General features: G+C 55.1%; 90 protein-coding genes and 1 pseudogene (1 of these 91 running past the window's edge). 31 read left to right on the top strand and 60 right to left on the bottom strand.

The annotated features are described in order from the left end of the window. From GSF01_RS14465 to GSF01_RS14440, 6 genes are all read right to left on the bottom strand, one after another. On the bottom strand, positions 1 to 1,076 hold the 5' portion of the coding sequence (locus GSF01_RS14465; protein WP_159885170.1) for a glycoside hydrolase family 88/105 protein. It extends 22 nt beyond the left edge of the window; the window shows 1,076 of its 1,098 coding nt (coding positions 1–1,076); it begins with the start codon at positions 1,074 to 1,076; its stop codon lies beyond the left edge, outside the window. A gap of 49 nt (positions 1,077 to 1,125) precedes the next feature. Continuing rightward, the gene (locus GSF01_RS14460; RefSeq protein WP_159885168.1) at positions 1,126 to 3,402 is read right to left on the bottom strand and encodes a helix-turn-helix transcriptional regulator; all 2,277 of its coding nucleotides are present in this window, start codon (positions 3,400 to 3,402) and stop codon (positions 1,126 to 1,128) included. A 167-nt stretch (positions 3,403 to 3,569) separates the two neighbouring features. Further along, positions 3,570 to 5,090, bottom strand: coding sequence for an extracellular solute-binding protein (locus GSF01_RS14455; protein ID WP_159885166.1), 1,521 nt, complete (start codon positions 5,088 to 5,090; stop codon positions 3,570 to 3,572). Positions 5,091 to 5,197: 107 nt separating this feature from the next. After that, positions 5,198 to 6,079 (bottom strand): carbohydrate ABC transporter permease, encoded by an 882-nt coding sequence (locus GSF01_RS14450; protein WP_159885164.1) that lies wholly within the window; start codon positions 6,077 to 6,079, stop codon positions 5,198 to 5,200. A 25-nt stretch (positions 6,080 to 6,104) separates the two neighbouring features. Then, a complete protein-coding gene (locus tag GSF01_RS14445) occupies positions 6,105 to 7,022 on the bottom strand; it encodes an ABC transporter permease (protein ID WP_235941519.1) in 918 nt (305 codons plus the stop codon). A 353-nt stretch (positions 7,023 to 7,375) separates the two neighbouring features. Continuing rightward, positions 7,376 to 8,665 (bottom strand): Gfo/Idh/MocA family protein, encoded by a 1,290-nt coding sequence (locus tag GSF01_RS14440; protein ID WP_159885160.1) that lies wholly within the window; start codon positions 8,663 to 8,665, stop codon positions 7,376 to 7,378. A gap of 177 nt (positions 8,666 to 8,842) precedes the next feature. On the opposite strand from GSF01_RS14440, the gene GSF01_RS14435 reads away from it, so the two are divergent. Then, positions 8,843 to 9,685 (top strand): helix-turn-helix domain-containing protein, encoded by an 843-nt coding sequence (locus GSF01_RS14435; RefSeq protein WP_159885158.1) that lies wholly within the window; start codon positions 8,843 to 8,845, stop codon positions 9,683 to 9,685. A gap of 169 nt (positions 9,686 to 9,854) precedes the next feature. On the opposite strand, the gene GSF01_RS14430 is transcribed toward GSF01_RS14435, so the two are convergent. The 6 genes and pseudogenes from GSF01_RS14430 to GSF01_RS14410 form a co-directional block, all read right to left on the bottom strand. Further along, on the bottom strand, positions 9,855 to 10,151 hold the full coding sequence (locus tag GSF01_RS14430; protein WP_159885156.1) for a hypothetical protein: 297 nt from the start codon (positions 10,149 to 10,151) through the stop codon (positions 9,855 to 9,857). A 279-nt stretch (positions 10,152 to 10,430) separates the two neighbouring features. Continuing rightward, positions 10,431 to 11,072: an MBL fold metallo-hydrolase gene (locus tag GSF01_RS14425; RefSeq protein WP_159885154.1), complete on the bottom strand. Its 642-nt coding sequence runs from the start codon at positions 11,070 to 11,072 to the stop codon at positions 10,431 to 10,433. 4 nt (positions 11,073 to 11,076) lie between these two features. Further along, positions 11,077 to 11,643 carry a thioredoxin family protein gene (locus GSF01_RS14420; RefSeq protein ID WP_159885152.1) on the bottom strand — a complete coding sequence of 189 codons (567 nt, stop codon included), beginning with the start codon at positions 11,641 to 11,643 and terminating at the stop codon, positions 11,077 to 11,079. A gap of 112 nt (positions 11,644 to 11,755) precedes the next feature. Continuing rightward, complete coding sequence (locus GSF01_RS29670; RefSeq protein ID WP_268893712.1) at positions 11,756 to 12,334, bottom strand: nuclease-related domain-containing protein; 579 nt, start codon at positions 12,332 to 12,334, stop codon at positions 11,756 to 11,758. Continuing rightward, positions 12,314 to 12,919: pseudogene (locus tag GSF01_RS29665) on the bottom strand (DedA family protein); the annotation flags it as partial. The gene GSF01_RS29670 and the pseudogene GSF01_RS29665, both read right to left, overlap by 21 nt. Before the next feature lie 89 nt (positions 12,920 to 13,008). Further along, a complete protein-coding gene (locus GSF01_RS14410) occupies positions 13,009 to 13,914 on the bottom strand; it encodes a LysR family transcriptional regulator (protein WP_159885148.1) in 906 nt (301 codons plus the stop codon). A 133-nt stretch (positions 13,915 to 14,047) separates the two neighbouring features. Between GSF01_RS14410 and GSF01_RS14405 the strand changes: the two genes are divergently transcribed. The 5 genes from GSF01_RS14405 to GSF01_RS14385 all read left to right on the top strand — a co-directional run bounded on the left by GSF01_RS14405 (position 14,048) and on the right by GSF01_RS14385 (position 17,495). After that, entirely contained in the window at positions 14,048 to 14,542 is a 495-nt protein-coding gene (locus GSF01_RS14405; RefSeq protein ID WP_159885146.1) for an HPP family protein, read from the top strand. A 139-nt stretch (positions 14,543 to 14,681) separates the two neighbouring features. Then, complete coding sequence (locus GSF01_RS14400; protein ID WP_159885144.1) at positions 14,682 to 15,137, top strand: MarR family winged helix-turn-helix transcriptional regulator; 456 nt, start codon at positions 14,682 to 14,684, stop codon at positions 15,135 to 15,137. Then, complete coding sequence (locus tag GSF01_RS14395; RefSeq protein WP_159885142.1) at positions 15,134 to 16,429, top strand: MFS transporter; 1,296 nt, start codon at positions 15,134 to 15,136, stop codon at positions 16,427 to 16,429. The genes GSF01_RS14400 and GSF01_RS14395 overlap by 4 nt, the downstream gene beginning before the upstream one ends. 210 nt (positions 16,430 to 16,639) lie before the next feature. Further along, entirely contained in the window at positions 16,640 to 17,089 is a 450-nt protein-coding gene (locus tag GSF01_RS14390) for a cupredoxin domain-containing protein (RefSeq protein ID WP_235941516.1), read from the top strand. A 91-nt stretch (positions 17,090 to 17,180) separates the two neighbouring features. After that, positions 17,181 to 17,495 (top strand): dehydrogenase, encoded by a 315-nt coding sequence (locus GSF01_RS14385; protein WP_159885138.1) that lies wholly within the window; start codon positions 17,181 to 17,183, stop codon positions 17,493 to 17,495. Between the two features lie 57 nt (positions 17,496 to 17,552). Here GSF01_RS14385 and GSF01_RS14380 read toward each other — a convergent pair whose 3' ends face one another. Continuing rightward, on the bottom strand, positions 17,553 to 18,251 hold the full coding sequence (locus tag GSF01_RS14380) for an NAD(P)H-binding protein (RefSeq protein ID WP_159885136.1): 699 nt from the start codon (positions 18,249 to 18,251) through the stop codon (positions 17,553 to 17,555). Between the two features lie 172 nt (positions 18,252 to 18,423). Here GSF01_RS14380 and GSF01_RS14375 point away from each other — a divergent pair, with 172 nt between their 5' ends. Further along, positions 18,424 to 19,185, top strand: a complete 762-nt coding sequence (locus tag GSF01_RS14375) for a sulfite exporter TauE/SafE family protein (RefSeq protein WP_159885134.1) — start codon at positions 18,424 to 18,426, stop codon at positions 19,183 to 19,185. A gap of 95 nt (positions 19,186 to 19,280) precedes the next feature. Here the strand turns inward: GSF01_RS14375 and GSF01_RS14370 are convergent, their stop codons facing one another. After that, a complete protein-coding gene (locus GSF01_RS14370; protein ID WP_159885132.1) occupies positions 19,281 to 19,574 on the bottom strand; it encodes a hypothetical protein in 294 nt (97 codons plus the stop codon). Positions 19,575 to 19,839: 265 nt separating this feature from the next. Here GSF01_RS14370 and GSF01_RS14365 point away from each other — a divergent pair, with 265 nt between their 5' ends. The 3 genes from GSF01_RS14365 to GSF01_RS14355 are packed head-to-tail and all read left to right on the top strand — an operon-like array spanning position 19,840 to position 21,108. Beyond that, complete coding sequence (locus GSF01_RS14365) at positions 19,840 to 20,427, top strand: TetR/AcrR family transcriptional regulator (RefSeq protein WP_159885130.1); 588 nt, start codon at positions 19,840 to 19,842, stop codon at positions 20,425 to 20,427. Positions 20,428 to 20,449: 22 nt separating this feature from the next. Next, positions 20,450 to 20,797 (top strand): DMT family transporter, encoded by a 348-nt coding sequence (locus GSF01_RS14360; RefSeq protein WP_159885128.1) that lies wholly within the window; start codon positions 20,450 to 20,452, stop codon positions 20,795 to 20,797. After that, positions 20,794 to 21,108: a DMT family transporter gene (locus GSF01_RS14355; protein WP_159885126.1), complete on the top strand. Its 315-nt coding sequence runs from the start codon at positions 20,794 to 20,796 to the stop codon at positions 21,106 to 21,108. Before GSF01_RS14360 ends, GSF01_RS14355 begins: the two co-directional genes overlap by 4 nt. Positions 21,109 to 21,706: 598 nt before the next feature. Here GSF01_RS14355 and GSF01_RS14350 read toward each other — a convergent pair. Both GSF01_RS14350 and yyaC read right to left on the bottom strand, forming a co-directional pair. Then, positions 21,707 to 23,590, bottom strand: coding sequence for an ABC transporter ATP-binding protein (locus GSF01_RS14350; RefSeq protein WP_235941502.1), 1,884 nt, complete (start codon positions 23,588 to 23,590; stop codon positions 21,707 to 21,709). Continuing rightward, the gene (yyaC, locus tag GSF01_RS14345) at positions 23,587 to 24,153 is read right to left on the bottom strand and encodes a spore protease YyaC (RefSeq protein ID WP_159885124.1); all 567 of its coding nucleotides are present in this window, start codon (positions 24,151 to 24,153) and stop codon (positions 23,587 to 23,589) included. The genes GSF01_RS14350 and yyaC overlap by 4 nt, the downstream gene beginning before the upstream one ends. Before the next feature lie 177 nt (positions 24,154 to 24,330). On the opposite strand from yyaC, the gene GSF01_RS14340 reads away from it, so the two are divergent. After that, positions 24,331 to 25,593, top strand: a complete 1,263-nt coding sequence (locus GSF01_RS14340) for a glycosyltransferase family 2 protein (RefSeq protein WP_159885122.1) — start codon at positions 24,331 to 24,333, stop codon at positions 25,591 to 25,593. A 327-nt stretch (positions 25,594 to 25,920) separates the two neighbouring features. Here GSF01_RS14340 and GSF01_RS14335 read toward each other — a convergent pair whose 3' ends face one another. The 5 genes from GSF01_RS14335 to GSF01_RS14315 all read right to left on the bottom strand — a co-directional run bounded on the left by GSF01_RS14335 (position 25,921) and on the right by GSF01_RS14315 (position 38,507). Further along, positions 25,921 to 26,238 (bottom strand): hypothetical protein, encoded by a 318-nt coding sequence (locus GSF01_RS14335; RefSeq protein WP_159885120.1) that lies wholly within the window; start codon positions 26,236 to 26,238, stop codon positions 25,921 to 25,923. 125 nt (positions 26,239 to 26,363) lie between these two features. Continuing rightward, positions 26,364 to 28,667: a helix-turn-helix domain-containing protein gene (locus tag GSF01_RS14330; protein ID WP_159885118.1), complete on the bottom strand. Its 2,304-nt coding sequence runs from the start codon at positions 28,665 to 28,667 to the stop codon at positions 26,364 to 26,366. A gap of 82 nt (positions 28,668 to 28,749) precedes the next feature. Continuing rightward, positions 28,750 to 31,467 (bottom strand): hypothetical protein, encoded by a 2,718-nt coding sequence (locus tag GSF01_RS14325; protein WP_159885116.1) that lies wholly within the window; start codon positions 31,465 to 31,467, stop codon positions 28,750 to 28,752. Positions 31,468 to 31,545: 78 nt separating this feature from the next. Next, positions 31,546 to 37,278 (bottom strand): S-layer homology domain-containing protein, encoded by a 5,733-nt coding sequence (locus GSF01_RS14320; RefSeq protein ID WP_159885114.1) that lies wholly within the window; start codon positions 37,276 to 37,278, stop codon positions 31,546 to 31,548. A gap of 275 nt (positions 37,279 to 37,553) precedes the next feature. Then, positions 37,554 to 38,507, bottom strand: coding sequence for an AraC family transcriptional regulator (locus tag GSF01_RS14315; RefSeq protein WP_159885112.1), 954 nt, complete (start codon positions 38,505 to 38,507; stop codon positions 37,554 to 37,556). Positions 38,508 to 38,638: 131 nt separating this feature from the next. Here GSF01_RS14315 and GSF01_RS14310 point away from each other — a divergent pair, with 131 nt between their 5' ends. Further along, complete coding sequence (locus GSF01_RS14310) at positions 38,639 to 39,697, top strand: glycoside hydrolase family 88/105 protein (protein WP_159885110.1); 1,059 nt, start codon at positions 38,639 to 38,641, stop codon at positions 39,695 to 39,697. Between the two features lie 9 nt (positions 39,698 to 39,706). On the opposite strand, the gene GSF01_RS14305 is transcribed toward GSF01_RS14310, so the two are convergent. The 15 genes from GSF01_RS14305 to GSF01_RS14235 form a co-directional block, all read right to left on the bottom strand. Next, positions 39,707 to 41,473 (bottom strand): hypothetical protein, encoded by a 1,767-nt coding sequence (locus GSF01_RS14305; RefSeq protein ID WP_159885108.1) that lies wholly within the window; start codon positions 41,471 to 41,473, stop codon positions 39,707 to 39,709. A 111-nt stretch (positions 41,474 to 41,584) separates the two neighbouring features. Continuing rightward, the gene (locus GSF01_RS14300; RefSeq protein WP_235941501.1) at positions 41,585 to 43,195 is read right to left on the bottom strand and encodes an extracellular solute-binding protein; all 1,611 of its coding nucleotides are present in this window, start codon (positions 43,193 to 43,195) and stop codon (positions 41,585 to 41,587) included. 56 nt (positions 43,196 to 43,251) lie between these two features. Further along, a complete protein-coding gene (locus GSF01_RS14295) occupies positions 43,252 to 44,142 on the bottom strand; it encodes a carbohydrate ABC transporter permease (protein WP_159885104.1) in 891 nt (296 codons plus the stop codon). A 3-nt stretch (positions 44,143 to 44,145) separates the two neighbouring features. Continuing rightward, positions 44,146 to 45,123, bottom strand: coding sequence for an ABC transporter permease (locus GSF01_RS14290; protein ID WP_159885264.1), 978 nt, complete (start codon positions 45,121 to 45,123; stop codon positions 44,146 to 44,148). A 262-nt stretch (positions 45,124 to 45,385) separates the two neighbouring features. Further along, positions 45,386 to 48,100 (bottom strand): discoidin domain-containing protein, encoded by a 2,715-nt coding sequence (locus GSF01_RS14285; protein WP_159885102.1) that lies wholly within the window; start codon positions 48,098 to 48,100, stop codon positions 45,386 to 45,388. 418 nt (positions 48,101 to 48,518) lie between these two features. Continuing rightward, on the bottom strand, positions 48,519 to 49,031 hold the full coding sequence (locus GSF01_RS14280) for a dihydrofolate reductase (RefSeq protein ID WP_159885100.1): 513 nt from the start codon (positions 49,029 to 49,031) through the stop codon (positions 48,519 to 48,521). Positions 49,032 to 49,043: 12 nt separating this feature from the next. Beyond that, positions 49,044 to 49,838, bottom strand: coding sequence for a thymidylate synthase (gene thyA, locus GSF01_RS14275; RefSeq protein WP_159885098.1), 795 nt, complete (start codon positions 49,836 to 49,838; stop codon positions 49,044 to 49,046). A gap of 143 nt (positions 49,839 to 49,981) precedes the next feature. Beyond that, complete coding sequence (locus GSF01_RS14270) at positions 49,982 to 52,342, bottom strand: golvesin C-terminal-like domain-containing protein (protein ID WP_235941499.1); 2,361 nt, start codon at positions 52,340 to 52,342, stop codon at positions 49,982 to 49,984. Positions 52,343 to 52,416: 74 nt separating this feature from the next. Next, positions 52,417 to 55,281, bottom strand: a complete 2,865-nt coding sequence (locus tag GSF01_RS14265; RefSeq protein WP_159885096.1) for a cellulase N-terminal Ig-like domain-containing protein — start codon at positions 55,279 to 55,281, stop codon at positions 52,417 to 52,419. Between the two features lie 69 nt (positions 55,282 to 55,350). Then, complete coding sequence (locus GSF01_RS14260; RefSeq protein WP_159885094.1) at positions 55,351 to 56,238, bottom strand: carbohydrate ABC transporter permease; 888 nt, start codon at positions 56,236 to 56,238, stop codon at positions 55,351 to 55,353. Positions 56,239 to 56,256: 18 nt separating this feature from the next. Continuing rightward, positions 56,257 to 57,132 (bottom strand): carbohydrate ABC transporter permease, encoded by an 876-nt coding sequence (locus GSF01_RS14255; protein WP_159885092.1) that lies wholly within the window; start codon positions 57,130 to 57,132, stop codon positions 56,257 to 56,259. A 111-nt stretch (positions 57,133 to 57,243) separates the two neighbouring features. After that, positions 57,244 to 58,581 (bottom strand): ABC transporter substrate-binding protein, encoded by a 1,338-nt coding sequence (locus tag GSF01_RS14250; RefSeq protein WP_235941498.1) that lies wholly within the window; start codon positions 58,579 to 58,581, stop codon positions 57,244 to 57,246. Positions 58,582 to 58,695: 114 nt separating this feature from the next. Next, positions 58,696 to 60,171: a response regulator gene (locus GSF01_RS14245; protein ID WP_159885090.1), complete on the bottom strand. Its 1,476-nt coding sequence runs from the start codon at positions 60,169 to 60,171 to the stop codon at positions 58,696 to 58,698. After that, a complete protein-coding gene (locus GSF01_RS14240) occupies positions 60,149 to 61,954 on the bottom strand; it encodes a cache domain-containing sensor histidine kinase (protein ID WP_159885088.1) in 1,806 nt (601 codons plus the stop codon). Before GSF01_RS14240 ends, GSF01_RS14245 begins: the two co-directional genes overlap by 23 nt. Before the next feature lie 181 nt (positions 61,955 to 62,135). Continuing rightward, positions 62,136 to 67,046, bottom strand: coding sequence for a glycosyl hydrolase (locus tag GSF01_RS14235; protein WP_159885086.1), 4,911 nt, complete (start codon positions 67,044 to 67,046; stop codon positions 62,136 to 62,138). 359 nt (positions 67,047 to 67,405) lie between these two features. On the opposite strand from GSF01_RS14235, the gene GSF01_RS14230 reads away from it, so the two are divergent. Genes GSF01_RS14230 through GSF01_RS14220 form a run of 3 tightly spaced genes read left to right on the top strand, consistent with a single transcriptional unit; the run spans position 67,406 to position 70,770 of the window. Beyond that, complete coding sequence (locus tag GSF01_RS14230; protein WP_159885258.1) at positions 67,406 to 68,341, top strand: glycoside hydrolase family 113; 936 nt, start codon at positions 67,406 to 67,408, stop codon at positions 68,339 to 68,341. Between the two features lie 24 nt (positions 68,342 to 68,365). Next, positions 68,366 to 69,577 (top strand): AGE family epimerase/isomerase, encoded by a 1,212-nt coding sequence (locus GSF01_RS14225; protein ID WP_159885084.1) that lies wholly within the window; start codon positions 68,366 to 68,368, stop codon positions 69,575 to 69,577. 11 nt (positions 69,578 to 69,588) lie between these two features. Continuing rightward, complete coding sequence (locus tag GSF01_RS14220) at positions 69,589 to 70,770, top strand: glycoside hydrolase family 130 protein (RefSeq protein WP_159885082.1); 1,182 nt, start codon at positions 69,589 to 69,591, stop codon at positions 70,768 to 70,770. Between the two features lie 212 nt (positions 70,771 to 70,982). Here the strand turns inward: GSF01_RS14220 and GSF01_RS14215 are convergent, their stop codons facing one another. After that, positions 70,983 to 72,065, bottom strand: coding sequence for a LacI family DNA-binding transcriptional regulator (locus GSF01_RS14215; protein WP_159885080.1), 1,083 nt, complete (start codon positions 72,063 to 72,065; stop codon positions 70,983 to 70,985). Between the two features lie 148 nt (positions 72,066 to 72,213). On the opposite strand from GSF01_RS14215, the gene GSF01_RS14210 reads away from it, so the two are divergent. From GSF01_RS14210 to GSF01_RS14190, 5 genes are all read left to right on the top strand, one after another. Further along, positions 72,214 to 72,534, top strand: a complete 321-nt coding sequence (locus tag GSF01_RS14210; protein ID WP_159885079.1) for a hypothetical protein — start codon at positions 72,214 to 72,216, stop codon at positions 72,532 to 72,534. A gap of 439 nt (positions 72,535 to 72,973) precedes the next feature. Then, complete coding sequence (locus GSF01_RS14205; RefSeq protein WP_159885078.1) at positions 72,974 to 73,774, top strand: Cof-type HAD-IIB family hydrolase; 801 nt, start codon at positions 72,974 to 72,976, stop codon at positions 73,772 to 73,774. 700 nt (positions 73,775 to 74,474) lie between these two features. After that, positions 74,475 to 74,885 carry a hypothetical protein gene (locus GSF01_RS14200; protein WP_159885077.1) on the top strand — a complete coding sequence of 137 codons (411 nt, stop codon included), beginning with the start codon at positions 74,475 to 74,477 and terminating at the stop codon, positions 74,883 to 74,885. Positions 74,886 to 75,001: 116 nt separating this feature from the next. Then, positions 75,002 to 75,850 (top strand): hypothetical protein, encoded by an 849-nt coding sequence (locus GSF01_RS14195; RefSeq protein ID WP_201305393.1) that lies wholly within the window; start codon positions 75,002 to 75,004, stop codon positions 75,848 to 75,850. Positions 75,851 to 76,269: 419 nt separating this feature from the next. Further along, complete coding sequence (locus GSF01_RS14190) at positions 76,270 to 76,995, top strand: class I SAM-dependent methyltransferase (RefSeq protein WP_159885075.1); 726 nt, start codon at positions 76,270 to 76,272, stop codon at positions 76,993 to 76,995. Between the two features lie 372 nt (positions 76,996 to 77,367). On the opposite strand, the gene GSF01_RS14185 is transcribed toward GSF01_RS14190, so the two are convergent. The 6 genes from GSF01_RS14185 to GSF01_RS14160 all read right to left on the bottom strand — a co-directional run bounded on the left by GSF01_RS14185 (position 77,368) and on the right by GSF01_RS14160 (position 85,241). Next, the gene (locus GSF01_RS14185; protein WP_159885074.1) at positions 77,368 to 78,804 is read right to left on the bottom strand and encodes a DUF5060 domain-containing protein; all 1,437 of its coding nucleotides are present in this window, start codon (positions 78,802 to 78,804) and stop codon (positions 77,368 to 77,370) included. Positions 78,805 to 78,870: 66 nt separating this feature from the next. Then, positions 78,871 to 80,478 (bottom strand): DUF5605 domain-containing protein, encoded by a 1,608-nt coding sequence (locus GSF01_RS14180; RefSeq protein WP_159885073.1) that lies wholly within the window; start codon positions 80,476 to 80,478, stop codon positions 78,871 to 78,873. 16 nt (positions 80,479 to 80,494) lie between these two features. Further along, positions 80,495 to 81,967 carry a DUF5605 domain-containing protein gene (locus GSF01_RS14175; RefSeq protein ID WP_407945769.1) on the bottom strand — a complete coding sequence of 491 codons (1,473 nt, stop codon included), beginning with the start codon at positions 81,965 to 81,967 and terminating at the stop codon, positions 80,495 to 80,497. A 51-nt stretch (positions 81,968 to 82,018) separates the two neighbouring features. Next, positions 82,019 to 82,861, bottom strand: a complete 843-nt coding sequence (locus GSF01_RS14170) for a carbohydrate ABC transporter permease (RefSeq protein ID WP_159885071.1) — start codon at positions 82,859 to 82,861, stop codon at positions 82,019 to 82,021. Between the two features lies 1 nt (position 82,862). Then, complete coding sequence (locus GSF01_RS14165; RefSeq protein ID WP_159885069.1) at positions 82,863 to 83,813, bottom strand: carbohydrate ABC transporter permease; 951 nt, start codon at positions 83,811 to 83,813, stop codon at positions 82,863 to 82,865. Positions 83,814 to 83,909: 96 nt separating this feature from the next. Then, complete coding sequence (locus GSF01_RS14160) at positions 83,910 to 85,241, bottom strand: ABC transporter substrate-binding protein (RefSeq protein WP_159885067.1); 1,332 nt, start codon at positions 85,239 to 85,241, stop codon at positions 83,910 to 83,912. A 490-nt stretch (positions 85,242 to 85,731) separates the two neighbouring features. Between GSF01_RS14160 and GSF01_RS14155 the strand changes: the two genes are divergently transcribed. After that, complete coding sequence (locus tag GSF01_RS14155) at positions 85,732 to 85,953, top strand: hypothetical protein (protein ID WP_159885065.1); 222 nt, start codon at positions 85,732 to 85,734, stop codon at positions 85,951 to 85,953. A 15-nt stretch (positions 85,954 to 85,968) separates the two neighbouring features. After that, positions 85,969 to 86,298: a hypothetical protein gene (locus GSF01_RS14150; protein WP_159885063.1), complete on the top strand. Its 330-nt coding sequence runs from the start codon at positions 85,969 to 85,971 to the stop codon at positions 86,296 to 86,298. 62 nt (positions 86,299 to 86,360) lie between these two features. Here the strand turns inward: GSF01_RS14150 and GSF01_RS14145 are convergent, their stop codons facing one another. Both GSF01_RS14145 and GSF01_RS14140 read right to left on the bottom strand, forming a co-directional pair. Then, entirely contained in the window at positions 86,361 to 87,380 is a 1,020-nt protein-coding gene (locus GSF01_RS14145; protein WP_159885061.1) for a Gfo/Idh/MocA family protein, read from the bottom strand. Between the two features lie 42 nt (positions 87,381 to 87,422). Next, positions 87,423 to 88,178 carry a sugar phosphate isomerase/epimerase family protein gene (locus tag GSF01_RS14140; RefSeq protein WP_159885059.1) on the bottom strand — a complete coding sequence of 252 codons (756 nt, stop codon included), beginning with the start codon at positions 88,176 to 88,178 and terminating at the stop codon, positions 87,423 to 87,425. 137 nt (positions 88,179 to 88,315) lie between these two features. On the opposite strand from GSF01_RS14140, the gene GSF01_RS14135 reads away from it, so the two are divergent. Then, on the top strand, positions 88,316 to 89,128 hold the full coding sequence (locus tag GSF01_RS14135; protein WP_159885057.1) for a helix-turn-helix domain-containing protein: 813 nt from the start codon (positions 88,316 to 88,318) through the stop codon (positions 89,126 to 89,128). Here GSF01_RS14135 and GSF01_RS29660 read toward each other — a convergent pair. Beyond that, positions 89,125 to 89,352 (bottom strand): 3-dehydroquinate dehydratase, encoded by a 228-nt coding sequence (locus tag GSF01_RS29660; protein ID WP_159885055.1) that lies wholly within the window; start codon positions 89,350 to 89,352, stop codon positions 89,125 to 89,127. The genes GSF01_RS14135 and GSF01_RS29660 overlap by 4 nt on opposite strands. A 208-nt stretch (positions 89,353 to 89,560) precedes the next feature. Here GSF01_RS29660 and GSF01_RS14125 point away from each other — a divergent pair, with 208 nt between their 5' ends. Beyond that, positions 89,561 to 90,055: a MarR family winged helix-turn-helix transcriptional regulator gene (locus GSF01_RS14125; protein ID WP_159885053.1), complete on the top strand. Its 495-nt coding sequence runs from the start codon at positions 89,561 to 89,563 to the stop codon at positions 90,053 to 90,055. A gap of 50 nt (positions 90,056 to 90,105) precedes the next feature. On the opposite strand, the gene GSF01_RS14120 is transcribed toward GSF01_RS14125, so the two are convergent. After that, entirely contained in the window at positions 90,106 to 91,254 is a 1,149-nt protein-coding gene (locus GSF01_RS14120) for a metallophosphoesterase (RefSeq protein ID WP_159885051.1), read from the bottom strand. A 161-nt stretch (positions 91,255 to 91,415) separates the two neighbouring features. Between GSF01_RS14120 and GSF01_RS14115 the strand changes: the two genes are divergently transcribed. Next, positions 91,416 to 91,604 carry a hypothetical protein gene (locus GSF01_RS14115; RefSeq protein ID WP_159885049.1) on the top strand — a complete coding sequence of 63 codons (189 nt, stop codon included), beginning with the start codon at positions 91,416 to 91,418 and terminating at the stop codon, positions 91,602 to 91,604. Positions 91,605 to 91,714: 110 nt separating this feature from the next. Here GSF01_RS14115 and GSF01_RS14110 read toward each other — a convergent pair whose 3' ends face one another. The 6 genes from GSF01_RS14110 to GSF01_RS14085 form a co-directional block, all read right to left on the bottom strand. Continuing rightward, positions 91,715 to 92,269, bottom strand: a complete 555-nt coding sequence (locus GSF01_RS14110) for a hypothetical protein (RefSeq protein WP_235941497.1) — start codon at positions 92,267 to 92,269, stop codon at positions 91,715 to 91,717. A 237-nt stretch (positions 92,270 to 92,506) separates the two neighbouring features. Then, the gene (locus tag GSF01_RS14105) at positions 92,507 to 94,546 is read right to left on the bottom strand and encodes a molybdopterin-containing oxidoreductase family protein (protein ID WP_159885047.1); all 2,040 of its coding nucleotides are present in this window, start codon (positions 94,544 to 94,546) and stop codon (positions 92,507 to 92,509) included. 160 nt (positions 94,547 to 94,706) lie between these two features. After that, complete coding sequence (locus GSF01_RS14100; RefSeq protein WP_159885045.1) at positions 94,707 to 95,783, bottom strand: acyltransferase family protein; 1,077 nt, start codon at positions 95,781 to 95,783, stop codon at positions 94,707 to 94,709. A 164-nt stretch (positions 95,784 to 95,947) separates the two neighbouring features. Further along, positions 95,948 to 97,246, bottom strand: coding sequence for an ammonium transporter (locus tag GSF01_RS14095; RefSeq protein ID WP_159885044.1), 1,299 nt, complete (start codon positions 97,244 to 97,246; stop codon positions 95,948 to 95,950). Between the two features lie 469 nt (positions 97,247 to 97,715). Further along, on the bottom strand, positions 97,716 to 98,315 hold the full coding sequence (locus tag GSF01_RS14090) for a sulfite oxidase-like oxidoreductase (RefSeq protein ID WP_235941496.1): 600 nt from the start codon (positions 98,313 to 98,315) through the stop codon (positions 97,716 to 97,718). A 39-nt stretch (positions 98,316 to 98,354) separates the two neighbouring features. Then, a complete protein-coding gene (locus GSF01_RS14085) occupies positions 98,355 to 99,302 on the bottom strand; it encodes a Gfo/Idh/MocA family protein (RefSeq protein WP_159885043.1) in 948 nt (315 codons plus the stop codon). A 233-nt stretch (positions 99,303 to 99,535) separates the two neighbouring features. Here GSF01_RS14085 and GSF01_RS14080 point away from each other — a divergent pair, with 233 nt between their 5' ends. Beyond that, the gene (locus GSF01_RS14080; protein WP_159885042.1) at positions 99,536 to 100,105 is read left to right on the top strand and encodes a hypothetical protein; all 570 of its coding nucleotides are present in this window, start codon (positions 99,536 to 99,538) and stop codon (positions 100,103 to 100,105) included. Between the two features lie 109 nt (positions 100,106 to 100,214). Here the strand turns inward: GSF01_RS14080 and GSF01_RS14075 are convergent, their stop codons facing one another. The 3 genes from GSF01_RS14075 to GSF01_RS14065 form a co-directional block, all read right to left on the bottom strand. Beyond that, entirely contained in the window at positions 100,215 to 101,756 is a 1,542-nt protein-coding gene (locus tag GSF01_RS14075; RefSeq protein ID WP_159885250.1) for a leucyl aminopeptidase, read from the bottom strand. Between the two features lie 95 nt (positions 101,757 to 101,851). Then, a complete protein-coding gene (locus GSF01_RS14070; RefSeq protein ID WP_159885041.1) occupies positions 101,852 to 102,886 on the bottom strand; it encodes an aldo/keto reductase in 1,035 nt (344 codons plus the stop codon). 59 nt (positions 102,887 to 102,945) lie between these two features. Continuing rightward, the gene (locus GSF01_RS14065) at positions 102,946 to 103,890 is read right to left on the bottom strand and encodes an acetylxylan esterase (RefSeq protein WP_159885040.1); all 945 of its coding nucleotides are present in this window, start codon (positions 103,888 to 103,890) and stop codon (positions 102,946 to 102,948) included. Between the two features lie 260 nt (positions 103,891 to 104,150). Here GSF01_RS14065 and GSF01_RS14060 point away from each other — a divergent pair, with 260 nt between their 5' ends. The 5 genes from GSF01_RS14060 to GSF01_RS14040 all read left to right on the top strand — a co-directional run bounded on the left by GSF01_RS14060 (position 104,151) and on the right by GSF01_RS14040 (position 110,980). Further along, complete coding sequence (locus GSF01_RS14060) at positions 104,151 to 105,962, top strand: cache domain-containing sensor histidine kinase (protein ID WP_159885039.1); 1,812 nt, start codon at positions 104,151 to 104,153, stop codon at positions 105,960 to 105,962. Next, positions 105,955 to 107,592 (top strand): response regulator, encoded by a 1,638-nt coding sequence (locus GSF01_RS14055; protein ID WP_159885038.1) that lies wholly within the window; start codon positions 105,955 to 105,957, stop codon positions 107,590 to 107,592. Before GSF01_RS14060 ends, GSF01_RS14055 begins: the two co-directional genes overlap by 8 nt. Positions 107,593 to 107,719: 127 nt before the next feature. Further along, a complete protein-coding gene (locus tag GSF01_RS14050; RefSeq protein ID WP_407945768.1) occupies positions 107,720 to 109,120 on the top strand; it encodes an ABC transporter substrate-binding protein in 1,401 nt (466 codons plus the stop codon). A 60-nt stretch (positions 109,121 to 109,180) separates the two neighbouring features. Next, the gene (locus GSF01_RS14045; RefSeq protein ID WP_159885034.1) at positions 109,181 to 110,077 is read left to right on the top strand and encodes a carbohydrate ABC transporter permease; all 897 of its coding nucleotides are present in this window, start codon (positions 109,181 to 109,183) and stop codon (positions 110,075 to 110,077) included. A 15-nt stretch (positions 110,078 to 110,092) separates the two neighbouring features. Then, positions 110,093 to 110,980 (top strand): carbohydrate ABC transporter permease, encoded by an 888-nt coding sequence (locus GSF01_RS14040; protein ID WP_201305391.1) that lies wholly within the window; start codon positions 110,093 to 110,095, stop codon positions 110,978 to 110,980. A gap of 220 nt (positions 110,981 to 111,200) precedes the next feature. Here the strand turns inward: GSF01_RS14040 and GSF01_RS14035 are convergent, their stop codons facing one another. The 4 genes from GSF01_RS14035 to GSF01_RS14020 form a co-directional block, all read right to left on the bottom strand. Next, on the bottom strand, positions 111,201 to 112,421 hold the full coding sequence (locus GSF01_RS14035) for an IS256 family transposase (protein WP_159885030.1): 1,221 nt from the start codon (positions 112,419 to 112,421) through the stop codon (positions 111,201 to 111,203). 118 nt (positions 112,422 to 112,539) lie between these two features. After that, positions 112,540 to 113,025: a hypothetical protein gene (locus tag GSF01_RS14030; protein WP_159885028.1), complete on the bottom strand. Its 486-nt coding sequence runs from the start codon at positions 113,023 to 113,025 to the stop codon at positions 112,540 to 112,542. A gap of 15 nt (positions 113,026 to 113,040) precedes the next feature. Continuing rightward, positions 113,041 to 113,559 (bottom strand): MauE/DoxX family redox-associated membrane protein, encoded by a 519-nt coding sequence (locus GSF01_RS14025; RefSeq protein WP_159885026.1) that lies wholly within the window; start codon positions 113,557 to 113,559, stop codon positions 113,041 to 113,043. A gap of 44 nt (positions 113,560 to 113,603) precedes the next feature. After that, complete coding sequence (locus GSF01_RS14020) at positions 113,604 to 114,899, bottom strand: ABC transporter substrate-binding protein (protein ID WP_159885024.1); 1,296 nt, start codon at positions 114,897 to 114,899, stop codon at positions 113,604 to 113,606. Between the last annotated feature and the right edge of the window lie 444 nt (positions 114,900 to 115,343).

Genomic DNA, 115,343 nt, shown 5'->3' with positions numbered 1-115,343 from the left:
TAGCACATCAGCAGCGGCGCCACGCCATGTCCGTTATTCTCTACGACCTGCTCCTGCTGCAGATAGTATTCCACGCTTCCGTCCCTCATCTGGCCGTTCTCCGGCTTCGTCCCGAGGCCCGCGCTTCGGCAAATGCCTCCAAGCAGTACCTCGCCCGCCTCATCACGCACATACCTGCTGATCGTCCCATCGAGGGCCTGCTTCCCAAGGGCGCTGTATTCCTCGGGCAAATAACCTAATCGCGCCCCCTTCAACATCGCAAAGGCAAGCATCAGCGTACCGCTCGATTCCAGATAGTTGCTCGGATGCTCCGCCCGGTCGACGAGCTGATACCACATTCCGCCTGGATGACGATGCGGCAGCATCCCTTCGAGAAGCTCCTTCAAGACGATCTTCATCGGCTGCGTATCGGCAGGCTCGCCGTCCAGCAGCTCCAGCACATCGACGAGCGCCATAGCAAACCACCCTACCGCGCGCGACCATACATTCGGGGATTGACCCGTCGCTGGATCGCACCAGAACATCTCCCGGCTTTCATCGTAGGCATGACGGTACAATCGGGTCTTATCGTCAAAGATATGCCGGCGGACGTTCGCAAACTGACCCAGCGTATCAGAATAATCCGCCCGGCCAGAGAAGCTCTTGATATAGCGGACGTAGAAGGGCTGCCCCATGTACAGGCCGTCCAGCCACACCTGATTCGGGTAGTTTTGCTTATGCCAGAAGGAGCCTGACTTTGTTCGCGGATACCTGTCCAGCTGCTGGTACAGCAGGTCGAGCACCCGGCGATATTTGGGGTCCCTCTCCCGCTCATAAAGCGGAAACAGCAGCGAAGCCATTCGAATCTGATCGATATTGTAGTAACCAAGATTCAGCTGGGCGATCTCGCCCCTCTCGTCGTACAAACCATCGATAAAGTCCTTGACGAACCGGTAATCTTCCTCGTTTCCTGTAAGCTGATAGCTGTCCATATAGGACTTCAGGATACAACCTTCAATATAATGCCACCGGTGCGTATACCATTTGGTCGTTCCCCTGTACTGCTCCCTCAGCTTCTCCACCAGCTTATAAGACATTGGCGTGACCCCCTATCTTTCGCGTAATGCCGCCCTGGGCAGCTTCCCTCTATTCCGGCCTCGAATGAAGCTCCCGGTACTTACCGGGCGTCATCCCCGCCGCCTTGCGGAATGTGCGGATGAATCCGGTCGAGCTCGTATAATTGAGCTTCTCCGCGATCTCGGTAATTTTCATCGGGCTATCCTTCAGCCACAGCTTCGCCATATTCATCCGGTGGCCGGTCAAGTAGTCGATGAACGTCACCCCGATCTCCTTCTTAAACACGCGGCTCAAGTAAACCGGATGATATTTGAGCTGCTCTGCACAAGACTCCAGCGAGATGTCCTGATCGTACTGTTCATGAATCATCTCGACCATTTGATGAGCGATATTAATGTACTGCGTATCGATCCGACTCTGTAAGAAAGCGATCGTCGGGGGCAGCAGCGTCGTCTTAAACCAATTGACGATTTCTTCCGCTGTGCTCAGCTTCATGAACCTGTTGACGACCGATTTCGTGCCGGTCAATCCGTCAAGCGACCCCCCTTGCTGGTTGAGCAGCAGATATATTCTCGATATCAGCTGAACCATCAGCATCTGAAAGTCATTGAACAACACGTTTCTCTCGAGGATCGAGGAGACATATTGATGATAGTAATCGTAGGCCGCCTTCGAATCGCCCGTCTTGAGCGCATTGATCAAGCAGTCCTCCAGATGGCTCCAGAAAGCGGACGAATGAACCGTATCCGGGTTCATCTTTTCAATATCCTCGTAGCTCAGGATAAGCTCATGCCCCAGGCTGATCCGGCGCTTCAACGCCTCGAGCGCCTCCGTATAAGCGTCCATCGCATCGGTATAATGATGGAAGGGACGGCTGATGCCGATGCTTACCTTGAGCTGAAGCAGCTCATGCAGCTTTAGCTTGATCTGCCCGGCTGTGTGGTGAAGGTAATCGCTTAACGCTTCAGCCTCATCCATATTCCCCGTCAACAGCGTCACCTGCGATTGATCGAGCAGCAGCGTGCCGACGATGCGTTCCGCGGGCAGCAGCTCGCCTACAATGTTGTTGATCGCAAACAACAGCAGCTCCTTGTCCGACTCGGAATATCGCGTCCCCTCCAGCGTATCGATCTGCAGCGCCAGCACCCCAAGGATCTTCCCCCGCTTCGCGAAGCCGTACGTTTCCGACTTGAACAAAAACTCACTCTCCGTAACTTGCCCCATGAACAGCTTGAGCAGAAAAAACTCCTTCACTTGCCCGCGCTGAGCCTGCAGCAGCTGCTGCATATGCTTACGCGTACTGAACAAGGCTTGAAAGCGGTCCTCGATAAAGGCAAACTCATCCTTCCTCTTGAGGCTTGGCAGCTCGCCGCTCCATTGCTCCATAATGACAAACAGCCTGTGGATCGGCTTATACATCCGGCGCGTGCCGTAGAAGGAGGCTCCAGCGATGACTACGAAAATAATGAGGCAGGCACTGGCCGTAATGACGGCGATTTTCTTGGACTCCTTCGTAATCTCCCCGATGGACACGACCGAAACGTAGGACCAGCCGTTATGCGGGGATAGCCGGTAATTGACCGCCATTTCGTCTTGCTCGAAATAGGTCTCGGCGCCGGATTGCTTGGCCAGCAGCTGCAGGATATGCTCATGCTTGCCCTCTGGCCCGGGACTGGATAGAAACGGCTCGCGCTCCCGGTTCAATACATAGGTGCTGCCCCACTGGAAATTCGGCGCCAAGTCGCTTTCCAGAGCGCTATGCGACAGATCGATGTACAGCAGCGCTTTGGGCTCCTGGGTGGGCGCAATCATCGGCAGCTTGACGACCAGCCGTACCAGCTGACGCGCTCCCGCATTCTCCGATTCGCTCCCCTTCTCCGATGGCGAAGGCCCCGCCAGCCAAAACAAGTTTTCCTGCCTTCTCCCGTAATCGTCCAGCATACCGCGGCTCGGAAATTCGTCCAGCGAGGTAAAGCCTAGGTTGCTGATCATCCAGCCATGCTCCAGATTGATGACCTTCGCATCCTCTACGCCCCAGATAGAATGAAGGTTATACAGCCCCTTGGACATATCCGTTATGAGCTGGAAGTCGTCGCTGGACAGGTCGCGATACAGATGATCGCTCATCAGCGGGGAGTTGACATACTGTACCGCACCCATCTCCACATTTTTCAGCGCCTGCTCCATGCGCATCTGATTTTGCAGGAGCAGCTGCACGTTCCCCTCACTGACCTTTCTCTCAATATCATGCGAAGCAATATAATACGAGACAATTCCAATCATAACGACCGGAACCGTGCCTAGCAGGAGAGTGAACATGAGCAATCGATATAAATATTTCGGCAACGGAAACCTCCCCTTTCTTAGCCCCCAAGGCTTCTGCGATAACCTGTATACCCGAACCGATTGCTCCATGATGGCCCGCTGCAGGAGCTATGCCCTCCTACAGCGCCTCGCCTGCCCGGCCTGCCTCCGCTCCCTGCCCGATCTAATAGGCTCAGGCAAGCGGAGCCTTATTTATTCGTCTTCGCATGCTCCGCCGTCAGCTCCTCGATGACTTTGCTGCCGCCGGATTTCTTCCAGTTCTCGACCTCGGCCTGCCAGCCGGCCTCGTCGATTTTGCCCATGATAAACTTCGTTTGAGCATCGCGGATCAGCGTATCGAGCTCGCTCCCCTTGTCCAGGTACGTTTTTGAAGAGAGAGTTAACGCCACGTTGGGTACCACGTTTTTCAGGTTATCGGCCACGACCTTCCAGCCCTTTTCTTGCAGCTCGTTCAACTTCAGCGGCAGACCGGTACCCGTTACCTCGAAGGCAGGCAGGCTGTCCCGATAAGGCTTCACCTCGAGATTAAACAAAGACAAGTCCTTGAACTGGGCTTTACCGTCCTCTGTTTTTGTGAAATGCTTGCCTTCCAGCCCCCGGGTCAGCAGCGTTGACATCTCCGGCTCAAGCAGCTTATCGAAGAAGCCCAGCAGCCGCTTCAGCTCGTCTTCTGTTTTGACGCTCGACTTCGGAAAAACGAAAAATCCGTTATTGCCCGGCTCGGCCGGCACGCGATTGCCCGAAGGCCCCATGTAAGGAACGATGTCGACCACTGCGTTCGGCACGGCTTTGGATACGTTTTCAAAGGAAGTTGCGGCTGCAGAAGCTACCGTGTTGATCCGGATCCCCACCTTGCCCGCATTCCACTTGTTATCGGCATCCGCCGTTTGAACGACGGAGAAATCCTGGTTGATCAGCTTCTCCTGATACAGCCTTCTAAGCAGCTTCATCGACTCGACATACGGCTTGGTCATAAACTCCGGGACGAGCTTGCCGTCCTCGACGCCCCACTTGTTCGGCGCTCCCTGGGACACGGCAAGCCGCGTTAAGAAGGCGCTGCTTGCGGACACATCGTTATAGGACTTGTCCAAAAACATCCCGTAGCTATCGTTTTGGCCGTTCTTATCCGGGTCCTTCTCTGCGAGCGTTTTCATAATGTGGTACCAGTCTTCCAGCGTAACCGGCGGCTTCAAGCCTTGCTCGTCGAACCAGTCCTTCCGGTACGTGATCCCGGCGCGGCCGATATCCCGGTAAAGCGGCAGTCCATACAGCTTCCCGTCCACCTTGATATTGTCGTAATGCATCGCGTTGACCGCGGCCAAATGCTTGTAATCTTTAAGATAAGGGCCAATCTCCCAGAAAATGCCCGACTGGATCGCATTGAGCGTCGTCGCATTATAAGTCAGCTTGAACGCCTTCGGCATCTCGGCGGAAGCAATCATAATATTTTTCTTGTCCTCGAAGGCAGCCGACGGGATCCATTGAATGTCGATTTTGGTATTGGTGTAGGCCTCGATGGCGAGCTCCACTTCATTGTCCTTCTTCGGCGCTTCGCCAATCTGCGGCGTAGCGATCGTGACCTCAAGCGGCGACGTATCCTCGACCCCGGCTTCCGCCTTCTGCGGCGCTTGGTTCCCGGCGCAGCCTGCAAGTGCGCCTGCTGTCATGACGAGCGAGCAAACGACGGCAATGAAACGTTTTCTTGTCATTCAAACCCCTCCAGTTTTCATTATAAATCAAACCCTCGCTGGATACCTCTCCTAATTGACCGGCATCCATACATAAGGAAGGTTTTTATAAAGGAACGGCAATCCGATCATCCTTTTACCGAGCCTAACAGCACGCCCTTGGCGAAATGCTTCTGCAGAAAAGGATAGACCAGCACGATCGGGACGGTCGCGACCACGATGGATGCCATGCGAATCGTCTGCGGCAAGTAATCCATCGGATCCTGCTGAGACGTCGTATCGCCGATTTGATCCTGGGACAGCAGGACGATTTGCCTGAGCACCACCTGCACCGGAAACTTCTCCGCGTCATTGATGTACATGACCGCATTGAAGAAGGTGTTCCAGTGTCCTACCGCATAGAACAGACCGAAGGTAGCCATCGCCGGCATCGAGAGCGGCAGGATGATGCGGAACAGGATGCCCAGATCGTTGCAGCCGTCAATTTTGGCCGAATCCTCCAAGCCGTCGGGAATTTGCTGAAAGAAGTTTTTGAGCACAATGAGATTGAAGGCGCTGATCGCCGTCGGAATCATGAGCGACCAGTACGTGTTGATCATGCCGAACGACTTGACGACAAAATACGTAGGGACAAGACCGCCGCTGAACAGCATCGTGATGAGAACCATGAGCATAATCGTCCTGCGTCCGCGCAAATTGGCCCTCGCTAACGGATAAGCGGTAAAGGAGGTGAGCAGCAGGTTGATGAACGTGCCCAGCACCGTCACATAGACCGAGATCATGATGCTTCGCAGCATCGTATCGGTAGAGAAAATATACTTGTAGGCTCCCAAGGTGAACTGGGAAGGGAACAATAGCAGACCGCCCCGGGCAACTTCCTCCGGTGTCGCGAAGGAAACCATCACGATATAGATAAACGGAATAATGGCAATAACGGAAGCCAGCGTAAGCAGGGTGTAGTTGACGGAGTTGAACAATCGGTTGCTCCAGCTTCGATCTTCCTTCGGCATATAAGTCCAACCTCCTTTACTGGAATTAGTAAACGCCTTCTTCGCCGAACCTCTTGGCCAGCCAGTTGGCGGCGAGAACCAGCACAAGGCCGACTAGCGACTTAAACATGCCGACGGCGGCGCTATAGCTATACTGTGCTTGGGTCAAGCCCTTCATATAAACGTAGGTGTCGAATACTTCCCCGACCTCCCGGTTCATCGCGTTCAGCATGAGGAAAATATGCTCGAAGCCCGTATCCAGGAAGCTGCCAAGCCTCAGGATAAACAAAATGACAATCGTGCTGCGAATCGCCGGCAGCGTAATATGCCACAGCTGCCGCCAGCGGCCTGCGCCATCCATCCGTGCCGCCTCATACAGCTGAAGGTCCACGCCGGACAGCGCAGCCAGGAAGATGATCGTGCCCCAGCCCGCTTCCTTCCAGATCGATTGGGTAATGATCATCGTACGGAACCATTCTTCACTGAGCAGGAAAGGTATTTTTTCCATCCCGAGCCGTTCGATCATCTCGTTGACTACGCCGCCCTCGGTCGTGAGCAGCACATAAAAGATACCGACCGCCACCACCCAGGATACGAAATGCGGCAAATACAAGAGCGTCTGGACAAATCGTTTAAACAGCTCCTTGCGTACCTCATTAAGCATGAGTGCGAGCATAATCGGCAGCGGAAAGAAAAACACCAGATTGTACACCGCCAAAATAAGGGTGTTGCGAAACAGCATCCAGAACTGCGGCTCGGTGAAAAAACGCTCGAAATGCTTGAGCCCGACCCAGGGACTCCCGGTGAAGCCCACATGCGGCTTGTAATCCTGAAAGGCCATGACGAGCCCCCACATAGGCACATACTTGAAAATGATAAAGTATAGGATTCCGGGAAATAAGAGAAGATACAGCCACCTGTCCCGAATCAGATCCTTGAAAAGCAAGGAGCCTGATAAGCTCATCTTGCCGGTCACTTGCAGCCGGGCTTCGTAGTGCTCCTTCATTCGTTCATCCCCCTCTGACGATTTTCTGCGGCCTGGTTTCGATAGGCGGCCTTGACAATTCACATGGTAGTGCCAGCCCGTACAACAAGCAATAGTATCGATCAAACCATCTGTCAGCGCGTAGAAAAGCCAGCAGGAAAGCGGATTCAGGAGGGAGCAGCCACCGGGATATACATCTTTTGCAGCAGCATCGTACTTATTTAACTCGTTGGAATCTCCGATTTTTCATGTAAAAAAGGCATTTGTCAGCCCCCCCGTCGAAAGGATGCTGACAATGCCTCTGACTCCCTATATGGTCTTGCTGCCCGCCTTTATCGCAGCAGCTCTTGAATGCGGACCGGCGCCCCGTTCTTCACGGATGTCCACACGGCTTCCCCGGTCAAAACGGAATTGGCTCCCGCCCGGGCCCCGGACAAGATCTCATAAGGTCTTCCCGGATCCGGTCCTAAGAAGATATCCTCGAGCAAGAGCGGATCGCCTCCTCCATGACCGCCTTCGTTAAACACGACATGAAACGTTTCCTTGGACCCGAATAATGGGAAATAATCGATCGTTTGCTCCGGAACCGGAAACGGCACACGGCTAGGCGCATGATACTCCTGTGTTTCAAGCCTTCCCTTCGTCCCATTGATAGCCAGACGGTACCCTTCGTAAGGAACGGAAAAATTGACGGAATAGCTAAGCAGCGCTCCTCTATCGTATTTCACCGTGGCTGTGTAGGTATCCTCAATATCAATCTCGGAATCAAAAATACAGGCGTCCGGCCGATAGTTCGAATACGGGTTCTTTCCCTGCCCAAGCGTAGCTGCTCCAACATGGTCGTCCTTGGGAACGACCTCCCGGCTCCGGCTGGACCATCTCATGAAATACGCGCAATCGCTCTTCACCTCACAGGTGCCGCAGTGGCGCCCATCCTCCTTCTTCGGATTGAGCTCTCCGTCGGGACCGTAGTAGTGGAGCGCTCCGTAAGCGAACGCTTCGATCGGAGTCTGGTCGATCCACCAATTGACCAGATCGAAGTGATGCGTACTCTTGTGGATGGACAGCCCGCCGGAGTTGCTGCGCTTTCTGTTCCAGCGTTTGAAATAGCTCGCTCCATGGAACGTATCGATATACCAGTTCAGGTCGATCGACGTGACCCGGCCGATCCGTCCCTCCAGGATCAGCTCCTTCAGTTTCCTATGAATCGGCATGTAGCGGTAATTGAAGGTAACGGTCACCTTGCCCTTGCTCCGCGCTTCCGCCTCCAGAATTCTGCGGCATTCGTCGCTGGTCGTAGCCATAGGCTTTTCCGTCAGGACATCCAAGTCATGCTCCAGCGCCCGAACGATGTAGGCTTCATGCGTATGGTCGGCGCCAGCGACAATGACCACATCGGCTTTAGTCTCTAGAATCATCTTATCGAACTGCTCCTCGGTATAGCTCGGTACCTCTTTCAGCTCTGGATACTGCTCCCTGCACACCTCGAACCTTCTTGGGTCGGCATCAAGCAAACCCACGATTTCCGCATGCGAAGAGAACGTTTTCAGGATGGGCCCGATAAACATCCCCATAGCTCTGTTGCTGACCCCGCATATTACATAACGCTTCAACCGGCTCATCTCCCCTGATCTTGTTATGGTCGAGTCCATTGTAGAACATTGGTGTACTAAATACTTGACCGGTAATTGTCTAAAAGCAGCAGAACTTTGCTAATCATGCTCTCCGATAGGTTGCAAAAACCGGGGATATCTTCTACTCTAATCTTATATGTATCCGTGCAAGGAGGGCATGCCGTCGTGGGAGAGCAAATCGGCGCTAAGTACCGCATCCGCGATAATCACTATTTCTCAATCCAACACATGCAGCGAACCGGAGCTTCATTCATGCCTCGTCCTCATACCCATCCTGCCTACGAGCTCTATTATTTGCTCCAGGGCGAACGCGTATATTTCATGAACGGCCAAGTATATACCGCGCAAAAAGGGGACATGGTCGTTGTCCTTCCGAATGATCTCCATTCGACCGCCAGCTCCAGCCTGGCCCAATTCGAACGGGTATTGATCAACTTTCACCCCGACTTTTTACGGGAAGGCGACCGGAAGGTGCTGGAGCATCCGCCTTTCCAGGAATCCACTATGGTCCGTTTCTCCCTTAAGGAGCAAGCCGAGGTGGAGCGCATCCTCCTTCAGATTCTGGAGGAATGCAAGGAACAGCCTCCCTTGTGGGAATCATCCGTGGACCACCTGCTCAACGATCTCTTGATCCGAGCCCATCGAAGCGTGCATAGCATACAAAGCCCGCGCAGCACCCATCCGATGCATCAGAAGGTAACGGAAATCGCTTCCTTTATCCATCAGCATTACATGGAGCCTTTGTCCCTCCTGGAGACGGCGAAGACGTTCTATATTAGTCCCGCATACTTGAGTCGCATTTTTCTGAAGCTGACGGGCTTGCATTTCAGCGAATATATTCGGGTCGTCCGGATCCGGGAGGCTCAGCTGCTGCTCCGCAGCTCGAAGCAAAAGGTCCAAACCATCGCCGAGCAAGTCGGCTTTGAGCATATCTCGCATTTCAACAAAGCTTTCAAAACCTACACGGGCGTTCCCCCCTTGCAGTACCGCAAGCAAAATAAACGATAGACCTTCTTCCTGTCTAACGCCTGACGTTATCGTCCTTACCTTCCCCAAGGCTCCCTGCAGTGATCGGGGAGTACCGCCATCTGCGGGAGCCTTGTGACCCGCCGCTGCGCCCTAAGGGCACGCCTAGCCCGTAGGGGCCAGGGCCTGCACGCGGCTCAGGGTCAGCCGATTAATAGCGCGGGAAGCTGCGCAAGATGATGACGAGCAGAATGTACAGAACCAGGATAGCTCCCGCATTCAAGCGCGGGGCCGCACAGGAATGCGCAACGGCGGCAGGCATGTGGTGATGGTGATGATGATCGTGCTTCTTGGGCGCGTAGATGTTGATTTCCTCATAGCTGGCATGAACATTGATCGGCGCGCCGTACATAGGCGGCTGCACGGCTGCCGGAGAAACGGCGGCAGGCGCGACATTCGGCAGGGGCATATTCATAGGGCTCTGCATCATCGGGTAAACCTTTTCCATAAGATGGACACCTCCGTGGATTTTGCGAAAGCCCGGCCCCGCGGAGGGGAGGGCTTTCGTCCTTCGCTGCCCGGCTTGCTTCGGGCGATGATCCCTGTGTTTTTGCATCGAACACAACACCAGTCTATGGTGTCTTACCTATGCCGAACACGGTATTCACCCATTTTCGGGCAAAATAGACGTCCGCCCTGATACAGCAAAAGCCTGTACGCTGCTGTCCCCCTTATGCCAAAAAAGCCCGGAGAAGACGGCTAATGCCGCCCCTCCGGGCTTCCTTTTCTAGACATACGGATTATGCTCGCGTTCATAGCCGATCGTCGTCTTCGGGCCGTGCCCCGAATAAACGACCGTGTCGTCAGGCAGCTCGAACAGCTTCCCATGGATGGAATCCATCAGGTCGCGCTGGCTGCCGCCCGGCAGATCCGTGCGGCCGACCGACATGCGGAACAGCACGTCGCCGCCGAACAGCAGATTCCCGTGCAGGATGCTGACGCTGCCCGGCGAATGGCCCGGCGTGTGCATCACCTGGAACGTACGGCCCAGCAGCTTCAGCTGTTGGCGGTCGTCCAGCGCGTATTCGGCCGGGTCCGTGGCAATCAAGGCGCCCAGCTCCGGCCAACGGGCCGAGCCGTTGCGCTTCGGATCCGTAAGCCAATCCGCCTCGGCATCATGCACATAAACGGGGCAGCCCTTGGCCTTGCGCAGCTCGTCCACGCCGCCGATATGATCGAAGTGAGCATGCGTCAGCAGGATGGCTTCGATCTCTAGATCCGCGACACGCTTCAGCAGCGGGCCGGGATTCATCCCCGGATCGATGACGATGCCCTTCTGTTCGCCGGGAACCGTCAGCAGATAGGCGTTCGTCTGAATCGGCCCCAGCTGAAACACTTCTACTTTGAGAGGCTGCAGTTGTTCGGTCATCGGCCTAGAACGTGGACAGCAGGTCGCGGAGTTCTTTGACGATCACAGCTTGGTAGCCGGTGCCTTCTCCGTACTGGCGTCCCATTTCCTCGCGGGCAACCTTGATCTTATCCTGGTAGTCCGGCGCTTCACGGTCCGGATTTTCTAGCTTGAACTGGTTCATAACCGCCTGTACGTGAGCCGGCCGCGGCCCCCAATGTCCCAGTACGAAGCCGCTGAAATCGGTGAAGATCACGACCGGAATCGCCTCTCCGCCCATCGTCAGAAACTGGGCCATCACGTCGGGATGCTCTTCCTTGATCAGGAACTCCGTCGGGATTCCCGATATTTCCAAAGCGCGCAGCACGGCAGGCACGTTGCGGATAACATCTCCGCACCAGTCGGCCGCCAGGATCAGGCAGCGCAGGTCATCGCGGTTATTCAACGATTCGAAAAATTCCTTGTCCGCTTCGTCCGCCCACGTGAACGCTTCATACCATTCGTTGAATTTGTCCTGATTTTTGGTCATGGCGCCGATGAACTGCTCAGGCGACAAGCCCTTATTCAGCTTGCTGCTCAAATTTTTGCTCATGGTTCTCTTTCATCCTCCTTCAGACTGCTTGCTAGGGCTTATTGTACCAAAAAATACGCTGGCGCTCCAATCCTGCGTTACCGAAAGGAGCAGCCAGCGCTTAGCAGCCGCCCTATTCGCTGTTCTCGCGGAGGATGCGCTCGATCGAAGCGACATCAGCGGGACTTAGCGTCCGTGTCGGGCGGTAGTTTTTAATATAAGGCACCAGCTGATCCGCCTTCAGTGCCGCGAATGCTTTGCTTGCGCCGATCAGTCGGCTGTTCGGATGCGTGAAGCAGACGATGCCGACCACGTCCGCACGAACCTTATGCTGCCGCAGCAGCTCCTTGATCACAAACTCATAACGGTATAAGGGAGCCGTCGGATCGATACGGCCCTTCTCTCCGTCGCCGGCCGCTGCGACCTCCGGCGGGTTCGCTCCCGGGGCCTGGTCCTCGAAGCGGATCTCCCCCGACCATGGGTTGGCATCGATATGAAAGACGCCGTTAGGACCGATAACGAGATGGTCGATCTCCTGGGGACTTCCGCTGCCCTTGACCCGTCTGCCATGCAGCACATGATAGGCTCCGCCTATGTAATTGAGCTGCTGGGCGACGCCGCTGGTCGCTTGGGCTCGGCCATCATGAAGGCCGTCAAGCGGCGTCTGAGGCGTTGCCGTCTTTGTAAGACGGCGGGCGGAGCGCCGGAGCAGCCATTTCCATATCGCGTAAAGCACGGCCAAGACCAGTGCACCGTACAGCAGCGGTTTGACATAAGGGCCTGCTAATGTATCGATCTGCTCCCAATTGTTGCCGAGCGACCGCCCGAGATAGACGAAGAGGATCGCCCAAGGAATCGTCCCCAGCGTCGTATAGAATAAAAACACAGTGAGCCGCATACGGGCCATGCCCGCGGGGATGGAGATCGCCTGCCGAAGCACCGGCACGAAGCGGGCAAGAAACACCATGCCGGGTCCGTAACGGTTGAACCAGTTTTCCGCTGTGTCCAGATGTTTTTTCTTTAGATGCAAATATTTGCCGAACTTGTCAAGCACGGGACGACCGCCGTAACGGCCAAGACCGTACAGGATCAACTGCTGAAGCAAGCACCCGATGGTCCCGAATATGATCGCGCCCATAAGGGATACTTCGCCGCGGGATACGAGATACCCGCCATAGGCCAGCACAATCTCGCTTGGAATCACCTCCAGCATAAGTCCAAGCAGGATTCCCCACACGCCTAGTCCTTCAATGAAGGAAAGCGCCGATTGAATCCATTGGTGCAGCAGCTCGCTCATAATTGTACCGTCTCTCCCTTTCCTCTTCCAATTTCATCTATGAACTCCTTATGCCCTTGGAATATTATGTCATATCCCAAGAGCCCATTCTATTCTATCACAAGCTTGTTCAGACCGCATCCGGCTATATGCGCATACAGCAGCTCGGCGGGTCTGGACGGCACCCTCCTTCTCAACCGGACAAGTCCATGACTGAAGGCTTGACGTCCCAGGTCCTCACAGACCGCCAGCCGGCCATCCGCCAGCTCCCGCCGAACGCCGGACAGAGGGAGGAAGGCCATGCCCCAGCCGCTCCGGACGGCCTTTACGATCATCTCCAGCGAAGCGAATTCCGCTCTCAGCGAGACCGGAACCCCGAGGCGGACGATCGCCGCCTCCGCCTCCGTCGTGTACAGGCAGCGCGGCCCGAACCCGATCAGCCGTACGCCCTCCCAAGCAGAGGAGCCGCCCCCTGCGAGCCGGGCAGCCAAAGCCGGGGACGCGATCCATACCAGCTCATCCTCGGAGACGGGCAGGAAGTCGACATCCGGCTGCCCCGGGTCGCCGGGAATCAGTCCAAGCTCGATACGCCGCTCGCGCAGCGCCTCGACCGTATCGGTCTGAAAACCGCTGTCGATCAGAACCTCGATCTGTTCATACCGGGCCATAAAGGTTTGAAGAGGCTCCCATAGGCAGGCGGCGGCGAAGGATTCCAGCACCCTCAGCCGGACGATTCCCTGCGGCTCTCCCTCGCCGGCCATGCCTTCCGCAAGCTCCGTTCCCAGCTCCAGAAAGCGATAAGCGTAAGCCGCCAGCTTGCGGCCCGCCTCCGTGGGCTCCACTCCGCGCGGAAGCCGGTCGAACAGCTTGCGGCCGACCGATTCTTCCAGCACCCGGATCTGGGTGGTAACGGTGGACTGCACATAGCCCAGCTTCTCCGCAGCCCTGCCGATGCCCCCCTCCTCAAGCACCGTGATAAATGTACGAAAAAAGCGTCCTTCCAACCGATCCAGCATGGCTCAACACCCATTTCATTATCTGATGTATATCATCGAAAACATTCATTATTCAAATGAGTCATTCTCATGATACCATGCCTTCAGAACGTTCTCTACTCTAAAATGGACCTCAAAAAGGAGCGTACAACCGATGAACCCCATTACCCGTTATCCCATGCCCGCCCGGCTGCGACGGACACTTGCCGCTCTCGGCCCGGGTGCCGGCGCATTTGTCGCCGTGCTGGCCGTCCTCCAGCTCGGCTCCTGGACCGATTGGCCGCTGCTGATGGCTCCTCTAGGGGCTAGCTGCGTTCTGGTCTTCGCCTTGCCGGACAGCCCTCTCGCTCAGCCCCGCAATGTCGTGGGCGGACATGCGCTCAGCACCGTCATCGGGCTTGTCCTGCTGCATACGGCCGGCCTGCAGCCCTGGTCCGCGGCACTAGGCGTAGGCCTCGCCATCGTGCTGATGCAGCAGACCGGCACGCTGCATCCGCCCGCAGGCGCCGATCCGCTGGTCGTTATGCTGGGCGGGGCAGCCTGGAGCTTCCTGTGGACGCCTGCCCTTCTGGGGGCCGCGCTTATTGTAGCTGCAGCCTGGGCGTATCATAAGGCGTGCGGCCGCCGATACCCCCAGCGCTGGCTGTAGCCGGCTAAGTCGGCTGCATGGGGATCGCTCGTCCATGAGTCCTCGGCTTCTCTTAGGTTATCCAGGGCTGGGCATTTACAATTTTAGTTGTTAGGCATATAATTGTCATAACAACTAATTATACAGCCAGAGGTGACTTATGCAGCCAGAACCATTCTCTTTATCCATCGGCTTTATCATCGGTCAGACGCACCGAAAGATGGTCAATCTTCTATCCTCACGTCTCAAGGACTATGACATAACGACAGAGCAGTTCTCCGTCCTGTGCCGGCTCTATGAAACCGACGGGATCAGCCAGAAGGAAATCGCCGCCCGGACGGTCAAGGATCAGCCGACAACCGCGCGGATTCTGGATTGCCTGCTCCGCAAGGAGCTGATCCGCAAGGAGACGAGCCCGACGGACCGCCGGGCCTTTCAGGTCTATCTGACGAAGCTGGGACGCGACCGGCTGGAGGTGCTGATCCCGCTCGAGCAGGCTACGCTTCAAGATATTTTCGGGGACACGGACAGCGACGAGCTGGAGCGGTTCCGTCAGATGCATCTTAGGCTTCAGGCCCGCCTGGATCTGCTGCTGGGAGAGGGTGACCGCCCATGACCCCCTCCCCTTCTACCAAGCCGCGGTTATGGACCCGCGGCTTCATTCTGCTGACGCTGAGCAATATGCTGCTCTATCTGAACCTCCAGATGATCACCCCGGTGCTTCCCTCCTATGTCACGGAGGCATTCGGCGCCAACGAGTTCGCCGTCAGTCTTGTCATCAGTCTCTTCGCGTTGACGGCTATCGTCGCCCGGCTCTTTACCGGACGTCTGTTGAAGGCGGGACCGCGGCTGGCGATTTTGCTGGTCGGGCTCGCCTTGTATGTTCTGGCCACGACCAGCTTCTATGCCGCAGGTACGTTCCTGCTGTTTCTGGCCATCCGTCTCGTCTACGGGGTAGGCTTCGGCGTAGCCAGTACGACTTATGGGACGATGGTATCGGATATTATCCCGATGAAGCGCATCGGCGAGGGCATGGGGTACTTCGGTCTGTCATCCGGCTTCTCCATGGCCCTTGCGCCGCTGATCGGACTGTGGCTGTATGACGCTTACGGCTTCGGCACCCTCATACTTGCGGCCACCGTGCTGGGCGTGCTGATCGTACCTCTGGTTTTTGGCATCCGCACGAAGCGTTCTCCATCACACGCCGGCTCGGAGGCTATTGCGGCATCCGGGGATACAGCGGCACAGACGGAAGCATCGTCGCCTTCGCGGCGACCGGCAGCCGCCCCTTCCCAAGCGGAGGAGGCTGCTCGCAGCGGCAAGCTGCCCATCAGCCGGGACATGCTGATGCCGTTCCTGCTGAGCATGATGCTGTCGTTTACTTACGGCGGCCTCATCAGCTTCCTCGTTCTGTATGGGAAGGAAGCGAATTTGACCAACGTCGGCTGGTTTTTCCTGTTCAATGCCGCAGCTGTCGTGCTCGTTCGCCCCTTTGCAGGCCGAATGTTCGACAAGCGCGGTCACCGGGCGGTGCTGCCTCCTGCGGCCGTACTCGTCATGATCGGACTCATCAGCTTATCCTATACGCATGGACTCACCGGGCTGATTGTCTCGGCGCTCTGCTATGGCACCGGCTACGGCATGCTGCAGCCCTCGCTGCAGGCATGGATGGTCAAATCGGTCCGCCCCGAGCGGCGCGGCTCCGCCAATGCCGCCTTCTACAACTCGATCGATCTGGGCATCGCCCTGGGCTCTCTGCTGCTTGGCGGGCTTGCCGCCGGGAACGGATACGCCTGGATGTACCGGATGTCGGCGCTTACCATGCTCCTGTTCCTGCTCATCTACGGGGTTACGCTGCTGCTGGAAGCCAGATTCCGCGGGGAAGCCCTATCTGATCCAAGCTCATAAACCGAACTGCTTCAAGAGCCCGGTCCGCTAAGTGCGGCTTCCGGGCTTTTGGTCATGGAGGCGGGATTCGGCCCGGCCTCTTCCGGCTCCACCTTCTTCGCTCATTCGGTGCTGCACGTACAAGCCGGCGGCATGTTCAGACAGGCTTCCGCATAAGCATGAGGATAACCGTTATTATTTCCTGCAAGGAGGCGTATGCGCGTGACCCGAATTATAGTAATCCGACCGAGCTGGCTGAAGGCCGTCAAGGTGGGGGCTGCTGCTATCCTGCTCGCCGGAGCCGCTTATTTGTTCTGGGAGCGGGACAAGATTTGCGCGGCGGTTGCGCCGCCAGCCGTCGAACGGACCCTTCATATGGTGACCGGGGAATTCAAGTCAACCGACAAGAACGGCGGCGAAATCGAGGCCTACCGGTGGGATCCCGGAACGGTGTATGTCAAGAGAGGAGATCATGTCCGGCTTACTATCCGGGGAATTAACGGAGCCAGCCATCCGTTTGTGATCGAGGGATTGAACATCAAGGGCGAGGTAAAGAAGGGACAGGAAACGGTGGTCACCTTCCATGCGGATCAATCGGGGATCTACCGGCTTATCTGTCTGGCCCACCCGGATGCGGCCCATAACGGTCCTATGATCGGATACGTGGTCGTCGCAGACTAAACCGTCAAGCGAACCAGGAATCGGCAGGCTGGGCGGTACCCCATCTCCATCTCCCGCATAGCATAATGCAGGAAAGGAGTGGGGCAACCGCATGAATCCGGGAAATCGCATGAAGCATCAGAAGCCGCTGCCCTCGGCCCGGCAAATACGGCGCACCTGCAGCCGCGAGCTGTACCGCGCCCGCAAGAGGCTCGGCGGGTATATCACGCCCGAACAGATCCGCGAAGGCGACGAGCTTTATTTCCGCAAGGTGATGGCTAATCTCCCTTATATTGCGGAGAACGGAAGCAATCGAAAACTGCTCGCGGACTGGTTCGACGAGCAGGTGAGCGCCGATATCGCTGCCCTTTGGGGCGTCGGGCAGGCGGCGGTGGCCCTGGCGTTCAGAGAGTCGTTCGGAGGCTGATGCATAGGCATCGGCCTTTTTTTCGCTCTCGCTTGTATGCAGGGCAGGCTGCGGCTTCTAGCGGGTGGCTGCGGCCAGCGAAGCAATCCGGTCGGACTCGTATACCTCGACCGCCGATGCTGACGCCGATACCGCCTGCGCCGAGCGCAGCATCGCTTGGGCGACCGTGCGAGCGTGAATCGCCCTGAACCTGGCCAGCGGGCCGACCATCAGGGCACCCAGCGGCTTGTACAAAGCCGCCGCCGCACGTTCTCCCGGCCGCTTCTCCTGCCGGTCCCCGAGCAGCAGGGAGGGGCGCAGGATGACCAGCCGGGGCAAGGCCAGATCGATCAAGGCCTGCTCTACATCTCCCTTCACCCTGCTGTAGAAAAAACGCGACCGGGAGTCGGCCCCCATCGAGGACACAATCAGGAAGCCGGCCGCATCATCACGCTTGGCGGCACGTCCGAGGGCCAGCGGGTATTCATAATCGACGAGCCGGAACGCTTCCTGGCTCCCCGCTTTCTTGATCGTCGTGCCCAGCGTGCAGAAGACATCCGCTCCAAGCAGCAGCCCGTCCGTCTCTTCCTCCAGCCGGTCGAACGAAATACGCCGCTCGTCGAGTTTCGGGTGGGACAAGCCGAGCGGGCTGCGAACCAAAGCCGTGACCTGCTTGTAATCGGGATGCTCCAGCAGCAGATGGAGCAGTTCTCTGCCTACAAGTCCCGTCCCTCCAGCTATGACCGCCGTCTTCACGCCTGCCTGTAGTCTATCCATGTAAAATCGCTCCTTTAAGCTTGGAAATTCTAAAATGTCGCGGCAGACCCGTCTCAATGCTCGCCAGGCAGCTATTTTCCATTGTACAACAGGCGCCGTTTCTCTATACTGAATCTATTATTCACTTAACGGAAGCTCTATTCATTCTCATTCCAAGTTAGGAGAACGCATCATGGAATGGCCCGCTTTAGATATGCTTTTGTTTCTGCTGGCAGCCGGCTTTATAGCGGCTTTTATCGACTCGGTAGTCGGAGGAGGCGGGCTCGTCTCGCTGCCCGCGCTGCTGCTTGCCGGCCTGCCGCCCAGCGTCGCTCTCGGCACCAACAAGCTTGGCGGCACCTTATCGTCGCTGACGAGCGCCTTATCGTTCCTGACCTCGGGCAAGATTGATAAAAAAATAGCAGCAGCCTTATTCCCGCTGGCCTTTGTCGGCTCGGCCCTGGGTACCTATACGGTGCATCTGTTGCCGTCTTCGTTCCTTCGTCCGCTTGTCGTCTGCCTGCTGATCGTCATCCTTGTCTACACGCTGCTCAAGAAAAACTGGGACGGTACAGGACGTCTGCGGCCGTTGACGCCGGCAACCCGGACCGCACTCGGGGCGGCCGCCTTCGTCCTCGGGTTTTATGACGGGTTCTTCGGCCCCGGCACCGGGTCGTTCCTGCTGTTCGTGTTCCTGATGGTGGGATACGACTTCGTGGGCGCCTCGGCGAACGCCAAGGTATTGAACTTTGCCAGCAATATTGCGAGCCTGGCCTCGTTTTTCCTGCTGAAATCGGTACACATCGGATACGGCCTGCCTATGGGGCTGGCGATGATAGCCGGAGCGCTGGCCGGCTCCCAGCTTGCTATCCGCAAAGGCTCGACCTATGTAAAGCCGCTCTTTATCGTCGTCACGACCCTGCTGATCGGCAAGCAGCTCTGGGACTTGTTCTAATCGCAAAAGGGAGAGATCGCCTCCACCGGAATGGAGCGAGCCTCTCCCTTTTCATGTTCGACAAGCTGAATCGGTAATCCTCTTGGAAGCAAACCTCATGAGGGGTAAACCATACAGGTGGACAAGTGATCCGTCGGCGGCCATATATGCTTCATCTGATTGCTCATCCACTCTTTGGCCGGGTCGCGGACAATATGAGGATCGGCCACGGCGCGAAGATCCTCCCATACGCAATCCACTCCTTGTCCATCGGCATCGCCGGCAAACATGCTGCATCCCCGGCAGAAATCACCTTTCTGCTTCTCGTCAAGCTTGACCACTTTATTTCTCAGGCAGCAATAAATGCGGCCGTTCTCATCCTTAAGATTTCGATGTTGAACAGGTTGCATACTTATAAGCTCCTTTCACATATGCCCCATAAAAAAGCAAAGCACTAAAACGTAATACCCCATATATATGCGGACGAACCTCGAAATGTGTTTATTTTTTGCAAAGTTCGGACAGGTACCCTCCCTAGCAAGCCTGAAAGCACAAGTCGCCTGGAAGATGTCCCGGCAGAAAAGAGCCCTTTACAAATGAGCCGCTATCCGTTAAAATCATCTCATTGTCATTTACCTAACTATCGTTAGTTAGAGAAAACGCAGGAGGCCGCTTATGACGTCAACCCGCATCAAGGAAGCTGCGCTGCAGCTATTCACCCGTAACGGTTACGATGGCGTTCCGCTATCTGAAATCGCCGCGGCTGTAGGTATCAAAACGCCATCCATCTATGCACACTATAAAAGCAAGGACGACCTATTCCTTGCCGTCCTGTCGGATTGCCTGGATGAGCATAACCGCCGCATGGAGCAATTGATCGCCAGCCTGCAGGGTCGGACCGCCGCCGAGAAGCTCCGAACCATCCTGGAGGATGCGCGGCACAGCTACTTGCTCGGCGAGGAGCAGGTCACCTTTCTGAAACGGGCGATGCTGTTTCCGCCGGCCGCTCTTGAGGAGCAGCTGCGCGACCAATTTTCAGGCTCCGAGGAAGCCCTGCACGCCGAACTGGGTACCATCTTTAAGGAAGGCATGGACGCGGGAGAGATTCGCCGGCAGCCCGTGGACGAATTGATCGCTTCCTTCCTCTGCGTCATGGACGGCTTGTTCCTGCAGCAGTACTACTACCGTCAAGAAGGCTGGCACTCCAGGCTGGACGCGGTCTGGTCTATTTTTTGGAAAGGAATATGCCATCATCAGGAGTGATCGCGCATGAAGGTGAAACCTTATGAATAAACAGTGGATATTAGTGGGGATAGCGTCCCTCTTCGAAGTGGGCTGGGTGAGCGGATTGAAGCACGCGAGCAGCTTCTGGGAATGGGCGGGCACCGCCGTCGCGATAGTCATCAGCTTCTATGGATTGATCCGGGCTTCGAGCTTACTTCCCGTCGGCACGGTCTATGCGGTATTCGTGGGACTCGGCACAGCGGGAACCGTATTGTCCGAGGTGCTCTTCTTCGAAGAGCCTCTCCAGCCCATCAAGCTGGCGTTGATCGCGGTCCTGCTGGGCGGAGTGATCGGGCTGAAGCTGGTCACCCAAGATAAGCCGGATGCGAAGGAGGGCGGAATATCATGAACTGGGTTCTACTGATACTCGCCGGTTGCTTCGAAATTTTCGGCGTTGCGATGATGAACAAATTGAACAAGGACCGAAATCTGGTGTCGCTGCTCCTGCTTATCGTGGGCTTCGGGGCAAGCTTCCTGCTGCTCAGCATTGCGATGAAGACGCTGCCGATGGGCACCGCCTACGCGGTCTGGACCGGCATAGGCGCTTCAGGAGGAGCCATTCTTGGGATGGTCCTGTACGGTGAGCCGAGGGATAGGCTGCGCATTCTCTTTATTACGATGATTCTGGGCGCGGCAGTCGGCTTGAAGCTGGTGTCCTAAGGCAAAAGCCTCCCATCCACCTTAATTGTGGTCCGGGAGGCTTTTTGGTTTGCGATTAAGGCCGACAGCCCCTAGTAGAGCGATCTGAAGTAAGTAAAAATGGAGCAACATAGGAGCGGTGGTGGGGTTACGGTTAACGGACATGTTCGAGCAACTATATGCGCCTCTTTATATGATTTTTCGTACAATAATGGCTCATTTTCACCTTAGGCGGGAATGTTTGTACGATTTTTCATATAAAACGCAAGCTTCGAGCGACTATATGCGCCTCTTTATACGATTTTTCGTACAATAATGGCTCATTTCGGCCATGTCCGTTACATGTTTTATCAAACCCAAATCTGCTTCTAAGAGGACGCCATGAGGTTGTCGATTCATTGTGAGTAACTGAGTTGAAACGTTCTGCTTTCATTTACGGACCTCAGAGTCTCTATTTGCAGCATTTTCGCGATATTGAAATCTAACGGACTCAGATGACGCTATTTGGTGCATTTCCGCCCATTCTATGCGGTTTTGACGTAAGTAAGGTCGTCTGTGTCCGTTACAATTTGAACACGCCCCATTTTTGTGTAATAGCGACTGTGGTGTCCGTTAGCGATCAGCCTTTATTTAACCGCGCTGCTGTCCACAATGAATCGACAACCTCCGCCATGTCCGTCAGCCGATCCCGATAGCTCATGGCATCGACCTTGGAAAATTGAGTACGGAACAGCCGGGCGTACAGGCCATCGGCCGCCAGCAGCTCCTCATGCCGTCCGGATTCGGCCACCCGGCCATCCTCCAGCACAATAATCCGGTCAGCAGCCAAAATCGTAGATAGCCGATGAGCGATCACCAGCGTCGTCCTGCCTACCATCAGCTTGTCAAGCGCGGCCTGCACGAAGGCCTCCGACTCGGAGTCCAGATGCGACGTCGCTTCGTCGAGAATCAGAATCCGCGGATTCTTCAGAATCGCGCGGGCGATAGCCAGCCGCTGCCGCTCTCCGCCGGACAGACGATGCCCACGCTCACCTACTGTCGTATCGTAGCCCTCCGGCAACGAGATGATGACGTCATGAACGTAGGCCTGCCTGCATGCCTCCTCCAGCTCGGCCCCGGATGCCTCCGCGCGGGCGAACAGCAGATTCTCGCGAATCGTGTCGTGAAACAGGAATGATTCCTGCGTAACGAAGGCGATCTGCCGCCGCAAGCTTTCCACAGTCACTTCCCGGAGATCGACGCCATCGATCCTCACCTCGCCTTCGGTCGGATCGTAGAGCCTGGCCAGCATGCCGATCAACGTCGATTTCCCCGCTCCGCTCGGTCCGACGATCGCCACCACCTCGCCCGGATGCGCCGTGAAGGATACGTCTCTCAGCGCATATTGTCCCGGCTGATAAGCATAGCCGACCCGGCTATAGGCGACATGCCCGGACGCCGCTTCCAGCTCATGGGCGCCCGGCCGGTCCGATATTTCGGGCACCAGATCCTCGTACTCGAACAGCCGCTGAAATACGCCAAGCACGGTTCCAAGCTCTACACGCAGATTAAGCAGCGTGCCTACCGGACCGTACAGCATGCCGAGATAGGCGGCGAAGGCGACGATGCTGCCGATCGTCATCGTACCCTCGATGACCTTCCAGCCGCCGTACAGATAGATCAGAGCCGTTCCCAGCGGACCGAGCACGCCGATCACCATCCCGAACCAGCGGCCGACCAGATTCAGCCGCAGCTCCAGCTCCATGACCCGTTCGTTCATCTGGCGGAACTGCCGCTGCTGGGCAGGCTCCTGCTGGAAGATGCGGGTTAGCAGCGCGCCCGAGACTCCGAAAATTTCTCCGAGCTTCGCCGACATCTCCCCGCGCACCCGCTGCGTCTCGATGCGCAGCCGCTTGCGGACGGCCGACACGCGGCGGACCGGAAGCAGGAAGATCGGCAGGATGACCGTCGCCAGAATGGCAAGCTGCCAATCGAGCGCAAATAAGATACAGACGCTCGTAACGACGATGACCGACTGGGTAACGGTAGACACGATGAGCGTGGATACGATCGACTGGACGGCCTGCACGTCTCCGGTCAGCCGCTGAATAATTTCCCCCGACTTCGCATCCGTGAAAAATCCCATCGACTGGCGCTGCAGATTGCCGAACAGCGATTGCCGCAAGTCCCTCATCACGCCTTGGGCGACCTTGGTATTCTGATAATTTTGCCAGACGCCGATCAAGCCGCTGAGCAGCGGCAGGAGCACCATCAGACCGACCATAACCAGCAAGCTGGTCTTATTCCCCTCAGGCAAGGCATGGTCGATGATTTCCTTCATCACGAGCGGAGGCACCAAGCCGATCACGCCTCCCAGCAGCGCCAGCGCCAGTATGGCGGCCAGCGGCCAGCGGTAAGAGCGAAACAGGCCGTATACACGGGATAGCGGCACATCCTTCCAGCCGGCCTTCCCTTGCGGCTGGCGCCGATGTCCGCTTTCCCCGCCGCCAAGCTCCCTCATCATATCCCCTCCTCGATCTGAACGGATCGGGCTGCGCTGTAGTCCGGCGGAAAGATGCTGCGGATCGCGGCGGCGATCTCCTTGGCCATATTCATGACCACATAGAGCGAGGTGCTCTGCAGCAGCGCATACTTCTGCCCCTGGTTGACATTCACGATAGCAGCGATCGAATACGTTCCTACCGGCGGAAGCTGCCGGCCTACGGACTTGCCCGGCGCGAGCGGACGGTTGGACACCTGATAGTAGCCGAGCGACGAGGGCTGTCCCAGACAAGCGTCGACGGCCAGCACCACCCGGTCTGCCGGAAGGCCAGCAAGGCGCATCGGCAGATTGCTGGCATCGAGCGGATGCGCCAGCGTACCGATCACCTGCCGGTAGCCGGCCTCCTCCAGCAAAGATCCCACCAGCGGCCCTAGCGCATCGCCTGTCGACCGGTCCGTGCCAACGCAGACAAACATCAAGTCGCCTACCCGCGCACCTTGAGCGCGGATCATCCCCAGAAAGTCAGGCAGCTCCTCCGCTCTGATTTTTTTTCGAAACAACGGCTGAGCCGTCTCTTCCCACATCGCGTACCCCCCTCCCCTGCGTGGTTGTTCTCCGCGCGAAGCGGACGAGGCCGATCCGGCCTGTAACCTGTACCAGTAGCATACTGTACGTCCTTCGAATTCGGCAACCATTTGTTGAAGCGATTGCGCGCATGCTATAATGCTGACAAAACCCGGGGATACCTGGAGGTGATCACCATGAGCTTGATCGGCTTCCTGTCGCTTGGCGTACTTGGCTACTGGTTATTTATGCTGGCCGATACGCTGAGATCGCGGCGCTGGATGTTTTCACTCCCTCATGTTAAGGGTAATACACCTACATCTATACAAACAACGGTTCGCTCTCCGGCCGACCCGACCGACCGCAAGCAGGAGCTGGCCCGGAAGCAAGCCCTGTTCGAGTATCCGCTGGTGTCCGTCATCATCGCAGCCAAAGAGGAAGAGTCGACTATCGCGGATACGGTCAAGCATCTGCTGGGCCAGACGTATCCGCGCATTGAGATCATCGTCGTCAATGACCGCTCCCAGGACGGCACCGGGCTTAAGCTGGACGAGCTTAAGAGCTGGTCGGAGAGCCGGGACGGCATCACCGTCCCCCTTCGGATTATTCATATCACCAGTCTGCCGCCGGGGTGGATCGGCAAAAATCATGCGCTCTACCAGGGCTACGTCCAGGCAAGAGGCAAATATCTGCTGTTCACCGATGCGGATGTCCTCTTCTCGCCAGATACGGTGTCCGATGCCGTCGCCTACATGCAGCAGGAGCGCGCCGACCATCTGACGCTGGCGCCCAGGATGCGGACGAAGGGCTTTTGGCTGACGGCCTTTGTCCGATACTTCTTCTTCACCTTATGCCTGTATATCCGTCCCTGGCGCTCGAATGACGACCTTCAGCACCAACACGGGATGGGCGTCGGCGCGTTCAATATGCTGACCAGACGAGCCTACGAGGCGATTGGAACCCATCGCGACTTCGCGATGAGACCCGATGACGATCTCGAGCTAGGGCGGCGGGTCAAGCGCCGGCGGCTGCGTCAGCGGCTGGCTTCCGGGACGGAACACATCGAGGTTGAATGGTATACAAGTCTGGGAGAGGCGATCCGCGGCCTGGAGAAAAACCTGTTCTCCGGCTTCGGCTACCGGCTGTGGCTGGCGGTGCTGGGCATAGCCGGTCAGCTGCTGCTCTTCCTGCTTCCCTTGTTCGCCTGGCTCTGGGCTCCCGGCTGGACGGCCTGGTGCTTCGGAGCCTCCGGTCTGCTGATGATCGCCGTCTATATCCGGCTGATCCGTTCCATCACTGGGGAGGGCGGACGCGAGCTCGTAGCCCTGCCCGCTACGATCCTGCTGCTTGTCTATGTCGTAGGGCGTTCGGTATGGCTAACGATAAGCCAGGGAGGGATTTACTGGCGGGGAACCTTTTACTCGCTGAAGGAGCTTCGCGCGATGCGGGATGTGGATTAATCAGTCTTCGGTTGTGGCGTCAAGCCGGGAGATTCTGTCTTCACGAAAGCTTAACACGCTGCGTCTCCGGCTTGCGATACAATAGAATCAAAAAACTTCCAGGCAAAGGAGAGAGCTGTGATGACTTTTTCCGAAAAAGCAATCAAGTACACCGTGGTCAGCGCCATGCTTACGTTCGCGCTCCTTACGCTTCACCAGCTGACTTAAGCAGTCTGACGAGCAGAAGGCCGCTTCCTTCTTATCGATCCTGCTTGTTCATCGTCAGGCCGCTGTCGCCATGCCATCGGCAAAAAGGCGCGTTCCCGAGAGGACGCGCCTTTTTGCCGATTAACGTACTTGCTTCGGTTGCTGCGTATTCGAAGCCGTAACGTCCAGGCTTTGCTGGGCCTGCTCCAGCTGATCCTGAACCTGAACGAGCTGCTGCCCGTAGTGCTCGTGATCCTGGGCGAGCATCTGGCTCTCCGCCTTGCCCAGCGCATGCTGGGCCGCTTCGAGCTCGGCGAGCGCCGCGGCCAGCTTATGAGGGTTCGACTCCAGCTGGGCGTGGCGGACAGCCATCTCGGCATCCTTGGCAATCTGAATCGCTTTCTCGGCATTGTCGATCACATGCCGCTGCGGCATCTGATGCTGCTTGACATCGGTCATGGGGCACCTTCCTCTCAAGAACGTCTAGGAATTCGCGAACACGAACTTAAGATGTGCGAATTCCAGCCTTTTCATTCCTGAGCGGGTATGCCCGCTCCTCTGCCTCTGCTCCTCGTTCTGGCCTGCTAAGCCGGGTCGGACTTTGCCATCCGTTCCCGGTATTCCGTCGGCGTTAGGCCGGTATACTTTTTGAACGTACGGAGAAAGCTTCTCGTATTCGCATAACCGACCGCTTCGGAAACATCATTGACCTTAATGGACTTGTCTTTCAACAGCTCCTTGGCCGCCTCGATGCGGATCTCGATCATATAGTCGATAAAGTTGCTCTCCGTATGGTCCTTGAACAGTCTGCTAATATAAGGCGGGGTAAGCTGGAACATCTCGGCCAGCCGGTCCAGGGACAAGTCATGCTCGTGATAATGCTCCCGGATGTAGCCGAGCATCCGCTCGATCGTCTCGTTCTTCCCCCGCTGGCTGCGCTTCTCTTCGATCTGGAGCGCCAGACCCTCCAGGATATCGCCAACAAGCCGCTCCGCTTCCTGCCAGTTCTCGCATTTCCCGATCCGCTCGTAGATGCCGCCCAGCGGCCCCATCGACAGCTCCGGCTCGATCCCGATGGCATTGACGGTTTGCAGCGACTTCATCATCAGATCATAGCATAGCTGCTTGATCAGCTCGGGAGAGAGGTTGCTTTCCACAGCCTCATAGAACGTACCTGACAAATACGCGTGCATCTTGACGCGATCCGTCTGCCGCAGCGCCTCCATCACCGAGTCGGTCATCCGGTTCAGCCTGTAGTAGTCCTGCCGGTCCGGCGGTTGAAGGTCGTCTACCGAGATCACCGAATGCTTGCCGAAAATCATCTTATAATGGAGAGCCTTCTGCGATTCGTCGAACGAGCCGGGTATATCCTTCATCTCCATCCGGCATTTGCCGACGCCGACCGTGACCTCCAGGCCGAATTGCTTCTTCATGTTATCCAGGATCAGCTCGAGGATGACCAGGGTTCTCAGATGATTTTGCTCGGCGTCGCCTTCCGCGAAGCTTAGCAGCACGGCCGCCCGTCCGCCGCCCAGGTCGATAGCGGCCCCCGCATGCTCGGAGCGGATCAGCTCCTCCGCGACGTTGCAGAACACGTAGGTGTACAGCGTTTCGTCCCGCGGCGAGAGCTGCTCCCCCTCCTTGCTGATCTCGGCCGTACAGACGAGGAAGCGCTCCGGATACATGTGAATGCCTAGAAATTCCAGGTGATGCTTCACCGCGTGGAAATCGGAGCGGCTCCCGTTCAAGACGTCCGTCATAATCTTCCACTTCAGCATCGGCTTCGAGTCTCGGACATGCTTCTCCAGATGCTCGCGGTCGGTCACCATCTCATCGAAGATATGCTCCAGGTTAGCTAGGTCCAGGCGTTCGGCCCCTTTCCCTCTCCCCTTGTTCACACCCGACAGCTTCCCGGCCAAACGATCCAGCGGCTTGAAGGTCCAGCGGTTCACATAGAACAAAACGGCGAGCGCCAGGACGAACATGAGGGAAGCAAACAGCAGAAGCAGATTGCGTGTCACCTTGATCGGCTCCAGAACCTTGGACTCCGGAAGCATGCTGACGAACTTCCAGCCCGTGTACCCGCTCGTCCGGTAAAAGACCGACTGCTGAACGCCGTCCAGCTTCACATTGAAGGCACCGCTGTCGGGACTCGCCAAGACCCTCTGGATGTACGGTAGCGATTGCATATTGCGGTAAAGCTGGGTTTTGTCGTTATGAGTCACCACATTGCCTTTCGCATCCAGAATGAAAAAGTGACCGGAGTGGTCATTCTCGTAAATCGCCTGAATCATCTGGAATAGCTGGGCTTCCTTGATATTGATGGCCATGAGCCCCTTGCGAAGGCCCGGACCGCTAAGGGCGGGAAAGCTGCGGACCAAGGTGATCACATCCTGGGTTTCCTTGCCGTCCCATACCTTCTGGGTTGGCAGCCACTTGTAGTACTCCGGCATATTCAAGTACTGGGCCAGCCAGTTGAACTCGGTCGAAGCCTGGTACAGGAAGGTTTCCTCCGTCATTAAGTTCTCGCTGACATGGGAATAGGCAAAGACGGAGGAATAGTTCGCATTATTAGATATAAACTCCCTTAAACGAGTCGTTAACGCATAATAAATGCTGTATCTATGTCCCTCATCGCTGTAGCTGTTATTCATAAAGTAAACGAATTCCAGCTCCTCCGCCATCGACAGCAGATCCTTCTCCGTCTGGCGGAAGGCCGCCTCGATCTTGGAATCCACCTGCTTCAATACGGCGAGATTCGCATTCTGAAGGTCTTTCTGCAAGGTTCCGACCGTGCCGATATACGATAGCAAGAAGGTCATGGCGATCATGAATAGAAATACGATGCCATAGATCATCATGGCTTTGGCCGAAATACTGTTTCTCATGCAGTTCCCCCGTTCGGTCGCGTTTGTTTGAACCCTATTATACTCTCATCACGACCGTTCTGGAGAAAATTTCAACTCTCTATTATTGGATGGAATCTACCTGCACACGTCCATGCGAGTAAATAAACACGGGTGCGCCAGATAGCGGCACGCTGACCATCCCCGAAACGGCGGTGATATATTTGTAGCTTCCGTCAATCCCGACAACTTCCACGCCAGGGTCCGTCGTCGCGATTTTGGCCGTTTTGGCCGTTCCTCCTGTCGCATCCCATAAGGACGTGATGTACCTGTTCTTATTCTCATCCCAGAATCGGTAACCGTAGTAAGGGTTCGCCACGTTCGCCACCGTTCCTAAATACTGCGAATCTTTAAGGACCCTAATCAGCGTATAGTAGCCGTAATAGCTCTCCTTCGGCTTGCCGTACCAGTCGATCAGTCCCAGGTTATGCTCCAGATTGTTCGTTTCCATGCCGTCGTCGGCAAAGTCGTACCAGTGCATCGTCCGAATCCCGCTTGCGATGGCATGCATATAGGCTCTGGCCAAATAATTCCGCTGGGTCGCCCGATCCACCGCTTTCAGGTAGCTGCCCCCCGTATAGGTGCTCCAGCCCAGCTCCGTAAGGACGATCGGTTTATCCCCATCCCCGTAGCTGGCCATGGTGTCCTTCAGATCCTGTAAAGTCTCCAGCAATTTTTCCGGGGCCCCCTGAGTAAGCCCGGGCACCACCGGATACTCATACTTCACATAGGGATGAACATCCATCACGTCAAAGTAGGTTTTCACCAGCGCGCCGTTCTGACCGTCGGACTTGTAGAACTCATCCAGCCAATTCAAGCCTTTGCCCGGTACCAGTCTGTCGACGCCCGCAAGCGCAGGCTCTACCAGCAGACTCTGGCTGCTGGCCGCCTTCAGGCTGGCATGATTGGCCTTAAGCACATTCGCCACATCAGCCGGCTTCCGGCCCGCCAGATCAGGCTCGTTGTACGTCGAGAATGTATAGGCGCCCCCCTCGTTGTCAGCCTGCACGTAGCCCGGTCCATGGTAGAAGTAATGGAAGTTCAGCCCGCTCTTGCCGTACAGCGTCTTCATCGCGCCGCTGTGATCCCACCATCTGTTCTTGTTGATGCCCCCGAGATCTCTCAGCAGCCGCAGCTTAGTCATCAGGAACACATCTTCTTGCTCGCCATGGTGGACATAGTTGCCTCCGCCATACGGAGCGTCATTGATGGCGAATATATCCCCGACCTTCTCCCCGCCGAGAACAGAAGGCGTCGTCAGCTTCAGCGCATCGACGTCCTTTCTTTCGCCGCCGATGGAGTGGAAGGGGGTCACCGCGACATAATAGGTCGTCTCCGGCTTTAGAGCGAAGTACGATACAAACTTGCCGATCTGCTCGACCGACCGCGCTTCCGCCGTGAACTTAGGCGTCAAGCCTGCCGTGCTGGCGAAGGGAGCCGTCTCGATATACACGCCGTATTTGTTAACCTGATTAACTACGCTGTTGTAGCTGGACCAGTCGAGATTCAGCATGCTGTAGTTTTGAAGCTCGGCGGTAAATTCGATCTTGTCCGGAGCTGCCTTCTTCGGCAGCGAAGAGTCGTACAGCCTCCAGCCCCAGATCGCGATCTCGCCGATTCTCATCATCTGCGAATCATTGGCGTTATGCATGATAATTTTCACGTACTTCGCATGCTTGCCCGGGACGCCGTAGCTGGGCGAATTCGCGATTGCATTCAACGAACGGCTGTTGGCATTGGGCGTATACCCGAGCGATGAATAGTGGACGCCGTCGGTGCTGACCTGCACCTCGTACCCATCCACCTGCAAGGGACCGCTTGTGGCTAGCCCCGTCCACACGTCGATTTTGCCGATCTGGTACACATCGTTCAGATTGAACACGGCCGCCGCGTAGTTGCCTTTCCTGCCCCAGACCGAAGTCATAATATAATCCGCATTGGTTTGCGTCGTGGAGCCGTCGATCAGGTCGGGCACGCCTCCGGCTCCGTCATTTTTGGCGTCGTTATCGGTCTTGATAATATCGCTGTCCGTAGCGAATGGATAGTCGGTCAGCCATTCGTAGGTGGCGCCGGTCGCAAGCTTGGGAGTGGACGTATTGTATTCCCCGGTCGGCCTCAGCTCATTGTTGCTCAGGATGGCCATCGGCTCCACGGCTTCTCCCAGTACGGCTACCTCCCCCAGTCTCATAACGGGCTTGGCTGAGTCCTTATGCATCACAACCTTGATGTGCCGCGCATAGACGGCCGGCTTGACCTCAAGCGTCACGGGCGCAAAGCCGGAGCCTGGAGTATGGGAGTTTTCCTGCACGCCGACCCGGTTATAGGTCAACCCGTCGAAGCTGGCATACACGTCGAATTTACTCATATGACTGCTCGTACTCGTGTCCGCCCAGACCTTCACCGAGGATACCTTGTAGACGGACTTCAAGTCGTACAGAAGCGTTCCATAGACGGCTGTGCCCGGCGCGCTTCCCGTCGTGCTGCTCGCGTCTTCATCCGGTCCGTTGATGCCGTCCGTCATATCCGGAGCGCCTGCGTCATCCGATCCGATCAGCGCCGGGTCCGTCGCATGGATGCCTTCCGTCTGCCACGTATAGGAGGCCCCGGTGGCCAGTGCCGCCGTACCCGCAGGGAAAAGCTCCCCTCCGATGACATTTCCGCTGAGCACCTTCTCTCCTTCTGCCGCCAGCACGGACGGGATTGCCGCAGGGGCTATCGACATTGAGCCGAGCATCACGGCAACTGCGCCTATAAGCGCACAACTTTTCTTAGTCAAACTCATGGCGGGGCTCCTTTCCTGATGTTGAAATAAAGGGCCGGCGATCCTGCTCTTGCGGCGGGCTGCCGGCCCGGCCTTGGCTTACATGGATAACAATCCGAACATGATCTTGGCAGCTTGAGCGCGAGTGGCGTTCATGTCGGGCGCGAATCGATTCTCTTCGAGCCCGTCAAGGATGCCGGCCGCCTGCATCGCCCCGACGGCTTCCCGCGCGTAGGCTGCGATGCTTGGCTGATCGGCGAAGCTAACCGGCTGTACCGATGGACGCAATTCCTTCTGGACCAGCGCCATCACTCGATGTGCCATCACCGCCATATCCTGTCTGGTGATCTCGCGGTCGACGCCGAAGGATCCGTCCTCGTACCCTTGCACGATCCCCAGCTTCTGGGCGGTGGCTACGGCGCGGAAGTACCAATCGTCTTCCAACACGTCGCTAAAGTTCGCCGTCGCTTGCGGATCGGCTAGATCGAAGGCGTTCATCAGCATCTGGATATATTGCGCTCGGGTTACCCGTTCATTAGGCGCGAACCTGTCGCCGCCCATACCGCCGACGATCTCCCGGGCCGCCAACGCTTCAATGCTGCTTCTCGCCCATTCCGCCTCCTGTACATCACCGAAGGTGACCGGCACATGCAGCGCCGTATACAGACTGAGATGATCGGTAGTGAAGGTGACTTTGCCCGTAGCGGCGTTATATCTTCCGTTCTTCACCACTTCCAGCGTCCTGCCATCCCGAACATGGTAGACAATTACCTGCTCGGCCTTTTCGCCAGGGGCAAGCTTGTAGCTCATGGAGATCCGTACGGCGTCTCTGCCGAAGAACTGCTTGATGTTAACTCCATCGAGCTTGATGGTGAACTCATAAACCGGCTTGCTTCCTACCCGGCTAGCCGCTGTGCCCGCAAGTTTGCCTGCTGCGATCTCCGCCACCGATATCTCCAAGTGAGCCGAATCGGCTGTAAGATGGTCTTTCAGCGCTTCCGGGGTCAGAGCAACGGTAGCCAGGCTGGTAAGGACTTTCAGCCTTTCGATATTCGCAGCTCCAGCCGCATCAAGTACCGCTGCAGGGAGCTTTAACAGGATACGCGAGGCTCCCGGCACTTCCGGAATCTCAATCACAAGGGTGCGCCCCGAAGAGGCAGCTGCGCCCGGGATCGCTTTGTCTAAGGAATCCATCGATACTTCTGCCGAAGCAATGCCCTCTTTGTCCGCTTCAGGAGCAGGAATCCGGATGACTCCGTTCAGAATGGACGGCTGCTCGACAGCAGGAGCCGGGACGCCGCCTCCGCCGCTTCCCCCGGACGAAGGAGTATCGTCTTCCGTAGAAGGCGTTCTCACCGTAACTGTGCTGCTCGCCGCATAGCCGCCGTCGTCCGTCTTCACCGTAATGGTTGCCGTACCTGCCGATAGGCCGGTAATAACGGCCTGCAGACTGTACACCTCTTGCGTGACGCTGACGACCTTCGGATGGCTGCTGGTGAAGCTCACCTTCTTGTTAGCGGCATCTTCAGGCAGCACCTTGGCGTTCAGCTTGAGCGACTGTCCTATGCTGAGGTCTGCCTTCTCGCGGTCCAGCACAACGCCTGTTACCTTCACCTCGTCCGGCGAAGGCGCCTTGACCGTCACCGTACTGATCGCGGTATAGCCGCCGTCATAGGTCGTAGCGGTAATCGTCGCCGTACCTGCCGACACGCCGGTAATCGTCGCTTTCAGGCTGTAGACCGCTTGCGTAACGCTTGCGACCGCAGGGTCGCTGGAAGTAAAGCTCACCCTCTTGTCGGTGGCATCGCGCGGAAGCAGCGTTGCGTTCAGGGCAGTCGTCTCCCCTACAAGCAGCGATGCCGCTGTACGATCCAGCTCAATGCCGGCGACCCTCACTTCCGGGGCATGGATCTGAGCCAGAATCAAATCTTCAAACAGCTGCGTGTTTTTACTGGAGCCAATCCCGCTCATATATTCCAGCCATCCGCGGCGGGAAGCCCCGTCATTTTCATTGATCAGCATCGAGAAGCCGAGGATATCTCCTTCTGCCGGAACGCTTCCCTCCGCCAGGATCTCGGACCAGGGAATCGCAAGCTCATACGTCGTGACGGCGTCGCTTCGCTTCACAGCCGCCAACACATCGGACATCTCCCCGACGGGCTTGCCGTTCGACGCCAGCCATCTCCAGACCATAGGTCCTTGTTCCCCGAGCGCTATGCCGAACTCATTGTTCTTGGCGCTGCCCTGTCCGTCGGCCCTTCCGGTGTCGATGGCGAACTGGACGCTGTCGCCCTGCCACATATCGCCGCCTATCCCTTGCTGCACATGGATATCGTCTTGAACCTCCATGCCGAAGTAGAGATAGCTGCGGTCCCACTTCAGGAAGCCTTTGCCGCTTAGATCGGATTCGCCCCCCCAGTTGGCAATATTCTTGTTCTGATCGGGACGGTTGATGACGATCGGCATGCCTGCATGCCAGCTTTCCTCGGATAGAACGCCGTCGATGACCGGCGAGGTCTGGTCGTTCACGGCGGCCAGGAAGTTAAACGGCCTATCCACCAGCTTCGTAAAGCCCGTATCAAGCTTGGCGGCCAGCTTCAGCCTCGCTCTCGCTTGCTCCGGAAGCGTGGTGATCGGGATCGTCAGCTTCTTGACTTCTCCCGGCAGGAGCCCCTCGAAGGCTATCGGCCCCACTTGCGCCAAGGCCAGGTACGCCGCCTCCGTGACGGTTATCGAACCGCTTAGCGTCTTATCCGCAGTGGCATTTTCCACGTAGATCGCCGCATTCCATTGATCCCACTTGCCGGGGGCTGCTACCTCGGGAGCCACGCGAACCTTGATCGTCTCGAGCACATTCGCTTTTATGTTCATCGAGGCGATAATCGAATTGCCCGAGATTATCTGGAGCGTAAGCTCCTGAGTCTTCTCCTCCGCATCCAGCGGGATCGGAATTTCGATCGGGATAGAGCCGGTTCCGGCAGTGAAGTTGACTTCGCTGCTCAGCTTCCATTCCGGTGTCGGGCCGATCAGCTCCACCCTGCCGCTGCGCTCGATCCCCATGCCGAAGCGCTTGATTTCCGTCCGGAGCACATCTCCGCGTCTGACTTCGGCCGTGCTGTCCTTCACCATGAAGGAATCATCGATAGACGTAACCTCCAGGGCTGAGCTGGAGTAAATAAACACAGGAGCGCCGTGGATCGTCAAGCTCGCGCTTCCGTCGCCGACCGGCAGGTACGCGTAGCTTCCGTCGATGCCAACAACGGTAAGACCGGCATCCTTTGTTTGGAAGGTTGCTGTTTTGGTCGACTCATCGGCCGCCCAGAGCGCTGTGATGTATTGGTTCTTTCCCTCGTGCCAGTATTCATATCCATAATAGGGGTGCTCCACGTTAGCCTTTACCCCGACATATTGGGCATCCTTCAGCACCTTCGCCAGCGTATAGTAAGCATAGTAGCTCGGCTTCGGCACGCCGTACCAATCGATAAGTCCGAGATTATGCTCCAGATTAGCCCCGTCGGTCCCATCATCCTGGAAATCGTACCAGTGCATTCTCTTGATGTCGCCGGCTATCGCATGCATGTACGATCTTGCCAGATAATTACGCTGAGTGATTCGGTCCACCGGACGCAGATAGCCGTTGCCGGTATAGGTGCTCCAGCCCAGCTCCGTGAAAATAACGGGCTTAGCCTGATCGCCAAACTTGGCCTTAAGCGCCTCGATTTCCTTGATCTTGCCAAGCAGCATCTCCGGCGCGCCCGGAATAAGCTCAGGCAGGCTGCCTTCATGGTTCTTCACATAAGGGTGAACATCCAGCACGTCAAAATAGGTTTTGACCAGCGCCCCATTTTGCCCGTCCGATTTGTAGAAATTCTCGAGCCAGGTCATGCTTGCCGGCTCCGTTCCGCCGAGTGCAGGCTCAATCAAAAGATTGCGGCTGTCAACCGCCTTCAGGCTCGCATGATTCGCCTTGATGGTCGAAGCTAGCGCTGCGGGATTCGTCCCCTTCAGGTCGGGCTCGTTGACTGTCGAGAAGGTCCAGGTGCCCAGTTTATTTTCAAGAGGCACATCTTGCGGCCCATGGTAGAACGTATGAAATCCGACTCCGTATTTATTGGAAAAGGGCTTGACCCAGGAATCGTGTACCCACCACCGGTTAAAGTTGATCCCCTCGATCCCTCTCATCAGAATCAGCTTGCGGATGATGTTCTCATCCTCTTTCGCGCCATGGTGCACATAGTTGCCCCCGCCGTAAGGAGTATCGTTAATGGCGAAAATATCTCCGATTTTGCCCCCGCCAAAAACGCCCGGCGTCGTAATTTTCACGGTGCTGACATCCTTGCGTTCTCCTGCGGAGGTGCTTGTCGGAGTGACCGCTATGTAGTAAGTCGTATCCGGTTCCAGGGCAGAGATGAGCAGAAACTTCCCTTTTTGCTCCGCCGATCCGTTCTCGGCCGTCACATGGGCGGTTAGTCCGCTCGTCGTCGTGAAGTCGTTTTTCTGGATGTAAACGCTGTATTTATTGACTTTGTTGACGACGGAATTATAGGCGGACCAGTCCAGATATACGGTATTGTAATTTTTCACAGAGGTCGTGAATTCGACCCGGTCGGGCACCTCCTTCTTGGCAAGCGAGGCATCGTACAGCTTCCAGCCCCAGATCGCGATCTCCCCCGCAATCAGCCGATCGGAGTCGCTCGCATTATGCATGACGATGCGGACATACTTGGCATGCTTGCCAGGTACGCCGTAGGAAGGGGTATTGACCATCGCATTGGCATAACGGCTGTTCGGATTGGCCGTATATCCGCTTGAGAAGTAGTTTACGTTATCGACGCTTAGCAAAACTTCATAACCGTCCATAAAATGGCTGCCCGCCGCTTTGGACCATACGTCGATTTGCCCGATCTGGTACACGTCGCCCAGGGTAAAGGTTACCGTGCCATACCGGCCTTGGGAGCCAGCAGCCATACTGGCTGTCGTATCGGCCGTCTCCTCCGTGCTTGAGCCGTCGATCAAGTCAGGCAAGCCGCCGGAGCTGCCGTCATTTTTGGCGCCGGCTTCATTGTCCGTCGCGATCAATCCCGCTTGGGTGACGAAGGGCTGCTCGGTTTCCCACTTATAGCTTGCCTTCGTGTCTACCGTAGGCGTTCCCGGGGGATAGGCGCCTCCGGCTTTCACTTGATTATTGCTCAAGAGAGCTGGGGCTTCCGCTGCCTGTCCCCATATAGCTACCTCGGCGATGCCAAGCTTGAGCTTATCCGGATTTTTGTGAAGGATGATCTTCACATATCTGGCGTGCGTGGCCGGCTTGATAGGGCTTGTTACGACAGCAATGCCCGCCTCATCCCCATATGCGCTTTCGGTCAGCGCAATCCGGTTGTAGCTGGTGCCGTCGATGCTGGCATAGATCTCGACCTGCTTCAAGCCGCTGGCCGCCGCATACTCGGCCCAGGTCTGGACGGACGAGATCCGGTAGACCGCCTTCAAGTCATAGACCAGCGTTCCGTAAGCGGCGCCCGCTTGATTGACACTCGAACTGACAGCGCTTACAGAACCGTCAATCAGGAGAGATGCACCTTTAGGATCGGTTGCGGTAATCCCCGCATCGGTCGAGTAGACTCCTTCTTGCTGCCACGTATATTGGGCTCCGGTAGGAATCGCCGGAGTAGATGTCGGAAACAATTGCCCCAGCGTATTGCCGCTTAGCAGCTGCGGAGAGTCCGGTTCGGCTGCATGCGCCGGGCTGACGCCTGTCGTTCCCATGCTTAAGGCTTGAACGATCAGCAGCATGGCCATGATAGCGGCGCTTAGCTTCTTCAAAGGTTTCATCATAGAGCTCCCTTCCACATTACGTTTCGTCTGACTGCATATACGGGTGGATCGCTTGACTCACATGCCATGCCGCTTCACTTGCTCCCACCTCCACCTGGTCTTGGCTGTCTTCACCACATGCTGCCAATAACCTTATCAAATGGAGATGGAATCGCAATAGACAGTTTTTATCGGGCATGGCATTTCTTTTACTCCGCCGTCTTGGAGCTGCGCTTCATCGCTTTTCGTCACGATCATCTTAAAAGATGTGACCTGATTCACGATGAGGTCACTTCCTAGCCGGGAGCGTCCGGCCCTAAGCGCAGGCGCAAGCTTCGGTATCCGCTGGGCGTCATCTCCGTATATCGTTTGAACGTATGGCAGAAGTGGGACATATCGTGGAACCCCGCCAAGGCTGCGACCTCTGTAATAGGGAGTTCGCTGCTCTGAAGCATCTCCTTCGCCTTATTGATGCGATAGGCGACCAGAAATTCATGGACGGATACGCCCGTGTCTTGCTTGAATATTTTATACAGATAGGAACGGGACAAATGAAAATGCGCACATAAATCCTCCGTACGCAGAGGCTCCCGATAATGCTCCTTCATATAGCCCAGGATGCCCTCGACATACCGCTTCCGCTCGCCAGCTCCCGGCTGCAAGGGACCGGGATCCGTCCGGTATCGGCCCAGCTGCATAAACAGCTGCAGAAGCAGCCCCTTCGCGGCAAGCTCGAACCCCGGCTGCTGCTCCTGGACCTCCCGCTCCAGCTCGCTGAGCGTTCCCTGCAGGGCCAGCAGCTGGCGGGCATTTAATTGAGCATGCAGCGAATCGCTATCCTGTCCCGGAAGCCACTGTCCGATCCAGGACGTTATACTTGCGTCTCCCTCGCACAATCCTTCCAGGTAGCTTTTCTCTACAGCCACGATAAAACGATGAAAAGGTGTGTCTAGCTCCGGTCGCGATCTATGCAGCGCCATCGGACTTACGACGGTGAGCGTTCCCGGCCCCAAGGTATGGATGCGCTCGCCGGCGATGTAAGTGCCGCTCCCCTGTACGCACACATACAACTCATATCCGCTGTGCGAATGAAAGCTGCGTTGGTATAGGCTCGTCGTCCGGAACGAGCAGTGAACCGGAAAGGCCGAGAGCGTCTGATTCGTCCACTCATCAATCGCATGCTTCGCGTCTCCCTTACCCGCAAGGCGGCGGGACAGCGGATTGTTATTCGAGTCTAGTGGCAGCACCATGCTTGACCTCCTTCCGGTTCAGTTGTTTATAGACGATCCCCCAACTTAACGAGAGCATTCGCCAAGCTCTGCGGCCGTCTTTGTCGTATAGTTATTTTAGTACAATTTTCCATAAAGGAGGAATACTAAAAATGTCACCTACACTTGCATCTGAGCTCGTCAAGCAAACCGCAGACCGATTGTACCGCTATATGCTGGAGGATCACACGGGGAATTGGGGCCTGGATATCCACCACTGGGACTGGGTACCTGGCGTCGGCGTGATCTCGATGCTTGCTTATTACGAAAGCACGGAGCAGACGGAAATCCTCGATCAGCTAACCGGGTGGGCTCGCCAAAACCTGCACAAGTCGGAGCAGCTGAAGGTCATCAATTCGATGGCTCCGTTCGCTATTTTCCCTGCGCTTTACCGCCATACGAAGGATCCGATTTTCCTGGAGACCTCCGAGCGCATCGGGAAATGGATGCTGACGGAAGCGCCCCGCACCCGGGAAGGCGCATTCGAGCATACCGTCACCGAAAACGCAAGCTTCCCGGAGCAGGTATGGGCGGACACGATCTTCATGGCCGTGCTATTCCTGGCCAGACTTGCCCGCCTCACCGGAGATGCCGCCTACGCGCAGGAGGCCGTTCGCCAGCTCGATCTCCACTTGGAGCTGCTGCAGGACAACGATACCGGAGTGCTCTTCCACGGCTGGAACAGCATCGCCCAGGATCATATGTCCGCTGCGCGCTGGACAAGAGCCAACGCCTGGATCGCCGTCGGCACGCCTATGATCGTCCGGGAGCTGCATGGACTGGCCGAACTGCCGGAAAATACGCTTGAGCGGTATCGCTCCATGATGCGAGGGCTGCTCCGTTATCAGCAAGCGGACGGCTTATGGGCCACCGTGATGGATCAGCCGGGCTTCTACCCGGAGACCTCGGGCAGCGCGGGAATTGCCTGCGGCCTCCTGCTTGCGGGCAAGCTGGGTCTGCTGGAATCCGGCGCCGGCGGCAAAGAAGCCGCCCTTCGGGCGGCTCAAGCCGTGATCGACAAGGTGCTCCCCAGCGGCGAAGTCACCGGCGTATCCGGGGGTACCCCCGTTATGCCTTCCATTGAAGCCTATAACGACATTCCATGCTACCCTGCGCTGTACGGGCAAGGACTTGTCTTGATGCTGCTTGCCGAGCTGCCAGATCATCTTTAATCGACATCGTTAGTTCGGATGCTTGTCGTTTGGCTTCAAGCTTACCGACAGGCGCAGCCCCTCTTCCTCAGCTCCGGTATCGGCCGCTCTTACCGTCACCAGCCCCTCTTCTTCCCGGGCCGACAGCAAGAGCGGCTTCTTGGCCGTCTCGTCGCCCATGGCGACCGAGAACAGAAAAGCGGCCTTATCCAGCGCTTTAAAATCGATCCTCTCCCGTTCTCCCGCATAGATAACCAGGTCCAGTCCAACCCGGTCCGGCTGACGAGTCACTTCCCATCCCCATCCGGCAGACCCCGGTGAAGATCCCTGATGACCGCAGCCGGGCGAAGGTGCGCCATCCCCCTCGAAGGCAGCATAGACGCTTTCGAAGCGAAGCGGCAAGCCATCGATAAGCACATGCGCCACCGTACCTGCTTGCTCGAAGTCTACGCCCTCCAGGCGGCCGCCGAATTCCATGCGCAGCCGGAAATCCGACGCGTCGATAGCGCCTTGAATCCGGTCCAGATTCGGATGCGTGTCCCCGCCGTCCGTCAGGAAGCTGACGCCAAGCAGCAGGTGGCCTTCATGCCAAGCGGTGGTGAGAACAGCCGAGCAGTAATCATACCCGTCATGCAGGCAGCGCATGTGCAGGTAGGTCGGCAGCCCGCCGTTGTCGAAGTAAGCAACCATCCCACGCGTCTGGTTCCACATAATCTCATGACCGAACAACCCGACCGCATACCTTGGCGTAAGATGGGTCTGGGCCCACTTCTCGAGTCCGGTCTCCTCATTGCGATAATAGAGCTGCTTCAGCGTCCGCTCCTCTTCCCGTTCGAATAGCTCCATATAGCGGTCCGGGCATCGGATTCGGGCGTCGTACCATTCCGGATCATATACAAGCTCCTCCGGCGGGAAGAAAGCCAGCTTATTGCCGGTTCCCATCTGCAAAAACGACTTGGCATTGTTCCTCAGCAGCGTGCTGTAGCTGCGGCTGTGCGGGCCGGCCCACTCCGCAGTTCGAGGGTGATAGTGCTCGGCCACCATCTTCCATGCCATATCCAGCAGCCCGTCCGCGATGTCCCTTGCACGGGAGCTGGCGGCGTACCTTCGAATTTTCGAAAGCTCCACAATGGCGATGATGGAATACGACGGACTGTTGAATTCCTGGAAAGCCCCCAGCTTCTCCGTATAGCGCTGGAGCTTCTCCAGCCGTTCCAGTCCGTACTCGGCATAGTCCTGACGGCCATACAGCTCACCTGCGATCAAGGTCACGAATGAACCCATCATCGCAATATTCGTATAATGAGGCCCCATATTCCGGCGAATAATGGCATCGCAGGCGCGGCTTATCGCTTCGCGGACCCGCTCCTTCAGCGCTTCGGGCAGTTTATGCCCGTGGCGCGAGGCGACCATCACAAGCTCCTTGCCGCAGAAGTCGGCCCAGTTCCAGTCCGGGGGAGCCATCTGGGCGAGAGGCTCCTCGTAGAACCAGGGCCATATCCCATAGGTTTCGCTTTCAGGGTCGCGATCCTGCAAATCAAGCACGCTGTCCAAGATATCATAAGCCCTCTGCTCATACTTCGGCGCTTCCGAATTCAACAGGGCGACCGCATAATGCAGCGACGGATAAGTCGGATGAGTGGTCGGATACTTCTCCGCAGTCAATGTGGTATGGTATCCCGGGCTGTCGAAAGCCCGCCGAAGCATCCTCACTTGAGGATCATATTCCCTTTCTCTGGATTCGATCGCACGAATCAGCAACGCCTTATCATCAAGCACAGTCTTGTTGGCACTCATCTCATAAATCCTCCATTCATCCGCAGGAAGCAGGAATAACAACGGGAAGGCTGCCCTCCAGATCAGAGCAACAACCTTCCCGACGAGTCCATCCTTACCGCTTGGCTTCTATTATTTCAGAAAATCCTTGTTTTTCTCATACCATTCCTGCGCCAGCTTCTCGACATTGTCGCCGCCCAGACGCTTCCATTCCTTGCGGACCTCTTCGATAGCCGCTTCCGGCGTCATCGCCCCGCCGCCGGTGACGGCCTTCACTTCGATTTGCGTAGCAATCGGATGGAAGGTCGCGATCAGCTGGCTCACCTCGGGGAGATCCGGGCTATAGGCGATATCTCTGCGGTATTTGTTTTTTAATGCCGTATTCAGCGACTGCGTTTTCAGCTTGGCGTATTCTTGAGAAACCTCGTCCTGGGCGGACATGGCCGGGAACCAGTCGGCTTCAATGCTGAAGTCGCTCACAACCGCGTATTCCAAGGCATAGGACACTTCCTTGCGGTACTTGTCGGCATCGAGTCTTTGCGGAATTTTTCCGTCTACCAGCTTGTAATGGACATTTTCTTCGCCGTACTTCATGTACATATCGCCTTTTTCCATCATCCAGTCCAGGAACTTAATGGCGGCTTCGATTTTGTCTTCCTTCATCTGGCTGTTGAAGGCCACCAGAATGTTCGCGGGAAGCTCCTGGTACAAGCCGTTTTTGCCATACTTGCTCGCTACCGGCTCCATCGGAACCATCTTGGCATCCGGCACATTCTTCTTCAGATCCTTGAACTCGTTCTCCATGTTCCAGTTGCCGAAGTAGATCCCTGCCTTGCCGGTCGTCCACATCTGGCGGGCGCGCTGGAAGTTGCTGTCGGTGATATATTCCTTATCCAGCAAGCCCTGGTCGAACAGCGACTTCTGATAAGCAATGGAGTCCTTGTAGCGATCCAGCGTTCTCCCGAACTTCAGCTTGCCCTCATCCAGGTACCATTGGTTCTCATTCACGGAGAAAAGCGCTCTCAGGATTTGAACCGCGTTGCCATTGAATACGATCGGCACCGTGTCCGCCTTGCCATTGCCGTCCGGATCGGACTCCTTGAATTTCTTGGCGACCTCGATCAGCTCTTCCGTCGTCGTCGGCGCTTTCAGGTTCAGCTTATCGAGCCAGTCCTGACGAATCCAAATCCCGTGATTGGCGATGACTTCAATGCTTCTGGCGCTGGTAATCGCATACATCTTCCCGTTAATGGTCATAGCTGACTTCAACTCAGGATGCTCCGCCAAATATTTCTTTAACGTCGTGCTGTATTTCTCGATATACCCGTCAATCGGCTGAATCGCGCCTTGGTTGGCCAATTGGGCGATATAGTTCCGGTCGAACTCCCAGATCAGATCGGGCGCGCTGCCGGAGGCGACCAATGTGCTGAGCTTCTGCTGAGCCTGCCCGCGGGGGACAGGAACCCACGTTACTTTAGCCGGGGCATTCTCATTAATCCACTTCGTCCAGCGGTTGTTCTCGTAGCTGCCTTCCTCTGCCGCAATGACTCCGCGGTCGAAGGCGGAGATGCTTATTTCTTTTTTCGGGCCGGCTGGCGCGGGCGTTGACGCTGGCGCATCGCTTCCTTGCGGCGCCGGAGCTCCGCCCTCTGTAGTCGTCGTATTCGAGCTGCAAGCTGCCAGCATAGCGAGAGACAAGCCTGCTGCCAGAACCGGCTTCCAGGTAGGATTAGATCGTTTCAAATGATTCATCCCCTCAATGTTTTTTTATATATCGAAGGACAGTTAGCCCCATGATATCAACCTTTTACCGAGCCGATCAAGACGCCTTTGACGAAATGCTTCTGCAGGAAAGGGTACACCATCAGGATAGGAGTAACCGCGATGACGATCGCCGCCGCCTTGATCGCCTCCGGGGTCAGCGTGATCTCTGCAACCCCTTCGCTCCCGCCCGCGCTTTGCAGCAAATTCTGATCGACCTGCATGATCATCTGATACAGCTTGAGCGTCAGCGTCTGCAGCGACGACTTGGTGATATAGAGCATCACGTTGAAGTAGGAGTTCCACCAGCCGACCGCATAGAAGAGGGACAACGCCGCCATAATCGGCTTGCACAAGGGCAGTATGATCTGGAGCAGGATGCGCCAGTCGCCCGCACCGTCGATAGCGGCCGATTCCATCACTTCCTCCGGCAAGCCCTCCATGAACGTTTTCATGACGAACATGTTGTACGTACTGATTAAGGAAGGCAGCCACAGCGCCCAATACGTATCCATCAGGCCTAATGATTTCACCAGGATGAAATTCGGGATAACGCCCGACACGAACAGCATCGTGAAGGTGATAAACATGAGCAGCGCATTGCGCCCCATCAATCTTCGCCGGGACAGCGGATAGGCCGCAAGTACCGTAAATGCCATATTGAAGACCGTCCCGACGATGGTGACCAGCACCGTATTGCGCAATGAAATAAAAAGCTGTCCGTCCTCAAAAAGACGCTTGTAAGCCTCTATATTGAATTCTACCGGCCAGAAAGCCACTTCCCCTGCCGTAATGGCTCTGCTGCTGCTGAAGGAGGAGACGATTTCGTACCAGAACGGGTATAACGCAATCAACGAACAAAAAGCGAGAATGATATAATTGGCAGACATCCCCACACGCGACAGCAAGGATTCCTTAGCATTCTGCATGTCTTACCACAACCCCCGTTCCCCGAAGACCCTGGTCAGCCGATTGACCCCAATGACCAAGATCAGGCCGACTGCCGATTGAAACAGTCCCAAAGCCGTCGTATAGCTGTAATTCATGTTCTGCAAGCCGACCCGGTACACATAAGTACTGATGACGTCCGCGACGTCCAGAACGGACAAATTCTGCAGCACCAGCGTTTGCTCCAGCCCTACATCCATCATGTGACCCATGCGGAGAACGAGCAGAATCGCGATCGTGCTGCGTATGCCGGGCAGCGTGATATGCCAGATCTGACGAAGCTTGGAAGCACCGTCCATCTTGGCCGCCTCGTAGAGCTGCGGGTCTACCGAAGCCATGGCCGCCAGATACAGGATCGTGCCCCAGCCCGCTTCCCGCCATATACCGGATAAGGTATAAGCAAAGGGCCACCAGGCTGAGCTGGCCATGAAGTAGATCGGCTCAAGGCCGAACACCTTCGTCAGCAGCATGTTGACGACGCCTGTACTCGGGGAAAGCATCGCAATGAAAATTCCGCCAAGTACAGCCCAGGAAATAAAGTGAGGCAAGTAAAGCAAATTTTGAACGGTCCGTTTGTACCATTCCTTGCGCACTTCATTAAGCAGCAGCGCCAGGAGGATGGGAACAGGGAATCCGAAAACAAGACTGTATACATTGAGCAATAACGTGTTTCTCAACACTCGCCAGAAATCAACGCTTTGGAATAAGCTTTCGAAATGCTTGAAGCCCACCCATTTGCTACCGAAAATGCCATCGGCAAACCGATAATCCTTGAAGGCAATAATCTCGCCGACCATCGGAGCGTATTTGAATAGTAAATAAAATACGATTACAGGCAGAAGCATCAGATACAGATGCCGATCCCGCTTCAGGCGGCCTCGGAATGTCGACTGGTTCGGTTTCGCAGAAACCAGCCGCCGCTCGCCGACTCCCCCGTGGGGACCTGTCACTCTCTCCTCCATCATTTTGGTTCACCCTTTCGCAATGTGCCCCGGCTTTCTTACCGGCGATTCGATCGTACCCTGCTGCGCCGGGATTGAAAATAGACACGTCTTGGACTCGGGTGTATTTTCTTATCCAAATGCCCGGTTACTTTTTTTGCACACCGTGCATTTATTTAAGGTGACGCGTGACATCCTCAGCTGCGGTGCGGGTTTGCGGGAAAAGCCGCAAAGAAACAGCAGCCTTCCCTCTCCCGGGAAGACTGCCGTTCTTCGAACCGATTTAGTTCATAGAGGCTACGCTCACACTCTTGTTCGAGTAAATGAATACAGGCGCGCCTGTGATCTTGACCTCTACAGTGCCCGCCGTCGCCGGCACATACTGATGGCTGCCGTCAATGCCGACTACGCTAACCCCGGCATCCGTCGTTGTCAGAACAGCCGTCTTACTCGTCGTGCTGGTCGTTTCCCAGCTGGCGTCCCACAACGCGGTGATGTAGCGGTTTTTCCGCTCATCCCAGAACTTGTAGCCGTAATACGGATTGCTGATATTGGTTACTTCCCCCAGGTAATTGGCATACCGGAGTGCTCTGACAAGCGTATAGTAGCCGTAGTAACTTGGCTTTGGAACCCCGTGCCAGTCAATGATCCCGAAATTTAGCTCGATCTCAGCCGGGTTGGTCCCTCTATCCTGGAAATTATGCCAGAACACCGACTTAATGCCGCCTGCAATAGAATGCATATAAGCACGGGCCAAGTAATTTCTTTGGGTCGGTCGATCTACCGCCTTCATGAACTGTTGCTGTCCATTGAACGTGCTCCATCCGATCTCGGTGAATACAATGGGCTTGTCCGCATCGCCGCGGCTGGCCATCAGCGCTTTCAGGTCGCTGATCTTGGAGATCAGCTTCTCAGGCGCTCCATAGACTAGCCCCGTGACGGGGGCATCCGCAGACTTCACATAAGGGTGAACGTCCATCACATCGAAATACGTTTTGACCAGCGCTCCATTCTGCCCGTCGGAATCATACATCTGCGCCAGATAATTAAGCGTGCCTGCGTCTACCCCATGAAGCGCAGGTTCAACCAGCAGGTTCCGGCTGTCGATCGCCTTCAGCGCGCTATGGTTGCTGCCGATAGCCGCGGCCACTTGAGCTGGAGTTTTGTAGCCGGTGGAACCAACCATATCTGGCTCATTGAAGGTCGAGAATGTCCATGCTCCATGCTCGTTGTCAGCAGGCTCTTTGCCCTCACCGTGGTAGAACATGTGGAAGCTTACCCCGCGTCTTCCATATTCCTTTTTAACTTCATTATTATGATCAGACCATCTGTTCTTGTGGATGCCTCCGATTTCTTTCAGAAGCACCATCTTAGTTGTCATATTTGCAGCCTCATTGGGATGCTTGGTGTACTTCTCTTCGTAACCATATGGAGGATCGTTGACCGCGAATATATCGCCTGCCACAGCGCCGCCAAGGATGCTTGGAGTCGTGATGCGGATCGTCGTCACATCCTTCCTTTCCGCCCCTGCTGTTTTAAATGGAGTGACGGCGATATAATAGGTAGTTTCAGGCTTCAGCGCAAAATACGGCGTGTATTTAACTTCCGATTTATCCATATTCATCTTGTATGTTAATCCGGTAACGGTTGTAAAATCGGTCGTTTCCACGTATACCCTGTACTTATTAACGTTATTAGCAACATGGTTGTAGCTGGACCAGTCCAGATAAGCGACGCTGTAATTTTTCAATTCCGCTCTGAGCTCCACTTTATCGGGAGTCCCGTCCGTTGACTCGGGTGTCTTATACGGCGTCCAGCCCCAGATGGCGATTTCGCCGATCGTCAGCTGCTCGGAGTCATGCGCATTGTGCATGACGATCTTGACGAACTTGGCATTTTTCCCGGAAACGCCGGATGATGCCGTATTGACCATCGCATTCGCTGTACGGCTGTTTGTATTGGCCGTATAACCGAGCGAAGTATAGTTCCACCCGTCGTTGCTGACCAGCACCTCATAACCGTCCATATAATGGTTGCTGTCGGCCAGGGTCCACACATCGATCGTTCCGACTTGATAATCGTTTTTCAAGTCGAATATGACCGCTCCGAACGTCCCCTGCGAGCCCGGGGCAGAGCTGACCGTCGTGTCTGCCGAGGTTTCGGTGCTGGAGCCGTCGATGAGATCGGCAATCCCACCCACGCCGTCGTTGACAGCATCGTTGTCGGTCGCGATCAGGCCCGCCTGGGTTACGAAGGGCTGAGCCGTCACCCAGGTATAGGAGGCGTTAGTCGGCAACTTGGGAGTGCTGGTATTGTACGGGCCGGATGATCTTAGGGAATTATTGCTGAGAAGCGATTGTTCCCCGGCTTCATCTCCGTAAACCGCCACCTCGCCAAGCCGCATATTGAACTTGAGCTCGTCTTTGTGCATAATGACCTTGATATATCGGGCAAACACAAAGGGCTTGACGGCAAGCTCGACAGGGGCGAAGCCGGTATTCGGCGCATTCGTGTTCTCACCGGTTCCTACAGGGTTGTAGGTCAGTCCGTCGATACTTGCCAATACCTCGAACTTTTTCATTCCGCTATTGGCTGCCGTATCCGCCCATACCTTAACGGTTGACACCTTATAGACCGCCTTCAGATCGTAGATCAGCGTCCCGTAAGCAGCCGTGTTGCTGGCCCAGGCCGAATTATTACTGAAGCTCCCATCCGGGCCGTTGATGCCGTCGGACATGTCCGGAGGCCCGTCGTTATCGGTCGAAATAATAGTCGCATCGGTGGCATGTATGCCTTCCGTCAGCCAGGAATAATCCGCTCCGGTAGGGTGCGTCGCGGTTCCGGCAGGAAACAAAGAGGACCCCACTGCGTTACCGCTTAGCAGCTTCTCTGCGGCCGAAGCATGGGCTACATCCGCTTTTCCTGCCGGTATGGCGATGGAGGCGATTAAAGCCGCGCTCAGCGTCAAGTTTAGAACGATTTTCTTCCAAGATTTCATCTCCTATACTCCCTTCATCCTCCAATGGATCGGAATTGGTGAAACGCTTTCATTTGGTGATATTCCCTTTCCTGTATCCTCCCTCCACTCGTTCTACATCATTTCTTTGCTGCTCCTCCTTCCGCCGGAACGCTCCGCTTTCCCCCAAGCGGGCGCTATCATCGTAACCCTTGCAGAGTTTGACGGAAACGGACAAATTGTATCCTGTATGTCTTTATTTGCATCCCTCAATATGACATCTTTTACACTTAATGCTATTTCTTATGTATCAAACGCTCATAAACCCGCCAGTCATGGACAAAAGAAAGGACTCTCCTCTAACGTCATCAACATGACTTAGGGGACAGTCCTTTATTCGGGGGTCATCTATCTCCTACCATCGAAGGCCTTGTGAGCGACATGCTCTACGCCGGCGGGCCTAGGCCTCGCCCCGCTCCCGTTCATACAACACAAAGTCGTAGTCATAGGGATTCTTCTCGTTCCGTATGCCCGGCTCCCGGGTCACCTCGCGCCATACGCCAGGCTCCAGCTCAGGGAAAAACGTATCGGCGGCGAACGTATGCCGGATCTCCGTCACATACAGCCGGTCGGCATACGGCATCAGCAGCCGGAATACCTCCGCGCCGCCAATGACGAACAGCTCCTCGCCCGCCTTCTCGCCGCCGCGGCCATACCGCTCCACCGCCTCCGTCACCGAACGGATCACCTGGCAGCCCTCTGCCCGGAAGTGCTCATCCCGGGTCAGTACGACGTTCGTGCGTCCCGGCAAAGGCTTGCCGATGGAATCATAGGTTTTGCGCCCCATGAGAATGGTACCACCCATGGTCGTCCGTTTGAAAAATTGCAGGTCGGCAGGCAGATGCCAAGGCAGCTTGTTCTGATAGCCGATGCCCCTGGCCTCGTCCATCGCCAAAATAAAAGATATCGTCATGCGTTACTCCTCCTAGACCGCGATCGGCGCCTTAATGACCGGATGCGACTGATAGCCGTCGAGTACAAAATCCTCGAAGCGATAGTCAAAGATCGATTCCGGCTTGCGCGTCATCGTAAGCTTCGGCAGCGGATAAGGCTCTCTCGACAGCTGGAGCTTCACTTGCTCAAGATGATTGGAGTAAATATGAACGTCGCCGCCCGTCCAGATCAGCTCGCCGACTTCCAGATCGCATTGTTCCGCCACCATATGAGTCAGGAGCGCATAAGAGGCTATGTTAAATGGAAGCCCCAGGAACGTATCGACCGATCTCATCTGGAACATGCAGGATAGGCGGCCATCCGCCACATAGAACTGAAAGGCATAATGGCAAGGCGGCAGTGCCATGCCCTCCACTTCCGCCGGGTTCCAGGCGCTGACCAGATGCCTGCGGGAGTCCGGGTTGCGCCTGATTTGTTCGATGACCGTACTGATCTGATCGATGACTTGTCCGTTCGGACCAAGCCACGTGCGCCATTGCGCACCGTACACCCGTCCCAGGTTCCCCTCCTCATCGGCCCATTCATCCCAGATCGTAACGCGATTTTCATTCAAATAGTGAATATTCGTGCTGCCGCTCAGAAACCATAGCAGCTCATGGATGATGGACTTCGTATGCATCTTCTTGGTCGTCAGCAGCGGAAACCCTTGCTGCAGGTCAAATCTCAACTGTCTTCCAAACACGGAAACCGTCCCTGTGCCGGTGCGGTCTTCCTTCTCAACCCCATGATCCAATATATCCTGAAGCAGTTCCAAGTACGCCTTCATCTAGCCACCTCATTCTGGAATAATGACTATCATTATAGCGTACCTGTAAAATCAAATGTAGTCCTTGCCATTAAATTCATGGCGCATTAGGCTTATATGCCCCGAAGCGGCCAGCGCTGTCGGGGCATTCTCTTCTATCCTGTCTAAGGTGTGACAACCTGGAAGTTGTCAAATACGCTCGTCAGATCGCTCGTCCGCAGTCCGACCGAGCCGCTCGTCAGGCTGCCATCGCTCGCCGAGATGGTCTGGATCCCGTTCACGTATCCTTTGATCGAGCTTCCCTTCAGCTCAAGGCGAAGCAAATACCAGGTGCCCGGAGAGGCGAGCAGATCGGTTTCCGCCAATTTCGTCCAGACGCCGCTCACTTTTTTGTACAATTGAACCTTGTTGGCTTGATAATTGAGCCGCAGCGTATACATCGACGTAAAATCGGCATTCGCCCTGGCCACGAGGCCTGCTGTCGCTACTTTGGAGGCATCGTTCTCATAGGCTTTGAGCGCCGCTGTTACGGAAACATCCGAATAGTTGGTGCCCGCTGCCGAAGTTTCGGCAATCCCGGCAGCGGACTGCTTCAGTACAGGCGTCAGATCATGAGCCACCGACCAGCTGCCGCTAAGCGGCGTCCATTGGGCTGCCGTTCCGCTTTGGAACCCGTCGCCGAACGCGATCGGCTCGAACATCACCGCATCGGCGCGGTGGTTGCCGCTGGAAGCAGCCGCGGTTAACCGGACATAGCCGCTCGTACCCGCATTAAAGTAAGCGCTGTCAATTTTCCGCCACTGGCCCGTGCTTGTCGCAAGCACCTTCTGGTCCGCGTATACGGTATTGGAGCCTCCGCCGTGAACTACCGTATACTCCGCATTAGGCGAGGAGGTGTCATGCAGCGGATAGCGCACATACACATTATAGTACCCGGCTGCCGGTAGATTCGGCGTCCAGCGCGCCGTACTTCCCGCGGTGCTGCTCCATCTCGAGGTGCCCCCGTAGCTGCCGGGCAGCGAGCTGCTCCCCCAAGTGCCGGACTCCGCATACGCAGGGCCGCCGTCGCTATTATCGACGATGATAACGGAGTTCGCTTTAACCGGTCCGCTAACGTTGGAGTAAGGGGAGTACACATTGTCTAGATTTTTCGCCCGGATGCGGTAGTAATAACTGGAGCCTGCCGCTGCAGAGGCATCGTCGAACAGAGCGGCGCTCCATGTATGATGACGCGGTGTAGTCATGTCATCCGTGATGCTCGTGCCGACTACCGTCCAAGGACCGGATGCGGAGGCTGCGCGTTCTACATCGTAAGAAGACGCTCCGGCCACGCCTAGCCATGAAAGCGCATGCACGGAATCGGATGGAAACAGAACTGGCGCAGCGGGCGCAGGCCACGCGGGCGTACTCAGGCCCTGTATGGAATGGGCGCGGTCGCGCATGATTTCTGTAATCGCCGACTCATTGGCGGCGCTGGCGAAGCCGGGATAGCGTAAATACGACCAGCCGTTCAGATAAGGGAAATGCCAGCCGCCCATCCTGTGGTGGTGCATCGAGCCCCAGTACATAGCGCCTGCCGTTCCGTTGGTCTGCACGGTATCGAGCAGTTGCTCGACCTCAGTCGGTGTATAATCGCCGAATTCCCCGATAATGAGTGCCTTTTTGCCCAGCGTCGCATTTCTCCAGGAGGCCAACTGCGTAGCCATATCCACCAGATGATATTTGTAAATATGCGGATCGATGATATCGATGTTCACGTTATTCACGGCATTCGGCCGAATGCCCTGTGCACGCACATAACCGCCATCCGACAACAAGTGGTTAGGGTCGACGGCTTTCACATGCGCCGCCATTTCCGTAACCCAGCTGTCCGTAGAGTACAGCTCATTGCCAAGCTGCCAGGCCAGTATGGACTTGTCATCCTTGTACTTCGTGCCCGTGTACGTATTGGTACGGTTAACCACATAGGTGATGAAGTCTTTAAAATCCTGCTTAACGACAGCATCCGTATAAAACTCGGACCCCGTCTTGCCGCGGAAGGCCGCCCAATCGGCCACGCCGCCGATATAGTTATGGCTGTCCACAAACGGTACGATAAGCCGGATGTTATGATCGTTGGCTAGTTGCAGGATACGGTCAAACAGCTTGAACGCCTTCTCATTATAATCGCCCGGACCCATCACATGACGGAAGGTGCCCTCGGGATCGCTGGCCATCTTCACCTCAAAGGGATACAGGCGAAGCACTTGAATGCCGGATTGGCTCGCAGCGCGTATCGCATCCTCGATCTCCTTCGGATCGGTCCATGCTCTCTCCAGCAGCGGCTCGTTCGTTCCGATGAAGCGAAACGGGGTCGTCCCGTCCATAAGCGTATCGCCGCTGCGCGTAATAAAGTCCGTGAATCCGGCTCGGACAGGAGCCGGGTTCCAGACAACCGAGCATGCGGATGCAACCAATGCGATCGACAAGGGCAGCGTACATGTTTTCAACCAGTTGATCAAATCGAATTCCTCCTCTGATTTCACTTCTAGTTGCTCCTTCTAAAAACCTGCTTCATTCGTTTAGGCTAGGCATCACCCCCCTTCAAGCAGCAGCATACTCAGACCGTGACGATGTTCGATTCCGGTCCGAATCCATAGTTCTTGTCCCCTTGGCGATGGTACGCCTTTACCAAGTACTCCGTTCCCGGCAGCGGATTGTCCTTGACTTCATACGAGGAAGCCTCAGGAAGCTCGATAAAGCCTATCCGCTCGAAAATAGTCCCCACGCTCTGTTCGCTCACAGACTGTCGGCTCCAGATGGTGTAGCCGGTCACATTCCCGGTTACGGGTATCCACTCCAGAATCGTCCCCTGCCCGTCGGTTCGGCCGCTCAGTTGGACCGCTTGATGCGGCGCCGGCATAACCGTCACTTCGGTTGCAGCCCTCACCGACAGATTGTCGATATAGCGAACGCCAACGACCACGACCCTCTCCTCCTCCACGTACGGTGCCGTATAAACCCCATCGGGGGATACGGTGCCGATATGGACGTTGCCGCCGACCGTATCGTTGACCAGCCATTCCAGCTGTCGCAGGTCCTGTTCTTCGGCCTCTGTGTTACCGGGCAGCGCGGCAAACCGGTAAGTAAAGCCGCTTTTCACGCGGACCGGCAGCGTATGCCGCCTATGCTCTTCGGGAGAAGCGGAATGAAGCGCTTCCGTGATTTCGCTCGGCCATAACTCCAGCTCACCTGCAAACCGCCGGCTTCCGATCTCCGTCGCAAACCACAGGCTGGCCAGATTCGCGTAGCCATAGAACTCCCAGTACTGGAACTGGGCATGATCATTGGAGCCGGAGATGCAGTTGAAGCCGTTGCATACCGCACCCGGATACGCCTTGCCTACGGTGTCCGCCTTATACTGCTGCGATGGAATGTTGCCGGATAAGCCATAGATCGCCCCGATGCCCAGCGGATTGCAGCCCGTGAAATAATAGGCGTGATTCCAGGCCGCATCGAGCAGCTCCCGGTCGCCGAGCAACCGCCCCGCCTTCATCAACAAGGCGCCATTGGCCAGCTGGTGGAACATGCGCCCAATCTCTCCGTGATATTGGTAGCTGAGCGTACCTTTCTGCCGGATCAAGCCGGCGCTGCCGACCTTCATCGGCGTCAAGCCATACACGTTTTGCTTAGAGATCGCCAGCAAGTAGTCCCTGGCATACGACTCGATGGAGGCCCGCCACTGTTTACCTGCCTCGATCTCCTCGTCTCCGAACAGATCGAGCATCCGAAACAGGCCCTGGTACAGCCAAGGTACGATCATAATTTCCTGCTCGGGCTTCTCTCCCCAGGGACTCCGGGTCTCGCTGTCCAGCGAGCTGTACTTCCCATATCTCGGCGTAATGCCGATCCAGGGATCGTTGTCCGGCGATCCGGTGTAACGGTACCAGCCCCGGGCGTTCAAGATGCCGTCGCCATGCCAGTCCTTTACCTGCAGCTGCATAAACCGGCCGGCTTCTTCCATCGCACGCTCCTTATACAACGCTTCGCCCGTCAGCTCGTGCATCAAGGCATTCAGCCACATCCAGGCGGATAGCGAATACTTGGCCGGGTAGGGCGAAAACCGCTGCTCTATGCTGCGATAACCGCGGATGACCAGCTGCTTGACCCGTTCGAAAAACTCCGGATCACGTTCACCATACAAGAGGCAAGCTTCAGCCGGTCCGATCAGCAGGGAAGTATGAATGACCTCTTCGTTCAAGGTGCTGTATTCATAGGCGTTCTCTTCCTCATCATGGATCGGGTCGATCAGCAGCCCTTCGTCTCCGCTCTCAAAGCGGCCGTCCGTGCCGTAATGAATGTCCGGTGTGCGAATGTGAAGTCCGTGCCGCAGCAAGCCGTCTTTGCCCAGAAAGGAGAGGACGCCGTCGAGGCCCCAGCGCACCTGCTCGTAGATCCAATCCCCCGTATCCCAGAACGGATCCGTTCGCTTCAGCAGGCAGTACTGCGCTACGATAAGCGAGGCATTGCAGAAGCGGCGCAGGTCGTCGCCGTCAGCGAAGCCTTTGCCGATATAGCGGTACTGTCCGTCCGCCGTCCGGGCATCGTCCCATCGGACAGCCATCGTATCGCCGTAATCGCCCACTACGCTGTCTTCTCCGACGCGTCTTGCGCCGAAGTATTGGAGGGCGATCAGCTTCTGGTACTCTCCCCATAGATGCTCGCGGATATGAAACGTCCGGAACGAATAGTCCGTCCCGATCCGGACCCGATATTCGCCTTCCCCGGTCCATTCGCTAAAGTCGCCGACTTGCACGATACCGAAGTCATCCTCGACGATCGTTAAGGCGCCGGTAAATACCGCTTCGCCGCTATCCGCCCGCAGCACCTCGAACGTATCGGCAGCAGCCGTCCCGCCGAACAGGTACACGACCTGCTTGCGGTGCTCCGGGTGATAGCCGAGCTGGGACACAAGCACCCTAACATCCGGGTCATAGTCCGCATTTTTCACAACCTGCTCCAGCGCGGGCTCGTCCAGGAATGCTAGCGGCTCGGGTGTATGCCCGGGCGGGTAGAGCTGGAGCTCAACGAGGCTTAAGAAGGCATCCTGGAATACGATACGGAAGCGGCGCGCCTGCACTGGCTCGGCGAATATAAGATGTATCGGCTCCAGGTACTCGCGGGAATAGGCCGTGCCTGCTATCGGCAGCCATCTGCCCTCGTCCTCCATCTGCAGCTCGAAGCGGACCGAGTCATCCGGCGAACCGGTTCGCCAGAAATAAAGCATCACCGATCCTACTTCCTCCCTTTCCAGCAAATCAACCTCCAGCCAGTGCGGACTGGCCATGCCGAGCCTCGGCAGCCACCGGCTTGCCTCGGAGCCGATTCCGTTTACCGCCAGTCGCGGCACATAGGGATTGCTGAAGGAGCTGGCGCGAACCGGCTTGTTCCGTGCGAGGTTAATCGCAGGTTGTACATGATCCACCTTGTTCCCTTCCTTTCTGCAGCCTAGTTTCTAAGAAAGAGCGGTCCTATTCGGACCGCAACGGCTTGCTCAGCCTTTAACCGCCGAGCTTGAGATACCCTGAATAATGTATTTTTGCCCGGCCAGGAATACCAGGATCATCGGAATAATCCCGGCTGATGTCGCCGCCATCATCCCGTTGTAGTCAATGTTAAATTCCAGAATAAAGTTCTGAAGCCCCAGCGGAACCGTGTACAGCGTCCGGTCGAGGAGAAACACCAGCGCATTCTCGTAGTCGTTCCAGTTCCAGGAAAAGTCGATGATAGCTAAGGTCGCCAAAGCCGGCTTGGCCAGCGGGATCATCAGATTCCAGAAAATACGGAAGTGTCCCGCTCCGTCGATGAACGCGGATTCCGTAATTTCTTTGGGAATGCTCATAAAAAACTGCCGTAGCAAAAACACGCCGAAGATCGTGAACAGACCGGGCAGGATGAGCGCCCAATGCGTATTATAAATGCCCAGCTTGTCGAACATGATGAACTTGGGAACGAATAGCACCTGCGGCGGCACCATCATCATTGACAGATATACCATAAATAACGTATCGCGTCCTTTAAATTCAATCCGGGAAAATCCGTAAGCGGCGAATGCCGATAGAAAGGTCGCCCCGACCATACAGATCAGTGAGATTTTCAAAGAGTTCCAATAATAGATCGCGAAGCTGTCTTTGCCTGTCCATACTTTCAGATGATGGTCGAGCAGCCAGCGCTCCGGCACCCACTTGATGGGATAAGCGAATACTTCAGCCGGTGATTTGAAGGAAGTGGTCACCATCCAGATGAAAGGCATCACCGTCACGATCGCCAGCGCCAGCATAACCAAGGTCAGCACCAGCTTGCCCCAGGACAGATTCATACGCCTTGAAGCCCGCTGGTAACCAGCGGCAGGTCGGGTCGAGGTTGTCGGGTGACTGTTCATTGCGGTCCCTCCCTTTCTTTAATAGTGTACCCAGCGTTTCTGGGCGACCCACTGCAGCATGGTGATGAGGAAGATCATCGCGAACAGCACCCAGGAAATCGCCGACGCGTAGCCCATTTCATAGTAGCGGAAAGCATTGTGGTAAATAAACAGCGACAGAATCGTCGTGCTGCTTCCGGGCCCCCCTTGCGTCACGGCTTCAATCAAGCCGAACGTTTTCATCGAGGCGATCAAGCCGGTAATCAGCAGCAGGAAGCTGGTAGGGCTGACCAGCGGGAATATAATGCTCCAGACGGTGCGCCAGGTCCCGGCTCCGTCGATCTTCCCGGCCTCCAGTAGCTCCGTCGGTACTTCCTGCAGGGCCGCCAAGTAGATGATCATGTTATAGCCAAGCATGAACCAGATCCAGATGATATCGATCGCAAACATTGACGTTTCCATCGTAGACAGCCATCCCGGAGGATTCGCTACGCCAAAGGACCGCAGCAGCTGATTAATCGGACCTTCCGTCGGTTGGAAGAGCAGCATCCAGACGAAAGCTACGGCAACGCCGCTCGTAATATAGGGCATAAAATACATAGCACGGAGCAAGCCCCTCATATAAACGCTCCGGTTCAGGATCAGCGCCACGAAAAAAGCAATCATCATCGATACCGGCACGGATGCCAGAAACAGAGCGGTATTTTTCAGCGATACATAGAACACTTCATCCTGGAATAAGCGTACAAAGTTGTCCAGACCGACGAATTGGACATCCGGCTTCGTATACTGATAGTCGGTCAGCATAATGACTAGAGAGAATAACGCGGGTATGACGAAAAACGTCAGCACTCCAAGCATATTAGGTAAAATAAACAAATATCCGGCCAAGTTCTGCTTCTTCGCCCAGTTCATCACCGCAGCCTCCTTCAGGCGGAACGCAGCTGTAATCGCCATGTATCCGCAAAAATTCGCGTACTAAAGAAGGAAGGCCCGAAGTCAGGCGCTTCCTTCGCATGTCATTCGTTATTTTTTGGTTTTGGCAAGAAAATCATTATGGCGTTTGACGGTATTTTTCATTAAGTCATCCAAGGACTGCGACTTCAGGAAATACTTCTCATACTCTTCGCGTCTGATATCGATGACCTGCTGCGAAAGCTTCGTGTTGTAAGTCGGCAGATTACTGTTCAGCACCTTCTTGAACGATTCCTGGTCATAAGTGCCCGCGTTCTCACCGAACAACAGCTTCATAGCCTCCTCTGCATTCGCATCCTTCGAAGCCGGCATCCGTCCGCCCGAAGCCATAGGCAGCATGCCCCCGTCCGCATACCAGGTCAAGAACTTCCAGGCCGCTTCCTTGTTCTCCGACTTCGGATTAATCGCGATTACGTCGCCCAAGCCGCTCAGATAGCGGTAATCTGTACTGGTTGGCGATATTCGAGGAGGAGCCGTGAACGCGATTTTGAAGCTGCGCGGGTTATCCTTCAGGTTGTTGGAGCTGCGGAAAATAAATTCACCTGCTCCAAGCATCGCCGACTCCCCTTTAAGGAAGGCGGTTTCGACCGGCATCTTGGTCGTCAATTGCTCGCCAAGCGGCACCATCGATTTGTCCGTATGCATCATGTCGAAGTACGTCTCGAAAAACTTCCGGACATCCGGCTGATCCAGGTTGGAGGTGCCGTCCGCCTTGACGTAGCCCTTGGCATCGACAGCTCCGTCCATAGGACCGGTGATGCCGGACAGATGCTGCAGGAAGCCCCACCGTTTATCTTTTTTCAGCTTGGCTGCATACGTGCGAAGATCGTCGATGGTCCAGTCCAGCGGAGGGATCGGCAAGCCGGCTTCATCCAGCGCATCCTTGTTCAGCCAGAAGATCGGGCGGCTCCGGGTTGTCGGCAGGCCGTAATATTTGCCCGAGATCTGCCAGTCCTTGCCCAGCTCGCCGATTTTGCCGTCGATATTGTAGTCGGTAAAGGTGCTCAGATCGAGGGCGTTCTTAGCCTCTACACGCTTGGTAAGCACCGACAAGGAGTAATTCACATACAGATCCACGCCTTGGCCGGTGGCCAGCGCCGTATCCAGCTTCAGGTTGCCGGCGTCATCGTTGACGAACCGCTCGTATTTCACCTGAATGTCCGGGTTTTTGGCGTTCCAGCTATCGACGACCGCCTGCGGACCGGATTCGGCCGGCACGCCGCCCCACATCGTTAAGGTTACCGCTTTTTTGGCAGGCTCTGCCGGCTTGCCAGGCGTTTCCGTACCGGTGCTTGCCGGCGATGGATTCGTTCCTGCACACCCGGCGGCCATACTGGTCGCAAGCAGCGTAGACACTAGAGTCAACACGGTTTTGTTCATTTTTTTCATTGTATTTTCGTGACCTCCCTTTGTGTATCCCTTTTCCTCTTACAACTTGACTATATCACCGCGCCTCTCCTCCGATAACGCACGATTGTCTGTTGCAATGGAACAAAAGTCACATTATTCAGCCTTTCCTCTATGACTTTGGCGGTATAGGCTCGGGGTGGTCCCGACTACTCTTTTGAAAATTTTGGCGAAATAGTTCTCGCTCGCAAACCCGACCTTAGAGCCGATCTCGGCAATCGGCCAGTCCGTATGCTCCATGTAGAGCCTCGCATGCTCGATCCGAACCTGCTGGATGTAGTGCACGATCGTCTGTCCGGTTTTCTTTTTGAACAAGCCGCTCAAGTACTTGTCGTCCATAGCCGCATATTCGGCCAGGGAAAGCACCGTGAACTCGCTTGCATAATGCTCGCGGATATACTGAATAACCTTGTTGATCTCGGGATGATCGGTCAGCTCGGTATGACGCTCCAGCCAGTCCCTGATCGAATCAGCAAGCCGCCGCTCCAGCCAGGCCCGAAGCTCGTCATACGATAGAGTCAGCAAAGGCTCTTCCGGCTTCGTATAGGGGGTGCCGATCATCAGCTCGGCCAGCTTGACGAGTCGTTCCACCGCCTCCAGCACCAGGATTGCGGGATAGCAGGTGTCGCGAAAAAGCTCAAAGATCCGCCCGACATGCTCCCGGCACAGGTCGGGGCTTCGCTGCTCCAGGCCGCGGATGATCTCGCGCTCCATCTCCCAGGACATGGCAGGGCGGACCATCGGTTCCTCTCCCTGGCCCAAGCCGAATACCCCGGTTTTCCCGGCATACCAAAGCTCGTCCGCCCTGCGCATGAGCCGCATCCAGACCTCAGCCAGCGAGGCGTTATCCGTTGCCCCCGCATAGACGTAGATCCCGTCCGATCTGGGAGGCGTCTTAAGCTTGAACGAGCCGGAGGGAGGAACCCAATAGAAGAAGGTCGTTTGTCCACCGCGGGTGAACGTGTTCAGATACGGCGTCGCCTCCGGCTCCAGGATGCCTTGGCCGACAAACTGCTCGACCGACAGCGATGGCTTGCCGTGAATCACGTGAATGAGCCCGCATTTATCGGAGGGCCACGGAAAGGACTCAGGCATACGACTCTCCGCCGAATCTCCTGTCTTCCACCCCTCCACGATACCCTTCCACATCTGGTCATACACCTCATGCATATCCTTGGACAGGCTTCGCGAAGTCTTATGCAGCTCCAGATCGACTTTGTCCAGCACCGCATGCCATTTCTCCACCGAAAGATAGAGCTTGAGCATGTAGTTGGATGCGCCGTGTTCCAGCGCCTGCTGCACGTAATTGAAATCATCCATCACCGACAGCATGACGAACCGGCAGTCATATCCCTCCTGCCTTGTCTGCTTCAGAAGCTCGACGCCATTCATCAGAGGCATCATGATGTCGGTTACCACGAGATGCGGACGATGCCGGCGTATGAATTCCATCGCCTCCATCCCGTTCCCCGCTTCGCCGATCACGCGAAACCCCTTGTCCTCCCACTGCATGCTGCTGCGGATCATGCGGCGGACGAACACTTCATCCTCAACGAGCAGTACGGTCCACATCGAAAGAGCCCTCCTTCTGGTATGGTGTCGAGATCAGCAGCGGAACGCGGAAGCGGACCAAGGTTCCCTTGTCGACCGCAGGCAGCTCCAGCGGAGCGTCGCGCTTGAACAGCAGCGACAGCCGCTCCTCCAGGTTTTTCAAGGCGATGCCGTTTCCCTTGGAGCCGTTCCTCTCGTTCTGTGCGGCTGCCGCCTTCATCCCGATTCCGTTATCCTCGACCTCCAGCTCCAGCCAATCCGTCCCGATCCGGGTCGCCCGGATCGTAATGACGCCATCGCGCACGAGTCCGGCAAAGCCGTGATAGATGCTGTTTTCGACAAGCGGCTGCAAACAAAACTTGGGCACCAGCGCATACTTCAAGGCTTCCTCATACACATACCGGATTTCAAACTGCCGGTCATAGCGGAGCTGCTGGATATAGACGTAGCTCTCGACCAGCTCCAGCTCCTGCTCCCAATGAATCAGATCGATATCGAGCCGGATACCCGAAGCGACTAGCCGGCCCAGAGACTCGCACACGTGGGGAATGGTTGGATTGCCGGCCTGTACGGCAAGCCACTTCACCGTATTCAGCGTATTCAGCAGAAAATGAGGATTCATCTGGGAAAGCAACATCTGAAATCGCATCGTCTCCTTCTGGCGCTCCTCCATCTTCAACCGGTCGATGAGCTTGTCCATGTCCCCGACCATCGCGTTGAAGGCCTGTACGATGGTTTGGATCTCACCCCGGTACCGGTTCTCCGGCAGCCGGACCTTCAAGTTGCTGCGGACGATATCGGCCATCTTGCCGCGCAGCTGCTCCAGCGGGCGCGTCACCGTGGAAGCAATCCCGAAGGTCATGAACACGAAGAGAACCGCTATGGAAAATAAAGAAATGACAAACGTACGCTGCAGCGAATCCGTCCGTGCGAACAGTATATTTGTCGGCATGCTTTTCACCAGAATCCAATCCAGCCCGGCGATAGTCGTATAGCTGTGTATAAACGCCTTTTCCGCAAGTGTGCCCGATGTGGTTTGCGCCTGCGCAAGCTGCGGCAAAACCTCCTCCATCGTCCGGCTCACCCCGGCCTGGGCCGCGACAGCATGAGGCTTGGAGATCAAGGTATACGTTTCTTCATGCGCGCTGCTGGAATTGACATTGCGGAACCAGCTTTGGAAGTCGACGCTGATTTTGACTACGGCATAAGGATCGTTCTGATGATCCCGGAACACCTTGGTCACCGACAGAAGCTTGCGGTTCGGAGAGGCGATACCCGCCTGCGTGTAATCGGACTCCAGCTGCCATTGGTCCTTCGCCTCGCCGCTGAGGGCGCTTGCCGCCCACTCGCTGCGTATTAACTTGTCATAATGGAGAGGTTCGGCCGGCATGTAAGAGGAGTAGGCCCGGCCTTTCATGTCGAGAAGCGTGTAGAACACATAGGAATTGGAGATAAACAGGCTGTTATTGATCGCATGCAGCTTGCCGTCGAGCTGAGCCCATTGGGAGTACATGTCATAGTTTTCGCCCCCGACCGGGCGTTTGAGAATCTCGGTAACCATAGAGTCCTGTTCGAGGAGGGTAAAGGTTTTTCTGGCGACGCTCAGCAGTTCCTCCAGGGAGCGGGTCATGCCCGTCATTTGATCCAGATTCTGCACACTCACCTGCTCGCGCAAGACGCGCTCCATACTGCGGAAGTAGAACACGCTCAGGATCAGGAAGGGAACCAGAATAAGTGAGATAAAGGCAAGAAAGAGCCGATTCTTGAGGCTGGCCGGCAGTCTGATGAAGGTTATTCGGGGCATAGGCAGGTCACTCCTGTGAGAGATACAATTCTTGTCAATTCTACTGCCTATGGTAGCATACAGCGTACAATTTGTAGAGTACTGCAGAATAAGTGCCGATTCGCTCGAATGATGACGAGCACGCACCCCGCAAAAATCGCCGTCCCCGGCTATCTTTCCCCGGTGACGGCGATTTCCTGGTTTATTTCAATAGAGCCGTTACAGCTTGGAGGCCTTGTGCCCGAGTGAGCAGCTCTTTAGGAGAGAACAGATTGCCTCCCACACCGGAGAAAATTCCCTTCTCCTTTCCAGCGCTCACGTAAGATTCGGCCCAGGAGCTGATGTCACTCTGATCGGCGAAAGAGGCGGAGTTGGTATGCTGCTCTCCGTTTCCATTCACCTTAAAGTATGCCTTCATTAGCATGACAGCCATTTCTTCACGGGTTATCACCCCGAGCGGATCGAATAGTTCGCTAGAACGCCCATCTACGATTCCTGCTTCGTGAGCGGCAGCCAGATCGTTCGCATACCACGCGCCCGATGGAACATCCGCAAAGTTAGCGCTCTTGGAAGCCTTCAGATCCAGAGCTCGGACAATCCACGCTGCGAACTCCGCACGGGTAACGGCCAATTCCGGACCAAATTCCGTCTCGCTAATCCCTTCCGTAATATGCCTTGCTGCCATTCTCTTGACAACTTGCGCCGCCCAGTGAGTTGCCGGTACGTCCTCATACGATTTATCGAACTCCAGCACAGCAAATTTACCGAACTGCGTAAGCTCCGCCACAAGGACATCGCCCACTAATCTGCTTTTCACATAAGGGATTCGATTATCGTCGGACAGGTCATAGATTCCCGCCAATTCCTTCTTCGCGTCGGCATTGACCCTAAATTCGATTTTCACCGGTTGCTTGAAATCGGACAATTTCTTCTCTGTACCATCCTTGGCAAGGATAGAAAGCTCGAGCTGATACACCGGTCCCGCGATGTTCAGATCGGCCTTAGCGCTTGATTTCGCTTGCTTCAGCTGCGCTTCGGCGGCACTTCCCGCGATCTTCACGGCTCTAAATACGATCCTCGTCCCTGTTGCATCCGCTGCCGGCAGGAGTTGCTTCAACTCGTTCAACAGCGAGGCCGGAATTTCGATCTTTGCTCCTTCCGCTTCGACCACGACATCATTATTGCCGTTAATGGCTGCATGATCGGCAGAGAGCCAAGCTTCTGTTTTTCCTTTCGGCAGGCTAACAACAATTTTTCCGGCGTCATTAGGCTTAGGGGTCACCACGTCAACTGCCTTACTGTCCGTGCTTGGCGGGAGGCCTCCTGTCCCTCCACTTCCGGAGCCTGAATCGCCCGAATCGTCCGAGTTTCCTGGATTGCCCGGGTTGCCCGGGTTTTCAGGATTTTCCGGTTTCGTATCGTCGACTGCCCGAATATCATCGAAGTACAGCGTACCTCCTGATACAGGAGTGTTTCCTTGCGCATTCACGTAGATGGCAAAATGGTTAATCTTCTTGAGGTTATTGCCTTCCAGCTTTGCTCCTGCCGTCTTTGGCGCAAAATCAAGGAATGGAATCTCTACGACCCCCGGCTGCGTTGAAGCAAGGGAAGGGAAAGCCTCAAATTCAATACCGTTCGCGGCGATTTGAATAACGAGCTTCTGATTCTGCCCATCCGGCGTCAGGTTGAAACGAAGCTTCTTGAATGCCGACCAATCACGGCCTCCCATCGGTTTAATACGGCCACCATACTGGCTATTTGTTAGAGTATATTGGTACTTCAAAGCATATTTGCCCTGCGACGCCTTCGTTTCATCCAAAGTCAAGGCTACGGGATCGCCGTTGGAGCTATAGCTACTGTCCAGCAGGGTGCTATCCCCGTCGTACCCTTCAAAGTCATCAACGATAGCTGGATTCTCGACGGGCTCTGCCTGGTAATTCTGAAGCTTAACGTTATCGAAGTAGATCGGCCCTGTATAATTCCAATCGTTCGCCACGAAGTTCAGCGACAGATCCGTGGCTTCTGCCTGACTATCGAACGGTATGGTCACCGTATATTTGTACATGGAGTCCGTTAGGGAGAAGTCCTCCTTCCGAACTTGCGTTAATCCTTCGCCCGCTTTCACGAATAGGCCGGAGCTGTTGCTTAACGAAGCATAGGGCTTGAATGCCGTGCTATCAGGCGCATCAGCCGGAAGCAGCATATCATATTGGATCCGATTCACTTGCGACATATCGATACCTGCGGCGACATCTTGAAGCTTGACCTTGACTTCCTGGTACGTCCAATCGGACGATGTGCCGCTATCTTCAAATACCGTATCCAGCTGAACAGCCCCGCCTCCGACCGTCGAGCTGTGCTTTAGAGAACCGCTGACCAGTTCTGTCGGATACGAGCCTTCGAACACCGCACCCTCAAGACCATCTGTGAACTCAATCGTTTTCAAAGGCAGGGCTGCATAGACGGAAACCTTGCGGTTGACAGTTAATGTATCGTTATCCGTATACGTCACCGTTATAACCATATCGACTTCGGTTCCGTTGTGCGCTACGGACGGAGTCCATTCGGCTTCGAAATATCCGCTGGCTACGTTTTTGCTTAATGCGATAGCAGGGCCGCCTGCGACGGAGAACGTTACGCTGGAAACCGGTTTGTTATATACACCGGCTCGGATTGTAAAAGGTCCCGTTATCTTCTGGTGTTCGTATGGCGTCTGTACGTTCATAAATGGCGCTTGTCCGGCAGCCTTTACGTTCAGTCCGTATACGCCTTGCAGCTGCTTATTAAACGCGGTATAAGGATCGTTATAAAATGTAGTGAAGTTATCGAGCATTTCATGGCTGCCATACGTCGGATGATCCCGATAAGGCGTCCAGAAATGACTCGCCCCACCGTTGCGCCAGGTCAGCATGAATGCCGCTTCCCTCGCATCCGGGTCGCTCTTGATCGCCTCCAACAGCTGGGTAAACCAGTTCTTGTTGGCATTGTTCGCAAGCAGCAGCCCTGAATCTGTCGACTTGCTGGAATCGTGATATTGCTTCAAGCCGATCTCCGTCAGTGCCGCTACTTTGCCCCGCTCCCTTGCCAGCTTGGCTAGAGTCGCCGTGTTCTCGACAATGCCGTCCATCCATCCTTGGGCATAGGACGTATCATAAGCATCGAAACCGATAATATCCACGTATTCGTCCCCGGGATAACGCTTCAGAAACCCGGCTTCGTCGAATCCGTTATTGGGAGAATAGGCGTACAAGAAATTGCTGACCCCTTTTACGTCCCTCAGGTACTCGACCGTGTAACGATACAGGCTGATATATTGGGCTGGCGTGCTTTGAGTAGCTCCCCACCAGAACCAGCTTCCCGTATTCTCGTGGAAGGGGCGGAAAATAATCGGAACAAGCGTCTCCCCATCTTTAACCTGCGAGGCAAAATCGGCAATCCTATCGAGAAATTCGTTAAACTCCTCTTGATGGGAGCCTCCAGGCAGAACCGCTTGGACGCCTGGCGTAGTATCCCAGCTTCCGCCTCCCGTAAGAAAGTTAGGCATATGTGCGCTTAGAGTGATAATGCCATTCCGTTGGTATGCCTTTACCATCACGTCGGCCAGCAGCGCCGCGTTCTGTTCCGGCGAGTTGCCGGTGCCACCCGGTTCTTCTTGGCCTTCGAGAGACAAGGTATCCCACCCATAGACGGCGGGGAAATCGCCAACCGCGTTCTTCACGTCGGACTGCGTCCCGTCTGCCGCGGTAATGGTCAAGCCCTGCGTAGTACTATGCTGCTGGCCGAACAGCATATGTTTCCCGCGAATGTTTCTAAGATAGGCGAATAACGATTTTGTTTCATCCGTAGCCTTGGAATCTACGATCGTGATATCGCTCAGGTCGAAGCCGGTCGTATCGATGACTGGCTGAGCCGGATCCGGGATGACCACGGGGATCACGCCTCCATTTGCAAAAGCCTTATCGTACAGCTTGATATTGTCGACATAGATAGGACCGGAATACGAAATTCCTCCCGCAACCAAACCGATGTGAAGCGCCGTCTTCCCTTCCGTTGCCGACAGTACGATGGAAACCTCATGCTTCGCATACGTCTTGCCCTCCACCGTAATCTTCTCCATATCCGAAATTTTCTTGTTATTCGAATCGAGCCCCACCTTGGTCCAGCCGGGATCAAGTATAGCGTAAGGCTTCAGAAGCTTGCCCTCGTACTCGTTCGCCAAATCATCCAGCGGTATGTAGGTCTCGAATGCGAGTCTCTTCGCGCTCGGCAGCTCGGGAACGGCGTTGTTGATGCGGAGCTCCTGCCAGCCTTCATTCGGGTCCGCAATGACGGCATTCACTTGCAAAGCTCCGCCATTAAAGGTGCTGTGCTGAATAGCCGGCGTACCGAATTCGGCTTTCCATACCTCCTCGGTGTTAGCCCCCCAGCCTTCCGGACTATCATCGAAGGTAAAGGATGCGACTTCCTTGGCCGGACCACTCCCTCCGCCGCTTTCTCCACCGCTGCTTGAAGCATGCGCCAGTTTGATATTGTCCACATAAATCGGGCCTACGTAAGTGCTTTGGTAAGCAGCAAACTGAATGATAAGATCGGTTTGGCCGTTTACGGGCGTTATCGAGGAAATGCGATGAATAACTGCGTATTCCTGACCGTTAATGGTTTCCTTGGTCTGGGCGGACAAGTGGTACGTATCCATTCCTCCCAAAGAGACCCAGGGGCCGTTCATTCCGGTTTCCGCTTTAGATTGGCCGTTGAATTCTACGGGGATGTACAGATCGTATTCCACCTTGTCGTATACATCCAAATGAACGGGCACGCCGATGACCGCGCTTTCATAATCCCCTCCGGTAAAGTGCAGGTTTACCTGCAAAGAGCCTGTATTTCCGGATCGGCTCAGAGCCTCGCTCCGTTCGACAGGATCCAGGGGCGGTGCTGCGAAGGAGTCGCCCCATTTCTTGCCCCAGCCGGATGTGCCGGACTCTGCACATTCGAAATCAAATACCCCTTCATTCGAAGCTGCACTAGCCGTTGGCAGGGTAAGAACCTGGAAAGACGAGATAAGTAACGTTAGTGCTAACAAAACACTTAGTATGTTTGTAAAACGGATTTTCACTTTCACACCCTCCTAATAGATTCGTTTATATTTGACTCAAGGATAGCGTTTACAACCGTATGTTATGATATCGTTATCTACTAGTCAAGCTAAATTTTGTATTTTTGTATAACAAAACAATAACTAAAATCAGTATTACAAAGGCGCTACAATCGAGAGTTCCACCAGTTTTTTCATAAATTCTTGCCTTTTTCAAAAAAATACCGGGAATTTAATAGCGTTTTGAGATATAAAGCCCTCATTTTGTTATTTTAGTTATTGTATAGCTATCTAATAGTTGTTATATTTAACTCATGCCAATTTCAATCATTCCGTTATGAGGTGAGTCTGTGAACGAAATACAACCCTATGTGGCAGGCATGACTTGGGGATGGACGGGAATTCGAGGCGAATGGGCCGATCCACAGGCCGAGCATTCCCTGAAAGAAATGAAGGAGAAGCTTCATGTCAACTGGGTCACGGTAGCTTTTGCCGCCCTTCAGGAGCATCCCCAATCGACCGCCATCCCCTTCGAAGAAGCGCCGACCGTTACCGATGACGAAGTCCTTTGGGCGATCCGCAGGTCCAAGGAGCTCGGACTGAAGGTATGTCTAAAGCCCGTGGTCAACTGCAAGGACGGCACCTGGAGAGCGCACATCAATTTCTTTGATATGGATGTGCCCTGCGAGCCGAAATGGTCCGATTGGTTCGCTTCCTATACCCGCTTCATTCTGCATTATGCGCGGATCGCCGAAGAGACGGCATGTGAGTTGTTTTGCATCGGGTGTGAAATGGTTCAGACCGACCGCCGCGAGCAGGAGTGGCGGCAGTTGATCGCAGAGGTTCGGAAGGTTTATTCCGGTCCCATCACCTATAACTGCGACAAATACCAGGAAGATCACGTCTCTTGGTGGGATGCCGTGGACATCATTTCCTCCAGCGGCTATTATCCTATCGGCGATTGGGAGTCGCAGCTTGACCGCATCGAAGCCGTCGTCAAGCAGCACAAGAAGCCTTTCTTCTTCATGGAAGCCGGCTGTCCCAGCCGAGAGGGTTCTCAATTCCTGCCGAATGATTGGGGCCTGGAGGGTTCTCCTAGTCAAGAAGTTCAGGAGCAATACTATGAAGCGATGTTCGCTGCCTGCGAGAAGCGCGACTGGGTGCGAGGCTTCATGCTGTGGGATTGGCCTGCACGCCTGTACGACCCAAGCGCCGCAGCCCTGAATGATGATTACTGCATGTACAGTAAACGTGCCGAGCAAACCGTCCACCGCTACTACACGCATAAACAAACGTCCGCTTCCATAAACCTTTAATCGATAATAGAAAGGTGAAGGCTCATGCAGCTCAGCGAACTTCGGACTTCCTGGCTCCCAAAAGTGGAGAAGGAAGTGAAAGATAACATTCTCGCTTTCTGGTTACAGCATACTCTCGACCACAAGAATGGAGGCTTCCTCGGGGAAATCCGCAGCGACTTAACTCCTGTGGAGGATGCAGAGAAAAGCCTTGTACTCAATACCCGCATCCTGTGGACGTTTTCCTCGGCTTACCGGATTTTTAACGATCCCGCTTATCTGGAGGCAGCCCGCCGGGCTTATGCCTATCTGACAGCTCACTTTACCGACCCTGAGCATGGCGGTCTGTTTTGGTCCGTCAACGCTAAGGGCGAGCCTGCCCAAACGAAGAAGCAGGTATATGGTCAAGCCTTTGCGATCTACGCCTATTCGGAATACTACCGGGCGGCAGCGGACCCGGATGCTCTGGAGCAAGCCGTACAGTTGTTTCATCTGCTTGAGAAGCATAGCTTCGATCCTGTTCATCTTGGCTATGTGGAAGCCTTATCGCGCTCATGGGAGGACACCGATGACGTCAGCCTGAGCGGCAAGGACCTTAATGAGAAAAAATCCATGAACACTCACCTTCATGTCATGGAGGCCTATACGAATCTCTATCGGGTGTATCCAAATGAGGAATTGGGCCGGCAGCTGAAGGCGCTGATCGAAGTGACCTTGAACCATATCGTCGATGAGGAAAGCGCCCACTTCCTGCTATTTTTCGACGAAGCCTGGCATTCCAAAAGCGATCATGTCTCCTACGGTCATGACATTGAGGGAAGCTGGCTCCTTGTGGAAGCAGCCGAAGTGCTGGGCGACGCCGAAGTGCTCGAGAAGGTGACCTCCACCGCTCTGCGCATGGCCGAAGCCACGTACCGGGAAGGCATCGACGAGGACGGCGGCCTCTGGAATGAAGCCGACTCCAAGGGGAACCTGCTGGATCCCGATAAAGACTGGTGGCCTCAGGCCGAATCCGTCGTCGGCTTTTTCAACGCCTACCAGCTGACCGGCGAGGACAAATACCTCGCAGCGTCCCTGGCCTCATGGACCTTCATCGAGAAGTATATGGTAGACCGGCAGCATGGAGAATGGTACTGGGGCGTCACCCGGGGCCGCGTACCGATTGTGGAGCAGTCCAAAGTCAGCGCATGGAAATGTCCTTACCATAACGGCAGGGCTTGCTTTGAAATCATTGAAAGAATGAAGCATATTCACTAAGGAGGTTACTCATGAATTCGCTTTTCGAACAGAGAAAACGGGCACTTGAAGACCAGTATGAGGAATTGATCCAACGTAAAAACGAGAAGCTGCCTGTTGGCAACGGGATCTATGACCGGTATCGGCATCCTGTTCTGACCGCCCAGCATGCGCCGCTCATCTGGAAATATGATTTTAATCCCGATACCAATCCGTTCTTCATGGAGCGGTTAGGCATCAATGCCGCATTCAATCCCGGGGCGATCGAACTCGACGGCCGCTTCTATCTGGTGGCCCGCGTCGAAGGCATAGACCGCAAGTCGTTTTTTGCCGTTGCGGAGAGCGAAAACGGTACGGAAGGTTTTCGTTTCTGGGACCATCCCGTCGTCCTGCCGGAGACCGATGATCCCGACGTCAACGTCTACGATATGCGTCTGGTACAGCATGAAGACGGCTGGATTTACGGCCTCTTTTGCACGGAGCGTAAAGATCCGGCGGCGCCTCCGGGCGATCTGTCCAGCGCTGTCGCCCAGTGCGGAATCGTGCGTACAAAGGATCTCCGTTCGTGGGAGCGCCTCGCCGATCTCCAAACTCGTTCCAATCAACAACGCAACGTAGTGCTCCATCCCGAATTTATCGATGGCAAGTATACCTTCTACACCCGGCCTCAGGACGGCTTCATCGATACAGGTTCCGGCGGGGGGATCGGTTGGGGCCTGTCTGCGTCCATAGAGAACGCCGCTATTGATCAGGAAGTGATTATCGACCATCGCCAGTATCACACCATCAAGGAGGTCAAGAACGGTCAAGGTCCGGCCCCTATCCGGACGCCAAAGGGCTGGCTGCACATCGCTCACGGCGTGCGCAATACCGCTGCAGGTCTTCGTTATGTCCTGTATGCGTTTCTGACCGATCTGCATGAGCCGCACAAGGTCACGCACAGCCCCGGAGGCCACTTGATCGCTCCCGAGGGCGAGGAGCGTGTCGGCGATGTCTCCAACGTCGTCTTCTGCAACGGGGTCATCGCTCGCGAGAACGGAGAGGTTTACCTTTACTACGCCTCCTCCGATACCCGCTGCCACGTAGCCACCACAACGGTGGACCAGCTGCTCGACTATGTGCTTCATACCCCGGAAGATCCGCTGCGCTCCTATGCCTGCGTTCAACAGCGGATCTCGCTTATCGATAAGAATCTGCAGCTGACAAAAGCATAAAGTCTACATCAGTCCAAAGGGCCGGCACGCCCGATCGTCGAAAGTCAACCCGCGACGGGTTGCCTGCCGGATCTCCCCGTTACACCCCTCCCATTTGCCTACGGCAAGCATCAAACACAAAAGCAGCCATATCTTTGCGATATGGCTGCTTTTGTGTTTGAAGATGTTATGGAATGTTCCCCTGATCCTAGAGCTTGTCGGAGCTTGCGGGACTATATGGATTCGGCGTATTCGCCATTGCTCGTCTTGAGCGCACGGGTCGTAGACTCCCGGTACATGATCTCCCCAGAGATAAGAAGCTTCTCCGTCGCATCGTAGTCCTTGGTGACGCGCTCAAGGAGCTTATCGACAACTCTTGCACCCATTAATTCCTTCGGTACGTTCACCGTCGTCAAGGAAGGAGTGCTCATATAGGATCTTTCTATATTGTCAAAGCCGCTGACGGATACGTCCTCCGGCACTCCATGCCCCATCCGCCGCAGCACCTCAATCGCATCCAGCGCAATGTTATCGTTCGCACAGACTAATGCGGTGGGCATGGCCTCCCGCTGGCGAAGCCCCTCCAGCGCTTCCTGGATCTGCTCGCCAAAGACCTCATACCCCTCCAGCGGGAGCAGCAGCGAGGCCGGGGGCTCGGACACGAGGCCCTGCTCCTCTACAGCACTGCGGAATCCGGTCCAGCGGTCATAGAAGCTCCTGGAATAGCTTGGGGCTCCCATGAACATCAAGCGTTTGTGGCCGATGCCGATCAAATAATTGGTCAACCGATGCATCGAATCGTAGTTGTTGGTAAAGACCGTATCCGAGGGAATTAACGGATCCTCATGATCCACCAGCACGAAAGGAACGCCCAGATGATGAATCTCCAGAAGAACCGGGCTCGAAATCTCACCTACCCCGATCAAGCCGAGGATGGCGTTTGGCTGCAATACCTGAAACAAATGATCCACGCTCTGCTCCATCACGATCATCATGCCGAGGCCGACGGCCTCCAGCTTCGCCGAAATGCCATCCACGATCCGCCCCCAATACTGGGATTCCTTCGTTTGAAAGCGGACATTAGGCATTAGCACCAATACCGATTGCTTGGAGGCAGCTTCCGGTGAAGCGTCCGTTGTTTTGGTAGAGCTAACGGTTTTCTTGTTAGCGAAGTATCCAAGCTGCGATGCCGCTTTTATGACCTTTTCTTTCGTAGACTCGCTTACGCCGCCCTTACCCGACAGCGCTTTGGACACAACAAATTTAGACACGCCCATGTAGTCCGCAATCTGCTGCATGGTTACCTTCTTAGCCATTCGTCTGCACCAACCTAAAAAGTTGTAGGGATTAGGATAATTTATTATATCATAGTTAGCTACTATTCCCTAACAAATCTACGTATTAAGGGGGTGAAAACTTAACTATGAAATCATAGGACTTGTCGGCATAGGGGGCGCCCTACTAATGGGGTTATGGTTATTAGGTCATATATGGTTTATGCGAGATTATACGTTATCAGGGTTTCAAGGGGATTTAGCCTATGCGATTACCAGGGATATCGAAAAAAATAGTAAAGTATTAAACATCCAGAATACGGCCAAGGAAATAGCAGTCGTCTATGTACTCGTTCATCCCCAGGATTATCGGCATGGCCTTGCTACCTTCATAAGTCCCAATTACAGTGAAAAGTATAAAATGAACACGAACTATTTAGTCGATTATAAGGATGGCGTGAATGTGCGAGATGCAGCCTCCACATACAAAGAATTTCATTGTATCATGTGAGACGGATTTAAGGGATAGACCGACCATGCTAAACGTCTTCTTGTATGACCAGAAGGATGCTTTAATCGAAAAAAAACAGATCCCCATCGATCATGGGGATATTTGGAAACCATCTCTAATCGCGGATATAAATTGGAGCAATAAGAAGCTTTCATTCACTCCATAGGGCCATAGAAAAAACCGAACCCGCTGAAACCGTGATCTTATTTTCATCCGCTTCCTCCTTTGAAGCCCTTGCATCCGAAAAAGCCAAGATCCTACATGAGCGCGGCCAGTAGGATATGGCTTAAGTCCGTTAAAATTTCATGTCGTAAAGATCCTTCGTGAATACCAAGCCAGCCATGCAGCTCCTCTAATTGACGGATTTATCGTCTTGGATTGATATCCGGAGTCAGGCGGCATATAATGAGAGCAATTTGACTTACGGGAGTGGATAGAGATGTATAAGATGATCGCCATCGATATTGATGACACCTTGATCAATGATGACAAGCAGGTGACGGAAGGAACGAAGCAGGCACTAGAAGCCGCCTTGGCTAAAAATGTCGTGGTCACGCTCGCGACAGGACGCATGTACGCTTCGGCCAACGCCCTGGCCGCGCAGCTCGGCCTGCATGTACCGCTGATCACCTATCAGGGGGCGCTGGTCAAAACCGCGATGGACGGGGAAGTGCTGTACGAACGCTATGTTCCGCTTGAGGCGACACGCATCGTTTTCGACTACTGCCAATCCCATGATCTTCATCTGCAAACTTATATAAACGATCAATTGTATGTGCAGGAAAGCAATGAAAAGGCAGAATCGTACGCGGCGCTTTCCAAAATCCCTTTCATCGTCGAGCCGGACTTCGCAAAGCTGGCCCAGACGCCTTCGCTCAAGCTGCTGATCATCGACGATCCGGACAAGCTGGACCGTGCCGCTCTCGAGCTGCGAGAGTTGATCGGACCTGGGGTACATATTACCAAGTCGAAGCCTTATTTTCTGGAGATCATGCATGCGGAGGGAACGAAGGGACATGCGCTCGCTCATCTGGCGGGTCACTTCGGCTTCGATCTGGAGCAGGTCATCGCTGTCGGCGATAGCTGGAATGACCATGAGCTGCTGGAAACGGCGGGGCTCGGCGTCGCCGTGGATAATGCCGTAGATTCGCTGAAGGCGATCGCCGACTATATCACCCTGAGCAACAACGAGGACGGAGTCAAGCATGTGATCGACAAGTTTATTTTGCAGACGGTCTAGAAGAGCGATCTGAAAGTCATATTGGAGCGGTGGAGGGGTTACGGTTAACGGACATGCTGAACCGTTAGGGGTTGGGATTGACACGGATACGAATGTAACGGACATATGGGACCGTAAGAGCGACAATTTCTTGGTGTTCCTGGCGCTTGAGACCGCTAAGAGTACGCCATGTCCGTTACCTATTTCATCAAGCCCAAACCTGCTTCTAACAGGCTGCCATGAGGCTGTCGCTTCATTGTGGACGGCAGCGCAGTTAAGTAAAGGCTGATCGTAACGGACACCACAGTCGCTATTTCACAAAAATGGGGCCTGTTCAAATTGTAACGGACGCAGACGACCTTACTTACGTCAAAACCGCATAGAATGGGCGCAAATGCACCAAATAGCGTCATCTGAGTCCGTTAGATTTTCAATATCGCGAAAATGCTGCAAATAGAGACGCTGAGGTCCGTTAGCGAAAGCAGAACGTTTCAACTCAGTTACTCACAATGAATCGACAACCTCTGCCATGTCCGTTAGCCGATCCCGATACCCATGCTGGTATGGGGAACCAAGAAGAAACCGCCTCTCCTCGGAATGCAGGGAACGCGGATGGCAATGGGTTCGGTTCTTACGGCGCTGTCGCATCCTAGCCAACGATAGTTTCAAACCGTTTCCTTCCGGTTAAGAGTTGGTACACTTACAACCTGGAGGCGATGGGATGTTAAAAACAAGGTATGCCGTATCGGTGGCGAACCGTACCATTATTCAGTTGGATCAGCGGCCGAATACCGGACCCTCGGCTTCAGATGCTGAGCTGGTCGTCAAGGCAACGCCGGAGGAGATCGCCGAGCTGGGCCAATTGATCCAAGAGCAGGAGCATCGGGAGGAAAAAACCTTTGCCCGCGGGCCAGTGCCCTACAAATCTGCGGATCATGATGAGGCCACCCGTCGTTTTAACGATCATATCAGCCGAGTTTATACGGAAATTTACGAGCTGGGAACCCCTGAAACGCGCAGACATATCGAAGAGATGGGCATCCTGGAGAAGCTGCGGCATCCTGACTATAATTTGCCAGGTTACGGCCCGAACAATGCAGCCGAAGCCATAAATACGGACAAGAAGAGGTGAAATCCGACAAGCCTCTTCTTTTTTTCTGTTCAGCTTTTCTTCAGGTCCACATATAGTTGGTTAGGGTGCTATGGGCGCGGGCCTATGCATGAATCAATTTACCCTGAAGAGGAGAGATGATATGGCGACTAACGATCCGAACGGAATCCCTCAGCAGCGCGGTCTATTCCCCGGGCTGCCGGGCGAGCCCGGCGGCATGCCGGGGCCGGGCGTACTGCCCGGCGAGCCCGGCGGCTTCCCAGGTGGACCTGGCGGCTTCCAAGGAGGACCTGGCGGCTTCCAAGGAGGACCTGGCGGCTTCCCGGGAGGACCCGGCGGCTTCCCGGGAGGACCCGGCGGCTTCCCGGGAGGACCCGGCGGCTTCCCGGGAGGACCCGGCGGCTTCCCGGGAGGACCCGGTGGCTTCCCGGGAGGACCCGGCGGCTTCCCGGGGGGACCCGGCGGCTTCCCGGGAGGACCCGGCGGCTTCCCGGGAGGACCCGGCGGCTTCCCGGGAGGACCCGGCGGCTTCCCGGGGGGACCCGGCGGCTTCCCGGGGGGACCCGGCGGCTTCCCAGGAGGGCCCGGCGGCTTCCCGGGGGGACCCGGTGGCTTCCCGGAAGGAACCCGCGGCTTCCCAGGTGGACCCGGCGGCTTCCCGGAAGGAACCCGCGGCTTCCCAGGTGGACCCGGCGGCTTCCCAGGAGGACCCGGCGGCTTCCCGGGAGGACCCGGCGGCTTCCCAGGTGGACCCGGCGGCTTCCCGGGAGGACCCGGCGGCTTCCCGGGAGGACCCGGCGGCGGGCCCGGAGGACCCGGCGGCGGGCCCGGAGGACCCGGCGGAGCTCCATCAGGCCCTCCGCCGGCATTTGTGCCGCAGATGGCCCCGCAGCAGTTCGCCGTTGATCCGGGCAGCATACGCAACTGCCTCTTCCGCTACGTATATATCTGGCAGCAAAATGGAGAGCAGTACTGGATTTATCTGACCTTCGTCGGCCGCACTTCCATCTCCGGCTTTCGGTGGTACGGCTTTGGCCGTGTTGGGTACTGGATATTTTTCGGACTCGATCTGCGCAGAATCGTATCCTTCTTTTGTGTTTGAGCCCGCCTCCCCGGCCAACCGGCCTGTAAGCATCGCTTGCCGCCCGGTTGGCCGGGGATGTCTATTTAACCCCATTTTCTTCCATACGCCTCGCAGCCGCACACCTGCATGAGGTCGGCTCACACCCCAACCTGACCGACCTCGGACCCCCTCCTCCCTGCTCCTCCGCTTGAACAGCTGGCACATACGGACATCTTCGCTCCCCCCTATGAAAGTTCCACTACCCGTGATAATCGACCATATCCATTTGCCCGGTTATTCATATACTACATAGACACTCGTGGAAGGATGAGGAGGAAAGCGATGCAATACTTGGATATGTTGACTCGGCTGGGAATCGGCAGCGCCCATCCGGGCGGATTCGCCGCTACGCTGGAGCAGCTCGAACGCTACCCGCTGCCTAAGGGCACAAGGATTCTGGAGGTAGGGTGCGGGACGGGACGCACATCCTGTTATCTCGCGAGGCAGGGCTTCCAGGTCACCGGACTCGATCTGCGGCCGGATATGCTGGCGAAAGCTGCCGCCCGCTCGTCCGCTGAGCAGTTGGAGGTCCAGTGGGTCCAAGGCGATATTACGGACCTCCCCTTTGATGACGGCACGTTCGATGTCGTCCTCGCCGAATCGGTAACCAGCTTCGCTTCGATTCCTGCCGCACTGGGCGAATATTACCGGGTGTTGAGCCCCGAAGGAACGCTGTATGACCGTGAGGTCGCCGCATTTCCGAGCATGTCGGCGGAATCTCGGGAGAAACTGAGCGAGTTTTTCGGGTTTAACCAGCTGTTTACGCTCGATGATTGGGAGGCAGCTCTATCGACAAGCCGCTTCGTCCGCTACGAGCTGCTGGAACGGTCTTTATTCCAGGAGCATCTAGGAGAGGATCAAATCAACCATCCCGACATGCTGCAATTTGCCGACGGGATGGCCTTCCTGGACCCTACGCTATGGGAAACTTCCATGCGTCACGACGAGCTGATTGAACAGCATAAAACTCAGCTTGGCTACACGTTGATCCGCGCATTCAAAGGCTGATTGGCCTTCCGGCTAATGCGCTCAGCTAAGGCAGCCATTGCGACAGACTTAAGTATTTATCCACAAATCACACACAAGAAACTAAGCTTTATGCACATTTTGTTCACATTATCAACCATTTCATCCACAATCCCTTCCTGATATTCCCTAATAGTCGCCTTGTTTCGTTGTTTAACAGGCCCATTCCCAGAGGATATCCACAGAGTTATTCACAATCCTTGCACAACCCTTCATCCATAGTTTTCCATATGATAAGAAATGCAAAGACGCCTCTCCTCTTCCGGTATGCCGCAGCATAGGAAGCTAGGAAGGCGTCTTGTCCCGAGCCTCAACAACTTGTTGCCCCGGACGGGTTCATTCGAATCCGTATTTTCAGTCTGCGGCCAAAGCCCGTATGGCCAGATACGATTGCTGGAGCAGCGGTATCCTGCATGTCCCGCTGAAGCTGCCTTCCAGCCGCTCTACCCGCATATTCCAGGTATCGACGACCTCGACATGGAACTTCCTCGTCCCCGGCAGCCTCAGCTCCCAGCTGCTTGGCCGGCTGATCCCGAGATACGTCCAGAAGCAGGTGCGTTCGGCTTCAGGCAGCCATAGGTCGGCCTGCCCCTGCTCCATCAGCTTGCGGAGAAAAGCAATCCGCTCCGGACTCTCTCCGTACAGCCGGCCTCCGCGGGAGATCCAGGACGGCTCTCCGAAAACCTCTCCATGCGCGGCGTAACCTCCGTTCACCAGGCTATCCCAGAAGCGGCTGACCAGCTCCTCTCCGGGTACATTTCCCCAGCGGCGCGGCGCATTACCCTCATAGCAGCACTCATCCAGAACGACAGGCTTGCGATGCGTTCGGATCCATTCCGCCATCAAGCCGGAATCCCAGTGCTGTACGCTTTGATGCGTAATCCAAGGCTTGGAATAATCGTAAGTTGCCGTCCGGGTATAATCATACATCTTGGTCCCGTTATGGATCGACAGCATATGTCCGTACGGGTCGAAACGCCTTACCATCCGGCATACGCGGTCCCAGTCGTCCATCGTTTTGTAGACGTTGAAGTCAAACTCATTGGCCAGCGACCACCATACATTGCGGAAGGAGGCCAGACGGGCGATGACGTAACGCAAATACAGCTCTTCCGTCTCCGGCTCCAGCTGTTCAAAGCCCCAAACCCCTTGGTCGTAAGGATGGAACAGGATAAGGTCCGCCTCGATGCCAAGCTGCTGCAAATCCATAATTCTCCGCTCCAAATGGGCGAAAAATGCGGGATTGAAGCGACTCACATCCGCTCCGGCCTCCCGGCTTCCTGCAAAAGCAAGCTGCTGCGAATGCATATCTCCGGTAGGAAGAATACACATGCGGACCTTGTTAAACGGAGCTTTGGCCAGCTCGGACAAGGTCAGCTCCTCTTCTGCCTCATCCTCATGATGCACCCAATGATAAAGCGTCGTGCCGAAGGGCAAATACGGAGTCCCATCTGAAAATTGAAACCGGTACGCATCCTTGACCCCGACCATCCCGCGATTGCCCGGCTCCGGCTCCACCGCCTCGAACCCGCCCCGCTGTCCATCGAGCTGCGGGCTGTTGCTGCGCGTCTCATACGTCCAGACCCCCGGCGTATCCGGCATGAATCGGAGCTTATAGATCCCCTCTCCATCATAGAAGCCCTCGGCCTCCACCGCCCGATTGCCGCAGCGGAATTCGGCATAGAAGGTGACTTCCCGGTAAGGATTACCGGTACGGGGGCCTTCGAAGCGGCCTTCAAACCTCCCCCAGCAAGGCACAGCTTCCGCAGCATAGTTTGCACTACGTATCATATGTTCCTCCATTTCTGGCCTCATGCTCCCGGCAAGCCCCTGCTCGGATAACGAGCGGTCTTCACCTCAGCCTTCATCCGATCCCGCGCTGTCCGGCTGCAGCCGCTCCGAGGCCTGGATGAAATTATCGTCCTGCTCAAGTCTATTGGCGACGGCCGGCAGTTGGTTCTGGCCGTTCCGCATACGTGACGAGTACGGGGAAGGCTGCTTGGCCGTCTCATAACGGAACGGCAGCTCAGACGGCGGTACCGCTTGATTCCGTATCCGCAGCGCTTGGTATTTCCGCGAAGGCAGCGGCACATGAATATGCCCGTCGAATTCTCCGGCGACTTCCGTAACCGTCATCCCCCACACATCGATGAGCTCAACGGTATAACGCCCCGGCGGGACCGACAGCTGCTTGTAAGGGAACTGATGAATGCCGTGGTACTGCAGATAATACAGGCCGTCGATACCAATCGTCGCCGCATCGTAGTATTCCGGCATATAGCGCAAGCCGGCCGGCGCCTCTTCCATTATGCTCCGCAAGAACGCGATTCTCGGTCCCGCCTCGCCCAGGAGCGGACCGCCATCGGTATGCCAGGTACCGCCCTGCCCGCGGACGAAGGCTTCCCCGTGACCGGCATAGCCGCCCCGGCAAAGGCTGGTCCAGATTCGATTCACCAGTTCCTCACCTGGCAAGCTGTCCTCCAGCGTCGGGGCATCGCCCTCGCATCCGCACACATCCATAATGACCGGTTTGCCATGCAGCGCCGCATAGCGGGAAACCTGACTCGGATCGCGGCCCTTCAGACTGACATGCGTAATAGACGGATCCCCAAAGTCGAGGAAGGGATCGCCCGCGTGCACCGTCAGCAGATGGCCTTCCCCGCCATAAGCATGAACCTGTCGAAGCCATGCGCTGCGCGCCGCCGGATCGAGGCCGCTGCCTTCCGCAAGCAATGCCCATCCCACATGGCGAAAAGCCCCGAAGCGGCTGACCGTCTCGCGCAAGCTCTTCACGGCCGCCGGCGTAAGCGGTCTGCCCCCCAGCAGCAGCTCCACCTCGATCCCCATCGCTCCAAGCCTCGTAACCGCCTGCTCCAGCCGGTGGCTATCGGAGCAGGCTGCATCGACCCGCATCCGCACTTTATTGAAAGAAGCGCTGCCGAGAGAAGCAAGCGTCGTCTCGAACGATGCCTCCTCATAGCCATACAGACAAGTCGTGCCGAACGGATAGGATGGCGTCCCGTCCGCATAGGCAAAGTCCTTCTCGCTAACCGCTCGGACAGGCCCCCGGTTGCCGGGGCCGGGCGGCGTGCACCTGAAGCGGCCGGTCGCCACCACGCGGGGTTTGGCTTCGGCCGCATTCCCGCTCTCCCGCAGCTTCGCCTCTCCCTGTCTCTCCTCCTCAGACGGCATGGCCAGGATGGCATAGCTCCATTCGCCTTCTTCATCCGGCATAAAGCGGATCGCCATGTTCCCTTGAGCATCCTGGAAGGCAAACCGTTCCCGTTCCCGCCCGCTCCTGGAGAACACCGCCTTCCATGTTGACCTGTCTATATGGGAAGCTGGGAGCGGCGACTCCAAGCCGTTGTTGTCCAAGGATAGTGTCAGCTCCAGCAAACCCCAGCGTTCTACTTGCCTCACAAGCACATCCGGATCGGATCCGGACGATGATGGATTCTTCAACATGGCACCTCCATTCTTTCTATATCGCACGTACCCGAACCGCCATATAGGGCCTGCCTGGCATAGCGATACCCGCTACACCCGAATACGTACCCTCAAGCGGGGTAATTGTCATATTCCACGTATCGATGAGGTCGATCTGGTAGCGCCCCCCTTCAGGTAAAGGGAGCTCGCGGTAAGCCGGACGGTGATTATTGTAATATTGCAAATAGTAGACGTTCTCGATGCCTACCGTCGGCACGTCCCGGAAGCGCTCCTGCGGCCTCAGCCAAGCCGGCGCTTCATCCAGAATGCTCCGCATAAAGGCAAGCCGCTGCGGGCTGTCCCCATACAGCTTACCGCCGCGGGCCCACCAGATAACGTTATCGGGATGCATGAACGTTTCGCCATGCCCCCCATATCCCCCGCGGGCGAAACAGTCCCAGAACTTGGCGGTCATTTCTTCCCCGGAAATATTGCCCCAGCGCTGAGGCAGATTACCCTCATAGCAGCATTCGTCCACGACGACCGGCTTCCGGTACAGAGCGAGCCATGACCTCATCAGCGTCACGTCCCAGTGCTGCATACTGACGTGGGTAACCCACGGCTTCGTATGATCGTAATAAATGATGCCCCCGGGGTTATACATACTGGAGCCGTTATGGATCGAGCGCAGACGCTGGTACGGATCGGATTCCACGACAACGCGGAACAGCCGGTCCCAATCGCTCATAACCTTCTCCTTCATAAAATCAAATTCGTTGGCGAGCGACCACCAGACGTTGCGATAAGCTCCCAGCCGCGCAATGACATAGCGCAAATAAAAATCATCGGTCTCGGCCGCCATCCGGTCGAAGCCCCAATGACCCATATCATACGGATGGAAAAGGATGAGATCCGCTTCGATCCCAAGCTCCCCGAGCTGTAGGATCCGCTTCTCCAGATTCGCAAAGTACGCGGGGTTGAAGCATTCCCAATCAAAGCCCTCGGCCTTGGATCCGGCAAACGGGAAATGCTCCGGTTCATTGGCATTAAAGCTGTACCTCTTGGGGAACAAGCACATCCGGATCTTATTAAAGGGACCTTGCCTCAGCGTGGACAACGTCTCCTCCTGGAGCTCTTCTTCCTGATGAATCCAGGCGTAGCACGTCGTACCGAACGGATGGTACTCCGTCCCGTCTTCATATTCGAAATGCGTCTCGTCCCTCACCCGGACCGGACCGTGATTGCCCTCCTTGGCCGGCGTACATACGAACTGTCCGGCCGCTCCGCTCAGCTCAGCATGACTGCTGGACACCGTATACGTCCAGACTCCCTCGATATCCGGCATAAACCGGATCTTATAGCTGCCATCGCCATCGTAGAAGCCCGTGACCTCCAGGCTGCGATGCCGATGCCGAAAGCAGGCGCTCACGGCGACGTCCTTATAGGGATTTCCCGCGGCGGGTCCCGCGAGCGTAAGCTCGAACAGTCCCCACCGTTCGATTCTGCCGTTATTCGGACTGCTACTCATCTTCATCACTCCTGAAATCATCTTGGTAGATTGCCTGGACTTTCCAGAGCATCAGCCCTTGATGCCCGATGTTGAGATGCCCTCGACGAAATATTTCTGACAGCTGAAGAAAATGACCAGACTCGGGATGAGCGACAGCACGGACATCGCGAACAGTACACCCCAGTTGGATTCGCCGGACGAGTCCATAAACAGGCGCAGACCGAGCGGGATCGTATACAGCTTCGCCGTATTCAAATACAGCAGCTGGCTGAAGAAGTCGTCCCAGGTCCAGATAAAGGTGAAGATCCCCGTCGTGATCAAAGCCGGGACGGCAAGCGGCAGCACGATCCGCCAGTAGATCCGAATTTTTCCACAGCCATCGATCGTAGCCGATTCATCCAGCTCCTTCGGCAGCCCCCGTATGAACTGCACCATCAAAAAGATGAAGAAGGCGTCGGTCGCCAGCCACTTCGGGATGGTCAGCGGATAATACGTATCGATCCAGTTCAATTCCTTGAACAGGATGTATTGTGGAATGATCGTTACGTGATGCGGAAGCATAATCGTAACCAGCATCAGAGCGAACCAGATTTTCTTCAGATCGAAATCCAGTCGCCCGAAGGCATAAGCCGCCATCGAGCAGGATATCAGATTGCCTACTACGCACAAGATTGAAATAATGAATGAATTCGTCATAAAGGTCAGGAAAGGCACGCGTGCGATTCCCTTCCAGCCCTTGATATAATTGTCCAGGGTCACTTCCTTGGGCCATAAGCTCAAGTCGGTAAATATAAGGTTGGCAGGCTTCAACGAGCTGCTGATCAGCCATAGGATCGGATACAGCATGAGCAAGCCGAGAAAAATAATGATGCCGTGCAGAACCAGCTGCTGGATGCGATTGGAATAGGCCATCTTATTGTCCTCCGTCCCCGTAATGTACCCATAGCCTGGATGTGGCGAACAGGACAGCGGTGAACAACCCGATAATGACGAGCAGCGCCCACGCCATCGCCGACGCATAGCCCATTTCATAGAAAGCAAAGCCCTTCATGTACAGATAGAGCGTGTAGAACAGGGTGGAGTCCATCGGCCCGCCTTGGCCCCCGCTAATAATGAAGGATTGGGTGAACGCCTGGAACGACCCGATAAGCTGAATAACCAGATTGAAGAAAATAACCGGCGTCAGCAGCGGAAGCGTGATGTGCCAGAACCGCCTCATTCGGGAAGCGCCGTCCACTTGGGCGGCCTCGTAGAAATCCTGCGGAATCTGCTTCAAGCCGGCCAGAAAGATGATCATCGAAGAGCCGAACTGCCAGACCGACAAGGCGACAATGGAATATAGCGCATAGTCGGGATTCGCGATCCAATCCGGGGCTTCTATGCCGAACACCAGCAAAAACTGATTGACGACGCCGGAGCCCCCAAAGATTTTACGCCACAGCACCGCAATCGCCACACTGCCCCCCAGCAGCGTAGGGAGATAATACATCGTCCGGTAAAAGCCAAGCCCGCGCAGTCCTTTGTTCATCAGCACCGCGACCAGCAGGGCGAACACCAGCTTCAGGGGAACGGACAGAAATACATAAATAAAGGTCACCTTAAGCGACGTTAAAAATCGGGGATCGGCCGTCAGCATCGTCCGGTAATTCTCGAAGCCGATAAACTGCGGCGGCGCAATCACATCGAACTTGGTCAAGGAATAATAGAAGGAGCTGAGCATCGGCCCGATGGTCAAGGCAAACAATCCGATAAACCAGGGCAGCAGAAACAAATACGCGATGGCATTTCGTTTCCACAGCCGCCCGAGAAAGCCCGCCGCCGTCCCAGCTGATCGTTTCTTCGGCACTCCGGTAACTGAGTCCATAATCGCACCCCTTTCATCGTGCATACGTGTAGGAAGCAGGGGAACAGCGGACCGAACCCCTGGACTAAACCGGATTCGGTCCGCTGCATCGGCATCTTACTTTTTATTGACGACCTTCTCGGCCGCGTTCAACACTTCCTGAGCTCCGTTGGCAATCGTCTCTTTGCCGAAGGCAACCTTCTGAGTCGTATTAACGAGCGTCGTTTCGAATTCCTTGCCATTCGGTATTTCACGATCCGGCACGCGGGAGTTTTTAGCGGCGATATCGATATACTCGTATACCTTCTTATCTACGTCGCTGGCTTTGGCCTTGAGCGCTTCACGGGCTTTGGAAGAGCCAGGCACGCCGCGTTCGCTGCCAAGAACCATCGTAGCCTCGGGATCGTTCACCATGAAGCTGATGAACATGGCCGCTTCCTTCGGATGCTTCGACTTGCTGTTGACCGACAAGAACTGGCTCGGCTGCAGCCACAGCCCCTGAACCGACCCTGCCCCGCCTTTCGGAGGCAGCACGACCTTGATCTCGTCCTTCATCGCCTTCTGGTAAGCATTGATCTGATTGGACCAGACCAGATGCATGACGGTTTTGCCTTCCACGAAGGAGGAGTTCTCCGGATTCTCCGTATAAGCGGCCGTCATGTCCGCGGGCGGGGTGCTCCCTGCTTTGCGGAAGTTGTCCCACATCGTCAGCCAGTTTTCCAGCTCCTGCTTGCCGAGTCCGACCTTCCCATCCTTATACAAGGTTTTGTCGCTTTGCCGGGCAAAGTAATTCAAATACAGCGGAAGCTTGGATTCGTCCACCGCCCCGTAATAGCCCTTGCCCAGCGCTTTGCTAAGGTCGGCCGCATACTTCCCGAACTCGTCCCAGGTCCAGTCGCCGGTAGGCGGCTGCATCCCCGCTTTTTTGACCAGCTCCGTGTTGTAAGCGATTCCATAAGCGTTGGAGCCTAAGATAATCCCATACTGCTTTCCATCCATCGCGCCGGATTCAATACTGGACTTCTCAAAGTCGGCAATGTCTATTTCTTTGCCCATGAAAGGAGTCAGATCATAAAAAGCGCCCTTGGCTACGTAATCCGGATAGTTGTTGCCGATTTGGATCAGATCCGGCGCATTGCCGCCTGCGATTTGCGTATTTAATTTGTCAAAGTAGCCGTCGCTGCCCATATATTCGCCGCTGATCTTAATGTTCGGATGCTTCTTCTCGAACAGCTCGATCACCTTCAGCGTCGCGTCATGACGGGCTTGGGCTCCCCACCATACCATGCGCAGCTCCACGTTCTGCTCAGCAGCTTTCCCGCCCGAATCGGCGGCCCCTCCCGCACCTGGTGCCGGATCGGACTTAGCTCCGCCAGGCGAACAAGCGGCCAGCATAGTTGCCGTCATAGCGATGGTTGCGAGTAAGGACATGTTTTTTTTCAAGTTCATTCGACAAGCCTCCCTTTGTACGGATGATGGTTCTCTGCAAGTGTTCATCGGAAAGTCAAAGCGTGGTTAGCCCCATTTTTGTAAGCGCTGTCAACATTGATGTAATAAGCTCTCGTATCTACCTCCTTATTTCCTCTTCAAGCAGATACACTCCGATAAGCCCTTACTATTTATTCGGCAAGCCTCCCCTGTTTCATCCAAATCATAACATCGGATCAATAAACGAGTCAATGAACATTTACTAAAATCAATGTTTAAAAAACTGACTTTTTAACTAAATATTTTTCAGTAACCCTCTTTATATAACCTCTTAGCTAACAAAAGGAAAGTAATGGTGTTTTATTCGCAAAGATAAGACCCTATTATTTAGTTAAGTTTAGTTTAGGAAACGCCTCGGGGAAAGAAGCTCGCTACTCGATTACAAGTCACACATAAATTTTCCGTTTAGCCAAATAATAAAGAACAAATTCAAATCAAGGAGTTAACTGCGATGTTAAAAATATTGGTTACCTTAGCTTTTATCGTCTGTGCTTTCGCTCTTGTTATTTCCTTGGTGACAATAAAAAGAGTTCAAAACAAAGAACTGGATAAAGGAACAAACCCCACCACTGTAAAACACCCATTTTTGGCTAATCCGATTATTATCGCCAATGTGCTTTTTCCGATTCTTCTTCTTTTAGGGGGAATCCTGTGGATGTATTTCTATAGATAAACGGGAGGTAAGGATATGGAAAAAAACAGGTATTACGTGTCGGTACAATCTAAAACCATCATGCTCCAGCAGGGCGATGCAGCGTATGAATTTGAAATCGACGCTACCCCGGAAGAGATTTTGCAGCTTCAGGATTTGTTTGAAGAAGAGGAGGATTTCGAGAATGAAACCTTCTTTAGAACTCCCCTCCCCGGTATTCCTTATCATCACGACAGGGCAAACGATGGGTATGATTTCGTCTTGACGGAGATTTATCAAAAGCTGCATGATTTGGGCACAAAGGAAACGAAAGCACACATCAAAAGCATGCATATATTGAACACCGATTCCTCATCTTATACGTAAAAAAGCTGCAGGAAGCGGACTTAGCGTCCGCCTCCTACAGCTTTTATTACCGTATCCGTATCTTACAAAGAAACGATCTTGCCTGTATCCTGCGACTCGAAAGCAGCCAGGATGACGTTCAAGGAACGTTTGCCTTCTTCTCCCGAGATGCGCGGTGGCGTACCGCTCAGGATGCCTTCGACAAATTCGCGGATGACGCCGCTGGTCAGCTGTTGCTCGTTGGTCGAAATACCGCCTACATTGTACTTCTCAATGGTGCCGTCGCGCAATTCAACGATCACTTGATCCTGCGGATCGGTGCCGATCTTCATCACGCCATTCTCGCACCAGAGCACCGTGCTGTTATCCTCGCCCTTGTAATACGTCCAGCTCGCTACCAGCGTACCGATCGCGCCGCTTTTCATACGAAGAATGCAGGTAGCGTTATCGTCTACATCCGTCCCTTCCTTATGACGGGTATCGACGAAGGCCGCCACTTCAGACACCTCGTCGGCAAGCAGCCAGCGGATCAAGTCAGACTTGTGCACGCCGAGATCGCCCATTGCCCCCATGACAGCCTCCGGCTTGCGGAAAAACCAGCTTTCTCTGCCGTCTACGCTCCAGCGTTCCGGACCGGGATGACCGAAAGACGTACGGAATGTCAGCACCTTGCCGAGCTTGCCGCTTTCCAGAATTTCCTTTGCCTTCACGTGCGGAGGCATCAGCCGCTGGTTGTGGCCTACCATCAGATGCACGCCGGCCGCTTCAGCCGCTTGGATCATCGCATCCGCTTCGGCGGTTGTAGCCGCCATCGGCTTCTCGACCAGCACATGCGCGCCTACCTTAGCCGCAGCGATCGTAACCTCCGCGTGAATGGCATTCGGCGTGCAGACGCTGACCGCATCCGGCTTAACTTCTTCCAGCAGCGTACGATAGTCCGTGTACACCTTGCCGCCGTATTGATCGGCGAACTTTTGCGCACGCTCCTCGTTAAGATCACAGAATGCAACTAGCTCCACCTGCGGCAGCAGGGAATATTCGAAAATGTGACGGACTCTGGCAATAGAGCCGCAGCCGATAACGGCCACCTTCAGCTTAGTCATGAATCGTTCTCTCCTTATTGAGTAATGATGAATCCACGAAAACTATACGCGCTTCAGATAATGCTCCTTCAACCAATTCATACTGTTCGAGATACTTTCCAGAGGAGGGTTCTGACAGTTATCCTGCTCGACAATCAGCCATTCCACTCCGGCGTCGGATGCGGCCCCGATAACTTCATCCAAAGCCACAATGCCTTGACCGAGCTCCAGCGTTACCGTACTGTCGCCTTCCACTTTATAGTCTTTCGCATGAACGAATGGCAGACGGCCGGCATACTTGCGGATATAAGCGACCGGGTCCTGGCCTCCGCGATGCACCCAGCATGCGTCCATCTCGACCAGCAGCTCAGGCTGAGACTCGAAGATCGCGTCGAAGACGAACGCATCCCCCACCTTGCTCTCGAATTCGAAAGCATGGTTATGGTAGCCGAAGCCCAGGCCCTGCTTGCGCACCTCAGCTCCCAAGGTCTGCAGCTCGGAGATAAGCGACTTCCAGCCTTCCTCACCCTCGTCCGGCGCCCACGGTACGATAATCGCTTGGCCGCCGATCGCCTTCAAATAATCAATCTCGCCCTGCAGATCGTTCCGCAGACGCTCGAGGCTGACATGGCTGCCCGGAACCTTCAGGTTCAGCTCCTGCAACAGCGCTTTCATTTCCTCCGCAGACAGCCCGCCGTACCCGGCAAATTCAACGCCCTCATATCCAAGCTCTGCGACCTTGCGGAGCGTTCCCGGGAAATCCGCCGCCGTTTCATTGCGCAAGGTATAAAGCTGAACGCCAATCCCCATCTTTCTCATGAAGCCCACTCTCCCTTATTATTCCATATGATGTGCCGTTTCTCCTTCTACTATACAAACAATCGTATTTTCTGCATATAAACGATATAATGAAAACATCAACAATTTGGCTGCGATTTGCAAAAGGAGGACTGACGATGACCGCAACCCTCCTAACCTGCGGTTACTCTTATCATACCGAACGCTTCACCACGCATTATAAGAACGGCTCCCCGCATTATTTATTCCGGCTGCAGACGGAAGGCACCTGCCATGTCCATATCAACTCGCGCGGGGTCGCGATCGAACCAGGCCACCTGATCCTGATCAAGCCCGGGGATACGTATACGCTGCTGATGGAGGAACAGCCTCTGACGGACGGAGAGCTGGCCCCCGTAGCGAGCGGGGACTACTACTTATGCTGCGAAGGAAAGTGGATCGACGAGTGGTGGAGACGCGCCGATAAGCCGTCCGTCAGCCGCATAGACCTTGACGAGAAGCTGGTCTCGCTTTGGCAGCAGCTTCTGCTGGAGAACCTGCGCACAGCAGGCAGCGGCACGTCCGAGCTGATCGACTATCTGCTGCGGGCGCTATGTCTTTGCCTGGAGCGCGCGGTAACGGAAACGACTCCGAAGCAGGGCAAGCCCTTCGCCGCGATCCGCATGAAGCGGTTCATCGAAGAGCATGCCACCCGAAGCTTCAAGGTGGAGGAAGCGGCCGAGCAGGCCGGACTTAGCGTGTCCCGCGCCGTCCATCTGTTTAAGGAGTGTTTCGGTAAGTCGATGATGGAATACGCCTTGGAGCTGCGGCTTGCCGCTGCCGTGGAACGGATGATCTATACGTCGATGACGCTCGACCAGATCGCCCAAACCTGCGGCTTCGGAGGCTACACCTATTTTCACCGGGTATTCAAGGAAACCTACGGTATGGCTCCGGGACAATTCCGCGGATTACAAAAAAAGTCCCTCTAATAGAGGGACAAAGCAAGTGAATCTTTCTCATTAAGGGAATGCAAAATGGCCTCACAGCCGATGACCTCAATACTGATGAGGGACTTCAGACATTTTTGAAGGGTATTTCTTCCGGTTGTCACCTTTTTGTCGAGAGCTGCCTTAAGCAGCTTCAGTGTCTTCTTATTCAGGCTGTCGGCGAAAACCGGGACCTCTTTGTTCTGAAACGTAACAAAAACTTTCATCCCTGACACCGTCCTATTCTATCTTTTTCTATCCTGACTATACTAGTAGAATAATCTAGTATTATTAAAATAAGCTTAAAATAATATTACAAAATGATGTCATCTTTGGCAACCGGACTTTGGCATAAAGTTTGCATTCGCCAAGTTCACTGCGTATAATTTTTTCCAATAGCAAATGCAACTAACTTAAAAGGGACGAGGGAAGCGCATGGCGGAGCACAAATACACGATCCCCCGGCTGATCTCGCTGCTTTACCGGTCCGGACAAATGTATGTCGCCGGCCGGCTGAAGGAACGGGAGATCGGCAGAGGCCAATACATTTTCCTCAATGCCCTCTACAAGGCCGACGGTCTTAGCCAGGAGGAGCTGTCCGAATACTTGCTGATCGATAAAGGCACGACTGCCAAGGCTTTAAGAAAACTGGAAGAGCAAGGCTATGTAACGCGCAAGGTGCGGGAGGACGACAAACGGTTCAACCGGGTATTTCTGACGCCCAAGGCGCTTGATATCAAGGATGAGGTGCGCGGCGTCCTGATCGATTGGCGAAGCCTGCTGACCCAAGGGCTCTCCGAAGAGGAGAAGGAGCAGGCCTGGACGCTGCTTGAGAAGATGGGGGAGAATGCGGCCCGCCTGGCTAAGGAAGCCTCCTACTCGCGGGACGACCTTCCGCCGGAGCCTGGAACCAAGGACGATGCGCCCTGAATCTCAAGCCGGCGGGGACCGGGACGGATAGGAATGGTTCCGTACAGGCCCTATGCTCCTCCCCGAAAGGCGATCCGGATATCCAGTACCTCGGAGCGGCTGCCCAGCCGGATAGGCGGACCCCAGAAGCCAAAGCCGGAGGAGACAACGGCATGCATCGCCCCTTTTCGCAGATAGCCCCAATCCAGCTCGAACAGACGGCGGGTGATCAGATGATTCGGCAGCATCTGCCCCCGGTGAGTATGCCCCGAAAGCATGAGATCGACGCCGGCCTCCATGGCGGCCCCCAGCTTGTGAGGCTGATGGTCCAGCAGAATGATGGGCCTCGCTCGGTCGGCTTCCGCCAGCAGAACCTCTACCGGCTGCCGCGCCTCTCCCGTAAAGCGTTCGACGGCATGATCCTTGCGGCCGGCGATGTAAAACGCTCCTTCCACCAGCTCCACACGGTCAAGCAGCACATCAATGCCGATCTCCCGCATCTTTGCGACATAGTCGGTTATATGACCGCCGATGTACTCATGATTGCCCAGCACGGCATATACCCCGAGCGGCGCCTTCAGCTTGCTCAGCTCCTCGCCCATCCCTTCGCGGACGAAGGGCTCAAAGCTGTCGTCCAGCACATCGCCGGGAAGCAGGACCAGATCCGGCCCCAGCTCGGCCACCCGCTTGGTCAGCTTGGCAATATGACGCTTGCCTATCGTCGTACCCAGATGCAGGTCCGAGGCTGCAACGATCCGCAGCTCCTCCCGGTCCCCTGCCCGCTTGTCTATCTCCAGGTCATACCGGCGGATGACCGGATTCCAGGCATTCCACGCGCCCTTCAGGAATAAGAAAGCAAGTAAGGCGAGCTCTGCGGAGCCTGCAATCCGTATCGCCGCCCCCTCCTCCATACCTCCCCATACCAGCAGCCCGCCTGCCAGATGAGCAAGCGGCGTGAGCAATAGACCGTAGAAAACAACTCCCATGCCGTAGGCCCCTATAGTCTTGAGCAGCTTGTACGGCCGGTAAGGCAGCACCCGGTGCAGCAGCATCGACGCGATATAACCAAAGGCCAGCACAGCATAAATACCGGCGTACGGCCAATCGGGCGCCCCGGGCAGCATAGCCTGCCAATACCGATACCCCAGCCATGCCAGATAAGCATTCAGCCCTATAAAGACAATCAGCACAACTCCAAACCACATGATACGCTTGCCCATGAGTCTCCTTCTCTCCTTCTCCTCCATGAACTCTATTTCGCTAGGACGAACCCTTTCCTCATTCTCTCACATAGGGGGCTATCGAGTAAAATTCCCCAATCCCGGGCATCGTACTACCATCGCTCTGATATAGAATGTCCGCAGAAAGGATGCCGATACCTTTGAATGACCGCAACAATCCAGACGCAGACAAGCCCTTATCCGTACTCGAATCAAAGCCCGAACGCCAGACCCGCTCAAGCGAGGAGCTTCTGTACGCTCCAGAGTACGAGGCCCTCGCACCGCTGAGGGAATTCGTCGATAACCTGATCGACAGCATCCAGCAAGCCAGGGACGAATCCAGAGACTAGACGCGCGAAATGGAACTGGAGCAAGAACAAGGCAAACTCAAAGCAGGCCTCTCCCTCCAAGGGATGGCCTGCCACTACTGCGCTCGCGTTACCGCATCGGGCGTTTCAGCTTATCTTGCCGCATAAAGATGCATCCGCGAGATGTATTCGCTCACCATCGTATGGATGGCACTGACGGCCTCCTCTACAGGCGCTTGCCGGGACAACTGCTCCCGGATCGCCTCAATCCAGTAGCGGCACGAGGCTGCTCCAGCTTCATGAACCCTGCTGTAATCGTCCAGATAACCGGGGATCAGGAAGCAATCGATCGAATTCATCGCATACACAAATCTCCCGCGGCTCTTCCCTTCTTCCTTCCAGGGCTTCAGCCGGTCGTACAGATCGCTAAGCCCGAGCAGCCCGAGCCGGTAGCATCTGCGGGCCCACTCATACCGCTCCTCGTCCAGCAGACCGCGTTCATACCGCTTCTTGTTTGTCTCGTCGAGCAAATAGAGCGCGCCCCCCCACTCTCCCGCAAACTTCAGCCAAAATTCGGCGGCCTCCTCCGGAATCTCCACCCGGGCCCGCTCCTCGAACACGAGGTCCGGATTGTTATCCAGCAGCCTGCGCGCTTCCTCCATGTCAATCTGAGCCCTGGTATCGTGACGCTCCTTACCGCTATCCAATTTTATCTCTCCTTTAACCTGGCTTTCTTGCCTTTATAATACCATGAACCGGGACCTCCCAACATGTCAGCCCGCGCAGCAGCTAGGTCTGCCCGGGATGAATTAGGCTTCCTCCGGGAGCGTACGTTTTCCGGCAGTGTTTATTCCGACACGGCTGTCGTTCAGGCGATCAGCCGCGAGGAGCAGCTTGCCCCGGTGCATGCGGCTCAGTCGGCGCGGCGCGTATGCGACATACGGCTACACCAGCTTCTCGACCATTACCTTGCCGGAAAAAAAGGTAGCCCCGCCGCCCATATCGGCTACCCGATCCGGCGTCAGCGAGTTGACGAGCGCCTTAGCTCCTGCCTTGCCAGCCCACAGTCCTTGACTGACCACAACTCCGGGCAGCACATCTTCTCCGACAGCGGCCGTCAGCTCGCACTCCCCTCTTTCGTTCCGGACCCGGACGAGCTCTCCGCTGACGATACCGAGCCGGGACGCATCGCACGCGTTCATATGCAGCCTGGGCATCCGCTCCATCCGGACATGCTTGTCATTATGAGCAAATGTAGAATTCAAAAAATGATGGTTCGGTGCGGGAATAAACCAGAACGGCAGCTCCTCGTCGCTGACGAGGGGCGTATAAGTCGGAAGGGCGGGATAACCCTTCTGCTCCATCTGTCTCGAGTACAGCTCGATTTTGCCGCTCGGCGTAGGCAGCCGGCCAGGAAAAAGCGGCCGCACATCCGCCTTCATAAATTTGTTCTCCGTCAGCTTCTCCAGGGTAATCCCCGCCAGGCGGGGGTTGGCCGGATGATCCAGCGATTGCCGGATGAGCTCATCATCCGAATCCCGCAGGGCCTGGTCCTCGAAGCCCATCGCCTCCGCAAGCAGACGAAACACATCGACGTTCGATTTGCTCTCGCCATAAGGCTCGATCACCGGCTCCTGGAGATGAACATAGTGATGCCAATATGATTTGAAAAAATCCTTATTCTCCAGAGAAGAGGTGGCGGGAAGCACGATGTCGGCGTACGCCGCCGTTTCCGTAAGAAACAGATCGTGCACGACCGTAAACAAGTCCTCGCGCCCCAGGCCCTGCTTCACCTTGTTCGCATGGGGAGCCACCACAGCAGGATTCGAGTTGTACACGTACAGCGAACGGATAGGGGGGTCCAGCTCGAGCAGTGCGCTCCCGATCAGATTCATATTGATCCGGCGGGTGGGGGCGGCCAGCAGATCCGGCCGCTGCAGCGCAGTCGTATTATGCTCCAGATATCCGCTGTTGCCCTTGATCGCACCGCCTCCCTTAGCCAGCCACGCCCCCGTCAAGGCAGGCAGGCAAGAGATCGTGCGCACGCACATCCCTCCGTTGTCATGATGCTGAATCCCGTTGCCGATACGCAGGAAGGAGGCAGGGGTCTGTCCGTACATGCGCGCCAGCCGGTATATATCCTCGACCGGCACTCCCGTAATCCCCGACACCTTGAGCGGGTCGTAGCTCTTCACATGCTCGCGAAGCTCCTCATGTCCGACCGTGTACGTCCTCAGAAACTCCTCATGGACCATCTCTTCCGCAAACAGCACATGCATAAGTCCGAGGGCAAGCGCGGCATCCGTACCCGGAAGGATCGGGATGAACCAGTCCGCCCAGCGCCCCGTCTGGTTGCGGTGCACATCGATTACGACGACCTTCGCTCCGCGCTTGCGCGCCTGTTCGGCCAGCATAACCTGATGCATATTCGTGCTGACTGCGTTGATTCCCCACATCACGATCAGCTCGGCATGAATCGTATCTTCCGGATCGGTCCCCAGATTGGCCCCCATCGTGTAGTTGTAGCCCTCCGAGCCGGCCGCCTGGCAGATGGAATATTGCAGCCGGCTCGCCCCCAGCCGGTAAAAAAATCTCCGGTCCAGTCCCTCGGTTCCGATCCGGCCCATATTCCCATAGAAGCTGTAGGGAAGTATAGACTCCCCTCCATGCAGGCCGATCAGCGCCTTCCAGCGGGAAGAGATCGTCTCGAGTGCCTCCTCCCAGGATATACGCTCAAAGCGGCCCTCCCCCTTGGGTCCGACGCGCTTCAATGGATACCGAAGCCGCTTCGGGTCGTATATGCGCTCGGCAAGATGGCGCACCTTATGACAGATCGCCCCTTGCGTAACCGGATGATCGGGATCTCCTTCAATCTTGATGATTTTTCCCTCTTCTTTATGAATAAGCAGTCCGCACTGATCCGGACAATCGAGCGAGCATACGGCCGGCACGACTCCTGTCCGTTGATCTGTGTAAGCAGGCATACCCATGCTCCTTTCCGCAAGTTTACAGGCTTAAGCTTCCTGCGGTTCTCATTTTGCTTCCGATCTTTTCATGATCCTCTTAACAGCTCCGGTTGTCAACGGCCCCGCGACTCCCCCTGCATAAGCAAAAGGCCCTGCATAAGCAGGACCCCTTAGACAGCTATACAGCTTTCTTGCCGGAGGACGACAGCTCGTACCCCGGCTTCGCCCCCTCCTGCGGCGCTCCCGCACCCGGATTGTGGCGTCTTCCTTTGAATAAAAACCGGATGACCGGTATTTTATTGATCAGCAAACCGACAACATAAGAGAACGCCACGCCCCAGATCGTATACGAAATCCAGTCCAGACGGAGATGATTGGCGAAGACGTATTTATTCAAATTATTCAGTACGACAAATGAAAAGCCCATGTGAAATACCAGAATCATGAGCGATTCTTTACCGAGCGCACCGAAGATCCGGTGAATCCAGGACCATGATTTGACCCAGGACACGAGCTGCATAAGCAAGAAGCTTCCCGCCAGCCCGCCGGCCAGAAACAACACAATATTCCCGTATTTCCTGTGATTCATATCCACAATCTCCGTATTCAGCAAGCCGAGAGCGAACAGAGCGGCGAAGACGCCAAGCAGCGGCGCCGAAAAACGATAAGAGCGGAACAACCCCGCTTCCTTAAGCCTGTAACCCGCGAACATAAACACCTGAGCGACCATGGCTACATCCAGGCTCCAGGGCAGATGTACGAATCTGCTGACCGCATAACCCGCGATCGCCAGCGAGAAGAATAAAGCGGCCTGCACAGCAAGCCCCCGGCGGAACACAAACCTCCAGCCGCACCAGAAAATAAGCTCCGCACAGAACAAGCAAACCAAAAACCAGAGCGGCGTATTGAAAGCCAGCCGATCCCCATTGCCTATGAATATACCGGCAAATAAATAAGTAGGGCTGAGATCGCTGCTCTCCCCCATCTGCTCTCTGATCAGCCATAACGCGTAGAAAGCGAAGCATGCCGTAAAATAAGGAAGGAGCAAGCCGATGATACGGCTTTTGATCCAGTCGCCAAAAGCAGTATGATATTTCGCTACATTAAATAAATAACCGGATAAAAGAAAAAACAATGGCATTCTGAAAGTACGAAGCGTATCATTCAACAGATCCGGGACCTCGGTATGGGCCATCACGACAAGCGAAATGCTGATCCCACGTAAAATATCGATCTCAACAACCCGATTTTTCAACAGTCTGATATCCCCCTGTCGTTTTTGCTACATTATGTATCATAAATGTCGGGGAGTCAACCCTTTTTTGTCTAATCAAGTCCCTACTCCCTTCTAGAATCAAAAAAACCTCTATGCCCGGTAAGGGGCATAGAAGTGCTCGGCAGGCAACCAGTCAGGCGCCGTTATACGCCTTGCTGTACAGCGGTTGTGCCGCGGGCTTCGGCATGAGCGGCCTTCAAATGCTCCGGATAGCCATACGTACCGTGCTCGCTCAAATCGAGCCCGATCGTTTCTTCCTCTTCCGTTACACGCAGCCCCATCGCCGCTTTCATGATCGCGAGAATGACGTAGGAGGCAAGGAAAGCGAACGCGCCGCATACGATGACCCCCAGCAGTTGAACGCCCAGCTGCTCCAAGCCGCCGCCGTACAGAAGCCCCGCTTTCCCGACGCCAACCTTCTCAGCTAGCTCAGGCGTTGCGAAAATCCCATTGGATAGCGTGCCCCACACGCCGGCCGTCCCGTGGGCGGACAGAGCATAGATCGGATCGTCGATGCGCAGCTTCTCGAACATCCTCATACTGGCGAAGACGACGAGACCGGCGATCAGGCCAATCCCGATAGCGGCCCACGATTCGACGAAGGCGCAGGATGCGGTGATCGCGACCAGACCGGCCAAGGCGCCGTTCAGCATTACCCCGATATCGGCCTTGCCGTTGATCGCCCATGCGATCAGGAAGGCGGCAACCGCCCCTGCAGCGGCAGCGAGCTGGGTATTGATCGCCACATAGCCGAAGAAGCTGCCATCGCCGACTGTAAGGGTACTGCCGGCATTAAAGCCGAACCAGCCTACCCACAGCAGCATCACACCTAGTGTAGTGAACACCTGATTGTGACCCGGCATGTCGTTAGGCGTGCCGTTTTTATTGTACTTGCCAAGACGGGGCTTCAGCAGGATCGTCGCAGCCAATGCGGCCATGGCGCCTGTCAAGTGCACGACCGTCGAGCCTGCAAAGTCCTGCTTGCCGTGCTCGGCAAGCCAGCCGCCGCCCCAGATCCAGTGAGCCACTACAGGATAGACGACAACCGAGAACAAAATAGCGAAGATCAGATAAGCGGACAGCTTCGCCCTTTCGGCAAAGCCTCCGAAGGCTACCGCCATCGAGATCGCGGCGAAGGCGAGCTGGAAAATAAACATGACCGTCGGAGCTACCATACTGCCCTCGGGCACATCCTTGACATCGAATCCGAAGTACTCTCCCCAGCCGATAAGCGAATTGCCCTGCGAGCCGAAGATCAGAGCATAACCGACAGCCCAGAACACCAGCGTGACGATACCCAGTGCAACGATCGTCTTCCCTGCGATATGACCGGCATTTTTCATCCGGGTGGACCCGGCCTCCAGCATAACGAACCCGCATTGCATGAAAATAACGAGGATAGCACCAAGCATGACCCAAATCGCATTCATTCCCACTTCCATAGCCGTCACCCTCACTTTGCCTGAAGTTTGTTTTGAGGAGCCCCGCCTTCTCGCGCGCCAGTCAGCATCAGCTCTGCAATTGGATACCTTTCAATCCACGTTAATATTTTATGACACAGAACAAAATTATGTCAATGTTTCTTACATAATTTTATTTGTATTTAGAAAAAAATAGGTTTATAAACACAATTGATCGAATTTATTTAAGGAATACTCTCATATTTATAACATATATATAACATGAACATAACCCAATCCAAATTAATCTGCGTCTCCTGGTTCTTTCTCTCTCAACCACTCGGCAGGAAGTCCGCTTCTCCGACGATCACCCGAAGCCTCCGGCATCCACTTACGCTTCCGTAATCTCTTTTAGCTGCACGAAAAAAGGCCGTCCGCGCGGACGACCTTACCGGAGATGCTCCATTTCACCTGTTCGTGTGAACCAGGCTGGGCCTCCTGACTGAGCTTCTCACTCAAAATCATAACGTTCTTCTTTCCAGGGATCGCCATACATATGGTAGCCATTGCGCTCCCAGAAGCCCGGCTGATCCTTCTCCATAAATTCGATGCCGCGCAGCCATTTAGCGCTTTTCCAGAAGTACAGATGCGGCACGACCATGCGGACCGGGTAGCCGTGCTCAGGCGTGAGCAGCTCGCCGTTGTGGCGGAAGCCAAGGAAGGAAGTATCCCTCAAGAAGTCGTCCAGCGGCAGATTCGTGGTCCATCCCTGCTCGGCATGCAGCATCACGTAACGGGCTTCGGGCTTCAGCTTGATCCGCTCCATGATCGTGGATACCGCGACGCCCTCCCAAACATTGTCCAGCTTGGACCAGGTCGTGACGCAATGAATATCGTTGTGGAATTCCCGCTTGGGCAGCGCCATGAATTCCTTGTAGCTGATGGAGGCCTCTTCCTCCACCAGTCCGAACAGCCGCAAATTCCATTTGCCCATATCCCGGTAATAGATGACATCGCCGTAATGCAGCACCGGAAAGCCTTCCGTCACGGTTTGCCCGGGGGGAACCCGTTCCTCCCCAGGCAGCATTTCAGCCCGCTGGTTATTTTCCATGGGTGGTTTCGCTCCTTTCGCTACCGCCGCTATCTATGCTTAATCCCCCGGGTGCAGCCTCTCTACCAAGCGGTGTACCGGCAGCGTCAGATCCGCGCGTACCGTGCAAGCCTGCGGGTCGGCCAGCGTGTCCAGCACATGCGAGACGATACCGGCAAAGCCCCGCCGATGCAGAATCGTATCCCAGCTGCCGAACGAAAGCTCTTGCGGCGCCGCACCCTGCTCCATCCAGACCGCCCGCTCGAGGTTAACCACCTCCACCGAGCAGCCGCTCCCATGGAGCTCCAGCTTTTCCAGATCGGCGCCTGCCCGGCGGGCCATGGCGAACTGCCCTGTCGCCCCTCCCTCGGCACTGCCGTCGGCGAACCGAAGCGAGCCCGTGCCGAGCATCAGCCGTCCGCTCTCATCCATACGTTCCGTATAGGAGATAACGTCGCCGTCATCCCCGCCCAGCCACAGCAGCAGATCCAGCATATGGATCAGATCGTCATACAACGTTTGCTTGGCGGGACAAGGCTGCAGCTTCGTCCGATGCTTGATGGCCGAAGCGATGTCGAAGCCTCCTGCTTCGGCCATCCTCCGCTTCGCCTCTACATAAAGCGGGGCAAATCGGCGGTTAAACCCGACCGCCAGCAGCAGGTCATGCTCTGTCGCAAAGGCCGCCATTCGCTCCGAAGCCTCTATCCGATAGGACAGCGGCTTATCGACATAGACATGAACACCGGCCTCCAGGCACTCCATCACGATCTCTTCATGAGTCGGAGTCGGACTGTGCACGAACGCCACATCCGGACGTTCCCGGCGAAGCAGCTCTCCCACGGACCCGTATTGGCCGGCGATCCGATACTGCCTGCCCATCCGCTCCACGGTAGCCGGGGTTCGGCTGCACAAGCCTACGATGTCCACCCTCTCATCCGATGCCAGCAGCGGCAAATACACTTTCTGGGCGATATCGCCTAAGCCTATGATCGCTATTTTTGCCCTCACCGCAATCCTCTCTCTTTCTGCCGAAAGCCTGTTCTTAATAAAAATTTGATATCGCCAAATCCTGCCGCTTGCTTTCAAGCCAATCGGCGATGTGGTAAACTAAAACAAACATCTGCCAAGGCTCCTCGGAATGTTCGAGGTCCCAGTTAAGGCCACTTGCTTGCCATGGCTCACGAGGCTGGCGCCTTTCGCCTGCCGTCAAACCCTGCACATTTTGGAGGAATTCTACACTAATGCGGAAGAAGAATAGTTGGTTTTTGGCTTTATGGATCGTATCGTTCGCGGTTTTCCTTGCATGCTCCATCTTGTTCGAATCTCCGGTCTGTCTGTACGTCGCCAGCGCCATGCCCATCCTGATCGTCATCTGGCTGCCCGATCGGGAGCCGAATCAATATATCCGGGCCCGTCATCTGAAGCATGTCCATCTCCGGACCCATGACAGCGGGGAGACGGGGAGACTTACGATCAGCTTCAACCCGGGCTTCATCCGCTGGAAGCAGGCCGGTAAGCTGTACTTCCACCTCGACTCGCTCAGCCGGGAGGAAACGGCCGAGGCGGCTGCCGATCAGCCTCCGCAAGCCTCTCTATCGATTCTCCCTTATGACCTGACCCCGCATCCGAGCAAGCCCGGCTGGGTCGGGATCGACCTGGATCAGGTGGCGGCCCGCACGACCAGTCTATCGATCACCACGGACGAGGTCGCCCGCTTCATTATTCCGCTCAGGGATTTGGAAGAGATCGCCGTCCGGCATATGGCCGGCCTCGTCTCGGTTGCGAGGGGCGGCAACCAGCTTCACGCTTAATCCCCTGCCGCGGAAGACCGGACTCCGGCAGCGGCATCGAAGGCTCGGATCGGCTCAGGCCGAACCGGGCCTTCTTGTTCCCTATAGACAACCGGTCAAGCCCACCAGGTCAGGTCGCCGAAGCATTTCGGGTCACGAGGCTGGCCAGCGTACGCACTATCGCCCCTGTTCCGCCCAAAGGCTCCGTCCCCCGCTCATTCCACAACCAGGCCGTTCCTCCCGTATCCAGATGAACCCATGGCGTATCTCCGGCAAAATATCCGATGAACAGTCCGCCCGTAATGCAGCCAGCCCACCGGTCGCGGCTTGTCGCATTTTTGATATCCGCTATGCGGCTTTTCAGCATATCCCGGTACTCGGGGTAGTTCGGCAGCGGCCACACCTTTTCGTTCGCTTCGCGGGCGCTGTCCAGCACCTCTTGAAGCAGCCGCTCATCCCCCGACACCGCCCCCGTCGCCACGTCGGCGAAGCTCACCAGCACCGCTCCCGTCAACGTCGCGACGTCGATCAGCCGCGTAGCCCCAAGCTGCTTCGCATACAGAACGCCGTCAGCCAGCACGATCCGGCCCTCGGCATCCGTGTTCAGCACCTCCACCGTCTGACCGTTCATCATCGTGATCACGTCCCCAGGCTTGAACGCCGCCCCGGACGGCATATTCTCAGCGGTCGGGATGACGATGACCACGTTGATGGCCGGCTTCAAGGCGCCCAGCACATGGATCAGACCGAGCAGGACGGCGGCTCCGCCCATATCGCTGATCATTTCCTCCATGCCGTCCGGCTTTTTCAACGAGATGCCGCCGGTATCGAAGGTAATCCCTTTTCCTACCAGACCGAGCACCTCGCCCGGCGCTTCCGGCGCTCCTTCATAGCGCACCGCGATCATCCGCGGCGGCTGTACGCTGCCTTGGCCGACGGCGGCGAGCCCGCCCATCCCGTGCTCGCGAATGCCCGTCTCGTCGAGCACGGTGCAAGCGAGCCCGTAGCGGGCGGCCAAGCCCTGTGCCGCGCGCGCGAGGTCATCCGGCCCGAGGTAATTGCCGGGCAGGTTGGTCAGGTCGCGCGCCGTATAGACGCCGAGCGCCGTCGCCCGCGCGGCCTCCAGCGCGGGCGCCAGCCCGCGCCGCTCCTCGTCCGCGGCGCCCAGCAGCGCGACGCTCCGCAGCGGCGGCGCTTCGCCGGCCTCCGCCAAGGCATAGCTCGGCATGCGGTAGCTGCCGAGCCAGAGCCCTTCTGCGAGCGCCCGCACGCGCTCGCTCAGCTCTTGCGCGCGCCCGGCGCCGGCGCGCGGCAGCGGCGCAGCCAGGCGCTCAAGCCGCAGGCCGAGCGCGGCGCGCGCCGCATAGACGCCTGCGTCGCGCCAGGCGTCAGCGCTCGTGCGGGCGGCTTCGCCCAGCCCGCACAGCAGCACGGCCTGATAGCCGGGCATCAGGCCCAGCGTCGGCACGGCCTCGGTCTCCCCGAGGCCGCCGGCGAATTGTCCGCGCGCAGCCAGCCCGCGGACAGCCTCTACCATTGCGGCAGGCAGCTCAAGGCCAGCCTGCCCTACCCAAGCGCCGGAGGCCAGCTCCTCGGCGGTAACGAAGACGACGAGCGCATCCGCATCCGCTCCCGCATCGCCAGCCGCCGGCTCTACAAGCTCAACTGCCATCGGCAGCTCCTGTGTAACGTAACGCTCCAATGGATCCACGCCTATTCCTCCTTATACGTAAATCGCTAGCTTGAAACCGATCCCCGGTCCCCGACTTACCGCACTTCCGGAGACGCCGCATAATAATTAGACGCTTCCATCACGACGCGCCGCATCGGCAGATCGTAAGGACACATTGGCTCGCAGATCGGCTTCTCCTTGCAGGGATCATGATCCGCACAGGACAAAATCTTGTCCTTATTCTTTTGATAAAATCCATCGCCCTTCGGCAGCAGGCCGAACGTCGACCGGATCTGGCTGGAAATCATAATATCCGGAATCGCAATCTCGACCGGACAGGAGCAATAATTGCAGCGCCGGCAGTTATGCGCGCCCAATTGAAGCGCCAAGGCTTCCAGCTCCGTTCGCTCCGCGGCCCCGACCTCTTCGCGCATGGCGGCGATGTTCTCCCTGACTTCCTCTACACTGACCATCCCCGAAATAATCACATGCACATCCTGACTGAACGGATAGCGAATCGCCTTGTCCACCGGCTTGATAAAGCCCCCCGACAGCGGCTTCATCGCCACCTTTCCCATGTTCAGCCGGGTCAGCTCCGGAATCAGCTCATCCAGGGCAAACGGCTGCGCCAAATTCAGATGGAACAGCACCTGGTCGAACTGCTCCTTGCGGATCCACCTTGTCAGAAGGTCGGGACGATGTCCAGTTATGCCGATGTGCCGGATATAACCCTTCTCCTTCATCTCCAGCGCAGCCCGGTAAGCGCCGTCTTCTTCCATAGCCGCTTTGAATTCCTGCACTTTATTCACATAGTGAATCTGCATCAGGTCGATCACATCGGTTTTCATTCGGATCAGACTTCGCTCCATCTCTTCCTTAGCCGAAGCGTAATCCCGCTTGTTCGTCTTGGTGGCCAAAAAATACTCCGACCTCCGGTGTGAGATGCTCTCGCCGATTATCTCCTCGCTGTTGCGATAGCCCGCGGCCGTGTCGATGTAATTGATCCCTTCATCCAGCGCATAGTTCAAGGCTGCCCGCGCTTGCTCGAACGGAACGCCTGGCAGATTCATAGCGCCAAATCCGAGCGAGGATACGCGGTAGCCCGTCTTTCCGAATATCGTATAACGCATCGTTTATGCTTCCTCCCCGCTGCCGTTTATATCCAGCAGCTATCACTTACTGTTCATGTCTAAAGCAGCCGTTTCATGAATTCATAGGCTTTGCGGTTCTGCCCGTTGCCCAGCGCGTGACCCATGAAAGGGTACACCTCCATGGTCTTATCCTTCGAATGAAGGCGGTTATAGGCCGCAAATATAGCTTCCGGCATGCAGATCAAGTCCTTAAGCCCCACCGAGCACAGCACAGGCACCGTAATCCGATCCGCCAGATTGATAATGTCGAAATAGCTGAGCGTCTGCATCACCTGCTCCAGCTTGTCGGGAAAGATCGTCACGAACTTGGCCGCCTCTTGCAGCGAGCTCGTGGAATTGAGGATTCCGAAATCCATGTGGCACATATTCGGTACGTTGGCCACCGCTCCGCGTACCTGAGTGCTCAGCGCAGCCGTGATGAGCGCCAACCCGCCTCCTTGGCTGGTCCCCATCACAAACATGCGCTCTTCGTCGATCTCCGGCTGCTCCGCTGCAACCCGGATCGCTCTCAACGCGTCCAGCGTGATGTGCTTGTAGTAGCATTCATGCTTATCCAGGATGCCCTGCGTCAGCCAGCCGCTCGTCATTCCGAACGACTGTGGCGCCAGGTTCCCGGTTTCTCCTCCCTGCCCGCGCACATCGATCGCATACACGGCGAAGCCCATCAGCAGCCAGTGGGCAAAATCCTCAGGCGCGCCCTTGGAGCCGTGGTAGCCGTGATAGATGACGATACATGGGCAAGGCTTGCGAATCGGCTGCGGCGGCAGCAAATACCAGCCATGAATCGGCGTCCCGTCATGCGCTTCGAAGATCAGCTTGCTCACTTCGGTTTGCATCGGCGTCTGAAGCTCTTCTCTGCGGTATGGAACGCCCCCGTCGTTCAACCGGAGCGTTTGCTCCCAGAATTGATCGAGGTCCGGCTGCGCGGTGGAATCGGCTATATAGTGATACAAGGAATCAATTCGTTTTTCGATAGCGTTCACGGCAATATTCTCCTCGTCTTTAAATTTAACTCGCTGTCGCTTTAAATGAGCAACGCTGCAGATATGATACTATTTCCATCCCCAGACGGGGAGTTCCTTTTTTTAGAGGAAAATTAGTTCATCTGCAGAGACAGTCCTCAAAAATGGATAGCGTTTGAGCAGCGGATGGTTTTCCTTTCGTCCCCTGACAACTATAATCAGTCGTAACGCATGTATATTTCCGGGTTACATTCAGCTGCCACTTAACGGAGGAGATCTGCTTGAGCGCTTTCCATCGGTACCGCCTGCTTCACAATTTGACGTTCCACATGCGCATTCGCGTAACCCTCATTGTCATTATCGCGATTGCCGTCTCCTCCACCGGATGGGGCTCCTACTACATCGCGGCCGGTATTGTAGAGAGCCATGCCGAACAGGCCGGACAAGAGTCGATTAACAAATTGAAGCTCGTACTGGAAGAGAAGATGCGGCAGATTGCGGTATCCGTCATGACCTTGATGATCAGCGATGCGTTCAAAGCCGCCATGCGCGATGTCGCCATGGCCGATGCCTCCGGGTACCCGACCCATCTGTCTTCGCTCCAGTCGCACTTCGCCCAGATCAAGCTGAACGAGCCGATGCTTCAAAATGTGCTCGTATCCACGCCGATCGGCGATTTCTACAACACCGGCTTTATCCGCACCAGCGACAGGCCCTTCCAGCTTTCGGCCCCCTACTACCGATTGAAGTCGGCCGGCACGAATCTCTGGCTTGAAGCGCATGAAGATCCCTTCTTCACCGGCCATGAACGCGTCATTTCTCTTCTGATGGAGCCTCTGTCGGATATTCTCGTATCGGACGTATACCTGGTCGTCAATGTGCGGGAGGCCGGCTTGCTGGAAATGCTGCAGTCGAATCTGAGCGAGCCGGGCGGAGCGATTCTGCTGGTCGCGCCGGACGGGTCCGAGGTGCTGACCTCCGACCAGGCGCTATGGGGACAAATTCGCGCAGGCTATTCTCCCGTTCCCAGCGAGCCTTCCCTGATCAGCGGACGCTTGTCTCCGCTCCTGGACAAGGACGACTATGTCGTCAATTATGCCAAGCTGCCGATGAATGAGGGCTGGACGCTCATCAGCGTGCAGAAGAAGTCGGAGCTGTTCAAGCAAATGGACCGTATCCGCTGGCTTGTCGTGGCGGTAGTGGCCGGCTGCACCATCCTTGCGCTGCTGCTCTCCCGCATGCTTACGCTGCTGCTGATGAAGCCGCTCCACACGCTGAAAAGCCTGATGCTTCGCGTGGAGAGCAGCGACCTGTCGGTTCGCTTCGAGAGTCCTTACCAGGACGAGTTCAGCCGTGTCGGACTGCGGTTCAACAGGATGCTCGAGCAGATCGAGCAGTTGATCGAAACCGTGCGCGAAGCGGAAACCGAGAAGCGCAAGTCCGAAGTGAAGGCGCTGCAGGCGCAGATCTCACCGCATTTTCTATACAATACCCTGAACGCCATCTATTGGCGCACGCAGCTCGGGCAGCATGGCGACGTCGGCGACATGGTGCTTTCCTTATCCAAGCTGTTTCAGCTCGGACTTAACAGCGGTAGCGAGATGACGACCGTAGACAAGGAGCTGACCCACGTCGAGCAGTATTTGCTGCTGCAGCAGCGCTGTTATGAAGGCCTGTTCGTCTTCGACATCGACCTGAAGGATGAGTCGCTGCGGAGCTTCCCCCTGCTCAAGCTGCTCCTGCAGCCTCTCGTGGAAAATGCGATCCTGCATGGCTTTCAGAAGCGGCATTCGGGCGGAGAGATTCGTATCGAAGCAGCCGCCTCCGGACAGAAGCTGGTCTTCGTCATCCGGGACAACGGCAAGGGGATGGATGCCGGGGCCGTTCTGCTAGCGATTCGGACGCAGGCTGCGGAAGGAACCTCCGGTCACACAGGCAGTTATGCGCTGCGCAATATTTACAACCGACTGCAGCTTTACTACGGTAGCGAGGCTGCGCTTCATATCAGCAGCCAGCCGGGACAAGGTACTGAGGTTAGGCTGGAGATTCCGCTTTCCGAACCCCTGGACAAAGGAGACCAAGAAGATGAGTAATGCGATTACCCTATGCGTTATCGACGATATGAAAAGCGTGACCGACGGCATCGCCCGCCAAATCCCTTGGGCGGATTACGGCGTGACCGTCATCGGGACGGCCAGCGACGGCGAGGAAGGCTTGCGGCTGATCCGTACAGCCAAGCCGGACGTCATTCTAACCGATATCCGGATGCCGCATCTCGATGGGCTGGACATGATGACCACGCTGAGGAGCGAGGTCTGCGAGTGCAAGGTTATCTTTTTCAGCGGATATACGGACTTCGACTATGTGCAGCAAGCGCTGCGGCTGGGCGCCTTCGATTACATCACGAAGCCCTTTTCGATCCAGCAGATTATCGATATCGTCATGAAGGCCAGATCAGCGATCGAAGCGGCGCGCGCGGAGGAACGGCGGCTGGAGGCGATGAAGCGGCGTGTGCAGGAGAGTCTGCCCTTGCTCCGCCAGGAACTCTTTCACCTCATCCTGCATCATAAAACCGACTGGTCCAGCATCCGGCCGAGGTGGGAGTTCCTGCAGATCGGCCTCGAGCCCCGCAGCTTATCCGTCCTCGTTATCGAGATCGACCACTTTGCGGAACAGAGCCGGGCTCTGCCGACCCAGGAGGTGGAGCTGATTCGTTTCTCCATGCAGAACATTTTGGAAGAAACGATAGCCTCCTTCACCAAAGGCCTTCTATTCCGCGAATCAAGCTGCCGGTTCGTCGCCGTGTATCAAGCCTGCCCATCTCGAGGCGAGGAGACCGGCCTGGCCGAGCTTTGTCGCGAGCATATCGCCCGCTATACGAAGTTCACCGTCTCCATCGGGCAGGGCCGCACGGCAGATGATGTATCCGGCTTGCCCGAAGCATTCCGCGAGGCGCTCTTCGCTCTCTCCTACCAGTTCTACGCAAGCGGCAATGTTGCCTTATTGTATGACGACGTAGCGGGGAGCAGCGGACCGCTGCCCCGCTACTCGAAGGATAAGGAGCAGGAGCTCGCCATGTGGCTGCGTTCGGGAAATGCCGCACAGTCCACAAGCCTGCTGGAAGAGCTTTTCCGGGAGCTGTCATCCGGACAAGCGCTGCCGGAGCCGATCGTGCTGGTGAGCGTCCTCTCCGAGCTGGCCTCCTTCATCGTCCGCGTGCTGCTGGAGAAGGTGCCCTATGCCGAGCTTCATCCGCTGGAGCGAAAGCTGCGGGAGCGGCTGGCGCTGCCGGCCGTCTCGCTGAAGGATCTTCAGCAGCAGCTGGTGGACCTCGCTCGCGACGGCTGCAGCCTGATCGAGAGCCGTCACCGGTCCGAATCCCAGCTTGCGGTGAACGAAGCGATCCGGTACATTCGCGCCCAGCTCCATACCGAGCTCACGCTGAACGAGTGCGCGAAGCATGTCCACTTGAGCAGCAACTACTTCGTCAATCTGTTCAAAAAGGTGACCGGAATCACTTTCGTCCAGTTTCTCACGCAGGAACGCATGGAACAGGCAAAGCGCCTGCTTCTGGAGGACAAGCAGGTGCAGGATATCGCCGCAGCGGTCGGCTATGAGGATCGGCGCTACTTCAGCGATGTATTCAAAAAAACGGTTGGCATGACGCCCACGGAGTTCAAGACGGCTTACCTCAAGGGCGGAAAAGCACCCGATCCTTCATAAGCCGGCCGATAGAGGCCGATAACGACCTTTAAATTGTCCCCCTATTGCTTTATTTCGCCTCACACGCTATCCCTTCTTCAAAGTTTATAATGAAAACGCAGCCAATATGATTAGGGGGGATTACCCGGTGGCAAAAAAGCTTTTCACCACCTGCTTGACCTTGACGCTCGCGACGGCCATGGCCGCTTGCTCCTCCACGACCGAGACAAGCCAGCCGCAGACGCAGGGGCAATCGCAATCGCCGGCCAAAGATGCCGGAGCGAAGACAAAGCTAGTGTTCTGGACCTTCGACCGTCATGACGCGGATTTTATGAAGGAAACCGTCAGCAAGTACAATTCGACGAACACCGACAATATCGAGGTGGAAGTCACCTCCATGGCGGAAAATTACGCTCAGTCGGTCGACATCGCCTTTGCCAGCAATCAGACGCCGGATATTCTGCGCCCGAACCAGGACACGACGATTCCTTTCGTCAAGAAGGGTTATCTGGAGCCGCTCGACTCGTATTTGACGGACGAGATGAAGAAGAAATTCGCTCCGACCTTTCAAGATCAGGTAAACCAGTTCAACGGTAAAATCTACTCGCTGCCGAACTTCGGCTATACGCTGCGGCTGATTTACAATCAGGAGCTCTTCGAGAAAGCGGGCATTCAGGCGCCTCCGGCGACGCTCAAGGAAATGGTCGAGGCGGCCAAGAAAATCACCGAGGTCGGCAAAGCGAACGGCCAATACGGCTTCGCGCTCAACTTCAAGAGCCCGAAGAGCGCGCTGGATCGCTCCGCAAGAGAAATTTTGCAGCTGAGCGGCCACGACGGCTTCGGCTTCGATTGGAAGACGGCAAGGTTCGACTTCACGCCATTCAAGCCGGTTATTGACGCATTCAAGCAGATGAAGGATGACGGCAGCATGCTGCCCGGCGTCGAATCGCTTGATATCGACCCGCTGAGGGCGCAGTTTGCGGAAGGCAAGATCGGCATGTACTTGTCCTACTCCGCAGAGTCCGGCGTCTACAAGAGCCAATTCCCCGCGAAGATCAAGTGGGCCGCAGCGCAGGCGCCGACGATCGACGGCACGGTGAAGGGCGCAGCCGGCTTCGCGAACTCCGGCCAGTGGCTCGGCATATCCAGCAAGTCCAAAAACAAGGAAGCGGCCTGGAAGTTCCTGTCCTATATGTACTCCGACGAGACACTTCGTACCTATCATGAAGTCGGACTCGGTATCTCGGCGGTCCCCGCCATAGCCGCACAGGCGAAGAAGCCGGAGGTGAACGGCATCGAAGGATTTCTGCTGACCAAGCATGACGCCTTATGGCCGATTACGCCTCCGGTGACCGTCCAGGGGCTGGACTACGGGGCCGCCTTCTTGAAATATCTGCTAAGCGGCGAGTCGATCGACAACACGATTCAGGATTTGAACACACGCTATAATGCCGCGCTGGAGAAAGCCTCGGCCTCCGGCGATGTCAAGGTCGCGCCAGATCCGAACTTTGATCCGATCAAGCTGCAGGGTACGATGCTCGCGAAATAAGCGGATTGCCGGGGGGCCATATACGGCCCCCCCGGAATTCTACGAGGTGGGGAAGCAAAAATGAAACAATGGCGGACGCATATGGAAAACTACGGCTTCGTGTTTCCAAGCCTGCTGCTTACATTGGTGCTGGGCATTTATCCGATTCTATGGGCCATGCGCTACATGTTCTATGACTATAACGGGTACGGCGCGGAAACCTTCAACGGTCTGGACAATTTCGTGCGGCTGTGGAAGGACGATCTGTTCTGGGACTCCGTAGTCAACACGATCATATACGCAGGTGCGAAAATTGCGATTACGATTCCTCTGTCCCTAGTACTGGCGGTCATATTGAACCGCGGTTTGAGAGGGCGGCATATTCTTCGCGCCATTTATTTCATGCCGACGGTCATCAGCACCGCGGTCATCGCGGTGGTGTTCTTCATCATTTTCAACTCGTATAACGGGCTGCTGAATCAATTCCTGCTTAAATACCATCTGATCAGCGAAAGCATCGATTGGCTCGGACCCAAGTATGCCATGCTGACGGTCATTATCGTGGCGGTATGGGGAGCGATCGGCAACTACATGCTGTTGTTTCTGGCCGGTCTGCAGGGGATTTCGGAGGATTTATACGAAAGCGCGTCGATCGACGGTGCAGGTACTCTGCAGAAGTTCTGGCGCATTACGGTTCCGATGCTCGGACCGGTCATGCAGATGATTATCATGCTGGCCATTACCGTCTCGCTCAAGGGCTACGAGAGCATCATGGTGCTTACCGAGGGCGGTCCTGTCGGGAAGACCGAGGTCATGTACCTGTATGTGTATAAGCTGCTCTTTCCCGTATCGACCGGCTCCGTGCTCACGCAAGAGATCGGCTACGGCAGCGCGGTCGGTTTCGCAACGGCCGTGATCGTCGGGATCATCACAGGCATTTATTTCTACATGTCTAAGCGTTTGAATCAGGTCTATTAGGCGATGGAGGATATTATGGACAATGCGGTGCAAATAGAAAGAAGACGCGTGCTGATACAGCGCACGCGCCTCTTGGGGAAAACAGCCTCCGCGATCGTACTGTGGGGATTTTTGCTGGCCGTCGCCTTCTTTACGTTATTCCCCGTCGTCATGACCGTGCTCGGCTCGCTCAAGACGAACCAGGAGCTTACGGCAGGCGCTACGATTTTACCGAAGGTCTGGCAATTCGGCAATTATGCCGAAGCCTGGCAGCAAGCCAAGTTTTCCACTTACACCTGGAACAGCTTGTTCGTGAGCATTGCCGCTACGGTAGGGACGCTGATTGTCGCTTCCATGGCCGGCTATGCGGTGGACCGCAGGCTCTTCCCGGGAAGGAAGCTGTACATCTTCCTGCAAGCCTCGACGATGTTCATCTCGATCGGCGCGGTCGTGCTCCGGCCGCAGTTTGAGCTTATGGTGAAGCTTCATCTGAACACGTCGCTTTGGGGAGTCGTCCTGATCCTGATCAGCGCGCATGCCACGACTTATTTTATCCTGATGGGCTTCTTCAAGTCGATTCCACGCGACCTGGACGAGGCCGCCATGCTCGACGGCTGCAGCTTCATGGGCATTTATTGGCGCATCATCCTGCCGCTGCTTGGCCCCGGTCTCGGCGTCAGCGCGCTATTCACCTTCCGGGCCGCGTGGAACGAATACATTCTTCCGCTCGTGTTCACGATGAACAATCCGAAGATGCAGACGTTGACCGTAGGGCTGGCCAACTTGCGTTATACCAACAGCGCCGCTATGCAGACGCAGCTGATGATGGCCGGGGCATGTCTGTCGATGCTGCCGATTCTGATTGTGTATGTGTTTGCCAACCGATCCTTCATGCAGGTGACTGCCGGATCGGTGAAAGGCTAGCTTGCCATAGAAGCTGAAGATCGATTCCGGCGGCTGCGAAACGGATCATGACTCTGTCAACAATTTTGTGTAACCTGCTAAACCAGGTTCTAGCAACTGTAGCGCCGCGGCTTGTCTCGGAGCCTCTGTGGGTATGGATGTACGCGAGTGGGCGAGTTGGCTAGAAGCCTCCTCGCGCCGGCGATCAGCCTACCATGCCCCCCCTCCAAGTAAAGCCGCTTTACCTTACCTGGACGCGCTCGGGGTAGTATACGCTTAACTGCAACAAAATCTGACCCCAGTTCTGCACCCGCCCCGTCCACTTTCTCAGGACATCCATCGTCGAAAGATACAACATCTTAAGCAAGGATTCGTCAGTGGGGAAGATGCTTTTGCCTTTCGTCACCTTCCGCAGCTGGCGGTGGTAGCTCTCGATCATGTTCGTGGTGTAGATCAGCTTGCGCATCTCCGGCGGATACTTGAAGAATGCCGTAAGCTCGTCCCAGTTCTGCCGCCAAGAGCGTACGATGAGCGGGTATTTCTCGCCCCATGTCTCCTCAAAACGGTCCATTTCTAGTCGTGCTGCTTCCTCGGTCGGTGCTTTATAGATCGGTTTGAAGCTGGCCGTGACCATCTTCACGTCTTTGTAAGAGACATAGCGGATGGAGTTTCGAATTTGATGAATGATGCACTTTTGGATCTCCGTCTGCGGGTAGCAGGCCGAAATGGCTTGAGAAAAGCCGGTCAGGTTGTCTACGCAGGTGATGAGAATGTCTTGTACCCCGCGGTTTTTGAGCTCATTGAGCACGCTGAGCCAGAACTTGGCCGATTCGTTTTCACCAATCCAAATGCCGAGCACATCCTTGTTCCCATCCAAATCAATACCGATGACCATGTAAGCGGCCTTGTTGACAATATGGCCGTCCTGCTTCACTTTGAAGTGAATCGCATCCAGAAACACGACCGTGTACACGCTTTGCAAAGGCCGGTTTTGCCATTCTTTGATTAAGTGAACAATTTTATTGGTAACATTAGAAATGAGCGTGGGAGAAACCTCAATACCATACAGATTTTGCAGGTGATCCTGAATGTCCCGCGTGCTGACGCCCTTGGCGTACAAGGCGATGATCTGCTCCTCAATGCCGGTGACGCTGGTCTGATGTTTTTTCACTACTACGGGATTAAATTCGCCAAGGCGGTCCCGAGGCACCTGGATTTCGACGTCGCCATACTCCGAAGAGACCGTCTTCTTCGAATAACCGTTACGGCTATTCTTGGTCTGTTTGTTTTTAACATCATGCCGATCATAGCCAAGCTGGGTGTCCAGCTCTGCTTCCAGTGCCTCCTGAAGCACATCTTTGAAGAGTTCCTTCAGGGTCGCTTGGATCTGTTCAGGGGAAGTAAAGTTGTGTTCCTTTACAAAAGCACGAAGTTCTTGCTTGGTCCATAAATTATTCTTCATGAGTAGGGCCTCCGATTCGGTTGTTTTCTATGGGATGTAGTATTCCCATTTTCGACCGATTTAAGAGGTTACACATTTTATTTTACAGATCCCACATCATCCGGATGGCTGCTCGAATTCAAATTTGTGCAGATTGGTGACTACTGTCTATCCTGTTTGAATTCCATGCAGACACCATATCTCGATGAAACTCAAACATCCTCCTTGAACTCCACGAACTCTCTTTTTCTCTAGTAACAATGAAACTTGGCAAATGATAGATTCCTAATTTTGAGGCCAATGTAATTTTTTCATCAAAAAAAAGCTTTGTATTGTTTGGCAATTTCCTTTCTATAAGATTTTTCTTCCACTCTGGTCCATGATATACCACCTGAATTAATAAAGATGGTTCTTGCTCTCTAAACTGATCGATATAATTGATATATTTGTCATCATTAGAATCCACAAATAACAAAATGTCAGCCCCACTATCATCAATTGCAAGAATACCCTTTAATATGTCATTTCGTTTTTTTCTTTGCCTTTTCTTTATAATACTTATTACAATCAACAAAGAAAATATGACTATTATCTCTACCGAGTATACAATTGAACTGAGGTACACCGATCCATCACCTCTTTAACTATTAATATTGACCATGACTTTTCTTTCGATATACACTTGATACGATAGAGCGAGTATTGAACATATAAAAAAACGATTGAGTGAAAAGAAGCCAACTCCAAGATCATTTTCATTTGTAAGGTAACCTATAAAAGCAAGGACGATGAGTAGCACGTTTCTACAAATTGACAGTTTTATATCTGTATTTTTATCGCTTTTTCCAAAACAATTACATTTTATCTTTAGCTTCTTTAAGTACATTCTATAAAAACATGCTGTAAAAAATATCAGTTGCAGTATACATAAAATGAAAATTAATTTTAAGAATATTCCCAAAGAAAAACAAAGAGCAAATATAATCTCTAGAATCAAACCGACAACCCCATAAAACACTATTAACCTTTTGTTTTTTCCGAAGATTTCAAAATCATAAATAGCATAAGTAAACTCTTTAAAACTGTATATTTTAGAAATAGATGAGACAAAAAAAACAAGGGAAAACAATGTTGTTAGTAAATAATTAAATTTATCCATAATTTGTCCTCCAAAATACCGCATAAACAGTCCATAATCGGCGATCACTTAGCAGGAGCTTCGTTTCGAGCCAAGTCTAACTCAAGTTGACCTTTTTTCTCTAAATCTAATAATATTTCATCAAGCGATTGCTTGTTTTTTATAACATTGTCCATTGAATTATCTATCATTTCATTAAATTTAAAGAAAAACCTCACAGGAATCGGAGGCGAATATTCATCTTGTGGTCCCAATTTATAAAATGGCTCAAGATTTACACCATTAAGATTCATGTCTCCCAAGTATGTTGACAGGCTACCATCTTGTCCAGATTTCTTATTTTGTTCAGCGAATTCTTCACTATTGATATACTCGATCAATTTCCATGATGAATCAATATTCTTAGAATCTGCATTGATACCAAATAGCTCATTTGGTTGAACTGTTGCACTTTCATTTGGTGAAGAAGAACTAACTGGCTCTGTTGTTATCCCCCATTCAAAATCTACTTTAGGTAAATAACGGAGTTCATGGATATATTCCACCATCATAGCGGATCTACCCTGATTAAAGGCGTTATTCAGAAAAGGGTCACCCCCTTGGGCTTCCCCACCATCATTAATTCTTATATAACCTTTTCTATATCCATCAATAACTGTATTAAACACCTTTTTCCATCTGTCGGTGTTTAATACAACTTTATTACGTTCAGAATTTACATACCCTAGTTTTTCAGTTTCTGCGAATTCACTGACAACACCATATGGCCCTTGAGCATTATGATAATAGCCAGATATTTTATCGTCCCCTTGACTAGTGGGAAAACGAGAAGCTAAAGTAAATAACTCCTCCCAAGTCATTTGCTCCTTTGGGTACTCTATCCCAAATTTATCAAACAGTGTTTTATTGTAGAAAGTAGCTTTCGATTGAAATGTTGGAGACAAGGCATACAATTGCCCTCCTCCTTTATTTCTAATATAATTCAATATATTTGAGTTCATTTTTTCCGGCTTTACAATTTTGGAGTTTTTAATGTATGTATCCAGATTCAGCAGTTTTCCATTACCTGCATATTCCTGAAGATTAAATCCATAAAAGACATCTGGTTTCTCTGTTTCTAGGACTTCTAAAAACTTCTCTTCTGAAAGCCCTGCTTTAAAATACGGATCAAGGGAAACAACCTCAATTGATATATTCGGATTTTTAGCTTGAAAGACATTTCCGTATTTATTGAAAAAAGATTCACTGTTGTAATACAATACCTTAACCGTAGACTTCTTGTCATCAGTTTGATTATCCAGACATCCTGATAGAAGCAAAGTAAATGGTAAAACAATTGCAATAGCTTTTTTCTTAAGCATTTCCACACCCCTCTAAGCTCTTAAATTCATATAGTTTAGTTTGCGACTTATACATAAATGCATATATCTGATTGAGTGCCATTAAAGTATCATGATCTCCTTCCTCAACTACTTTTCCTTCGCTCAAAACAATAATGCGATCAGCCTGCCTACAACTACCAAGCCTGTGTGTAATCGTTATCGTTGTTTTACCCTCCGACATTTCATAAAACTTCTCCAACAACTCTGATTCCGCTATCGGATCTATCGCAGAAGTTGGTTCATCTAGAATAATAATGTCAGCATCTTTAAATAGGGCTTGCTGAACAACTCAATTCATAAAGCGCAATGTGTTAAATCGAAAAAGGGTGAAAAAAACGAAAAAGAGACTCCGAAGTCGCTTCTCCAGATTCATGACTAAGAATTGGATGGCGATTACGGTTAAACTCGTTTGAGCTCCGCGGG

The sequence above is a fragment of the Paenibacillus puerhi genome (assembly GCF_009846885.1).
GTDB lineage: Bacteria > Bacillota > Bacilli > Paenibacillales > NBRC-103111 > Paenibacillus_G > Paenibacillus_G puerhi.
The sequence above is the reverse complement of the archived record's forward strand: the minus strand, read 5'-3'. Positions and strand labels throughout refer to the sequence as shown.

Bases quoted from the DNA above. Each gene is read 5' to 3' on its own strand.
- GSF01_RS14370 (WP_159885132.1), bottom strand. From the start codon at position 19,574: ATGCAACCTGTTCAACATCGAAATCTTAAGGATGAGAACGGCCGCATT.
- GSF01_RS14135 (WP_159885057.1), top strand. From the start codon at position 88,316: ATGACCGCAACCCTCCTAACCTGCGGTTACTCTTATCATACCGAACGC.
- GSF01_RS14320 (WP_159885114.1), bottom strand. From the start codon at position 37,278: ATGATGAAACCTTTGAAGAAGCTAAGCGCCGCTATCATGGCCATGCTG.
- GSF01_RS14230 (WP_159885258.1), top strand. From the start codon at position 67,406: ATGACTTGGGGATGGACGGGAATTCGAGGCGAATGGGCCGATCCACAG.
- GSF01_RS14375 (WP_159885134.1), top strand. From the start codon at position 18,424: ATGGAATGGCCCGCTTTAGATATGCTTTTGTTTCTGCTGGCAGCCGGC.
- GSF01_RS14360 (WP_159885128.1), top strand. From the start codon at position 20,450: ATGAATAAACAGTGGATATTAGTGGGGATAGCGTCCCTCTTCGAAGTG.
- GSF01_RS14405 (WP_159885146.1), top strand. From the start codon at position 14,048: ATGAACCCCATTACCCGTTATCCCATGCCCGCCCGGCTGCGACGGACA.
- GSF01_RS14305 (WP_159885108.1), bottom strand. From the start codon at position 41,473: ATGAGTGCCAACAAGACTGTGCTTGATGATAAGGCGTTGCTGATTCGT.
- GSF01_RS14170 (WP_159885071.1), bottom strand. From the start codon at position 82,861: ATGGCCTATTCCAATCGCATCCAGCAGCTGGTTCTGCACGGCATCATT.
- GSF01_RS14380 (WP_159885136.1), bottom strand. From the start codon at position 18,251: ATGGATAGACTACAGGCAGGCGTGAAGACGGCGGTCATAGCTGGAGGG.
- GSF01_RS14395 (WP_159885142.1), top strand. From the start codon at position 15,134: ATGACCCCCTCCCCTTCTACCAAGCCGCGGTTATGGACCCGCGGCTTC.
- GSF01_RS14455 (WP_159885166.1), bottom strand. From the start codon at position 5,090: ATGACAAGAAAACGTTTCATTGCCGTCGTTTGCTCGCTCGTCATGACA.
- GSF01_RS14020 (WP_159885024.1), bottom strand. From the start codon at position 114,899: ATGCTTAAGAAAAAAGCTATTGCAATTGTTTTACCATTTACTTTGCTT.
- GSF01_RS14205 (WP_159885078.1), top strand. From the start codon at position 72,974: ATGTATAAGATGATCGCCATCGATATTGATGACACCTTGATCAATGAT.
- GSF01_RS14145 (WP_159885061.1), bottom strand. From the start codon at position 87,380: ATGACTAAGCTGAAGGTGGCCGTTATCGGCTGCGGCTCTATTGCCAGA.
- GSF01_RS14240 (WP_159885088.1), bottom strand. From the start codon at position 61,954: ATGCCCCGAATAACCTTCATCAGACTGCCGGCCAGCCTCAAGAATCGG.
- GSF01_RS14260 (WP_159885094.1), bottom strand. From the start codon at position 56,238: ATGAACAGTCACCCGACAACCTCGACCCGACCTGCCGCTGGTTACCAG.
- GSF01_RS14385 (WP_159885138.1), top strand. From the start codon at position 17,181: ATGAATCCGGGAAATCGCATGAAGCATCAGAAGCCGCTGCCCTCGGCC.
- GSF01_RS14310 (WP_159885110.1), top strand. From the start codon at position 38,639: ATGTCACCTACACTTGCATCTGAGCTCGTCAAGCAAACCGCAGACCGA.
- GSF01_RS14185 (WP_159885074.1), bottom strand. From the start codon at position 78,804: ATGATACGTAGTGCAAACTATGCTGCGGAAGCTGTGCCTTGCTGGGGG.
- GSF01_RS14445 (WP_235941519.1), bottom strand. From the start codon at position 7,022: ATGAGCTTATCAGGCTCCTTGCTTTTCAAGGATCTGATTCGGGACAGG.
- GSF01_RS14120 (WP_159885051.1), bottom strand. From the start codon at position 91,254: ATGGGCAAGCGTATCATGTGGTTTGGAGTTGTGCTGATTGTCTTTATA.
- GSF01_RS14215 (WP_159885080.1), bottom strand. From the start codon at position 72,065: ATGGCTAAGAAGGTAACCATGCAGCAGATTGCGGACTACATGGGCGTG.
- GSF01_RS14420 (WP_159885152.1), bottom strand. From the start codon at position 11,643: ATGAGCAAAAATTTGAGCAGCAAGCTGAATAAGGGCTTGTCGCCTGAG.
- GSF01_RS14075 (WP_159885250.1), bottom strand. From the start codon at position 101,756: ATGGCAGTTGAGCTTGTAGAGCCGGCGGCTGGCGATGCGGGAGCGGAT.
- GSF01_RS14225 (WP_159885084.1), top strand. From the start codon at position 68,366: ATGCAGCTCAGCGAACTTCGGACTTCCTGGCTCCCAAAAGTGGAGAAG.
- GSF01_RS14180 (WP_159885073.1), bottom strand. From the start codon at position 80,478: ATGTTGAAGAATCCATCATCGTCCGGATCCGATCCGGATGTGCTTGTG.
- GSF01_RS14440 (WP_159885160.1), bottom strand. From the start codon at position 8,665: ATGAGCCGGTTGAAGCGTTATGTAATATGCGGGGTCAGCAACAGAGCT.
- GSF01_RS14125 (WP_159885053.1), top strand. From the start codon at position 89,561: ATGGCGGAGCACAAATACACGATCCCCCGGCTGATCTCGCTGCTTTAC.
- GSF01_RS14325 (WP_159885116.1), bottom strand. From the start codon at position 31,467: ATGAGTTTGACTAAGAAAAGTTGTGCGCTTATAGGCGCAGTTGCCGTG.
- GSF01_RS14425 (WP_159885154.1), bottom strand. From the start codon at position 11,072: ATGACCGAACAACTGCAGCCTCTCAAAGTAGAAGTGTTTCAGCTGGGG.
- GSF01_RS14330 (WP_159885118.1), bottom strand. From the start codon at position 28,667: ATGAGAAACAGTATTTCGGCCAAAGCCATGATGATCTATGGCATCGTA.
- GSF01_RS14430 (WP_159885156.1), bottom strand. From the start codon at position 10,151: ATGGAAAAGGTTTACCCGATGATGCAGAGCCCTATGAATATGCCCCTG.
- GSF01_RS14250 (WP_235941498.1), bottom strand. From the start codon at position 58,581: ATGAAAAAAATGAACAAAACCGTGTTGACTCTAGTGTCTACGCTGCTT.
- GSF01_RS14210 (WP_159885079.1), top strand. From the start codon at position 72,214: ATGGGGTTATGGTTATTAGGTCATATATGGTTTATGCGAGATTATACG.
- GSF01_RS14155 (WP_159885065.1), top strand. From the start codon at position 85,732: ATGTTAAAAATATTGGTTACCTTAGCTTTTATCGTCTGTGCTTTCGCT.
- thyA (WP_159885098.1), bottom strand. From the start codon at position 49,838: ATGAAGGCGTACTTGGAACTGCTTCAGGATATATTGGATCATGGGGTT.
- GSF01_RS14315 (WP_159885112.1), bottom strand. From the start codon at position 38,507: ATGGTGCTGCCACTAGACTCGAATAACAATCCGCTGTCCCGCCGCCTT.
- yyaC (WP_159885124.1), bottom strand. From the start codon at position 24,153: ATGTGGGAAGAGACGGCTCAGCCGTTGTTTCGAAAAAAAATCAGAGCG.
- GSF01_RS14450 (WP_159885164.1), bottom strand. From the start codon at position 6,079: ATGCCGAAGGAAGATCGAAGCTGGAGCAACCGATTGTTCAACTCCGTC.
- GSF01_RS14355 (WP_159885126.1), top strand. From the start codon at position 20,794: ATGAACTGGGTTCTACTGATACTCGCCGGTTGCTTCGAAATTTTCGGC.
- GSF01_RS14335 (WP_159885120.1), bottom strand. From the start codon at position 26,238: ATGACCGATGTCAAGCAGCATCAGATGCCGCAGCGGCATGTGATCGAC.
- GSF01_RS14025 (WP_159885026.1), bottom strand. From the start codon at position 113,559: ATGGATAAATTTAATTATTTACTAACAACATTGTTTTCCCTTGTTTTT.
- GSF01_RS14285 (WP_159885102.1), bottom strand. From the start codon at position 48,100: ATGAAATCTTGGAAGAAAATCGTTCTAAACTTGACGCTGAGCGCGGCT.
- GSF01_RS14040 (WP_201305391.1), top strand. From the start codon at position 110,093: ATGGACAATGCGGTGCAAATAGAAAGAAGACGCGTGCTGATACAGCGC.
- GSF01_RS14400 (WP_159885144.1), top strand. From the start codon at position 14,682: ATGCAGCCAGAACCATTCTCTTTATCCATCGGCTTTATCATCGGTCAG.
- GSF01_RS14295 (WP_159885104.1), bottom strand. From the start codon at position 44,142: ATGCAGAATGCTAAGGAATCCTTGCTGTCGCGTGTGGGGATGTCTGCC.
- GSF01_RS14350 (WP_235941502.1), bottom strand. From the start codon at position 23,590: ATGATGAGGGAGCTTGGCGGCGGGGAAAGCGGACATCGGCGCCAGCCG.
- GSF01_RS14190 (WP_159885075.1), top strand. From the start codon at position 76,270: ATGCAATACTTGGATATGTTGACTCGGCTGGGAATCGGCAGCGCCCAT.
- GSF01_RS14035 (WP_159885030.1), bottom strand. From the start codon at position 112,421: ATGAAGAATAATTTATGGACCAAGCAAGAACTTCGTGCTTTTGTAAAG.
- GSF01_RS14045 (WP_159885034.1), top strand. From the start codon at position 109,181: ATGAAACAATGGCGGACGCATATGGAAAACTACGGCTTCGTGTTTCCA.
- GSF01_RS14095 (WP_159885044.1), bottom strand. From the start codon at position 97,246: ATGGAAGTGGGAATGAATGCGATTTGGGTCATGCTTGGTGCTATCCTC.
- GSF01_RS14055 (WP_159885038.1), top strand. From the start codon at position 105,955: ATGAGTAATGCGATTACCCTATGCGTTATCGACGATATGAAAAGCGTG.
- GSF01_RS29660 (WP_159885055.1), bottom strand. From the start codon at position 89,352: ATGAAAGTTTTTGTTACGTTTCAGAACAAAGAGGTCCCGGTTTTCGCC.
- GSF01_RS14200 (WP_159885077.1), top strand. From the start codon at position 74,475: ATGTTAAAAACAAGGTATGCCGTATCGGTGGCGAACCGTACCATTATT.
- GSF01_RS14160 (WP_159885067.1), bottom strand. From the start codon at position 85,241: ATGAACTTGAAAAAAAACATGTCCTTACTCGCAACCATCGCTATGACG.
- GSF01_RS14365 (WP_159885130.1), top strand. From the start codon at position 19,840: ATGACGTCAACCCGCATCAAGGAAGCTGCGCTGCAGCTATTCACCCGT.
- GSF01_RS14165 (WP_159885069.1), bottom strand. From the start codon at position 83,813: ATGGACTCAGTTACCGGAGTGCCGAAGAAACGATCAGCTGGGACGGCG.
- GSF01_RS14290 (WP_159885264.1), bottom strand. From the start codon at position 45,123: ATGGAGGAGAGAGTGACAGGTCCCCACGGGGGAGTCGGCGAGCGGCGG.
- GSF01_RS14105 (WP_159885047.1), bottom strand. From the start codon at position 94,546: ATGCCTGCTTACACAGATCAACGGACAGGAGTCGTGCCGGCCGTATGC.
- GSF01_RS14410 (WP_159885148.1), bottom strand. From the start codon at position 13,914: ATGCTGGATCGGTTGGAAGGACGCTTTTTTCGTACATTTATCACGGTG.
- GSF01_RS14220 (WP_159885082.1), top strand. From the start codon at position 69,589: ATGAATTCGCTTTTCGAACAGAGAAAACGGGCACTTGAAGACCAGTAT.
- GSF01_RS14150 (WP_159885063.1), top strand. From the start codon at position 85,969: ATGGAAAAAAACAGGTATTACGTGTCGGTACAATCTAAAACCATCATG.
- GSF01_RS14175 (WP_407945769.1), bottom strand. From the start codon at position 81,967: ATGAGTAGCAGTCCGAATAACGGCAGAATCGAACGGTGGGGACTGTTC.
- GSF01_RS14245 (WP_159885090.1), bottom strand. From the start codon at position 60,171: ATGTGGACCGTACTGCTCGTTGAGGATGAAGTGTTCGTCCGCCGCATG.
- GSF01_RS14340 (WP_159885122.1), top strand. From the start codon at position 24,331: ATGAGCTTGATCGGCTTCCTGTCGCTTGGCGTACTTGGCTACTGGTTA.
- GSF01_RS14090 (WP_235941496.1), bottom strand. From the start codon at position 98,315: ATGGAAAATAACCAGCGGGCTGAAATGCTGCCTGGGGAGGAACGGGTT.
- GSF01_RS14140 (WP_159885059.1), bottom strand. From the start codon at position 88,178: ATGAGAAAGATGGGGATTGGCGTTCAGCTTTATACCTTGCGCAATGAA.
- GSF01_RS14255 (WP_159885092.1), bottom strand. From the start codon at position 57,132: ATGAACTGGGCGAAGAAGCAGAACTTGGCCGGATATTTGTTTATTTTA.
- GSF01_RS14080 (WP_159885042.1), top strand. From the start codon at position 99,536: ATGCGGAAGAAGAATAGTTGGTTTTTGGCTTTATGGATCGTATCGTTC.
- GSF01_RS14280 (WP_159885100.1), bottom strand. From the start codon at position 49,031: ATGACGATATCTTTTATTTTGGCGATGGACGAGGCCAGGGGCATCGGC.
- GSF01_RS14195 (WP_201305393.1), top strand. From the start codon at position 75,002: ATGATATGGCGACTAACGATCCGAACGGAATCCCTCAGCAGCGCGGTC.
- GSF01_RS14070 (WP_159885041.1), bottom strand. From the start codon at position 102,886: ATGCGTTATACGATATTCGGAAAGACGGGCTACCGCGTATCCTCGCTC.